Genomic DNA, 115343 nt, shown 5'->3' on the forward strand with positions numbered 1-115343 from the left:
ATTAGATTCTCCTTTCAATAGAGATAGGCAGCCTGTGAGCGACTGCCCCATCTTTCTGTACCTTATTTCTTGTTTTCGAACTTTGCCCCCTGGTCTGTCTGCTTAGCCTGTACCATTAGATTACCACTATATTTTGCTCCTTGATACTCATTCCCTGCACTTTGGTCAAGTTTCACATCGAACGCCATTGTGATGTATTCATCCTCTTCCAGTGTAAAGAACTCGTCTTTCCCAAATTTAAAGGTTTTCTCTCCACCTGAAGAAGATTTTGCAAGAGCCGACATGGCTTGCGCTTCCTCCACTGTCGCTTCCCCGGTAATGACCTCTACTCCTTTAGGCAATGTGGCAACCGCAGATTTAGCCATGCTCATTTGTGGATTGTGGTTCCCATTAAAGAAGCCTTTTTCCCATTGCATTCTCCAATCGTTCAATTCGTCCATATTAGGCTTCGCTTTATATTTGAAGGCCATGTAGTAGATTTTGTATGGATCTGCCGAAGCTTTATCCACTGAACCCGTATAGGTTAATTTTAAATTTTGTTTCAAATCACCTGTATTTTCCAAAGTAACGAAATCTCCATAAACCACTTGAGATGGTGCAAACTTTGCCCCTGTGAATAATGGTGTTGAAATGGCTTCCCCGTTATTTACAGATAGATTTCCTGTATCGATGGTCCCCACTGCTGATGTACTGGACGTGAACCAAGAATATGTACCATATCCTGCACTTACAACTAGCGCTCCTGCCAAAGATGTTGCCAATAATGCTTTTTTAACTGATTTCATAGTGAAAAATTCCTCCTCAAAGTTTGTTATATTTTTTTCTTTCATTAAAGCCGGGTACGATTATACCTTTGTAGAGACAGTATCTTCTTTTCTATTAAAATATCTGTTCGTCCGCTCAAATACTTCAATCAGAATAAAGAGAAGAAATGGCAACAGAACAAACAGAGAAAACCCAAGCTTACTGGAAATGAATTTTGCCACGAATCCTGCATTCGGCAGAATGACGGCGACTTCCCCGATTAACTTATCCGGCTGCACCTTCCAGCTGTCTTCTACATTGTTATTGTCACCCTTTGTCAGAAAACCTTCCGGGGTTACCTGAACCACACGGTGGGTCACGACCTTTTGATCCGCCGTATGAAAGGTGATGATTTCGTTCTTCTTGACTTCGACGGCATTTGTCTCCTTTACAAAAATCATGTCACCCGCACTGATCTTCGGTTCCATACTATTTGTCAGGACCGTTAATGGCTTGTACCCAAAAAAAGATGGTATCTTAGTAGGCTCTTTTTGCGCTTGATAGGAGACGAATAAGAGAAATACAATGCAGCATAGAGCAGATATCGACAGGAGATAAGTGAATATTTTCAACATTTTTCTTTTCAATTCATCACATCCTCCTATTGTAGTTATCGCCTGTATTCACAAATTTACTAGACTTGGATAAAAGTGTCAACTTTATAACGAACAAAAACGTTCGTTAAAAAACGACAAAATTTTCTAAGGTTTCTCCCAAAATGTCCTTAGGTAAAAAGCAAGCCATGATAAGGTTTGGAGCTCCCAAATGTGTTCGAGAATGGATCTGCACCATGGAAAAGCATCCCCTCAATATGTCGTAATTTGATGAGCAACTCTTCTACCATTGTGATTTTTAATAGAATAATATGGTAATGTACCAAAAAACAATTAGGGGGTTTCGCATGAACAAGTTATTCAAAACAGGTATCACTTCAGTTGTGATGGCAGGAACTTTATTTGCCGGTATTCCGGTAAGTTCATCTGTTGCGGCAAGTGTAGTGACAGAAAGCCATGTAAAAGAATCGGATTCACATTCACATTTTATCGGGACGTTGGATGCGGCTTTGATCAATGATGAGAGATTATTAGCCTCATTGATCAAGCAAGGGAAGATATCATCGAAAGCTTCTGATGCTACCAAGCAAAAAGAGTTGGAAAAGTATATTGAATTAAAAGGGAAGAAAATGGAAGATGCTAACGTAAAAGATCCCATCGCTCCTAAGGCGAAGGCAGCAGAATCTGAAAAGCATCAGAAGTTCAAAGACGCTACAAAGAAAAACAGCGGTAAATTACAAGGAAGCAAGAAGCACCCGGATCCCGTGAGTGAATCTCCTTCACCAGGTGTGGCCAAAAAAGGAAAGCTTCTCACTCTTATGGTCGAATACTCGGATTTCGAACATAACAATATCAAACCGAGTGAAACGGATAACTACTATGAGGATTACAACAAGGAGCACTTCGAAGAGATGATCTTTGGAGACGACGGCGTTACCGGCCCTAATGGTGAGAATTTCGTTTCTCAAAAGCAATACTATGAAGAACAATCAGGCGGAACTTATACAATCGAAGGGAATGCTTACGGATGGCTTAAGGTTCCTGGGACAGCGAAATATTATGGAGCAGACCAAGCTTCAGGAGGACATGACAATGTGACTCCTGGTGGCTCTAAGCAATTAGTAAAAGATACTTATGCTGCAGCGATTGCGGCAGGAATTCCCCTTGAGGATTATGACTTAGAAGATCCGCACGATTTAGATGGTGACGGGAACTATTGGGAGCCGGATGGATTAGTTGACCACTTACAGATCATTCATGCAGGTATGGGTCAGGAAGCTGGAGGCGGTTCTTTATTCGATGATGCCATCTGGTCTCACCGTTCCGCTGTCTTCGTTGACAATGATGGACTTGGAAACGGTCTTCCTGGATTCTATGATTATACGATGATGCCGGAAGATGGGGCTACTGGTGTATTCGCTCATGAATATGGTCATGACTTAGGATTACCGGATGAATACGATACGATTTATTCTGGAGCGGGGGATGCCGTCGGGTATTGGTCTATCATGTCTGCAGGTTCGTGGGCAGGTAAGATTCCCGGGACAGAACCAACAGGCTTTTCTCCTTGGGCAAAGTCCTACTTACAATCCACTTTGGGTGGAAATTGGACACAACCTTTAGTCATTGACTTTGAAGATATAAAGAAAAAAGGCACGAATTACTTGCTCGATCAGGCAAATTCTCCTAACGGCCAAAATCATCAGGCGATTCAAGTAAACCTGCCTGAGAAGAAGACAGCCGTGAATACTCCTGCTTCCGGAAGCCATGAGTATTGGGGCGGACAAGCAGATGAAATGGACACGAATATGGTGACGGATGTTGACTTAACAGGCAAGTCTTCTGCTGAGCTGACGTTTGACGCCTGGTATGATATTGAAGCACAATGGGATTTCGGATTTGTGCAAGTATCCACTGATGATGGGGAAAGCTGGAAATCATTAGGCAATGAAAACACACGTGATGATGTGGTAGCTGAGGGGTATCCTACTATATTGGATTCTATGCCTGGTTTCACAGGAACATCAGATGGCTGGGAGCCCCAATCATTCGATTTATCTGAATATGCCGGACAAGAAATCCAGCTGAGATTCCGTTATGCAACAGACTGGGGTACAACACTCACAGGTTTCTTCACTGATAATATTAAGGTCGTGGCAGATGGAGAAACAGTAGTGGAAGATGGAGCTGAAAGTACAACGACTCCTTTCACGTTAAATGGATTTGAACGTTTTGACGGTAACAAATATGTTGATCATTATTACTTATTGGAATGGCGCAACCATCAAGGTGTAGATGAAGGACTCGCCAATATCGCACGTGGAAATTCTTTGATGAGCTATGATGGTGGTCTGGTCGTTTGGTATGTAGATGACACCTTTACAGATAACTGGACGGGTCTCCATCCAGGGGACGGTTTCTTAGGAGTAGTAGATGCACATGATGATACCAATCTATTATGGAGCACAGGTGTAGAAGCCTCGACTCGTTACCATGTAGCAGATGCGGCGTTCAACTTCATGCCAACTTCCGGATTGAACCTGGTCTATCCTGATCAAACCCTGACACTTGCAAGTCAACGTGGAATTCCTTTATTTAATGATAGGAAGGATTACAATAACTCCTATCTGCCAGATGCAGGACGTAATATCAGTCATTACGGGTTAAAGGTACTGGTGAATGATCAAGCTAAGGACAAATCTGTCGGTTCGATCACTTTATCAAGATAGAATAGTAGATTACTCGTATATCCCTTGACCAAGGTTTGGATTTCGATCCCTTGGTCAAGGGATTTTTTACAGAAGTGTCACTTATACTACCCGTTGGATAACCTCCCTCCTCTTCTCGATATTTACTAGATTTCAAGCGCGGCATGACTTTTCCTATTCCTGCTTGAAAAACTCAATTCTCGCACGATTATCTGAATTCCCGCACGATTTTATTCAAACCTGCATGATTATGCCTAGAAGCCTGTTAGAGTTACAAATTTCAATCCCCTGAACCGGCCCATAGACTCAATAAACCCCTCACAACTATCTAAACCAAAAAAACGGCCCTTCTAAAAGAAGGACCGCTCTCTTAACAACAAATTAACAATACACAATTCTCTCTTATCGTACTTCCACCCAACCGTTCTTGATCGCAGTTACCACTGCTTGAGTACGGTCGTTCACATTCATTTTCTGTAAAATATTACTTACATGGTTTTTAACGGTTTTTTCGCTGATGTATAGGCCTTCACCGATTCCGCGGTTGCTCTTACCGTCTGCAAGCATCTGCAGTACTTCACACTCGCGGCGCGTTAATAGGTGAAGCGGGCGGCGAACTTCGGATTGTTGGAATCCACCTGAGTTTTGGGCGTTTGCCAGGCGCTTGTATTCTGCTACCAGGTTATGAGTTACCTTCGGATGAACGTAAGAGCCGCCGTCTGCGACGATTTTCACGGCGTCAACAAGGGCGTCTGAATCCATCTCTTTTAATAGGTAACCCAGTGCTCCTGTTTTCAACGCATGGTTTACATAGTTTTCATCATCGTGGATGGATAGGATGATGACTTTTGTATCCGGGTATCTGTCCATCAGCTCACGCGTTGCTTCTACGCCGTTTGTTTCAGGCATATTGATATCCATCAGGACAACATCTGGTTCGTGTGTTTCAACTAGGTTCATGGCTTCTGAACCGTCATCGCCTTCTGCTAATACGTTGAAAGAAGGTTCGAACTCAAGGATTCGTTTTACTCCCTCTCTGAAAAGCTGATGATCATCAATGATAACAATATTTGTTGCCATGTCTTTCGCCTCCCTAAACCTTGGAAAAATTTACTTATTAAGTGGAACCTGGATCAGTATCACCGTTCCTGTCCCTACTTTTGAGTCAATCGTGATGTCTCCTTCAAGAAGGTCGACACGTTCTTTCATCCCCATGATACCAAAGGATCCTGTTTTTTGTTTGTCTTTGTCGAATCCATTGCCGTTGTCTTTTACAACAACTGTTATTTGGTCTTTCTTTACTTCTACTTTAACTTGAATATGTGTCGCTTCAGCGTGCTTAAGTGCGTTCTGAACACTTTCTTGTACTAATCGGAACAGAGCGACTTCGAATTTGGAAGGAAGTCTGATATCGAGTCCCATATTCACAAACTGAATGGAGGTCTCCTGGTTATACTCTTCGATTGTACTCAAGTATTTTTTGAGGGTCGGAATTAACCCCAGGTCATCAAGTGCCATTGGTCTGAGGTCGTAAATGATGCGCCTGACCTCATATAGGGCTGAGCGGACCATCCGTTTGAGGTCGCGTATTTCATGGATGGCATCATCTGTGCTTTTTTCACGAAAAACCCGCTCGATTAAATCGGAACGAATTAAGACGTTGGCCATCATTTGCGCAGGACCATCATGAATCTCACGGGATAAGCGTTTTCGCTCGTCCTCTTGTGCCTCGATGATTTGAAGACCGAAATCCTGACGCTGTTTCGCGTCCTCCAGTGCCTCATTCACTTGCCTTAAGTCACTATTTAAATAATTGAGAACGACGGATATTTGCGAGCAAAGATTTTCTGCCCGTTCAATCGTGTCCCCGAGTGCGTGTAACCGTCTTTCCAGTTCATCCCGACGGTCTCTCAATTGCTTTTCTTGCTGTCTATTCATGGATAGCTTCATTTGCAGGTCATGAGCCTTCTCATACGCTTCTCTTACCTGATCTTCTGAATAGGTTTGAAAATGCTTGCTTACTTCAGAAAGTCTGAGTCGGGCAAACTTCGATTTCTGTTGGAGGTGATCTCCTTCATCAATCACTTTCAAAACCATTTCTTTCACTTCCAGCAGTTCTTTCATCAAATCTTCATAATCAGTTCGACATTGCTCGCCAATCTGAAAGATTTCATCCTTACTCTCGTCAACCGTATCGACCATCTTTTTCAGGATGCTATCTAACATCTTGGTGTCTATTTTTTTAAGTGACACGGTACACCCCTCTTTTGTTCCACAATAGTAGTCAACCTAGAATAAAGCTTCATGTAAAACTATACTTACATAGCAATAATCGGCATTTTTCAGCTGATGCTTCAGTCTTTTCAATGTAACCTAAGACCTAGGCTCCCACCTATAAATCCGTACCTATTATCAATTCCATGTAAAATCACAAAACTCCTTTATTCATCTAGGCATATTCCTATGTAATACCTCTACCAAGGGATCATTCGCTCCGGGAACATAAGAGAATGAATGGGAATTATCTAGACCATTCGGCTTCCCTTTCAGAGCTTTGGGAACAACTGAAGTATTACTATCAGCGTCCATTATACCATGTCACATATTGTCGGAGATTAAAGTTTTATTACATTGTATTACCATTATTTCATGCAGAACCAGTTTTTACCTGACACAATACCCTATGTGCCTCTCATTTTGTGCATTATGCATCATTTTTATATATAGTAGTATTAGGAGAAAAGAGCGTATTTTGTCGGGAGCTGCGACAAGAGGGAAAGGAGAAATGAGTTTGCTACATCACTATAATACTGTCAAGGGTTACGGAGAGCATGAAATCAATATTGAACGTTCCAGATTCATCACCTATGTCAATCGTGCCGAATCCGAAGAAGAGGCACAGGAATTCATCACCTCTATCAAGAAGAAGCATCATGATGCCAATCATAACTGCTCTGCCTATATGATTGGTGAAAACAACCTGATTCAAAAGGCAAATGACGACGGGGAGCCGAGTGGCACCGCCGGGGTTCCGATGCTTGAAGTATTAAAAAAGCGCGACCTCAAAGACACAGTCGTCGTTGTGACGCGTTATTTCGGGGGAATCAAACTTGGTGCCGGCGGACTTATCCGGGCGTATGGGCGAGCAACGTCTGAAGGCCTCAACGCTACCGGGATTGTTGAAAGACGTCTTATGAGGGTGATGAAAACGAAGATCGACTATACCTGGCTAGGTAAAGTTGAAAATGAAGTAAGATCGTCTACCTTTCAATTGAAAGAAATCCATTACCTAGATGCTGTCGAGATTGATGTGTATGTGGAAGAAGCCTCTAAGGAGCAGTTTGTGGATTGGATGACGGAGCTTACGAATGGGCAGGGTGAAATTTCCGAGGGTAATGTAGAATACTTGGAGTCATCGATATAGTACTTCTGAAGGGACGGACCTCGAATTTCGAGTTCCGTCCCTCTTGTAATATAAATTTCATTTTACGATTTTATAGGTAAAGTAGTACAATAGAAATTGATATAATACGTCGAATATTGTTTATTGGTGTGACTACTCGAAAAAGGAGTTTTTCTATATATGTCGATTGAACGGAATTATCGTAATAGTATGAAAAAGAAGAAACGCAGGAGAAGGATTGTGTTCTTTCTCATCATCCCCCTGCTCATCGTCACGTTTTCTGTTGCTGGATACGGCGCACTGTTGTATAAAAAAGCTGAAACCGTCTTTAACGATTCCTACAATAATATAGACGGCCGCGAGAAATCCGAACTTCGGGAGGAAAAGGTAGATCCCAACATCGATAATGTATCCATCTTATTTATCGGGGTCGATGAAAGTGATACTCGTAACTTTGGTTCATCAACCCGTTCCGACGCCTTGATGCTCGCCACCCTTAATGAAAAGGAAAAGTCCGTTAAACTCGTAAGTATCCCCCGTGACTCCTATGTTTATTTACCAGAAGTAGGATACAAAACGAAGATTAACCACGCACACGCGTATGGTGGACCTAAAGCTTCCATTGAAGCGGTTGAAACCATGTTTGATATACCTGTCGATTATTATGTGAAAATGAACTTCCATGCGTTCATCGACGTGGTAGACGCACTAAATGGCATAAATGTAGAAGTGCCATATGAACTCTATGAGCAAAATTCAAAAGATAAAGCAAACGCCATTCATTTACTCCCCGGAATGCAAACTCTGGACGGGGAAGAAGCTTTAGCACTGGCCAGAACCCGGAAAAAGGATAATGATATCGAGCGTGGTAAACGTCAACAGGAAATCCTTAAAGGCGTGATGAAGAAAGCAGTATCTGCCAATGCCTTGACCAAATACGATGATATCATCCAAGCCATCGGGGACAATATGGAAACCAATATGACCTTTAACGAGATGAAAGCTCTTTCCAGTTACGGGTTAAAGAAACAGTTGGACTTGAACACTCTTTCCCTTGAAGGGGAGGATACTTATATTGAAAATGTGTATTATTGGTTATTGGACGATACCAGCCTGGCCAATACGAGTATTGAATTACAAGATCATCTTGAGGTCAATCGAGCAACAGCTGGAGATATTGATTACTCTGAACAGAGTGAAGAAGAGACTCCTTCTGCTACTTATGAATAATGGATAATGATTAAAACCTGCAGACACCCATCTGCAGGTTTTATTTTTCATCTAAAAATAAGGCTCTTTTCGCAAGGGTTGTTGTGTTTAACATAAGAGCTGCCTATATTCTGTCCATACGTGTGTCCAGAATGGTGAGACCCCGGAGGCAAAGCCGAGAAGGCTCACCGCCAGCCCCGCGGAAAGCAAGCATCCTGTAGCGAAAATCAACTACTACTTTCTTCTTGTTGCGAAAAGAGCCAAAAAAAGAGTAGAGAACAAATGAGTCTCTACTCTTTTTCATGATTATTTTCTTGTCGCTCTCGCTTTAACGAACTTTATCAACGGTTGATAATTTGAATTGACAAGTCCGATACTCTCGATGAACCACTCAATTGCTATGAGTAGTACCGCTATCACAATCATTGCGCCCCACAGCGTCGACATGGAGAATATGATGGCCGCTAAGCTGAACATCGCTGCAATCGCATAAATGATGATGACGGTTTGTTTGTGTGTAAATCCAATCCGCAATAAACAATGATGCAAATGCGATTTATCAGGAGCAGATAATGGACTTTTGTTGACAATTCTTCTAATGATCGCAAAGAACGTATCTGAAATAGGTACACCTAAGATAATAAGCGGAACGATAAGGGAAATCATAGTAACATTTTTAAACCCAAGCATGGAGAGTACAGCAATCATGTATCCAAGGAACAGTGCTCCTGTATCACCCATAAAGATTTTCGCTGGGTGGAAGTTGAAATACAGAAATCCGAGTGTACTGACAATCAGGATCAATGCGAGGGACATAACAAAGACGTCACCTTTAAGCATCGCCATGAAACCGATTGTCGCAAGCCCAATTGTCGATACTCCTGCAGCCAGTCCGTCTAATCCATCAATGAGATTGATTGCATTAGTAATCCCCACAATCCAGAGGATGGTAATCGGAATGCTGAACATACCGAACTCCAGCACACCACCAAAAGGCAGGTTAATGAATTCGATTTGAACTCCACCAAGTACCACTGTAAACGCCGCTGTCAGCTGCCCCAATAATTTAAGGCGGGGAGATAAATCAAAGATGTCATCCGCCATCCCGGTTAAGAGGATGACAGCACTTCCCAGGATGATCGCTCCTGCATAAGGGTCTTCAGGACGTAAAATCAGAAATCCTGCGATAAACCCTATATAGATAGCGAGACCTCCAAGACGAGGCATTATTTTCTGGTGGACTTTACGGACATTGGGTTGGTCCGTGGCGCCCACTTTATAGGCAAATTTCTTCACAAACGGGGTTATCCCCAAAGTTAACAAAAAACATATGATTAAGGTTAGAATTAACATCATTGTCACACCTCTTGTAGTTAATCTACCCGGTACCTTTACTTGCGAAACAGGTAATTAATACATACTCAATTTACTTTCCTAGCTTCAAGTATACATTATAAACGTTATTGGCGAATTGCTCTACCGAAAAATGTCTTTTGCTGTATTTTTTTATTTTTTCTCCCATAAGGATGAGGGTTCCCTCTTCCTTTTTTCTCATGGCCGATTCAAGACTTTCCGTAAGTTGATCTGAATCTTCAACGGGGATGATCCAGCCGTAGCTATCATCCGGAATGAGCTGATCCACCCCTCCGACGTCCGTTGTCAAGACCGGAACACCTGCCCTGGCCGCTTCAAGTAGAACCAAGGGGAAACTTTCACTGTATGAGGTCAGAATCGCTACATCCGCAATGGGGTAGATTCTCTCTACATCGTTCCGGTGTCCCAGGAATTCGACTTGGCCGGAAATCCCATGTTCTTCTGAATACTTTATCAAAGCTTCCCTTTCAGAGCCATCACCAATCAGGAGGATTTTTATGTTAGTGTGATGATTTTCAATCAGATTCCGCACGGCTTTCAAAGCTATCTTATGACCTTTGACTGCTTCAAGCCTTGCAACCATAATGATTGTAAAATCACCATCTTTCACCCCTAATTCCTCTCTTGTAAGTGGCGCTTCCAATTCTTTATCGAAATCGATACCATTTAAAATAGTGGTGATTTTCTCATCGGGAATGCTCCTATCCAGTAATATTTGCCTAAATCGGTCTGAAATGGCCAGGAGATGGTCTGCCTGCTTTAGAGCTTTCAGATTTAGAAAAGTATAAAGCTTCCCTGATAAACCTCTTCCCATAAAGTCATCTCTCGGATCACTATGTACGGTCACCATCCACTTTACATCGACAAAAGATCGTATCATTGCCCCGTAGCAATTTGCCCTTGCTCCATGGGTATGAATGATGTCGATACTGTTTAACCGAATGAAATGTATGATCTCTTTTAATATTGAAAAATCAAACCTGGAGCTCTGATTGAATAATACAGTCTGAATATCCAGACTCCGGGCACGATCGTACATTTCACCTTTTTCAAAAACACCTAAATAGAACTCTTCCCGGTTTAACTCATTTAGTAAAGAAAGGATGTGATACATGCCTCCACCACTTTCGTTTCCGGCATTGAGATGTAATATCTTCATGAATCAAATCCTCCTCTCCACTATAAGTTATCCTCTTGACTTTAATACATGAAAGATGAATTGTGGCAGGACCACCATTCTTCTCCATCTTGATGGTTGCTGCAGCAGGCGGTAGAACCATTCCAGATGAACCTTTTGCCAGATTACAGGAGCTCTCTTCACATGTCCGGCGAGTACATCGATACTGCCCCCGACTCCGATGAAGACCCCTTTTTGGACGCGGCTCATATTTTCTTTAATCCATTTCTCTTGTCGCGGAAAGCCAAGTGCAACCAATACTAAATCGGGTTCAGATTCCTGGATCTCATGAATGATCTCTTCATTCTCATCCTCAAAGTAACCATGATGGTATCCAACCAAATGAAGGTTAGGATATTTTTTCTTCACATTGACCACTGCTTTTTCCAGTACTTCTGGTTTCGCCCCGACGATGTATACTTTAATTGGATGTTCATTGGATAAAGCCAGGAGCTCTTCCATTAGTTCAAACCCCGGCACTCTCTCGATCAGAGGCTGTTTCTTCAGTCTGGAGGCAATGACCACACCTATGCCATCGGGAATGATGTAATCCGCCTTACTTAATGTGTAGAGGTAATCTGTATCTGTACGTGCATGCATGACGATTTCCGGATTTGCCGTTACGATAAAGGCTTTTTTCTCCTCTTTCAGATATTGATTATAAAGGTCATTTACTATATCATCCTTTGTTTTATTCACGAAAGGAATATCTAATATTTGCACTGATTCATTCTTCATGGCCGACTACCTTTCCTATTTCTCTCATGTTCATTCTATCTTAGGTGCGTTCATTCTGAAATAGTTATTCTGTTAAGAATGATTACAGTAAAATGACAATTCGTAATCCAACATCATAAATAAAGGAATTTCCGTTCCGCATCTATAATAAAATAGAAACGGTCCCTTTTTAGAATTGTAATCAAATTATTATCGTTTCTTTATGAATCTTTACAAAAAATTAAATAAAACTATAAATTCGTTTATTAAGCTAATACTAGAAGTAACCTTTAGATAAGTGTTACGTAGATTGAAGGGTGGAATTTAATTGTTTACAGAGAATAAACATCTCGGGCTTCTCTTCGGCATTAGTATACTGTTGCCATTGATATTCACACATATGGCCGTGTCACTCGTGTCGATCGTTTTGACACTATTTCTCGTGTGGAAGGAAAAGAAGAGTGGATTACTGCTATTATTTGTATACTTCCCTATTAGGCCATTTCTAATAGAAATTAATAATGGTTTTAAACTTTTAGGAGACGTCGTCATTGTATTTCTGTTTGTGCTGACAATCATTGAATACATAAAGCATAAGAAGACCTTCACGGGACTCACAAAATATCTTGTGACGAGCGGAATCATATTATTCTGTTTAACTGGGACAATCGCTGCATTTACTACAGGGGTTGAACTTAAGGCGATTGTTTTTCAAAATAGAGCCTTTCTGATTACGTTTTTACTGGTTTTCGTCCTGGGAGAACTCACGTTTACCCGTAAGGATATTAAGCGTTTTGTCGGTATAACAGTCATCATGGGTACGATTCTCTCGATCCATGGATTGATCGAATTCATCTCATCAAGAACCCTTTTCGTCCCGGTGGCTTGGGAAAATTGGAATTTGTCTTCTGTCAATGAGATGAGAGTATATGGCCTTACAGCGAATCCGAATGTGTTAGGCACCTATTTATCCATCTGTCTATTTGCCTCCTTGTATGCTTACCAAACGTTTCATAAATATAAATGGCCACTCATCAGTGCTGCTATACTCATGCTCGGAGTTCTCTGTCTTACTTACTCAAGAGGTTCCATATTGGCGTTTGGGATTGCGTTCATCCTTTACATTCTATTAAGGAAAGACTGGAAAATGCTTAAATCCTTTGTCGTAATAGTGGTTATTGGTTTATGTATCATTTATTATCCCGCCAATGCCGCCAAGACATATGTAGCGCAAGAAAGTCCTGACCGAACGAATCCCTCCTCTCAAGTCGATGAACATGACATAGAAGATGAGATGGAACATAATGATACCAAACAAAGCCCATCATCCACTTTTTCAAATCGGTTCAAGGAAATCTTTTCGGATGACATTATTCAAAAAAGTACAGAATGGGGCAGGTTATATGTCGTATTCAAGGGAATAGACATTTATATGGAGCATCCTGTCATCGGTACCGGATTCGGGACCTTTGGTGATTCGGCCACATTAAGCTATGGTTCTCCCATATCAGATCAATACGGATTACCCGATCGCATGTATTCCGACAATCAATACATACAATTCCTTGTTCAAACTGGAACGATCGGTACGTTATTTGTTCTATTCTTTATAGTCGGGATCATGATTCAGCTTTGGAAGAGAAGGAGTGAAACCATCACCCCCGTCCTCTTTTCCCTTACTATTGCCGCCTTACTCATGGCCCTATTCTATAACGTATTGGAAGAGAAGATCCTTACTCTCTACTTTTACACTTTATTAGGTTATTTTCTGTATAAGGAGAGAGACCTCTTGGAGGATGAATCATCAAGATGATAGCAAATGAGGAATTCAATGAAAATACCCACTTTAGTTAAATCAATAGGATTAGTCACCATCATTTCAGGTTTAGGAAAGATTCTGGGCTTCGCACGGGAGAGTATCATCGCTGCTTATTTCGGTACTTCTGAGGTAGCGGATGTTTTCTTTGTCTCGAGCCTCGTGCCTACCCTGTTATTTACTGCCATAGGGACAGCGATCCAGGCCGGGACGATTCCCCTTTTCATGGAGGAGCGTAGCAAGAACGAACGGGATGCCCGTAAGCTCATGAGCTTATTGGGAACATTCTTCCTGGTTCTTTCCCTTCTCTTTATCGGGGTGACCATGTTTTTCACTCAACCACTGATAAAAGTCATGGCCCCGGGGTTTATTCCCGATCAGGTGGACCTGGCCGTAAAGATTACAAGAATCATGATTCCAAGCATGGTCTTCCTTACGTTAACGTCAATTTCCACAGGGGTTCTCAATGCGAATAAAAAATTTGTGTTGCCGGCTTTTTCAGCCACCATTCAAAACGTGGTCATCATCCTGGCTACGATTTTACTGGCGAATACATATGGGGTATATGGATTGTCCATCGGGGTATTGATCGGGGCTGCCGGTCAGTTCTTTATTCAATATCCTTCTTTCAAAAAGTCAGAGATCGGGTTTAACTTCCACTTCCGGGAACACAAACAGAAAATCTTCAACATTATGATCCTTTTCTATCCGATCATCATCGCTGCCATCAGTGTTCAATTAAACAGCCTGGTCGATCGAATGGTGTCAACGGGTCTCGAGACCGGGAGTGTTTCTGCCCTGAACTATGGAAATCGACTTTTATGGCTACCACTCAGTGTGATCCTGACGCCATTGATTACAGTGCTGTATCCTTCCTTGGTGGAAGGAGTATTGGAAAGCTATAAGAAATTCTTCGGCATCATCCAAAAGGGAACGTCTCTTATACTATTCGCGAGTATTCCCTTTACGCTTCTCATGGTTTTGATAGGCGACAATTTAATCGAAATTGCCTTTCAGCGGGGAAGTTTTGACAAAGAAGCCACTAGCATCACCAATCAGGCACTGTTCTACTATGCTCTTGGCTTAGTGTTCTTTGCCTTACGTGACTTTCTCATGAACGGATTTTATGCCCTGAAAAGAACCAAGGTTGCCATGTATTCCTGTCTAGGAGCCGTTCTGGTCAACATCGTGCTTAGTATTACATTATCCAAGTTTATGGCGGTTGGCGGTATAGCGCTGGCATCCAGCATCTCAATGCTGATGCAGTGCCTCGTCCTCTTCCTGTATCTATTAAAGAATTATGAAGATAAGAACAACTATACGAAGGAATTTAGTAAAGAAGCAGGCAAGCTGACCCTTGTTACGATTGGCGTCCTGATCCTTGTGATCCCTGTGATGAACCTGATCCCGGGTGATATGAACGTCATTCTTGAAACGATTGCTGTTTCATTCCTGATTTTCGCAGGCTACCTTGCCCTTTCCATTGTGTTCAAGGTCAATGCCATTCAACCATTAGCAAGAAAGATTATAGTGAAAAGGAGCTATTAACGATGAAAATCTTACTTTCAACCATCTTTGATTATCCGCATGAGGGCGGACTTTCCACACATGTTTCTACTTTGAAAAGTGGATTAGAAGCAAGAGGCCATCATGTAGATGTCCTTTCCTTTACCGAGCTGAATCCAATTATCCGTAAAGCCTATGCTCAGGCTCCGGGGTTCATCGCCAGTAAATTCAAGCCCGGTGCCGGCCAGGTCATGAACGATCAAAACCGGATGACCCTGATCCAAAAGCATCTCAACCGACTAAAGCAGGAGTATGATGTTGTAAACACTCAAGATGTCTATGCAACCCTCGCTGCGGAGACTTCCGGTATCCCTGTTGTGGAAACCGTTCACGGGTACTATTCCTTCGAAGCGATCAGCAGGGGTGCCATCAAGGAAGGAAGCAAAGAGGATGAACTGATCAGAGAGAGGGAGAAGAAAGCCTATTCCCTGGCAGCTGAAGTCGTGACCGTGGATCTGCGCATCAAAGATTACGTCTATAAAATGGCGGGTATAGAGGCGACTTCGATTAAAAACTTCATTGATGTAGAAGATTTCGATCCGAAGAAGCTTGATTTGTCCACCATTAAGGATGAATTCAATATACCCAAAGACAAGAAAATGCTGTTTGTTCCAAGAAGGATGACGGAGAAAAACGGAGTGATCTATCCTACACTTGCCTTGAATAAAGTATTGGCGAAACATCCCGATACTGTATTGGTTTACGCAGGAACCGGTGAACAAATGCCCGCCATAAAAATTGAAGTGGAGAAGCAGGGCCTTGATGAGAACGTCCTTCTCCTCGGCACCGTTCCCCATGAAAAAATGAAATATTTATACGGGGTGTCTGATATTGTACTCGTGCCCAGCATACACTCATACGGCGTAGAGGAAGCAACATCCATCTCTGCATTAGAAGCAATGGGCTCCTCCTCTCCTGTCATTGCCGGTGCCGTCGGTGGACTGAAAGAAATCATACACGATCATCAGGACGGACTTCTAGTGGAGGAAAGAGACACAGAAGCATTATCCGATGCTATCATTGAAATACTGGACGACCCCGAATTTGGTGAAAAACTGGCCCAAAATGCCAGAAGAAAAATCGTACAGGAATACTCTCATCTTTTTGCCGCAGAGAGATATGAGCAGATTTACGAGAAAGCGATCAATGGAAAGACGGCAGGGAGATAAAGAGTAGGAAAACCGTGAGCCCATATAAGGACTCACGGTTTTATTTCACTCTTGGATCAATTTATTTTCAAGCAATACGACGAGATCTTCCATTTCATGGGTTTTGTTACGTTGCATCAACAGATCCACAGCTTCCTTCGCCTGGACTCCATTAAAGAGAATATCATATAAAGCATCGGCGATCGGCATGCTCACCTCTAATTTCTCAGCCAGCTGCTTAGCCGCTTTCGTCGTTCTTACACCTTCTACAACCATCCCCATATTATCGAGGACTTCTTCTAATGCCATACCCTTTCCAAGCATATTCCCGGCTCTCCAGTTACGGGAATGGACACTTGTACATGTCACAATCAGATCACCGATTCCCGATAACCCTGAAAACGTAAGGGGATTCGCCCCCATCTTCGAACCAAGTCTCGAAATCTCACTGAGCCCCCTCGTCACTAAAGCCGCTTTCGCGTTATCTCCATAACCCAATCCATCTGCCACTCCCGCCGCTAAAGCGATGATATTCTTAAGGGCTCCTCCTATTTCGACTCCGACGATATCCGTATTCGTATACACCCTGAAATAATGGTTCGTGAACATGTTTTGCACCATGATGGACGAATCCGGATTCTTTGAAGCCGCTACTACCGTTGTCGGTTGGCGCAAACTCACTTCTTCTGCATGACTCGGTCCTGACAATACGACAATATCCTTCAAATTATCAGGTTTCATTGAATCCTCGATGATCTCTGATATCCTTAACAATGATTCAGGCTCAATCCCCTTACTTACATGTACAATAGTCAGGGCCCCTTCTTGTACCGCCTGGATCTGTGCGAGCACTTCCCGCATAGCCTTGGTAGGAACCGCGAGTATAATGGTTTCAGCTCCTTCCAATGCTTCTTTCAGATCAAGATGTCCCACAATATTCTCTGGGAGCTCTACATTCTTTATGTATCTTTCGTTTCTGTGATATTGATTGATTTCATCAATGGTTTCTTTTCTTCTTCCCCATATCTTCACGTCTAAGCCATTGTCAGCCAGTACCATTGCAAGGGCTGTCCCCCAGCTTCCTGTACCTATGACTGCGATTGGTTGTTGGTTCATGATTGTACACCGCCTATTCATTTGTATGTGGACGCTTTCATTTTAAAATTTCCACATAGTATACCATAATAATTTTCTTCTATTATATAGACTTTGCTAATAGTGAATACGACTCATTAGGAATAATTCATATGTAATATCATACACTAAAATTTAAATACTATATTCAAGTAAGTAGGTGGCAATGAAGGTATGCAAACTTCTGATAACAACTCTTTTACACTTTTCCAAGGAATTAATGAAATCATTTATCTATTGATCCTGTTTAAAATCGTCCTTTTTCATACTTTTTCAACCACAACACTTTCAAGTGGAGTCTTCTCTACTTCTTTAGGTTTCTTATTAATTTTTTATGCTTTTTCATATTTTTTCCGCAACAAGCTGAGGCTACTTTACTCAATTGTCATCAATCTTATAATTACGGTGATTCTACTTTCAAATAATCTCTACTTAGATTACTTTAGCTCACCCATCACAATTTCCACCTTTTATCAAACCAATAATCTTTCGGGTCTGGGTGATAGTATCCTGTTTTTGGTGCAGTTAAAATATGTTTTATTCTTTATTGATCTTATACTCTTCCCTGTCCTTATCTTTAGAAAACGTTTTATTTACCGTAAACCAAGACGGATAATTGCGGGATTCATTCCATTTTTTATATTAGGTTTGATGGGCCTTCTCCTTAAACCTGTAAAACTGTTGTACATTGATAAAGTAGATAACCCTCTGCAAGCATACGATACTATAGATGTTGTGGTTCAGTACGGATTACTGGGACATCATGTGATTGATGCTTTTTATCATATCCAGGATATAAATTTCTCTTTATCTGCTTCTGCTAAATCTACTATTAAAGATCAGCTCAACCAGAAACAAGTACCATCAAGGGAAAATGAGTTTAAACACTTAGGAAAACAAAAAAACCTGATAATGATTCAAATAGAATCACTTCAGAATTTCGTTTTAAATCAAAAAGTCAGTGGGCAAGAAATCACCCCGACACTAAATAAACTGATCAAGAACAGTATCTATTTTCCAAACTTCTATGCTCAAACGATCGGTGGAAACAGTTCTGATGCAGAGTTCCTAACCCAAACTTCCTTATTCCCTTTAAAATCGGGTTCCGTCTTCTTTCGCTACCCTACTAATAAATACCACTCCATAGCTACTACCCTACAGGAAAAAGGATATTCGACTCTTGCTGTTCATGCAGACGAGAGTACATTCTGGAATCGAAACAATATGTATCCCTCTTTAGGGTTTGATGAATATGTATCAATTGAACAGTTTCCACAAAAAGAATTAATTGGTATGGGTGTCGGAGATAAAGAAATGTTTTCTGAGACTGCAAAACTGTTAAAACAACAGCCCACCCCCTTTTATTCATTTATTATTACCTTAACGAATCATATTCCCTATGAGCTTCCAGAAGATAAACATACCCTTTCTTTACCTGACGAATTGAAGGATACTCTGCTGGGGAATTACTTTCAAACAGTACGTTATACGGACGAATCCCTTTCTGTGTTTCTAGACAAATTAACAGAGGAAGAACTTCTTAAGGATTCTATCATTGTTCTTTATGGAGACCATAATGGGATTTTCGAGAGTGATAAGGGAATGCTGGAAGATTTCTTAATCAAGAAAAAAATTTCCTCGGAAGAATGGTACAGAAAATATGCAACTGTTCCATTACTTATTTATAATCCTTCAATAAAAGGAGAGGTTATTCAAACCATAGGAGGTCAAATAGATGTATACCCTACCATTTCATCCATTATGGGCGTATCACCTTCAAATGGTTTAGGCTTGAATTTACTTACCCAGTCTTCAGGAGATGTCATCATCCCAAGTGGCGGATATGTCGATACCCCTCTTTATATTACAAAGGATAAAATAAATAAAGGATTATCACCCTCCCAAGAACATTTGATTCATGTCTCCAATTTGATCATTAAAGGGGATTATTACCAAATAAAGGAATAAACTATTTCATTTTCACCAACAATGCACGCTGCCAATCCGGCAGCGTATTTTTTTTGAAATGTAAAAAGTATATTTTTACATACTTGATATTTTTTTGTTTTTTCTACAAATTTCAACAACTTTATTAAAAAGATGTTTCATGTTTAACAAATTTGTAATAAAATTGGTTATGAAAAATTATTATTAAAGGGAGTGTTAGTGATAATACGGTTTTCTAAGTATTATTTGTTGTCATTGTTATGGGTAATCGGCCTTTTTAGTGTTTTTTATCCTATGTCAAATGTAGAAGCAGCCACCACAAATGGTGAGTGGAAGGCTCAGTATTATGGGGATGATAAGTTCGGAGGCGAACCAATCGTTAAATCACACGCAGCTTTAGATTTTAATTGGGGAAGTAATTCTCCAGACAACAGTATTCCGAAAAATTTCTTTTCTGCTCGATTTACGAATGTAATGGAATTCGAAAACGGAGTCTATCGATTAATTGGTGAAGTCGATGATAAAGTAAGAGTGTACATAGACAATCAATTAATCTATGAAATTGATAAAGCAGGACATCATATGATTGATGAATGGGTGGAAGTCCCAGTTGGTAATCATGAGGTTCATGTCGAATACGTTGAACTTTCGGGTAATGCCAAATTGTCATTGGAATTCGAGAAACCAGAAGGGTGGACAGCAAAATATTATGATAACGTGAACTTTAAAGGTTCTCCCCTCATAAAAAACCACCAGTCCGAAGAGCTGAGTCACAATTGGGGATCAGAATCTCCTGGACCAGGCATTCCTACTAACTACTTTTCTGCTGAGTTTGAGAAGGACATCACTTTCAAAGGCGGTGTCTATCATTTAACAGGCAAAGTAGATGACTTGGCAAAAGTGTATATTGATAATAAATTAGTTTACGAAATTAATAAAGCAGGTAGTCACACAGTTAGTAAGCTAATCGAAGTGCCTCAAGGCAATCACCAAATTCGCGTTCAATACACAGAGTATACCGGGGGAGCCAAAATAGCCCTGGACTTTACTGAACCAGAAGGATGGGTTGCCAAGTATTATGACAATGTTGATTTACAAGGTATGCCTATTATTAAAGAGCATGATGAGCTTGACTTTAGTTGGGGATACAACTCTCCTGCATCAACTATTCCTACAAACTACTTTTCTGCTACATTCGAAAAGGAAATAAGCTTTAAAGGTGGGGAATACTACATTGCAGGAAATGTTGATGACGCAGTAAATGTCTACATAGACGGACAATTAGTGTACGGTATCAACAATGCGGGTAATCATAAGTTGAATAAACTCATTGACATTACCCCCGGAACACACAAGATATATGTTGAATACAAAGAATTCACCGGTGCTGCCGGTTTATCATTAGACTTCATTCAGTCCAATGGTTGGCTGGCAAAATACTATCCGAATGAAAAGTTCAAAGGTACTCCGATCTATGATTCAATAAGCAAATTAAATCAAAATTGGAGTGGCGGATCACCTCATTCGAGTATTCCATCAGATTACTTCTCTGCTGAATTCGTAAAGAATATGAATTTCGAAGGCGGGGTATACAACCTTACCGGTAAAGCAGATGACCTGATTAAAGTCTATATCGATGACAAATTGGTGTACGATATAAATTCTGCAGGTAATCATACATTCAACAAATTAGTCGAAATTTCAAAAGGAAACCACGAGGTTCGGGTGCAATATGTAGAGTATACTGGAGGAGCCAAGGTATCCCTTGACTTTACAAGACCTGACGGCTGGGTAGCCAAATATTATAATAATACGAAATTACAGGGATCCCCTGTCATTAAAGAACATACGGATGTAAATTTAAATTGGAAGTCAGGTTCTCCAGCTCCTTCAATTCCAGCGGATAATTTCTCTGCAATCCTTGAAAAGAACATAAACTTTGAAGGAGGAATGTATAAATTAGTCGGACAGGTTGACGATAAGCTAAAAGTTTATGTGGATAACAAACTAGTATATGAAATCAATCAACCTGGTCATCACCTGATAGACACATTAATCGAGATTCCTAATGGAAATCACCAGATTAGGTTTCAGTATGTGGAATTATCCGGAAATGCTAAATTATCACTAGATTTTGATTCTCCTCAGGGTTGGGTAGGTAAGTATTATGATAATAAAGATTTACAAGGTACTCCCGTTCTGAAAGAACATGATGCACTAAGTTTTGATTGGAGCTATGGTTCACCCGCTTCGACTATCCCGTCAGACTACTTCTCTGCCACTTATGAAAGAACTCTTACCTTTGAAGGTGGAATTTATCAGTTAGCCGGCAGAAGTGATGATTTAGTTAAAGTTTATATTGATAATCAATTAGTATATGATATCACTCAACCAGGAAGTCATAAGTTGGAAGAATTCATTGAAATTCCTAAAGGAAAACATAATGTTCGTGTCGAATATGTTGAGCTGACAGGCGGGGCAAAATTATCCCTGGATTTCGTAAAATCTGATGGGTGGGTCGCGAAATACTATGATAATACCAGTATGCAGGGAACACCGATCCTAAAGGTACATGAACAATTGAATTTTAGTTGGGAGTCAGGTTCACCTCATCACACAATACCTGCAAATCACTTCTCAGCAACTTTCGAAAATGAATTAACATTTGAAGGTGGTTTATATCGTCTTATCGGAAATGTTGATGATTCACTAAAGGTTTACGTCGATGATAAGTTCGTTTATGAAATGACCGATATCGGTAGCCATAAAATCAGTGACTACGTAAACATTTCAGAAGGCACTCACAAGATTCGCGTCGAATATACAGAATATACAGGTGCCGCAAATCTATCATTGGATTTTGTTAAACAAAAAGGAATTGTTAAAGAGTATCAATCGACCTCGTATTCTACCAATCTTCAAAGCATGGTAAATACTCAGGTGAATGCTAAAGCTCAAATCGATCCTTTCACATATGATACTTACATCCGCAGTGATGGATTCATCAGTATTTCAGATGGTGTGGGGACTATAGATTATAATTATAATTGGGCTCTACGCGATGGACCAGGAACAAACTTCTGGGAAGTCACACGTATTTCTTCATCAAAATCTAATCCTTATTCTTTAAGGATCTTGGATGAAGTTAAGGGTAATGACGGTTATATATGGTATGAAGTCAATTATTATGGGTGGCAGAACGCTAAGCCAAGTGCAATTGAGCAACTGGTTAACCCTCTTAACTATAGTAATAAAGATTCAAGAGAATACCTTCAGTTCCTTAAACTATCAGGATCAACCGGATTGGATATCAGCGAAGTGAACAGTACGGTGCTTGCTAATAAAGGAATCCTTACAAACCAGGCAGCGACATTTATCCAGGCTGGTATAGAGTACAATGTTAATGAAGCTTACCTAATTGCTCATGCTTTACTGGAAACAGGGAATGGAACATCACGACTGGCTACCGGAGTGGGAATAGTAGTGGAAAACGGTACTCCCCGCTTAGCTAACAGCGGTGAAAAACCAGATAAATATGTTTATAATATGTATGGAATTAATGCTAAAGATAGTTGTCCATTAGAATGCGGGGCTCTATATGCATATGAAAGAGGATGGTTTACACCTGAGAAAGCGATCGTGGGCGGTGCCTTCTTTATAGCTGAGGATTATATATCTGTAGGACAAGATACTTTATATAAGATGCGGTGGAACCCAGAGAATCCGGGTAGTCACCAATATGCTACAGACATCGGTTGGGCTATAAAACAAACATTTATGATCCATCAAGTGTACAGTCAATTATACAATTACACATTGATTTATGATGTGCCTGTGTTCAATTAATCCATCTACAAAAAGCTGCTGAATTACATTCAGCAGCTTTTTTGTGAGAAAACAAAAATTTCGTGATGAAGTCCACTACTAATTATGATAAATCGACAACTTTTAACAAAAACTAACATGAAGTTGTATAAAGCGATAAAAAATTCTATAATGGGTTTTATGAGGTTTTTTACAATAAACTGAATTATTAATGAAATAGAGGTGTGTTATGAGCAACGTATACAATAATATGATTGAAGTAATCCAGTTAAACAACTCTCTTATTCATTTGTATATAAAAGATATTAATGATTTTATTAAAGTGGATACTTCAGCTCTTGAAACTAATCGATCAATGTTTTTAATGGATTATGAAATAAAAAATCAACTACTTGTAAAGCATACTATCGCTACTGATGAGAACGAATTTCTATTATACCTATATGTATTAGACAACAAGATCTATTTACTTAAAGAAACGACTAAACCATCAACAGTCTCTTCAGAAAATCGTTATTCATTCCATGTTGATAACTATACAAAACAGGCAACTTTACAACAACTGGGTCTGGCCCGACTTCGGCTTTTAAATGAAAGAATGGAGCCCATCTATGTTATTGAAGATTTCTTCACCACTGAAGAGTTAGATGATTCATTTGAATATCCTTTGGACTTGGATTTTGAATTAGGTACTTCTAGATTTATATTGATATCGAAAGCCAGCTATGAAATGTATCATTTAGTTGTGACTTACGATACTCTCAATAGATGCATACACATTTCTAAAGTACTTATGAATACTTTACAAGAACATCCTGAGTTAGATGTTGCATTATTTGACCGGAATAAACTTATTGTGCACAATCATTATTCCGAGACCCCAAAGACGATAAACTTTAGAAGAATTAAAAAGAAGAAGCCCAAAAAACTATTTGATCTTTCTATTGCCAGTAATTTCAAAGGCGAACATATACTCTCTATATTAGTAATCAATAAAGCCCGCTATTATATTTATCTAAAACGTAAAGGAATCTATATTGGTAAAAGCAACATTTATAATGTAACGGGTCATAAGCCAAGATTGAAAGTGTTTTCAGGAATGAATAACTTCTACATCTTTGGTCGCTTCACTCATTATGCTCACAATTCCGATCAAAAATACGATTACTTATATTTAAGAAATTCAGAACAACCAATCGGAAAATTCATAAGACCTTTCAAAAACGTTAAAATTCTTAAACGTTATGGCTTTTTTAAAGTTCCAATATCTTCTCTTTATATTAATGAAAAAATTCATAATAATTTTTTTGTAGGAAGTAAGGATCGCTTACTTCACAACTTAAAATTGAAATACCATGATCGAAAAGTAAAAACATTAACCTTCCGTAAATATAAGGATCAGTTAAATGTTATCAGGACCAATTTAAATGGAAATCTCACTTCCACGATTATTCCTTATTCTAAGGAATACACTCTAGGAAGTCGAATAAAAATCAGCATCGCTAAAATAGTCTCAGCATTCAATAGTGAACAAGATAAGAATACTAATCTTTACTTTGAAAAAAAGAGTGACAAAGCCGATGAGTCCGGGTTCAGAGTCTTTGAAAAGGTAATGGAGGCAGCTACACCAAATTCAAAGAATTTCTTTATATTAAACAAAGATTCAAGTCACTACCCTTACATGAAAAAGAAATACGGAAAAAATGTTATTGAAAAATATAGCTTTAGACATTATCTGTCTATATTTAATGCTGATTATTTTATTTCAAGTGAACTTTCTAATCACTTATTAAATGATCGCCTTTATATTGATAGCTTGAGAAACAAGATCATGGAAGTTCCACTTGTGTTCTTACAGCACGGAATCATGTTTGCAAAACCAGTGGATAATCCTATGGCATTTGGGTTCCATAAGGACAAGAATTTATATAATATGTACAAATCAGTTATCAGCTCAGAACTCGAAGCCGGAGAATTCTATAAAATGAAGTATGATCGAGAAGATTTAATCTTAACAGGATTAGCTACCTTTGATTATGCCAAGTTAGAACCGGATGCTGACAAGATTGCATTCATGCCAACTTACAGATACTGGGAAGAGGGACTGATTTACAACAACAAAATCGAGGAAACTTCTTATTATAAGACCATAATGAAAGTTATTAAGTCTTTTGAAAAAGAAGGATTGCTAAACCGGTTATTGATTGTCCCACATAATAAATTTTCTCAGTTTATTTATAATAATATGCCTGAATATAAGCATATTATATCTGACAATCCATCTGAAGCTTTGAAAGTTTCAAATGTATTTATAACAGATTATTCATCAGCGATTTACGATGCACAATTCAGAGGGGCATATCCTATCTTTTACTGGGAAGAAAAAGATTATCTGATTCGACAATATAAAGCGATCCCTCCTGTAAATGATGAAAATGCACCTGGACCTGTCGCTTATTCAATTGAGGATCTTATGGAAACAGTTAAGCAAGCGATTGAAGACAACTATGTACTTGAGGATCAATATGTTAATAATTATAAAAAGATTAATCATTATGATGATAGACAAAACACATTAAGAATTGTGCAGTTCTTAAAAAAGGACCAAATCATTTAGAGGTTTCCTATACACTTCTTTATAATAAAAGACCCGCCTTTTTGGCGGGTCTTTTATTGGTTCCTTAAATGATCACTTAGCATGTCTACAATATTTTTACTGGCGAATCCTTTAGAGTACTCATTCCATTTCTCAGAAAATCTTAAAATTCTTTCGTAATCAACGTTTTCTGCTCGAATGATATCTCCTATGTCTTTAGTCGTATACGCAATAGGACCTGGAAGAAATTCAAGATAATCTTCCCACATTCCCCTTTCCTTCAAGTATTCCTCTAAATCATACAAATAGAAAATGATCGGCCTATTTAATAATGAGTATTCAAAGGGGATTGAAGAATAATCTGTAATGAGAAGATCTGATACAAATAACAATTCATTCATACTATGATAATCAGAAAAGTCATACACCAAATGATCAAACTCGCTTGGAATATCTATTTCACTTTTAATAGCCGGATGTAATTTTATAATAAGTACATACTCCTGCTTTAACTGGCTCAGTAATTCCTTAAGATTCAATTGCAATTGAAATTCCTGCAGATCCTTCTCTCGATAGGTCGGCGCATATAATATGACCTTTTTGTTTTTTAAAGAAGGGTATTGCTTATACATATTCTGCACGATTTTCGTTTGCTTCGCATGATTGAAGAAAATATCTGTTCTTGGAATTCCTGTTCTTACAATCCTTTGATCTTCCACACCAAATGCTTGTTTAAAAATATCAGCCATAGCTTCAGAACCTACAACTACTTTGTCGAAGCTATTGTAGACTCTTTTAAATCGTTGAATGGCTCTATTCGATCTTGTCTCATTTGAAGGATCTTTTAACCCGAACTTTTTTATCGCACCATTTGCATGCCATAACTGGATACATTGAACAGAATCCCTAAACCGAATTTGAGCAAGGAAGCCGTAGTAATTATCAACCATTACTACTTTAGAAGTAGCTAAGTGGTATATCCCCTTCATAAACTGTACCGGGGTCTTCCATTCAAAAAATAAGGTTGATGCCCCATCCAATTTTGAAAAAGTCGGATACATTTGTTCTGTAGCTAAAAAAATGATACGACATGTTGAATCTTGTCGTATCATTTCTTTGTATATACTTTGATTATTTTCACTAAAAGACACGACAAAGACCACTTTATTCTGTAGAGAAAATCGTTTAAAGAAAGAAAAGATCAAACTAAAAATAAATAAATAAATGGTAATGGCGACTTCTCTAACCATTATTAACTTTTAGAAGATCTTTCTTAATTTTTGTAGTCGAGATTCCGATTGTTCTTGGCAGGTAAACAACTTCACAATAATCCTTTAAAAAGTCGAATTCACCTTTCCAATCATCACCCATTACAAATATATCAATATCATTATCTACTACATCTGAGATCTTTTGTTCCCAGTCATTTTCAGAAATAACTTCATCAACATAACGTATAGATTCCAAAATCATTTTTCTATTTTCAAAGCTATGGTAAGATTTTTTATTTTTTAATGCATTAAATTCATCGGATGATATAGCAACAGTCAGGTGATCCCCTAATTGTTTAGCTCTCTTCAGTAAATTAATGTGGCCCCAGTGAAGTAAGTCAAATGTTCCGTACGTGATTACTTTCTTCATTTATGTTTCTCCTCCTAGTAGAAAGATTATAAGAATATTGAAAGTTAGTCTAAAATGTAATCTATGAATATATAAATGCAAATCAGCAAGTTTGTTATTATCAAAACATCAACTGTGCATAACTTTAACATATTGTCTTTACAATACTGTAATAGTAAAATTACAAATCAATAATAAATGAAACTATTTTCTGACATTAAGATATACTACTAATTCTACTTTACCATTCACTAGTTAGCAATGGGTTCTTATGGGAACAATTTGTGAATCTTTATCCTTATACCCAACATCTTAAAATAATTAACATAAACTTTACAATGTTAATATTTTGCATATCTTCTTCTCTTATTTATACTGTTTTAAGATGGCTTCTATTTTATTATTCCCCGTTTAATTTTGGCACTAAAATCTCTGATAACATTGATCAGTTCATTGAGTGAATTATTTAATTGAAGAAGTTATACTTAACTTAAGTGTATTATTTCTTCCTATGGTCGGGTAATCTAACTAGTGTTAAAATGTCAATTTCATTGACATTTGAAATTATATAGCCTTCACATTATAATACGCTTTAGACTTCTCAGTTTTTTTCTAATCACTTTAAAACCATCAAAGAATACCAGAACGCCAAACACCATCTCTACTAGAATAGTAAAGTCGTGTATTGTAATGATGCAGTTCATAAAGGAGCTTATTAAAAATGACCAGGAATAGTAATACTTCTACTTTAGCTAAAGTCAGGAACTTTCTCATAAAAGTGAAACGAGGGGAGAAAATTAAAAAACTATATAAAATAGCCTTTACAGTGATTGGCAAGTTGCCTGCCAAAAAGAACATGGTGGTCTTTGAAAGCTTTTTAGGTAAACAGTATAGCTGTAATCCTCGTGCCATCTACGAATACATGAAGGAAAACTACCCAAACTATGGTATGTATTGGAGTATTGACCCTAGATATGCTTCAACATTTGAAGGTAAAGGACTTAAAACCGTAAGAAGATTTTCCATTGAATGGTTATTTAAAATGGCACGGGCGAAATACTGGGTGTCTAATAGCCGCCTTCCCATGTGGATACCTAAGCCTAATCACACTATATATTTACAAACATGGCATGGAACACCTTTAAAACGGTTAGCTGCAGATATGGATGAAGTTCATATGCCTGGGACTGACACAGAGAAATATAAGAAGAACTTTCTCACCGAAGCAAGCAGATGGGATTATTTGATTTCTCCCAATCGGTATTCATCAGATATTTTCAAACGTGCATTTGGTTTTGAAAAGGATATGATTGAGTCTGGATACCCACGAAATGATTACTTATATAACCATAACAATACCACTACTATTACAGAAATTAAAAAACGATTAAAGCTTCCATTAGATAAGAAGGTCGTTTTATATGCTCCCACATGGAGAGATAATGAGTATTATGATAAGGGAAAATATAAATTCAATTTAAAATTAGACTTAGAACAGATGCAGCAAAAATTAGGTAGCGACTATATTGTTCTTCTTCGCATGCATTATTTAATCGCGGAAAATCTTGATATTACTTCTTTCTCTGATTTTGCCTTTGATGTTTCACATCATACGGACATTACTGAGTTGTATATTATCTCTGATTTATTAATTACAGATTATTCTTCTGTTTTCTTTGATTACGCGAATTTAAAAAGACCGATGATTTTCTTTGTCTATGATATTGAGAGCTATAGGGATACGTTAAGAGGATTCTATTTTGATTTTGAGAATCTAGCACCCGGTCCACTTGTTAAAACGACAGAAGAGGTCATTACACATATTCAGCAGCAAGAACAATTGGACACTGCTAATTTCGAAGATTTCCAGCAGAAGTTTTGTTACTTAGAGAGTGGTCAATCTAGTAAGAGAGTAGTGGATAAAGTTTTTGAATAGGATAACAAGTAGAAAGTTACTACTTTTCTTCTTCAACAAACTTATTATTCCATTGCCGAATTTCAAGATCTAGAACATACCAATAGCGCCTCAAATAAATAGGTTTTACTTACGAACAAATAGTGTATAATCTAAACATGTTAAGTTATACTACTATTTTCAATATAGAAAGGAAACTATATGAAATCAGCATTAACTGTATTTAAAGAACAAATTAACAGCTTCTATCTAATTAGAAGGCTTTCTCTATATGAACTCAAAAGCAGCAACAAAAACAACTACCTAGGTATGCTCTGGGAAGTATTGAACCCCGGTATCCAACTTGCCATTTACTGGTTCGTTTTCGGGTATGGCTTAAGAACTGCCGGTCAGGGAAGGTCGGATGTGGAGAATGTACCTTTCTTTGCATGGCTGCTGGCTGGGATGGTCGTATGGTTCTTCATTAACCCGGCTATCACACAGGCTTCTAAGTCTGTTTACACCAGGATCAAAATGCTCTCAAAAATGAGTTTCCCTATGAGTGCCATTCCATCATACGTAATTATGTCCAAGTTCTATCCCCATCTTTATTTAACCGCGATATCTATCGTAATACTTAATTTTATGGGGCAGACTATTAATATTTACTACTTACAATTGCCATACTTCATGTTCTCAGTCATAGCGGTGGTCATCGCTATTTCATTGATTACGTCTACTTTATCAACGATCGTTCGTGACGTTCAGATGGTCGTTCAGTCCATTATGAGGATGTTATTATATATGACCCCCATACTCTGGAACATGGAAGACTTATTGAACGATCGTCTCATTACTATAATGAAAATAAACCCCTTCTACTACATCGTAGAAGGTTACAGAAGTGCCCTTTTAGGACAAGGCTGGTACTTTATTGAACATTTCCAATACACTCTTTATTTCTGGGCTCTTGTTCTCGTCATGTTTGCGTTTGGTTCCTTCATTCATGTCAAGTTCAGAAGACACTTTGTTGATTTTCTATAATGGAAAGTAGAGGATAAAATGTCCAAATCAGTTATTGTTAAAAATGTGTCAAAAAAATATAAGTTATATAATAAACCTTCCGAAAGAATTCTTGATATGATTTCACCTAAAAGCTATGGTGAAGATTTCTATGGCTTACGAAATGTCAGCTTTGAGGCTGATGCAGGGGATATCATAGGGTTTGTAGGTGTAAATGGTTCCGGTAAATCGACACTGGCCAATATTTTGGCTGGTATCATCCCTGAGACATCAGGTGAGGTAGAAGTGCGTGGGAAAACGGCGTTGATTGCCGTTTCAGCCGGATTGAACAATCAATTGACAGGCCGGGAAAACATTGAGCTTAAATGCCTGATGCTTGGCTTCAGCAAGAAAGCAATCAAAGAAGTTGAACCCGACATCATTGAATTTTCAGAGCTGGGGAAATTTATTGACCAGCCTGTTAAATCTTATTCAAGCGGGATGAAATCGCGACTAGGGTTCTCTATTTCCGTCCATATAGATCCAGACATATTAATCATCGATGAGGCTCTCTCCGTCGGGGATAAAGCTTTCGCTGAAAAAAGTCTGGAAAAAATGAATGAATTTAAAGCCCGGGGAAAGACCATGTTCTTTGTCAGTCACTCAATTGGGCAAATGAAGAAATTCTGTGAGAAAATTCTCTGGCTTGAATACGGGGAAGTAAAAGAGTTTGGATCCGTTAAGGAAGTCATTCCTAAGTACGAGCAGTTCTTTAAAGAATATAAGGCCATGTCCAAGGCTGAAAAGAAACAATTCAGAGAAAACGCCATGCGTAAGCAAAGTGGTCTGGAACCGATATCTACATCCTAATCCTTATAAAATAAACCTGTCCCTTTTAGGGGCAGGTTTATTTTTACCTTCTTGTACAATCTAATGACTTCATTATATTAATATATTTTACCAAAATTCTCTTTTTTTCGCTTTTTCTTGCTTATTATGTGATAAAATGTCAATATCTTATACCGTTCTAACTATCATTTGACAAAAAAGGAGAAAAACAAGTGAAAAAAACACTATTTACTGTCGCAACTACCGCTGTCCTCTCAACAACATTTGTCGCATCCGCCGCTGCCAATTCCCATAAAGTCGAGTCCGGTGACTCCCTTTGGTCCATTGCACGTAAATATGATACATCCGTTGCAATCCTTAAAGATATGAATAAGTTGAAATCCGACATGATTTTCCCAAATCAATTACTCAAGGTAGATACTGACCAAAATGATCAGCCTGCCACTCCACCTTCCAATCCTGCACCACCTGTTCAAACGGGATCTGCCAAAAAGTACATAGTCAAGTCTGGTGATACGCTTAGTGCTATTGCTTACAGGCATTCTATTACTCTGGCAGAATTACAAAAGTGGAATAACATTAAAAGTCATTTGATTTATCCTGGGCAGACCCTTGTCGTTACTAAAGGGACCTCTTCTGGTGAACAAGGAAGCGGGAATGTGAGCAAACCTTCTCCTTCTACACCACCTAAACAGGGAAGCTCAAGTACATATACGGTCAGATCCGGAGATACACTCTCCCATATTAGCGTTAAACACGATGTTTCTGTTCAAGATATTAAGCGACTAAATAATCTCTCCAATGACATGATTTATGTTGGCCAGGTTTTGAAAATCGGAAAATCTCAAGGATCACACCCTGCACCACCAACAGAAACAACGCCACCCAACGAAGAAAGCAATTCATCTTTTAATACAAATAAACTCATTTCTCAAGCAAAAGCACAGCTTGGTGTTCCTTACGTTTGGGGAGGTTCAACCACCTCTGGATTCGACTGCAGCGGTTTCATCTATTATGCCTTTAACAAGAGTGGCGTGAACGTTTCTCGAACTTCAAGTGAAGGATACTACAATCGTTCTTATTATGTTAATAAACCCGCCGTTGGAGATCTCGTCTTTTTCGAAAATACATACAAAAAAGGAATTTCTCATTTAGGGATTTATGTAGGCGACAACAAGTTTATTCATGCTGGTGATAACGGAGTCGAAATTACTAGTTTAGATAATTCATATTGGAAATCGAAATTTGATGGATTTAAGCGTTTTTATGAATTGTAAAATTGAATTAGCCACTACCTGGTACTATGTTCCCAGTGAAATGGAAATGTACTACTTGGCAGTGTAAACCGGGGCGCCTCTGTGCACCCGGTTTTTTATGTCAAATCTAATCTCTTCACTTAAACTTTTGTTAGAGGTCCGTCCCCCGGTTGTTTCTTCTATATGACTTAGGGTTAATTATACTTTTACAGACCATCTTCTCAATTTCCCGGCAGAATTACACTTTTGAGAATAGCTATAGAGGAGTACCTTAAGCAACTTCTTTGGGGTGATAAGAGCTATGAACGCCGCCTGAATAGTAAGAAATTAATTTCTCAGAGGAATGGCTTCCACCGATTCATCGACGACACGGCCAACATGAATCGATTATGTAGGGTTTGAAGATAGAGGCTAACATTCGTTCTGGAGGTATTAGCGGACTATAATGTTCATTAGTAGCCTTCCCGATTAATTTATAAAAGTCGTCCTTTCTTAATTATGCAGTAATATAAATGAGATAAAAAAAAAGTGGCGTCAAAAAGTCAGTAACTACTGACTTTTTGGACAGCCCCTTTTTAAATCAGCGCACTTAATTCCTCAATTCTGCTTTCAATAAATTGTATGTGCTTGGTATCCTGTTGGAGATCAAAAACGACGATAGCTTTCTTCATATAACTGACGGCGTCCTTAGGTTTATTCATCAACTCCATGTTATAACCAATTTGATAATGTAATTCGCCTAAAATGAATACACTATCTTTATAAAGGCACCATTTTATAGCATCTTCACAGTATTTATTTGATTCTTCCAGTCTGTTAAGACGTGTTAACACGCGCGCTATATGATAATATAGTCGGGTTTTTATTGTATAGTCATTCAAGTGGGGAAGTAGCTCAAGATGATCCTTGACTTCCTCAAACACCTCAAGCGCCTTGTCAAGGTCTTCCTTAAAATAAATAGCCCCCAGCGCCAAGAAGATTTCTAATTCTCTCTCCAACAAAATTTTCCCCTTGTTATGGGTCAGGTTGATCGCTTCTTTGAGAGTATCAACTGATTTACTAAGGTCTTTCTTAACCTCATATAAATAGATTCCTTTATGCCATAGTAGCAACTGTAAGTTCTTATTATTCTGCAAAAATAATGGATTATCCAATTCAGCTCTTACGATATCCATCATTTCTTCATATTTTACACTTCTTCGGAGTATCTGGAGCTGTTGGAATACTTCCTGAACATAATCCAGCCGTGGTGTTGTCCCGATATCAAAAAAGTAGTTAACATCTACACCAAGCTTCTGAGAAATTTGGTACAATGTAGAAGCATAGGGAAAAACATCTCCTTTTTCAATTTTACTGATTTGCGCTTGTGTACATATTCCTTGTGCAAGTTCTTCCTGAGAAAGACCACTGGTTTTTCTCAACTCTTTTATTTTTTTTCCAACTGCGTTAAAATCCATAAAACCCACTCCTAAATATGCCTAGAGTTATATTTTTTGAGGAAATTGAATGAAATCACTATTAATAGTCTTGTAAATTAGGTAATTTGGCACCATAAGCCGAATGTACAAATTTTCATTTTGTGTTTTAATTATTATAACAAGTATATTTATATTTTATCGAACATTCACTTGAACAAGAAAGGGAGGAAAGTCCTATGAAAAGACGTTTTCTTACAATTATAACCGCTTCAGTTCTTCTTTTTGGTGTTGCAGGACTTGCTAATAACCATACGGAAACTGCAAGTGTACAAATCCAAAACACTGAACTTCCAACAACCGTATATTAATCATCAAGTTAAAAGCTTCCTGCAGTCGGGAAGCTTTTTTTCATAAAGTGGATTTTTCTTATATAAATATGCTTAAAATTATGAAACATAAGAAAAGAAAACGTATTCCCCACTAATTTTACATCTTTTAGCTTTAAAGCAACCATAAGCCAAAATACACTGTATTTTAAAACGTGATAGGATAAAAGTACAATAACAGAAAGGGGGCTTCATGATGAATAACATAAGCATGAAAGTAAATCCTCTATACTCAGATATGGATATGTCGATCCAGTTTCATTTCGAATTTTCAAAAGGTGATTGTAAGGTCGGGGAAGCCATGGTATCAACTTATGCCATGAATAACCAGGTATTGTATCGTAAGTCCCAGGGTGGTATTTCCACCTCAATTGAAAAGTGTGCGGTCATCGATCGGTTTGATGTGGTGACTGAGCTTGGTGAGGGAAGTATGAAAAAGCTGAGACATTTTCTTAAAGTGATCGGGATGAAGGAAGTTCATTGTGGGTATGAGATGAATAGAGAGAGTGTTGGTAATTAAATATAAATAGGAAGACCATCCCGAATGTGTTGGGATGGTCTTCCTATTTATATTTCAGGTTATTTATTCAGACTAACTAGAAGGAGCAGCCTTAGCGAAGTAGATTCCTTGCTAAAGCTTCTTTATTATTTCACGAGAGTTTCCATAATTAGATAAGCTGCTATTCGACTTGTCATGTCTCTGAAATCCAGAGTTGGGTCAATTTCTACAATGTCCATGGTACTGACCTTCGGATGCTTCAGGGCGGTTTCAATGGCTTGTGTCAGCCCATCCGGATGCATACCTCCAGGACCGATTGCCGGGCAGCCAGGTGCGTATGCCTGGTCGAGGACGTCCATGTCTACAGAGAGGTAGATGGTGTCGACTTGGGATTCTAGTTGGGTTAGGGAATCTTGGATGAGTTCCACGATTGGTTGTTGTCTGACGTCCTTCATCGTGTAAACCGTGACACCTTGCTCGATAGCGTATTCATGATAGGCTTTCGCATTGGCATAGTTTCGGATACCTATCTGAATCAGATGCTCTCCTTTGATGTGGCCCTCTTCTAGTAACCTTCTAAACGGAGTGCCGTTGGTAGGGCCTCCATCCTCCGTGTTCCGCAGGTCATGATGGGCATCAAACTGGATGATGCCGACCGTTCCCTTCGCTTCCTTGATAGCCTTGACCGTGGACGTGGTAATGGAATGGTCGCCTCCAAGGATTATGGTGAAGGGTGCTGCATTGGTGTTGGTTGCTGCTTTGACAGATTCATAGATTCGTTGATGCGATTCTTCGATTGATGTCGGGTGCATGGTAATGTCGCCGAAGTCTATGATGGTTTTCTTTTCTTCGGCGAGGTCCGTCCCGCTTTCGATGTTGTATGTTGAAAATGAGTTAAGACATCGTCTGATCGCATCTGGTGCGAAGCTTGCCCCTGAATGGGAGATGGAAGGTTTGGAGAGGGGAGCGCCGATGATGGCGATGTCCCCTTTCTTCCCCTCTTCCCAAGGCGTCAGGAGTTCCGCTGCTTTAGTTGTGTAGCGGTCTTTGAATTGAGCTTTTCCCGCCTGCTTAATGTGTTGAAATGTGCTCATGAAGCTTCTCCTTGCGGTAGATGATCCGGCCGTTTTTCATGACGGTGTGGGTGTGGTTCACCCCGTAGTGATATGGTACGTAATGATAGTTTGGTACATCCCATAGGACGATATCGGCTTTTCGACCTGGTGCCAGCTTTCCTGCTGAGTCTCCTCTGTTGATGGCGTAGGCTGCGTTGACAGTGACGGCGTTCCAGATTTCTTCCGGCGTCATTTTCAATTGAAGAGATGCCAGATTCATAATGAACTGCAAATTCTCTGTTGGTGAGCTACCCGGGTTGAAGTCTGTTGACAACGCGACTGCGGCTCCCGCTTCCATCATGCCTCTTGCGTTGGCGAACTTGCCTTTGTTCAGATAGAAGGATGTGCCTGGCAGGAGGACAGCGATTGTGTCTGTTTCTCCCAGTGCCTGGATGCCTTTATCTGATGCTCCTACTAAATGGTCTCCGCTTGCTGCGCCGATTTCTGTCGCCATTTCTGTTCCGCCAAGTGGATCGATTTCGTCGGCGTGAATTTTTACGGAGAAGCCTTTTTCTTTTGCTTTTTTTAGGAACTCGCGGGACTGTTCTACTGTAAATACCCCAGTTTCACAGAAGATATCGACGAATTCAGCCAGCTGTCCTTTTTCAATATCGTTCAATAGTTCTATCATTTCTTCTAAAAATTCGTCGGAGCGGCCTTTGAATTCCGGTGGGATCGCGTGTGCCCCAAGGAATGTGGAAACGATGTCTGCCGGGTGCGATTCGTTCAGTTGTCTGGCTACTCTCAGCTGTTTTAGTTCGGTCGGGCGGTCAAGGCCGTAGCCGCTTTTCGCTTCGACAGTTGTGACTCCGTATGAAATCATTCTGTTTAAGTGGAAGCGCGCTTTAGTGAGCAGCTCTTCTTCTGATGCTTCACGGGTGGCACCCACTGTAGATAGGATGCCTCCCCCGCGTTTCAGGATCTCTAAGTATGGTACTCCCTGTTGTTTGAGGGCCATTTCGTGTTCACGTGAGCCTCCGAAGACCAGGTGAGTGTGCGGGTCTACAAGACCTGGCGTCACGAGCTTTCCTTCTGCGTCGATTCGTTCCGTTGCTTTGAGGGATTGTGCTTCTTCATGTGTGCCGATCCAAGCGACAAGTCCGTCCCTGATGGCTAGCGCAGCATGCTCTGTAACCACGAGTTTACTCATTTCCTCCCCTTTAAGAGGTCCGTCCCCATGATCCATTGTCAGTAGCTGTCCGATGTTGTCGATGATGGTATCGAAATGTTTTTCTGCAGTCATATTATTCTCCTCCTTTGTTCATCGGGATGTGGATATTGTGTTTTTCGGCTGTTTTTTCTGCGATGTCGTAGCCTGCGTCGACGTGGCGGATGACACCCATTCCTGGGTCTGTTGTGAGAACTCGTTCTAGTCTTTCCTGAGCAAGGTCCGTCCCGTCTGCCACGACAACCATACCAGCATGTAGTGAATACCCCATGCCTACTCCGCCGCCGTGGTGGAAGGAAATCCAGGAGCCGCCTGCTGCTGTGTTGATGAGGGCATTCAGGATCGCCCAGTCTCCTACTGCGTCACTGCCGTCTTTCATACTTTCTGTCTCGCGGTTCGGTGAAGCAACGGATCCGCAGTCCAGATGGTCACGGCCGATGACGATCGGTGCTTTCAGTTCTCCGTTTCGGACAAGCTCATTGATGGCAAGACCCATCTTCACTCGCTCACCGTATCCCAGCCAACAGATGCGTGAAGGCAGTCCTTGGAATGCCACTTGCTCTTGTGCCATATCGATCCAGCGATTGAGGGCTTCATTTTCTGGGAAAAGCTCTTTGATCAGGCGATCTGTTCTGTAGATGTCCTCTGGGTCTCCTGACAGTGCAGCCCATCGGAATGGTCCTTTTCCTTCACAGAATAATGGACGGATATACGCTGGAACAAAGCCAGGAAAGTCAAAGGCATTGTCGACTCCTTCATCCTTCGCTACCTGACGGATGTTGTTACCGTAGTCGAATACGATGGAACCTCTATTCTGGAACTCAAGCATTGCTTCCACGTGTTTGGCCATGCTTTTTTGTGAAAGGGTTGTGTAAGCCTTCGGATCCTGTTTGCGAAGTTCTGATGCTTCTGTGAGCGAGTATCCCTCTGGTACATAGCCGTTTAACGGGTCGTGGGCTGATGTTTGGTCGGTCACGATATCGATTTGGACGTTCCTCTTTAAAAGTTCATGATGAACCTCTGCCGCGTTTCCAAGTAAGGCGATGGAAAGAGGCTTGCCTTGGTCTCGTGCTTCATAGGCCATCATTAACGCTTCTTCGATGGAATCTGTCTTCACGTCACAGTATTTTGTGTCGAGACGCTTTTGGATACGTTCTGCGTCAACGTCGACTGCAATCACGACTCCACCGTTCATGGTGACGGCGAGTGGCTGTGCTCCACCCATTCCGCCTAGTCCCGCAGTTAGAGTTATTGTACCTTTGAGTGAGTTATTGAAATGTTTCTTCGCCAGTGCCGCAAACGTTTCATACGTCCCTTGCAGGATTCCTTGTGTCCCGATATAAATCCAGCTTCCCGCTGTCATTTGGCCGTACATCATGAGGCCCTTTTGATCAAGCTCGTGGAAATGCTCCCAGTTAGCCCATTTTGGTACAAGGACCGAGTTTGAAAGAAGGACTCTTGGAGCCGCTTTATGGGTTTTGAATACACCAACCGGCTTACCGGACTGAACTAGCATGGTTTCATCGTTTTCCAGGTTTCTGAGAGTGTGAACTATTGCGTCGAAGGACTCCCAGTTACGAGCCGCTTTCCCGATACCACCATACACGACCAAATCTTCCGGAATTTCTGCTACCTCAGGATCCAAGTTATTGTAGAGCATGCGAAGGACCGCTTCCTGCTCCCATCCTTTACATTCAAGGTCCGTCCCTGTTTTGATTTGTACGATGCGTTTGTTTGCCTTAACCATTTGTTGTTTCCTCCTTTGTTTTGGTTGGTTTAATGAGTGTGTTTAACGAGATCTGTTGCAGCCACTGGTTGGCTTTTTCTATATCTTTCGAGAAGATCCTGTCCTTTGTAATGGAAGGAATGACCTTTCTCGCTGCTTCGTAAAATTGTCGTGTCCGGCTTGCCATGAGGTCCGTCCCTCGATGTTCCGCTGCCTGCAGATTGCAGATAAGTTCGACGGCGAGTACTCTTCTTGAGTTCTGCAGGATTTGGTAGGCATGTCGTGATCCTATGGTTCCCATGCTGACATGGTCTTCCTGATTGGCGGATGACGGGATGGAATCAACGCTCGCTGGATGGGCGAGGGTTTTGTTTTCAGATACGAGTGATGCCGCACAGTATTGCATGATCATGGCACCGGATTGGAGACCTGGTTGCGGACTCAGGAACGGCGGCAGGTCATTGAGCTGCGGGTTCACCAGTCGCTCGATTCGTCTTTCTGAAATATTGGCTAACTCTGCTATGGCAATTTTCATGAAATCCATGGCAAAGGCGATTGGCTGTCCGTGGAAGTTACCTCCTGAAATGACCTTCTCTCCGTCATCGAAAATGAGTGGATTATCCGTTGCGGCGTTCATTTCGATTTCCAGCTTTTCTTTTACATAGTCAAGAGCCTGCCAGGATGCTCCGTGAACCTGCGGGATGCATCGTAACGAGTATGCGTCCTGGACTCTGAGTTCTCCTTGCTTCGTTGTCAGTTTACTGTCTTCCAGGTAATCCCGGATTCGTTTTGCCGTTGCAACCTGTTGAGGATAGCCCCTTACTAAATGAATATCTTCGTCGAAAGCATCCATGATTCCTCTAAGCCCTTCCATGGTCAGACTGGCGATCATTTCACTTTGGAAGGCAAGTTCCTCCGCTTCCAGGTACCCGATGACTCCCATAGCCGTCATTGCCTGTGTTCCGTTGATGAGTGCCAATCCTTCTTTCGCCTGAAGCTGGATTGGGAAGATATTTTCTTTTGAAAGGACAGGAAGGGTTTGATGTACCTCTCCTTGATAGTGGACTTCTCCTTCACCCATCAATGCCAGGGCCAGATGGGAAAGTGGCGCTAAGTCTCCGCTTGCTCCCAGTGATCCTTGTTGAGGAATGACCGGATGGATCCCTTTATTGAGGAATTCAGTGAGACGTTCCACAATGACCGGTCTAACACCTGAATACCCTTTTAATAGAGCATTGGCTCTCAATAGAAGCATTGCTCGAGAAACCGTCTCAGGGAATGCTTCTCCAACCCCACAAGCATGAGAATGGATCAGATTGAGCTGAAGCTCCTCCACATCTTCCGCATCAATCAACACATCACTGAACTTCCCAAACCCCGTATTGATTCCATACACCACACGCTTCTCCTTCACAATACGCTCAACCGCCTCACGACTCTTGCGCACCCGTTCCATACTAACCGGCGAAAGTTCCACTTGCTCCTTCCCATAAATAACCCTCTTTGCTTGCTCCAAACTCAAACTACAACCCGTCAACTCCACCATTACTATCACCTCTTCATATTATTAGGGACGGACCTCCTAAAGTTGCCTATGCACAACCCTAGTCTGACTAAATCCCTCTAAATCGCTAGTTTTGTTATTTCGTTCTTTTACGCTTTAAACCACTCTGGGACGGACCTCCAAATCTTCACTGTCCACTCCCTAAAGCACCATGTTGCCCCCAAAAATTCCACACAAAAAGAGACCCGACCAAAGACAGACTTCTGCCGTTGGTCGAGCCTCCTTTCAACTAATATCTCTAGGCTCTCTAATTTAAATATGATTAATTCCAAGTCCAATTGTCTCGTGCTCCAGCCCCTTAATTGGCGCACCAATCGTTCCGTATAGAGCAACTGCGATCCATTCGCCTTCTTCTTCACTTGCATATGGCGTGCCTCTTACAACCGAAAAGCGCAATCCCACAGTACGCAGGATCTCACCTAATTGTGTATGGCCGCGGGTCACACCCGTTAAAGCCTCCATGATGGCGTGATACAAGGCGTGCATTTCCCGGTACAAATCTTCACGAACAAGATCACTTCGTTTTGCTGCTGTTTCAATCGCAGCCACGATTTTTTGACTGTCCATTGATCCGATTTTCCCGGTGCAGTAACTCCAATTCAATTCATTAAAATGACGATTCCATTCTTCTTCCTCTTTGTCTACGAGGAGAAGAAGCATGGCATTCTTTCCGATACGAGTATGATCTGTCTTATCCAAGTGGCATTCGCACCTTACGTGAAAATTCTAAAAATACTAATAACTACTTATATTGTATGGTCTGATTCATAAGAGGTCAACGAAAAAAGTGGTGATTTTAGAAACTTAGAGAGGTAGTTTGGTAGCGTGGTAAAGGGTTTTGAGGTACATCTTACGCAAGGGCAAAGGAGGTGTTCCCTAGTTAAACGGTTGGAGGTCCGTCCCTCAAATCAAACGAAACTACACGAAAAAGAGCTAAAAAAGACGTACCTATTCAATTTAGGTTCGCCTCATTCCTCCTTTACTCTTCTTGTTTTTTACCTTTGCCCTTGAATACTTGGGGGTTGTTCATGAGATAGGTGACTGTTCCGCCACCAGACTTTAGGCTTAGGTAGGATAGAATATCCTGTTTGTCTTCATTAGAAAGACGGTCAACAATAGGGTATAAAGATCTTATATTCAATTGCTCCACTCCATCCCGCTTTTCCAGTACAACCTTACAATCCTTTGGTTCCTTATCACCTATACGGACAAACTTAAATGGGATGGAATGATTACGATCGATTGGAACGGCAAACAAAGAGGTAAACCCGACTGTTTCAAGTATTTTATCGGAGTACATGATGCTTTCTAGTGCATGGGAAAATCCCGGTGGCTGATTCACAACGACTAACTTATTGTAATAATGCTGACCTTGAAATACGACTAAATGTTTTTTCGATTTCTTGATACTCCTTTTTGAAACGTGAAAATCCTCAAACACCAATATAAAGTCTTTATTCATTCTTTCTCCTCCTCGGTATAGGAATTTGGTCCTACAAAAATGAATTTCGACATAAACATCTTATTTCCTTTAAATTTCTACAAAAATATATTATTTTTTTACAATTTTAATTGTATTTATATCGAATTCCTTGTTTGGTCCCTTCTCTTCTTCTTTGTCTACATATTCTTTATAAAGCTTCACTTCTGAATCTGGGAAATAGGCCAGGGTCCTCTCCTTTGAGAGAAGTGGATTGTCGATGGTATGAACATATGAGGGGTAACTGCTCCAAGGATAATACTCGGGGACGACAGTGAGTTTGGCTTTGACAGGATTTTGATGAATATATCTACTGACCTTAATAAAATAGTCAGGGGTATCAATCTTAGTAGATCGATATCTTCCTTGAAAAACATGTCCGACATAATCATATTTCTTATTCAAATAAACAGCATAACGGGTATGAAGAATTCTGAAGATCTTCTCAAGTGGCACTTCGTGGGTTTCGATCAGAAGATGTATGTGGTTGGACATTAAACAGTAAGCGTGAATAGTAAAAGGGTATTGGTCTTTCGTGTCCTGCAGGTAGGATAAATACTTTTTTCGGTCTTCAATGTCATGAAACAAGTCTTGCTTTCTGTTTCCTCTCGCCGTCACATGATAAGTGGCTCCCGGACACCAATCCCGGGGCGTTCGTGCCATAACATCACTCCTCCTCTTGATTTGAACTAAATTTCATACATATACCATTTCGACATAACTCCTCAAAATCCTCTTTTTTTGAGGGACGGACCTCTGGAAATTTACAAAAGACGTTAAATCAGGCTGCTTGTCTTTAATTTCACCGTTAAAGGTCCGTCCCCCTCATCTTTAGTCCCTCACCCTTATTTTTCTATTCTATCTATTAGTAGGTAATCTTTTCTGTTTGTTCCCTCGCTGGTAAAGCTGTTTTGAGAATAGTAGATCACACGCTGTTTACCGTTATGTTTAGTACTGAATACCAGATTTGACTCTGACCTCAAAGGTATCCATTTGACCTTACCCATTAAACTGGAATTCGTTTCTCCTTTATGTATAACGTTATTTTTTCTCCCTTTGTTCTGATCTCCCATTCCATCTTCCACCTTTACCCCCAATTCGACAAATTACAATTCTAATTACATTTTAATACGTTTTAATGTAATTTTGTATACTTTTTCCAAACTATCTTTATTTTTAACAAATTAAGATATTTCAAATCGCGTAATGGGCTTACTCAGAGAGAAGCCACACCGTTTAAATATCAATCATAGACCTTATCAAACTATAAAAACGGAACTAATGTCACCCCTTACAAAATGCCTCTCACTTTAAAAAAGTGTATAAAACCCCCATCCATTAGATGAACCGATTTATGTACGGCGAAGAAAGTGGCGGTTCTGGTAATAGTCACAATCCCATGTTTCTAAGAGAAAACTTCGAAGACGAGGTAAATAGAGAAATCTTAAAGATCCTTCGAGATTACCCAAAATCCGAACGGACATTATCATTCCTAACCTTCTTCACAGAAAAAGCAAAAAAAATTCATCACCCAGGTCAATCCCCTTTACCAGACGATGAAGGATTGGTAAAAGGGTTTCAAGAGGGACGGACCTCGAGAACACTCAATAGAGGTCCGTCCCTCAATAAAAAACCAAAAAGCGCTGAGTTTCCCATTTAGGATTCTACAGCGCTTTTCGATTTTGATTTAAAGCATATCCAGTTTGTAATTCTTGTTTTAGCCAATCGATCATTTTATCTGTATCCATATCGCCCTGTTGACCCTTGTCATAAGCCTTCTGGATAACAGAAAGAACGTATTGTTCCTTACTAACGTTTCCTTTCAAAAAAAGACAACCTCCTACATTATAAAACAGTTTCTTTCACTTTATTACACAATTATACAAAATTTCAAACATCAATTACTACATATAATACCAAAAAAATACACTTTCCAATAGATTTTTGTAAAACACTTTCCAATAAATAAGGCTTATTTACCTATTACAATCTGGCGTAATATGTCGATACAATGAAAGTATGGTTCTGAACAATGGCAAAATCATCGAAAGGTGATGACGCAAAGCTATAGGGGCTAACCATGCCAGCCAGCTTCCAAACCAGGAGGGATTGTATTTGTCGTTTTTGACCCCAGAAGAAATGTATATTAGAAAGAAAACAAAGAAAAAGTGGATGTATGCAGGGATATTTTTATTTACGGTCATCCTAATAGCAGGTACGACACTTCTCACGTACCAAATTTAAAAGCGTCCATTCGACGCTTTTTTTTTAGTTCAAATGTCATTCTACAATTTATGGAAAAGTTCGATAAATTCCGATAGAATAGGAGATGGAATCTATTCTAGTTGGGGGACTATACTTTATGCATAAAGAAGTCAGACTTTTCAGAGGTTTAATCAAGCCATCATTCTTCTTTTATCAACTCAAAGACATGGAGGCTGTAAAAGGATATAGAAAAAAGGTTTTTCAACTCCTATGGCTGTCTATTATTGTCTTTGGTCTCATTTCATCTTTCGGGATCGGTATGGATCCTCTTTCTAAAGAAATCAGTTCGCTCTCATCAATCACTTATGAATTAGAAAAGTTCTTATTTTTCTTAGGTAGGCTTCTAAGTGGACTGCTTTATGCAGCAATCGTCCTCTTTTTCTGTTCACTCATATTTTGGACCATTTCTGATGAAGGCGAATATCGAAAATTTGTTATGACACAAGGCATAGTTTTGATGGTTTTACTACTTGAACAGCTTACCTATATACCACTATCGCTCTTTTTCTCACTTGAATGGTACTCTTCCCCACTATCGTTGGGGGTTATAACCCAATATGTTACATCCAAAGCATATGTTATTTATTTAATGGGGAGCTTCTCTCTTTTCAAAGCGTGGGTGTTTTTCATTCAATATAAGGGAATCAAGCGATTAACCGGTCAGAAAAATTGGATCATCTGGTTGGTGATCCTCCTTACAAACCTTTTCATCTGGTCTCTAAATGCCTTATTGGCCTATATAAGTATTTCAACTCTACTCTAACTATCAAAAGGCTGTGAACATTCATGAAGAAACGTACAATTTTCTATAGCACCCTCACTGTGTCGCTCCTTTTTATAGGTGCCAACACATATCTCATTGAAAAAGCGAACAGTAAAGTCGACCGGGAAGTCCGTGTAGCAGAATGGGAACCTGTTAATAAAGGGGATCTTACAAAAAAACTCTCTAAAGACGGGGTTGTCGCTTCCGAAGAGGAAAACTACCTCTATTTCAACGACGAATTCGGTTCGTTTAAAAAGTTCCTCGTAAAAGAAGGGGACCAGGTTAAATCCGGGACACCACTCTACGAATACGAAGTAACTGATCAAACTCAGCAAAAAAGCGAATTAGAATCAGAGGTTAGTAAATTAGAAGACGAGATTGAGAATATTGAAGAAAACATTTCAGATTTGAAGAGTATAGAATCGTCTCTTCCTTCCAGCTCAACCGACGAAAAAGAAATTCCGATCAATGCTAGCGCCCTTCAATCGGAATATGATCTAAAAAAAGAAATCGCCGCTAAAGAGCTGGAAATCGACCGCTTAGAAAGTCAAATCGATAATCTCGAGCGTCAAATTACAGATATCGAATCGTATGAAACAACATTAACTGTTCAAAGCAGTGTGGAAGGTACAATCAAAGACCTTTCCCACGCGATCGATAATCCATTAATCACGATCGCCTCACAGTCTACCATTGTAACGACTGATCTTACGGAAAAAGAAATCGTGACTGTAGAAGAAAATATGAACGCAACGGTCCAATCCGATGTTGAAAAAAAGACTCAAAAAGCGATCGTAACCAAGGTGGCCACCCTGCCTAAAAATGACCCACACATCCAGACCGACAGCCTGTACCCTGTAGAGGTGAAACTCCAGGACACGAAAAATGAGCTTCTACCAGGACACCATGTTTTCTTATCAATTATTACAGAAGAGGTTAAAGGTGCATGGGTTGTGCCAGTAACAGCCATTGAAAAAGATGGCGATTCAAAATATATCTGGATTTTAACTAAGAAAGGCACAGTCGAGAAGCGTAAAGTCGAAACTGGCCTGCAGGTAAACGGTCAGCAGCAGATCAAATCTGGTGTAAGGGCCGGCGAATACTATATCGTATACCCTGGTGAAATCCCTGCTCTACAAAAAGGAGCTACTTTCATCACTGCCCTTGATTGGGATAAAGTGAAACTGAGAGACCTGAAAAAATTCGATCGTCCGACGATTTTGGAGAATTTGTTACTTGGGATTTTGGAGCGTAAGTAACTGAGGACCGGCTCTTTTTAGGAGCTGGCCTTTTTTATGGTCGTTTTGTTTAAACAGATTTGCTTTCAACAAGCCCTACCTCCTTCAGTGCTTTTTCTAATGAAACATACATACTCCTTCTCAACCAACAAATACTATGGTTAATCACTCACGTAAAGGAGCGCTCACCATGAATACACTAAAACGCCTCATCATCCTAACCATTCTCCTCTCCCTCCTCGCCTTCTCCTTCCCACCCACCTGCCTGTTCGCAGCCCCAACCCCACCCAAGAAAAACGTCATCTTCCTCATCATGGACGGCACCAACTCCGACATCGTCACTTTGTCACGTTGGTACCGAGGGACGGACCTTCAACTTGATAAGATTCTGGTCGGCGGCGCCCGGACATATTCAGCTCAGTCAGCGATTACCGATTCCGCCGCAGCTGGGTCGGCCATGGCCACCGGTATGAAGACGAAAGCTGATTACATAGGAATGAACCCGGATGGACGTCCCGTTTTGACCGTCCTTGAAGGTGCCAAGTTGGCCGGCTACAAGACCGGTATCGTAGCAACATCACCTGTCCAGCATGCCACTCCGGCTGCATTCACTTCCCATGTCTTGAACCGTGATGAATTTGGAGATATCGGCGAACAACAGGTGTATCAGGATCTCGACGTCATCTTAGGTGGAGGGGCCGCCTGGTTGAAACCGAAATCCAAAGACCACGTGAAAAACGATGATGGCATGCTTAAAACAAAGGAAGTCAGTCGTGAGGATGGAGAAAATCTCGTGAAGGTCATCGGTTCTGAGGGCTATGATTTGGTTTTGAAGAGGGACGGACTTCTAAAAAGAAAAGGCTCTTCTAAATTATGGGGTGCGTTTGCTGAAGAGGACATTGCCTATGAAATGGACAGAAAGACGTTAAAGCCTGATGAACCTTCACTTGCGGAGATGACTGGAGCGGCAATCGACAGACTTTCACAAAGCGAGAAGGGATTCTTCTTGATGGTCGAGGGCAGTAAAGTGGATTGGGCTGCTCATAAAAACGATCCTGTTGGGATGATCAGTGAAGTGCTTAGCTTTGACGATGCTGTCGGGGAAGCGTTGAAATTCGCTCGCGAGGACGGAAATACGATGGTGATAGCCGTGACCGATCACGGAAATAGCGGGCTGACACTTGGGAATCAGGGTACAAACGGGGATTATAAAAATCAGCCTGTTGAGAAATTTGTGAAGCCTTTAAAAAAAGCTGAGCTAACTGTAAAGGGTGCCGTTTCTCAGCTTAAGGAGGATCGTTCAAATTTAAAAGAGGTTCTTTCAAACTATGGGTTAGGGAATTTGAGTAAAAAAGAATTCTGTGCGATGGAGGATGCTTCTAAAAAAGTAGAGGATTTAGAGGACGAAATGGTGAAATTGATAGCGAAGCGGGCCAATCTTGGTTTTACGACACATGGACACACAGGTGAGGATGTCTTTTTATATGCGTACGGCCCTGGTAAGCCTGTGGGTCTTATTGAAAATACAGATATACCCAGAGTGATTTCTAAGTATCTCGGACTTTCATTAACTTCAGGTGAATTTGCTTCCTGGTATGTGGATGGTGCGGAATTTTACAGTGAAAAAGGTTATAAGGTGAAGATCGAGGGACGGACCTCGAAAAATCCTGTGATGGTTGCGAAACATGGAGATGAAGAGCTGCGTTTTCCTGAAAATAAGAATTTTTATTGGAGAAATGGTGAAAAAGTGAGGCTGAAGAGTGTGAATGTTTATGATGGGGAGACTTTTTATGTGCATGTGGAGGGATAATGCGGGTATTGGTGAGGTTTTGAGTTAATTCTGTCGTTTTATTTTCAAATTCGGAGGTTTTATTTTCAAATCCACCTCCATCGACCGGTACTAAGCAACGTTTTGTATGTTTTTTACTCATCTTCAAATTTTATTATGGCTTTGAGGATTTGATTATCGAGTTGGGATCATATATTATCGACTTTCTAAATATATTATCGCCTTCGCTCTCCCAAGCCTTCCAATCCCACACTGCCTTCAAACAATCCATACCACTCCCCCGTCTCACTACACAATTCGACAAACTCCTCCACCCACACCTCACCCGCTTCCACCACTTCCCCCGCCCCATGTTCCTTTTCCCCCTCCTTTTGCGTTATAATAAAAGAATGCGATTTTATAGATTGGAGAGGTTGGTTGATGTCGATTCGTATTCAGGAGTTGAAGGATAAGTTACTTCCCATGAGTCAGTCGATACAGGGTGAGCTGGATCCGAATCAGGATGAGAGCAAGAATGTCGTGTCGAAGGGCCTTCTTTTGTTCCGTCAGAATCTGGTTTCGAACGTTAAGGTCCGTGATGAAGAAGTGACGGCCGAGGTGCAGGATGTGACGCCTGTGACCCTTGAGCTGAATTTTTCGTTCCCTCTTTTAAGTAAGTGCTCGTGTCCTCAGGATAAATGGTGCCGGCATCAAATGGCGACCTTTTTTATGTTATATAACAAGGTTGGACGGGTCAGTGAGTGGATCCAGAATTGGCGGAGTCAGTCGGCTCCCCCTAGTCAGGAATCCCAGACACTGGATGATTTATTAAAGAAGCACAGCAGTACCGGTGCCCTAAAGAAAGCAAGCGATCTATTAAATGAACGGAAAACGCGGGGGAACACGCCTGAGGAATGGTGGCAATTCTTTAACTCTCTTCTGAAGCAGGAAGACTTGGAGTTACTTGAAAGACAGCCCTATTTGATGGATGTCCTCGTTCAAAATATAACGAAACGCTTCATGAAGGAAGCTCCATTCGAACGGGAATGGAAGCCTCTTTATCAACTCTTTGCTACCTTTTATTTGTCGATTCACATTGATCTTTATTTACAAAAGAGGAATGTAGAGCTGAGCCGTGAGCAGTACAGCATGTATGATTTTCTGTTAGGGGAAATGGAAGACGCGGTTGAGAAATTGTCGATTCATGCCATGCCATTCAGCTTCGATCCATACATTGCTTTTTTGAAGAAGCAGACGATTAAAATGAGTGATTCCACAGAAAATAGTACGATGGTGAAAGCCGAAGTGTACCGCTTCCTATGGTATTACTTGTTTAAACAGAAGTCGTGGCGCCGTGAAGAGGTTGCGCGTTTAGAAGAAAGCAACGCGCAGGACTCCATTTTTTACAACGTCGCCATCCTCCATCAATATTTACTCCTTGAAGACCTGAACAAGGCAAGTGAAGTGGTGGATGAACTGGGAACCGAGCTGGTCGCGTTCAGTGAATTCTGGCTGCGTAAATTTTTCGTAGGGAAACGTTACGAAGTGGGATTCTTTCTTGTGCGCAATATTTTATCCAGGATGCCGGATCACCTGGAAACACTCGATTATTATGAAGCGACCCGATTCGTTCGCTGGTTTGTAAGGATCCTGCCGATGGATTGGCTGATGGAAAAGGACAGTTCCCTTGTCAATGAACTCCTCCTGTCCATGCTTCCATACAGTTTCTTCTCGTACAATGAGTATCTCATTAGCGCGAAGGCTTATCGGGAGTGGGTGGAGCTGCAGAAATATATGAGCTATAGCATTCAGGAGATGGAAGGCATGGGCCTCCGCGATGTGACGAAGGAAGCGCCTGAGCTTGCCCTTCCGATCTATTACGCCGGGGTAATGGATGCGATCGATCAGAAAAACCGGGACAGCTATAAGCTTGCGGTCCGCTATATGAAAAAAATCCGGACGATTTATAAAAAGACGAAGAAAACCGATAAATGGGATGTGTATCTCCCCTACATTTTAGATAAATACAAGCGATTACGTGCGTTCCAAGAAGAGTGCAGAAAGGGTAAGTTAATCGATGCTTAAACTGTCTTCCGTAAAAATCAACGTCAACACAACTGAATATGAAGACCGTTTCTTCATCACTGCGGAAAACGACGAAGGAAAACTTCTGCCTCCAAAAGAATGGAAGGGTCAGCTGTTTCTTTGGCATGAAGAAAGTTACTACGGGACACTTCTTGAGGATTCCGCAAACGGAATTGCGGTGACTCAGTGGCAGCTTCTCACATTGCTTGCCGGTGAGCATTTCAGCAGCATGATCCAATGGGACTGGGACGAAACCGGGCAGGCGTGTATAGCAATTGCTCCTGTGATCTACGAAGCTGTGGAAGCCGGTCGCTGGCTGCCCCGTTTCGAGGAATGGCAGGAAAAAGGGTTGCAGTTTCATATCCCCGATGAAGTCTGGTCGAATTTTAATGATGAGTTCTGGGAGGAAGAGCTTCCTGATGGAGGTCCGTCCCTCAAATCATTAACGGAGAATTGGTTTCAGGGTGCGTTGAATGAGGCTATGGCTTCGGGTGGATCGAGTGCGATGAAGAGGATTCAGAAGCTGAAGGAAAGTACTCTTACGTCTGAAGAGCTGGATGCGTATTTCGATGAGAAGCGCTGGAGTGAATGGATTGCCGGCGAGGATGAGGAACTTCCGTTTTCGATTGGCCTGAGGATCTCTGAGCCTCTTGATGAGGATGAGTCCTGGGAGCTTGAGACGATCCTCAGAGACCGCAAGAAAACGAATCGCGTCATTTCACTGGCTGAAGACACAGTTCCTCCTTCCTGGAAAAAGCATCTCCCTGATGTATCCGAAGAACAGGAACGCTGGATGAAGATGATGCCGATCCTCAGTGATGTGGATGGTTCCCTTCGCACGGCTCTTGGTGAGCACGATGCCTGGGATTTCCTATCCGTATTAAGTGAGAAGCTTATCGACTTGGACATTGAAATCCTCCTGCCATCCTGGTGGGAAGCAATGAAGGATGCTCAGGTGTTGGTCAAAGCCAAACTAAAAAACACGGATACAAGCTATCGTCCTTCATTCGTAGGATTGAATGCCATGCTTGATTTCGACTGGCGATTATCCATGAACGGAGTCAATCTGTCAGAGGATGACTTTAATCAACTCGTCGATAATCAGCGACGCTTAGTGAAGATCCGCGGTCAGTGGATGAAGCTTGACCCTGCCATGATTCGCAGGATTCAGCAAATGATGACGAAAGCGAAGCAGGAAGGGATATCGATCCAGGATATGCTGGAGCAGGAGCTGGTTCCCCGCGATTCGGATGAATCGGATCTGGAGCCCGATGACGACGAGCATGATCCCTATAAATATGCCAAGATCCAGCTGGAACTCAATCGGTCTATGAAAAAGATGATTCACCAGCTGACAAATGTGTCATCAATTCCTTTAACGGAAACACCTGACGCGTTTATAGGCGAGCTTCGTCCATATCAGAAGCTGGGTATGAGCTGGATGCTCTTTTTGCGTAAATTCGGCTTTGGCGCTTGTCTAGCTGATGATATGGGACTCGGAAAAACGGTACAGCTGATTACGTACTTGCAGCATGTAAAAGAAACCGAGAAACCGGAAACACCTTCCTTAATCGTTGCCCCTACCTCCGTTCTTGGAAACTGGCAGCGTGAGTTGGAGAAATTTGCTCCGGACTTGAAGGTCCACCTTCATTATGGACCGACCCGGTCGAAAGGTGATCAGTTTGCCGCCGAGATAAAAGGCGTAGATGTGGTTCTTACCTCTTATGGCTTATCCCACATCGATTTTGAAGAGTTATCGGAAGTCGTCTGGACATCGATTTCCCTTGATGAAGCACAAAACATCAAGAATGCCAATACGAAACAATCCCGGGCGATCCGTAAACTTAGTGGGAAGCATCATATTGCATTAACCGGTACCCCGATGGAGAATCGGTTGTCCGAACTGTGGTCGATCTTTGATTTCCTTAACCACGGGTACCTCGGTGGTTTCACTCAGTATCAGAAAAACTATATCGCTCCGATTGAGAAGGATGAATCCGAAGAAAAAGTCAAAGAACTTCAGGCAAAAATCAAGCCGTTCCTATTGCGTCGTACAAAGAAAGATCCCGAAGTGGAATTGAATCTGCCTGAAAAACTGGAGCAGAAAGAATATTGTCACCTGACCGCTGAGCAAGCGGCACTCTATGAGCAGCTGGTGAAAGACACTCTTGCTAAAATTGAAACATTGAGTGGATTTGAGCGCAAAGGATTAATTCTGCAGATGCTCAACCAGTTGAAGCAGCTATGTAACCACCCTGCTCTCTATTTAAAAGAACCTGATCCAAAATCGATTCTCTCCCGCTCTGAAAAAATGCAGAAGCTGAAGGATATCGTGGAAACCGCTCTAGAGTCTGGAGAAGCTTGCCTGATCTTCACTCAATATATTTCAATGGGCGAAATGATCCAGGAAGTGATGAAAGAAGAATTCAACGTCGATGTCCCATTCCTGAACGGCAGCATGGCCAAAGGAAAACGCGATGAACTCGTGGAGAAATTCCAGAATGGCGATTTCCCCGTATTCCTATTGTCACTGAAAGCAGGTGGAACCGGATTGAACCTGACCGCAGCCAACCACGTCGTCCACTACGATCGCTGGTGGAACCCGGCAGTAGAAAATCAGGCAACCGACCGTGCTTATCGGATCGGACAACAGCGATTCGTTCATGTTCATAAACTGGTCTCTTCAGGTACACTGGAGGAAAAAATTGATGCCATGCTGACGAAAAAGCAGGCATTGAACGATGAGATTATCAGAAGTGATCAATGGGTTACGGAATTGTCGGATCAGGATTTGGAGTCGTTGTTGGTGTTGGAGTAGTTGTATGTAACCTCTTTCCTTTTTTGGGAAAGAGGTTTTTTGTAGGTGTGGGGTGAAATTGGCTGCGCTGTCGGATTATTTCAAATGGGGTTTGATAAATTAAGGTTAGAATCGAATCTTTTACAAATATAATTGAAATAATAAATACGTTTTATCTGCCGATTCCTTTTGTTGCGCCACTTTCGAACGAACTTGTGCCACTTCTGGACTTTGTTGTTCCACTTTCAACGTTTGTTGAGCCACTTTCCACGAAACTCGTGCCAAAATGTGAACAACAGGAATCATTATCGTTCACCACGTGCGAAGATCTAATTCAATCGATCTTTTCCAAATCAAAAAAAAACGCCGGCTTCCAAAAAGGAAACCGACTCTATACGAAGACAATAAGGGGAACGACTACTTACTTGACTCACTGCTACACTTGTTTATTTCTAATGAGGCATGTTTGGGGCATGTTGCGATGACCATTGGACTTTGAGACAGCTGCTTATAAGTTTGGTTGGATTGTTCGTATGGAAAGAATTCTGGGTGAGGTTGTTTTACTTATGACGAGGTTTTCAAAACAGGATTGGGGTATTCGTACCCTTGCTCAAGGGCTGTCACCCGTTGAGATAAATAGAAATTTTCAACGTTCGCTCTTGCTACCTTTTTAATGAGGTCTTCTATTAACTTTTCCATTCGGTCAATCCTTTGTTCAAGATCTTGCAGTGTGGCCACAACTCCATCTCCCTTTAAAAAATATTAAAACGGTAATTCGATTGGCTCTTTCTTGCTTGGCTCGGGGGCATCCGCGGTTTCCCGTCTGTTGTCCATAAATCGGACATTTTCAGCGACGACTTCGGTTACATACGTACGTTTTCCTTGATCGTTATCAAAATAGCGGGTTTGGATTCGACCGGTGACACCAATGACAGATCCTTTCCGGCAGTATTTCTCCGTGTTGTCTGCAGCCCGGTTCCATATGGTGCAGAGCACGAAGTCTGTATCAATTTGACCTTTTTGATTCTTGTAGTTACGATTCAAAGCTATCGTAGCGTTAAGTATCGATTTTCCTTCCAATGTTTTTCTTGTTTCAGGATCTTTGGTCAGTCTTCCAACGAGGGTCACTTGGTTGATCAATTGAAATTTTTCCTCCTTTCTCTTAAGCTGTTTTCATCTTACAATCTTCTGTCTCATCTTGTAAAATCGTGAATTTCCGAAATTCGAGGCGAAAATGTCTTGAATTTCGGAAATTCACCTAGGGAGATTTCCCGGTTTTTGATCAAAATCAGGGTCAAAATCACAAAATTGCATCTTTCGTCCTTTTTTTCCTCGGGGAATTTGTTAGGGAAACAATTCCTACTATGATATAATTTTATAAAACCTTTAAATGGGAGATGTTCGTTCATGAAAACCTTTAAAGTTATTTCACTGCAAGTAGTGGAGAACGATAAACTGCATGACTTTGAGATAGTGGACGGTCTGATTATTAATAAAGAGGATGGACAGAGTACATGGCTTGTCGAAACGTACTTGTCTAATGAATATATTGAGTTCTTTCAAGAGGCTCAACAACGTAAGGAAGATTTGGAAATCCAGGTCGTGATTTCCCATAAAGCCAATGACCCGGCTGCTTTCATGACTACAATCCGTTGTATTAAAGAGATGGATGAGCATATCAGTATTATGTTTGAGGGGAAATTGAAAAAACAGAGGAATGAATATGCAGAATTACTCCTTGATGACCTAGTACGAAAAGGATATTCGGGGGAAGAATTAATCCGTGAGTTCCGTGAGAAAATGGTATCGAAGCCAAGGATTCCGGCCACTGCAAAGCCGAGTACTTAGTTGTATGAAATTAAGTTATTCATACTATCTGTTTATGATATAATTGTATTAATATTGTGACTTCTTATATGAAGTTCTTAGGTAGGTGTTCCCTATGATTGGAGAAAGAGTCAAGAAATACAGACAAGAAAAACGCATGTCCATGACAGAGCTTGCTGATAAAGCCGGCGTTGCAAAGTCATACTTGAGTTCAATAGAGCGTAACCTTCAACAAAACCCTTCTATCCAATTCCTTGAGAAAGTTTCAGGTGCCCTAGGAATTCCGATGGACGCTCTTTTACATGATCAACCAGAAGATCAAAATATCGATCATGAGTGGATTAAGATTGCAGAAGAAGCCATGGATTCTGGAATTACCAAGGAGCAGTTCAGGGAATTCATTGAATTTAACAAGTGGAAATTAGGCAATAAATAAAGTCTTGCGAAGGATTCACAAGACTTTATTTATATTAAATCACTTTGTACTCGGTTTTCACTTCCTGGGGCTGGTTTTGAAGAAATTCCCTGATTTCTGATTTAGAAATTCCGGCGTCTAAAGCTTGTTTAATTAGTTCCATCCATTCAAGATCAAGTTCACGATTTGTCAATATAATACCCTCCTAAAATACATGTATGTATTTCAGGCAATCCAGCCATCGTAGTCTTCAAATAATCACACCTTCTTATTGATTAAATTTCAATCTATTATATTACCTATAGTCACGAAGATATGCCTATTTTCTAACCTTAGATCTGTGACTTTGCGTCCTTATTTTTCAATAAGTTTGCCTTTGTCTGACTATTCCCTTCGAACTAATTAGATTATACTAATAAATATCCTGTTAGTATGTTGTTTCTTGTCAATTCCGTCAATTTAATTTACACTTTTTTCCTACAAAATAACCTAAATTATGACATACTGAAACTAATAACGGTAATTTTATTTGAATTCACAGGTGATTTGGATGGAATATGTCGAATGACTAAGAATACATGCTACGTTTATAGCTTTCTATCTTTTTTCTAAGTGGCAGGACTTTTTCATTAATATTTTGGTAATCGCTAGGATAATAGAATGCATGATTGGATATATCAAACCCACAGCTCGGGCAAATCCAGGAACCAGTTTCCGTACTACTAAAGGATGGTCGAGTACAGCGTGTGCATGTTTTTTTATACATTACATCACCTCATTTCATCAAAATGTTTCTCTCTCTTTTCTAATGAATATGTTTAGATAAATAGGTAGTAATCCTATAGCTATTGTTAAAATTGGGACCATAGTGGTTTAGAAGGGTTCGTAGTATTACAAATGATTGAATTGTGATAAAAAAACATTGTTCTCTTTAAAGAACTATATAATTCATTATAAGAATATTCCCTTTAATTGAAAATCATTAAAAACATCCAATTTGCTTGTCTAAGAAACACTTATCGTTCATTTCCTTCTAATTACTTTAATTTATTAACTATTTTGTATTTTATAAATAACAAAATGTTCTATATAATGAATAAAATGATTATAAAGGGAGTAATACTCATGGTAGGTCAGCGAATAAAGTATCTGCGTGAGCAGAAGGGGTTAACAATAAACGAACTATCATTTCTATCTAATGTTTCTAAGTCTTATATCAGCTCCATAGAAAGGGGAATTCAAAAAAATCCCTCTATTAAAGTTTTAATGAAAATTTCACTTACTTTGGATACCCCTTTAGAAAATATTATTTCTTCGCCTCAAAAAGGGGGTATGCTTGGCGAAGAGTGGATTGAACTTCTTGAAGAAGCTATTAAGCAGGGTTTAACCAAGGAGGAATTTCACGAATTCCTTTCTTTTGTACATTATAAAAAGAAAAGGTATATCAATGAATAAATTACTATTGATGCTTGGATCTATACTTCTTCTCTCAGGATTAGGCTGTTCCATTTTTGCTGTTTCGGAAATAATAAAGCACGAAGAGGCTCAGTTAGAATCCATAAAAGAGGCAAAAAGTATGATTCTGAATGATCTTGGAGAAAACTCAGATAATCTTGATTCAATAAAAATGAAAAATGAGTTTAAAGTTGGCGATGTTATAGGTATTTTAGCTATTCCTAAATTAAAGCGTGAAGTTCCCATTTTATCTGGGACCAATGAAGATGAATTAGAAAAAGGAGTTGGTCACTATTCTACAACCGCTCTACCAGGTCAGAAAAATCGGATCTTTCTAGCTGGCCACCGTGATACCGTATTTAAAAAAATGGGGGAACTTCAAAAAGGAGATCGGTTAACTGTACAAATGGAAACCGGGGTCCACGAATATGAGATTTATGAAACTTTGGTTGTGGATGAGACTGAGCTTTCAGTACTTGAGCCAACTTCCCCGGAAGAAATCCTTACCCTTTCCACTTGTTATCCCTTTGAATATCTTTCAAGCACAAAGGAACGTTATATCATTAATGCTAAAAAAATAAATTAAAGCGCAGAAGCTAAATTGCCTCTGCGCCATTTATTACTCGTCCTTCTTATCCTGATCCTGCATATCCAAATCATCTTCTACAGCATCTTCTTCAGGTGTGTTTTCATCCTTCGCTGCATCTTTGTCCCCTGGTACGTTCTTATCCTGAGACTCATCCATTTCGTTATTGCCCATATCGTCATTCTCGTTCATGCCATCATCTTCCGGCACTTCTTCCTCTGTTGGTGTCTCATCTTCCGGAGGAGGCTCCTGATCTACGTTACATCCTACAAGAAGCATGGCAGCAAGTGCTGAACCACCAAGAATTGATAATAATTTTTTGCTCATGATGTATTTCTCCTTTCTAACGTGTACGTTAGTTAATGTAAGACCGTTACGTTGGTCTTTCGTTAGCATTCCCTGAAATTGAAATTACTTGCATTTTGAGTGAAATTTTTTGGGTGAATTTTATTTTGAACATGTGAAGAAGTTTAACCAAAAAACTGGGCCTGAAGTGAACGAATCACAACAAGCCCAGTTTGCACATTTTTTATTGTTTATCTCCTAAAGCAAACATCATTTCTAATTCACAAGCGACCTCACCATCAACCGTCGCCACGCCTTTTCCTTTACCGATCGGCCCTTTAAAACGGATCATTTCGACTTCAAGTCTCAGCTGGTCTCCCGGCTTTACTTGACGCTTGAATCGACATTTATCAATGCCAGTGAAGAAAGCTAAACGTCCACGGTTATCTTCCACTTTCAGCATGGCAACAGCGCCGACCTGAGCGAGAGCCTCTACGATCAACACGCCAGGCATAACAGGATAATCAGGGAAATGCCCATTGAAAAATTCCTCATTCGCCGTCACATTCTTAATCCCGATCGCTTTCTTACCTTCTTCCACTTCTAAAATTCGATCCACCAGCAAAAACGGATAACGATGGGGAATGATTTCCTTAATTTGATTAATATCAAGCATATAAAATTCCTCCTACCAATATGTATGTACACCTTATTGTACAGAAATTGTGCTTAGAATAGCAACAGGAGAGGGACGTCTAGAGAGGGACGGACCTCGAAAACAGACTTTCTTTAAAATCTCAATCCTGATATATCAAGGTTCTTTGTTCAATATGAGCGTAAAATCGAGGTCCGTCCCTCTACTTTGTCTGCGATCGAAAAGAGGGACGGACCTCGAATATAAAGCTCCATCCCCAACGAAACCCCAATATATCAGGATTCATTGCCCCAAAAGCTAAATATTCCGAGGTCCGTCCCTCAAAAAGTTCTCAATAAGTTATTTCTTCATAACGATATCAATAATGTGCTGCCAGGTTTCTGCTTTGAAGACGTCGGCTGCTTTGCCGTCTCCGATGCCTGCGAAGCCAATGATGGCACCTAGTACGAGACTTCCTGCAAGAAGAAGGATGAACAGAAGGATTCTCAGCCAGATTGGCAGCATGCGGACGCGTACCCAGCGCGCAGGCTTGGATTCGTCATTTTGCTTGGCTTTCTTTTCTGCTTTTACAAATTCTCTTGTTGTTTTTTCTTCTCGTAGTAGCTCTTTTTCACTCATAGCATTTAACTCCTTTTAGCGTATCCCATTTACAAGGCCCATCATTTGATCTGCAAGGGAGATCGAGCGGGCCTGAAATTGATATGATCGTTGGACATTCAGCATGTCCGTCATTTCTTTGCTGTTATCAACGTTCGAGGCCTCCAATGAATTCTGAACCATTGAAATATCTGAGCGTGCTCCTCCAACGATATTCGTTACGACTTCATCTTCCGTAACTCCGAGTTCGTCCAGGTTCTCTGGAAAACCTAACAGATTACCGCCAAACTGCTGTAGAAATTGAGACTTTTCAACCGTGACAATCCCCAGGTTGAATTGCTCTTCTATGCCGCCTGCACCCGTAACCGTCAGGATTCCATTATCCCCCATTTGGAAAGAAGACGCATCTTCTGAAAATGTAATATAGTTATCGTTCTCATCCAAAACCGGTAATCCACTTCCGTTCACGAGCATCGCTTCCCCATTCCCGGTTGGACTGACAAAGAATGCTCCGTCTCTCGTATAGCGCACGGCACCTGAATTGTCATCTTGAGCAAGGACTTTAAAGAACTGCCTCCCACTGGTTAAAGCAAAATCCAGCGAGCGACCCGTTGATTTCAAAGAACCCTGGTTCAGGATCAGTTGAGATTGTGAAAGTTTTGCGCCACTGCCTTCCCTTACTCCAAGAGGGGTAAGTCTGCCTGTTTCAAACTCTTCCACACGCTGATTGTTCACCTGTTGTACAAGTAACTCAGAGAATGTCGCTTCTCGGCGCTTGTATCCATTTGTATCTGCGTTCGACAGATTATGACCAATCATGTCCATTTGTTTCTGCAATTGACCTAATGTGTTGGTTGCTGTAATCATCGTTCGATTCATGACGTGTTCCCCCCTATTATAAGGTATTCAGTAACGAAATTCATTTACAATCTTTAACTATCAGTTGACACGACCGATTTCGTTGGCTGCTTTTTCCATACTTCGATCATATGCTTGCAGGACTTTCTGATTCGCTTCAAAGGCTCTATACGCAGATAACATATCCGTCATTGTACGAGATGCATCGACATTGGACCTTTCGAGGAATCCCTGCTTGGTGGTGAAAGAAACATTGGCTTCTTCATAAGCATCGGGAAGAGGTACATTTCCTTCTGTTGCGAATAGTCCATCTCCCTGCTTTACAAGTCGGTTGGGATTTTCTGAATAGCCTACACCTAGAGTAGCCACAACATTTTCATCGACAAGAATCTGACCCTTCTCCCCAACAGAGAACTGATCACTGTCTAAATGAATACGCTCGCCATTTTCATCCAAAATATAAAAACCACTGTTCGTAGTGAGAAATCCGTTTCCATTCACAGTCAGATTTCCGTTTCGTGTATAGCGTGGAATTCCATCCGCACCTTCAACCGCCAGAAACACCGATCCCATTGATCCCGTTTCTTCATTGGTAGGCATCGATACGTCTAGTAACGCAATGTCCAAGCTTCTTCCTGTCTCCTGAAGATCACCCTGTAGAAATGAAGGGATCGTTTCCTGCATATACACGCCAGTATTGAGTGCCCCCACTTTCTGGTTAAAAGGAAGGGAGAGTGGTTTCTCTGTCGGAATCGACGTGGAATCCATCCGCTCCATGAGCATCTCAGGAAATGCACGCATCGATGCCCGATCGGCTTTATAACCCGGTGTATTCGCATTTGACATATTATTCGTTAACATTTCTGTCTTGCGTTGCTGCGAAAGCATTCCTGATGCTACTGTATAAAATCCGCGAAACATATTTTCACCTCATAACTGTGTTAGCTGTTTTTATATCGGATGACTGTTGCAATATTTTAATTAAAGAAAATTATATAATGCTTCTTCTGGAAATTTTATCGATATTCTCAAGCATTAACCCTGTCCCAATTGCTACGCAATCCATCGGGTTTTCAGCAATGAGAACCGGTACTTTCAGTTCTTCTGCAAGGAGGGTATCCATGCCGTGGAGAAGTGCTCCCCCTCCAGTTAAGATAACTCCGCGGTCAATGATATCCGCTGATAATTCCGGTGGAGTCTTTTCAAGGACATTCTTAGCAGCCTGTACGATCACTGCCACTGATTCACGAAGAGCCCCTTCGATTTCCGTTGATGTCACGGTAATCGTGCGTGGCAGACCGGACACCATGTCACGGCCGCGGATGCTCATTTCTTTTCGATCTTCATCGAGGGTTTCTGAAAATACCGATCCGATGTTCACCTTGATATCTTCCGCTGTCCGCTCCCCGATCAGAAGCTTGTACTCTTTTTTTATATAATTCAGGATTTCATGATCGAACTTATCTCCGGCCATCTTGATGGACTGACTCGTCACGATGTCACCCATGGAAAGAACCGCAACATCCGTCGTTCCTCCACCGATGTCCACGACCATGTTTCCGGTTGGATTGAAAATGTCCATTCCCGCACCAATTGCAGCGACTTTAGGCTCTTCTTCTAAATAAATCTTCTTCCCACCGCTCTTTTCAGCCGCTTCTCTGATTGCCTTTTGCTCGACACTCGTGATGTTCGTTGGACAGCAAATCAAGATTCTTGGTTTAGAAAGAAATCCTTTTACATTCAATTTATTAATAAAATGCTTCAGCATTGCTTCTGTTACATCAAAGTCAGCGATGACCCCATCTTTTAACGGACGGGTCGCCACAATGTTTCCAGGAGTACGCCCAACCATGCGACGCGCTTCCTCTCCAACCGCTAATACCTTACCTGTATTCTTGTCCAAAGCCACAACCGATGGCTCATTCAAGACAATCCCTTTTCCTTTAACATGAATTAAAACATTAGCCGTACCAAGGTCAATCCCAATATCTTTCGCGAACATCTTGTGTTTCTCCCTTCTTCTTTTACATTCATCATCATATTTCATCTATGGTTTCATCTTAATGTCATTACGTAAAAACGTTAAGTCAAAACTTTCACCTAATTAATTATTTTACCATAAATATGTCGAAGGTAGATATTTTTTGTCAAAAAAATGTATTGAGTTTGTTATTTATTTGGAAAAGTATAGGAATATTGGCGGAGGATGTTACAAGAGTGTTAAGGTTTGGTGAAGTTGGGTGGGATGGGGTGGTTTTTGCACCTGGTAAAAGCGGGTGTTTTTGTTCACCTGTTAAATTACCGTACTTATTAGACTGTTGAACTTTGGAAGATTTTTAACAGGTAAACTCCAATGAATATTTAACCGTTAAAAAAAGACGAAAATTCAACAGGCAAAATCGCTTCGCTTCATTCTCCCAAAAAACAAAAACACACCAAGCATGACCCATCTTTATGGGGCTTGGCGTATTTTGGTTAGCTGTGGAGCTCTTCTTTTTTGTATTTTTGCTTCGTCGCTTCTCCACCTCGTAGATGCCGGATAGATTTATGATAATCAAGTATTGTTTTGACTTCATTTGCGAGTTCTGGATTAATTTCTGGCAGTCGTTCTGTTAGATCTTTATGGACAGTACTTTTGGACACGCCAAACTCCTTCGCAATTACACGAACAGTTTTTTTCGTCTCCACGATATACTTACCAATCTTGATTGTTCTCTCTTTGATGTAATCGTGCACACCACTCGACCTCCCTAAATTGGATGTGAGAAGTGTGAAATGAGACTCGCTTTCGCATCAATGAAATAGTATAGACCCCTTGCGCATATTAACCCATGTGCAAGCGGCAGAAAGCCTTATTTAAACCACGGCAGCTTTCTGATGTTACAACATATAAACAAATATTCAGCTAATGATCAATGATATAACGACGATCCCTCACCTCAAACACTCTCTATTTTGATAGGTTTGTATCATTTTATTAGCTTGTGCCCACATATATGCACAAAAAACACAATAAGGACAAGGTTTGAGGTAAATTTTCTGAAAAATCACTCTTAGGGACGGACCTTCTCATGGTTTTCGAAGGGAAATCGTCCACGTGAATGTACCCCATATGTGACAACCTTCACCCATTACCCCGGCTGACCCGAACCAGTTCCCCCCAGGTTTCCACTTTTCGATCTCTTAACAGCTCCAATAATTCCACAAACAAATAAGCCGTCATAAGGGCATCATTTACCGCCCGATGTCTCGGGTACACTCGAGTCCCAAACAACTGGGCATACCGCTCAAGATCTCTCATATCGTAAGAGGGCGAAAGATATCCAATTAGATTAAGCGTGTCCAGACTCGGTGCCATCTGTATATGAAGTCCGGCTCTCTTCAGTTCACTCTTCAGCACGAGTTCATCAAAGCTAACATAATGCCCAACCAGACAATTTACGGTATTTCCTTCTAAAAAAGAGAAGAAATCATGGATGGAATCCCTTGCTTCCGGAGCTTGTTCGACATCTTTTGACTGAATTCCCGTCAGCTGGATTATTTCCTGAGAAATGAGTCGATGAGGATTGGAAAATGTCTGAAATGTGATATTTTCCTTTACTTCATACCCTTCTACTTTAACTGCTCCGATTTCCAGAAGCCGGTCCTCCGCTCCGACGCGGAATCCTGTCGTTTCCGTATCAAAGACAACAAACTTCAGGTCTTCGATTTTACAGTTTAAGGGGACTGAATCATAGTGCAGCGGACATTCGATCTTTTTCTTTGAAAAAATGAAGATCTTCACATCCCTTCTATGTTAAAGAGTAATGAGACAGCATCATTTGTTGAAATTCACGAATCGTTTTCACACTCTTGTATAGATTTTCTTTTTTGCGGGTGGAGAGTGAGGAGAAGTGTACCGTATCTCCTTGACCTTTCCGCTTTAACTCTATATAGAGCTTCATGAATTCCTCGAATGCTTCGGATAATTCTTCTGCATAATCCGACGAAATTGAACGTTTTTCTTTCAAAAAGCCCAGCTTCTCTCTTGTCGATCCTGAGGTATTCCCATGAGCAGCGTTCAAGATCTGCAAAGCATGATGAAAAGGAAAAAGAATGTCTTTCTTAATGGACACTGTTTTTCGATCCATACCTAATATCGAACGGATGGAGGAGTGAAGAACAGGAACCTGCTTGGATTTTTCGACTTGAGCAAGCCGTACCAATAATATTCTCGCACTGCGGAGCTGCTCTTTAATCGCGTCTTCAAATGTTGAATGAAGTGCTACATCCCCAAATAAAAAACGGTAAGATAAGAAGTTTTGTACCTTCAATAAGGTTTCCTCTGACGAATGGACAGACCATTCTCTCAATCTTTCCTGCCAGGAACCCATACTCCCTGTCCATGCTCTCTGATTCGCCATCATTCCTCCGTCACAAAGACTTAGTCCTGCCTTTTCCAATGCAACGACGACTCTTTCAGCAAAAAGATGGAAATATTCCACCGCATCATTACTATGTGTTTCATAAACCAGGAAATGATCTTGATCGGTCAGCATAAATTGCTCTTTCCTTCCTGCTGAACCCATGACATAAAAAGCATACGAACAAGGGCATTCCCGTCCTTCCAGATACAATTCTTCCTGAACCTGCCTTAAGATTCGCTGATAAATACGATCGAATAGTCCCGACATGAAATCGAGTATGTGAAACACGGGAGCTTGTGCCTTCCAAAGGCTCGTAAGCATCGACTCTGCCACGGGTTTAACCTTTTCCAGGGGAAAATCCTTGTTCTCCAGCTTTCTTGCACTCGTCAGCGTTCCTATATGGTTCGCTTTCATTACATCATGGAGGGTGATGATGCCGACGATAGGTCCGTCCCTCTCCTTGCCCCCGACAACGGGCAGGTGTTTGATGGAGTGGTCGATCATGGTGGCGAGGGCTTCGTACAGATAGGCGTCACGGTTGATGACGGTTGGGTTGGGGGTCATGGCCATGTTTACCGGTTTGGTGAGAGGGACGGACCTTGCAAGGCATCTGGAGACGAGGTCTCTTTCTGTCAGGATTCCTGCGATGCGATTGTTTTCCAGAATGATGACAGAACTGACCCGGTTTTCTCCCATAGCTCTAGCCGCATCCTTCAGGGAATTATCACTCCTGACAGTTACAACTGAATTCGTCATTACATCACCCACACGCTTCAGAATCGTCGTCCGCTCTTCAAGCCCGTGCGCCACTCCCACTTGCTGCGACAAGGAATAATAAACATCCTGAAGTCGTTTCGATGTTTCCTCCAATAAAAAATTCTTCAAATAAGGTTCATTCCAATAGTTTTGCAAACTAGTATATGGAACTAGGCAGAGCAGGCAGTCCTCCTTCGCCTTGACCTCAACCGAGGAATACACACTATCCTCAACTGATGTATGCAGAGCAGAGTACAGACTCGACAAGCCGATGATCCCGTCCTTAGAAATCATTTCAAGAATCTCATCTTTTTCTTTTGAGACAACCACTTCCACCTCTCCATTAATCACAAGATAGAGTCCTGATCGGTGTTCAAAGCTTTTCAGAATAGTAGAATGCTTTCCCACCTCAAGCCGCATACACTCACTAAAAAGGGAAAGAGCCGTACTCCGCTCCATCCCCTTAAAGAAGGGATGAAGGAGTACAGCTTCTTGAAATGATCCGTCAGGCTTTGAAGTCGACATCGTCGTTCACCCAAACTTCTCCGTCTTTGAAGGTCATTTGTTCCGGGTAACGGAGATCCATTACCTCTTCTTGAATCTTTTGAGAAGGTGCTTTCGTCATAAGTGACACGACGATATTGGCAATAGTGGCTGCCGCTGCCCCAAATACACCAGCTCCCGTATCAATGATACCGAATAGGGTAATACCCGATCTTGCCAGGAAGATATACGTAAGGGTCACCCCCAACCCTACAAGCATCCCTGCAATAACCCCTTGGGCATTGGAGCGTTTCCACCATACTCCGAGTAAGAGTGCCGGGAAGAACGTTCCGGACGCCAGTGCGAAGGCCCAGGCAACGATTTGAGTAATAACGCCTGGAGGATTGAGTGCCACGATCCCGGCGAGCACCGTCGCGATGACGATCGACCAACGGGCAACTGCCAGACGATTTCTCTCTGTTGCGTTCGGTTTGAATACACGGTAGTAAATATCATGAGCAAAGGAAGACGATATTGCGATCATCAGTCCGCCTGCTGTCGATAACGCAGCTGCCATGGCACCGGCCGCAACGAGACCGATAACGAACACGCCTAAATTCGCAATTTCCGGTGTTGCCATGACCACGATATCATTGGAGATGATAATTTCCTTCCACTGGAGGATTCCATCTCCATTTGTGTCTGCAACTTGTAATTTCCCTGTATCCACCCAGGATTTCGTCCAGGAAGGCAAGTCACTGATTGGGCTTCCTGCTACTTTTGTCATTAATATAAAACGGGAAAATGCTGCATATGCAGGTGCAGATAAATAGAGAAGTCCGATGAAAAGAAGGGCCCAAGCTCCTGACCAGCGAGCCGCTTTCATCGTAGAAACCGTATAGAATCGAACGATTACGTGTGGAAGTCCCGCGGTCCCTGCCATCAACGTAAACATGAGAGCCATGAACTGCCACTTCGTACCGTTTGTAAAAGGAGCAAAGTACTCCGAGACCCCAAGCTCACGATCGAGCTCCCCGATTTTCCCTACCAGTTCCCCATAGGAAAGCCAAGGTGCGGGGTTTCCTGTGATTTGCAGGGACATAAAAATAACAGGAATTAAATAAGCAATAATAAGAACAACATACTGAGCAACCTGCGTCCACGTGATCCCCTTCATCCCCCCGAAGGCTGCGTAGAATGCGATGAGGACAACCCCGATCATCGTACCGACTTTGGCATCGATTTCGAATAAACGCCCGATTACGACTCCTGAACCCGATAGCTGACCGATAGAATACGTGAAACTGATAATGATCGTACAGATGGCGGCAATAACGCGGGCCGTGTGGCTGTTATACCGGTCCCCGATGAATTCCGGTACCGTATAGCGTCCATATTTCCTGAGCTGGGGAGCAAGTAAGAAGGTTAACAGCAAATATCCTCCCGTCCACCCCATTATGTAGGCAAGTCCATCATACCCGAGGATCATGACGGTACCAGCCAGTCCAATAAACGAAGCCGCGCTCATCCAGTCGGCCCCGATAGCCATCCCATTAAAGATCGGCGGCACGCCCCGTCCTGCTACATAGAAGTCCGATGTCGCTTTCGCTTTGTTATAAACAGCAATTCCGATATATAACGCAAACGTCAACAGAATAATCGACGTTGATACTAAAAACTGAGTATCCATTTATCGTTCCCCCCTGCTCTCTCCTATATTTGGTTGAAGCCGTTTAATGATCGAGTGTTTTCCCGTAACTGATCTGTTCATTTTTACTTTCATCGATTCCATACTTTTTATCGATTCCATCGCTCACCTTCGCATTTACGTAAAGTAAGATGATAAAAATGACAATCGACCCCTGGGCACCCATAAAGTAGTGAAACGGAAAGCCATTGAGGGTGATCGTTGACAGGCTTTCAGCAAACAGTACGACCCCAAAGGAAGAGACGAGCCAAATCACTAAATACATTGTCATATAACGGTTTTTCTCTTTAAAATACTGATCCGCTTTTGCTCTATCAATCTTCTTCATTTATGTAACCCCTTTTCAAGCTCATTATTTTAAACTGAAAATAAATTTCACGGTCTCAAAAAACGGAATCGGGACCATGGCGATTTGAAAAATAAAGTAAATGAATAAAGACAAGAATGGAATGGTTAAGAAGAAAGCCCGTTTCTTTCTCAGTGCAAGAAAAATGCTTCCCCCTGTTATGAGTAAAATCGCGAAGAAGTAAAGCAACGTTTCACCTCCTGATTTTGTAAGCGTCTCCTTAATCACACGACCTCCTCTTAATAAAGATTAAATTTTCTGAAATTTTATTCATGCCCTCATTATCTTTTTTGAAAAAAGCCTGGTCAATAAAGAAAAAACGACAAATCTGCATTAGATCTTTCTCTTTATAAATAAATCATTTTATTAAAATAAGGATATTAAAATATGTGATTGTACTAATAGAATGGAATAGCATGGAAATGCTTTTCCAGTAAAATAATTCCTTTGTCGAATTTCCGAGGAAATTTTTTATAAAGATGGAATAGATCTGAAAACAAAAAAACTGACCGGAAATCACCAGTCAGTCTTTCTTCATCTATATGATTATTCTTCGTCTTTTACGTCAGAGCCACTATCGGCTGCGTCGTCTTTTTGATCAGCACTTTCTTGTTTCGGCTTTTGCTCAGCTTCCGGTTTTTCTTCAGCTGCATCGTCAGCACCGTTTTCTTCAGTTGATTTATCTTCTGTTGCTTTGTCTTCAGTGGCTTTATCTTCGCTAGCTTGATCTTCAGCTGCGTTTTCCTGAGCAGCTTCAGCATCCGGCTGTTCACCTGAAACCTTCTTGTCTTCTAATTGCGCTTCTTGAAGTGTTGCAAGGGACTTATTAAAGTACTCCAGTGGATTCACTGCTACATTTGCTTTACGAATTTCAAAATGTACGTGAACGCCAGCTTCTTCATTGAATAAGCTCTTACCTGCTTTAGCGATAGCTTGTCCTTGATCTACTACATCTCCAACCGCGACTTCAAAATCTTTCACTGATTGATAACGAGTAACGATTCCTTTGCTGTGCTCGATTTCAATCGTGTTTCCGAGTAGGGAATCTTCTTGAACCTTTGTGACTGTACCGCTCATGGCAGCCAGTACATCGAATTCTTGTCCATCTTTAGAAATGTCGACTCCTTGGTTCGGATAATACATGTTACCATAAACGACTAGTGCAGCTTCCTGTTCTTCTGCTGAAGCTTCAGTATCGTAGAATTGTTTTTCGATAACTGTGTCCTCAGGACTCGCAACAGGCATTACAAAGTTTTCCAATGAACGATTGACTTCTTCTGCAGGCTGGTTGAACTCATTATCAGTAGGAACTCCATCATAGCTGTAATCCTTGGCTTTCTCGTTTACATCATTTCCTGCCTGGTACCACAGAATCCCCGTGATAATGATTGCTGCACTTGCTAAATAGATTGCTGGGTATGCCCAACGTCTTTTCAAAAAGTTTTGAGAAGGTTGTTTCTTTTCTTCCTCTCTCATTTTCATCACCTCAGCAATCATTCTGAACAGAATTCAGAAAATATATACACATTCGGAAAAAAATTTTTTAATTCTTATCTTTCGACAAAGGGATGGAAAATATGTATGATTTTAAAAATAAGATGAAATTTTTCTTTTTATTATGCATTTTTCGTATTTTAACAGAGACAGTAGTGGTTGATTTCCGCTACAGGCGCTCGCTTTCCGCGGGGCGTGAGTTGAGCCTCCTCGGGCTTTGCCCTGTGGGGTCTCAACTTTCCCGCTATTCCCGCAGGAGTCGAGCGCCTGCAGCGAGAATCAACTATCTTAGAATCGGTTTTTTCACAAGACCTATTAAAAATGACAATCAAAAGATCTGATATAGCAAGTCTGTAATTCTTGATATATGTTAACGAAATCACTGTCCTGCATGATACAATATAAAAAACAGAAAGGACGAGCTGCATATGAAGAAGTTGCTTAGGTATGTGCTGACAGCTGCGCCTTTTCTCTATATGATACTTATCTGGATGATGTCGAGTAATCCGGATGATGCCGTCATTCGTTTTCCTGATAATCAGTTGGATCGTTTTATTAAAGAATCTCTTCATTTAATCGAATTCGGTATTTTATATGGATTATTTGTTGTCGCTCTGTTGGCACATGGGAAGCTTCGATTCACTTTGAATTTTACTGTTGCGTTAATTGCGATCTTTTATGGATTCGTGGATGAAATTCATCAATCCTTTGTCCCGTATCGTTCTGCAACACTGATTGACGCCGCGAAGGATTTGATAGGAGTCACTGTCCTTTTTTGGATTGTGAACCGGACTTATTTTAAGAACGCTGATCATCCATTGACGAAAAAGATGAAAAAGTTCGAAGCTTATTTTAAAAAGGATTGAGTCTCTACTGGTCTACTTGACCCGAAGACTCAATCCTTTTTTACTATCTTTGTGCTGTTACTTTCTGCAGCAGTTTATCTGATTCTGTTATTTTGACATCTTTATAGTAATGAGTGACGATGTCTTGATAATCCTTGCCTTCCTTCGCCATTCCGTTTGCTCCGTATTGGCTCATACCGACTCCGTGACCGAATCCTTTGGTGGCGATGACGATATGATCATCCTTGAGATACCAGGTAAAGTCTGAGGATCTCAGTTCTAACTTTTCTCTTATATCACGGCCGGAAAATCCTTTGCCGTTTATTTCAACACTAGCTACCCTTTTACCTTCTGTTCTTGATGTGATCGTTCCTACCGAGCCATCCTTTGGCAGAGTTACGCCTAGTTTCTGCTCAAACTCTTTGATCGGAATAACCTTTTGATCTTCGAAACTAGGTGACGCCGAGTCCCAAGGGCTTTCGACACTTCTTAAATATGGATATTCATTCGGCCAATAAGCCTCTGAGTTTTCTGTGTAACCATTGCTCGTTGAGAAAAAAGCTGCCGTAATAGGCTTACCATCATAGGTCAGCACCTGCCCCATCGTTTCAAGCACAGCATCGGATATTTTCTTGATCTTCCAATCATAGTCGGCACCCCAGAGGCCAGCAAGCTCCTTCTGGTTCTTATATACCTGGTGAGAGACCGTATCTGTCACATCGGCACCCTTCGGAACAGTGGAGTCCTCAAGTAAAAGCTGATTCACAATATACGTCCTCGCTGCAAGGGCTTGAGCTTTTAACGCTTCCTTTTCAAAATCTGCAGGCATTTCACCAGCTACTACCCCTACTACATACTGCTCCAAAGGCAGTTTCTCGATTAGTTCTTGATTGGATCGATAGACAGCTACCTCAACCGAGTTCGCCAGTTCTTCAACGGATGGCGGATTTTTCAGTTTTTCGTCTAAGTTTGCCGTTTCCTTTTCTGATGAAAATGGGAGCACGAGAAGAGTAGGTACAATAAATATGATGCTGATAAAGATTGAGAAAATGATCAGTACTGGTTTCAAATGCTTCATGTTCGCGGCCTCCAATGAAAGATTAAATAGGAGAATGTCCTAGCACACTTCTCCACTCTCTTTCATATGTATGGTAGTGGACAAGCAATTATGAATATTTTAAGAGTGATTTTGACGGGGGATGATGTTTGGGATTGGTGAATTTGGAATAAGTAATGAAGTGTGTTGCGGAGCGAATGCATTTTTGAAAATAAAATCTGAAATTTGAAAATAAATGTGTCAGAATTGAAAATAAAAGTGAAATTTTGAAAACAAATACTGCATAATTGAAAATAAATGACTTTCCATCTCATTTTCAACATTAGCATACCAGTCTCAAGCTATTTTTCTATCTATTTTGACGATATTTCAAGATTGCCCCTCGCAGATCCAGCCGTTTTTGATTAAAATCCGGACATTTTCACGAATAATCCAGCCTCTTTACTTATTTCACCAAAATAATTAACAAGTCAATCCAAACAAAAAAGGCAAGCTCTTCTATAAAGAAAAGCTCACCTTTCTATCTAATGCTTACGCATCTTTAATCATGTCTTGCTCGGAAATAGGTGTTTCTTCCACTTCTTTCACACGCTCGATATCGGCACCCAGGCCTGCAAGCTTCTGATGGAAGTTCACATATCCACGATCTAAATGCTTCAGTTCTGTCACTCGAGTGTAACCATCTGCTACCAGACCTGCGATTGAAAGAGCTGCTGCTGCACGTAAGTCCGTTGCAGCCACTTCTGCTCCTTGAAGAGGCGTTGGTCCATTCATGATTACAGAGCGGCCTTCAATCTTAATGTCCGCTCCCATACGACGGAATTCTTCAGCATGCATGAAACGATTTTCGAATACCGTTTCAGTGATGACGCTAGTGCCGTCAGCTGCTAAAAGTAATGCCATCATTTGAGATTGCATATCTGTTGGGAAACCAGGATGAGGCATTGTTTTGATATCGACAGATTTTAATTTCTCCGGTCCGATGACACGAAGACCTTCTTCTTCATCGATAATCGTAACACCCATTTCTTCCATCTTGGCAACTAATGAAGATAAATGTTCTGGAATCGCACCTTTTACAAGGACATCACCTTGAGTGATGGCAGCAGCCACCATGAAAGTTCCGGCTTCGATACGGTCTGGAATGATGCTGTGCTCGACACCGTATAGACGGTCCACACCTTCGATACGGATCGTTCCAGTACCTGCACCTACTACGCTTCCTCCCATTTTGTTCAGGAAGTTGGCTAAGTCGACGATTTCAGGCTCTTTTGCGACGTTTTCAAGGATTGTTGTTCCTTCTGCAAGAACTGCAGCCATCATAATGTTTTCTGTCGCCCCAACGCTTGGGAAGTCCAGATAAACCTTGGCACCTTTCAGTCTTCCGTCTACTTCAGCTTCGATGAAACCATTTCCTACCTTCACTTTTGCTCCCATTGCTTCGAAGCCTTTTAAGTGTTGGTCAATCGGTCTTGAACCAATGGCACATCCACCAGGAAGTGCAACACGTGCTTTACCTGTACGTCCAAGTAATGATCCCATAACAAGGACGGATGCACGCATTTTTCGAACATATTCGAACGGTGCTTCTACAAACAACTCTCTTGATGCATTCACGATGACTTCACCATGGTTAAACTCTACATCTGTATTTAAATGACGTAATACTTCATTAATCGTATATACATCGGAGAGTGGTGGTACATTTTTAATGACACTTTTTCCTTCACTTGCTAATAATGTAGCAGCGATGACTGGTAAAACGGCATTCTTTGCTCCTTCAACTTGCACTGTACCGCTTAAACGCTGACCGCCGCGGACGATAATTTTTTCCAAGAGTATTCCCCTCCGCGTCCAATTTCTCTATATTAATATTCAATAATTAGGATGGGTGTGCCAATCACAAAGGTTGTCTTAGCGCCCATTCCGCTTTTCCGTAGACCTAGTTGTATATTCATATCATCATTTTTTGTTGGTATAGTCCGTGACATTTGTTCCGAGTAAGCTGAAATGGAATAAAAGTCTTCTTCTTTAAGTGATTCCAGTTCTTTAGCGTCTAATTTCGACATTAGTTCGACAGCCTGATTCGACAAAACTTTCTCAAGCTTATCATTGAATTCGCCTTTTATACAAGAGAAAATCATAGGTTTATTAGTAAAAATGATTTCCATATTTGGGATGATTTCAGTTTTGATATAATGCTTCGTCTTTTCTCCCAACGCTTTCTGACTCCCTCGCATCTCATACATAATATACGAAACGGACTGCTTGTTTGTGAGGGTGTGCTGGAACTTAATGGTTTCTTCCCCGTGAGACGTCTGACGTTGTCCCACAACCATTACCTCTTCAGCTGACTTCTTCGTCACCCACTCAAAATCAGAAAAAGTTTCTTGCATAGTAGTACTATATTTGGCAAACCCTTTATTCGTGAAGCTTTTTTTGTTTTCTCTTGCATATAGAGACCATTCAGTTATCTGACCTTGAGAATGAACAATGGCTTGGTCAAGCTTTTCAATGTCTAATAAATGATTGGCTTCGATAGTGTTGTTCCCATTAATAACAGGAAGAAAACCTAATCCAACAAAAAAGATTAAAATAATGTAAAGATACCGACTCATTTTCCATTCCTCCCCTTACCTAAAAGTCTGTCCGAATAGGAGAAGAACATACTTGAAAATTGTCGTCATCTTTTTACAATTATTGAGTTGTCGGCAGGCTGTTACATGAAAGCGTTTCATATTGAAACTTTTTCACAAAGGAACAAGCACAAAATTAATCTTACTTAAAACAGACCTTGTTGAAAACATGCAGGAAGACCTATTTTTTGTCAGAAAATCTACTTATTCAAAGAAAACAGGCAATGCCTGAGACCACAGGTAGTAATCCAGTAAAAATCGGCTGACGGCTGATCCGATCGCGATCGTTAGTAGGATATACAATAGTCTCCCTTGAGCGACACGATTTTTCTTGAGGAGCTTGTCTAATTGGATGGATTGCAAAGACCAAAATGTGATCCCGAATACGAATAGATGCACGATCATGCTGATAAGGGCCTGCTGGCCAAAGCTTTCTACCACTCTTCTCACTCCTAATAAACATTTCGACGCACAAAGTCCATTTTACCACATAATTCAGTAACTATATATGGAATTTACATAATTTTTAGTTGAGTTGAGCCGTGGAAATTCAACCAGGTCTTTATGGGGCTACAAAAGGGAAAAGCAGCTTAATTTTCGTGTGTAATATGCTCCTTTTTCGTTCATGGTACAGACCCGGGATTTATATCTTCCAACAGAGGTCCGTCCCTCTATTCAAAAAAACCACCCTTTCACAAGGAAAGGGTGGTTTTGGTGTTTATATTAGAAGTTACGTTCGGAAACGTTAATTCTGTTCAAGGCACGCTTCAGAGCGAGTTCGGCACGACGGAAGTCTACGTCGTCGCGTTGTGCCTGCATGCGGTCTTCTGCGCGGCCTTTTGCTTCTTTAGCGCGTTGTACATCGATAGCTTCTGCTGTTTCAGCAGACTGTGCTAGAATTGTCACTTGTTCAGGACGTACTTCTAAGAATCCGCCACTGACAGCTACAAGCTCAGTGTTGCCACCTTTTTTCAGGCGAACCGCACCGATTTGTAGTGGAGCAACCATCGGAATGTGTCCAGGTAAGATTCCAAGCTCACCGCTTTGAGCTTTCGTGCTCACCATTTCCACTTCTGAATCGTACACTGGGCCATCGGGAGTGACAATATTGACTTTTAATGTCTTCATTTTCTTCCCTCCTGGTCCTTAATTATACCTCTACGCCCATTTCTTTAGCTGCTGCTAATACATCCTCAATCGGACCTACTAGACGGAACGCATCTTCAGGAATGTGATCGTATTTACCGTCAAGGATATCTTTGAATCCTTTAACAGTGTCTTTCACTTCAACGTAAGAACCTTTTTGTCCAGTGAACTGTTCTGCAACGTGGAAGTTTTGAGATAAGAAGAATTGTACACGACGAGCGCGGTGTACCGTCAGCTTATCATCATCAGAAAGCTCATCCATACCAAGGATCGCAATGATATCTTGAAGTTCTTTATAACGCTGTAGTGTTTGTTGAACATTACGAGCGATGCTGTAGTGTTCTTCTCCTACGATTTCTGGAGAAAGAGCACGTGAAGTCGATGCTAATGGATCTACCGCAGGATAGATACCCATCTCAGAAAGCTTACGCTCAAGGTTCGTTGTTGCATCCAAGTGAGCGAAAGTTGTAGCAGGAGCCGGATCAGTGTAGTCATCGGCAGGTACATAGATCGCTTGGATCGATGTTACAGAACCAACGTTAGTTGACGTGATACGCTCTTGCAATTGACCCATTTCAGTAGCAAGTGTCGGCTGGTAACCAACGGCAGATGGCATACGGCCTAGTAGGGCAGAAACCTCTGAACCTGCTTGCGTGAAACGGAAGATGTTATCGATGAACAGAAGTACGTCTTGACCTTGCTCATCACGGAAGTATTCAGCCATTGTAAGACCCGTCAAGGCAACACGCATACGCGCACCTGGCGGCTCGTTCATTTGTCCGAATACCATCGCTGTTTTCTTGATAACTCCAGAGTCGCTCATCTCGTGGTAAAGGTCATTTCCTTCACGAGTACGCTCTCCAACACCGGCGAATACAGAGATACCGCCGTGCTCTTGAGCGATGTTGTTGATAAGCTCCTGGATTAATACGGTTTTACCAACACCGGCACCACCGAATAAACCGATCTTACCACCCTTGATGTAAGGAGCAAGTAAGTCTACTACTTTAATACCTGTTTCCAGAATCTCAACTTCTGTAGAAAGCTGATCAAATGTAGGTGCTTGTCTATGAATTGGATCACGACGGATACCTGCTGCAAGAGGCTCGTCTAAATCGATTGATTCACCCAGAACGTTGAATACACGACCTAATGTGATATCCCCTACTGGTACAGAGATTGGTGCTCCTGTATCTAGCACGTCAGCTCCACGTTGTAAACCATCTGTGGAAGCCATCGCGATTGTACGTACAGAATCATCACCTAGGTGAAGGGCAACCTCTAATGTAAGTTCAGCTCTATCTGCAATTTGGACCTTTAATGAGTTGTAGATATCAGGAAGTTGGCCATTAGCGAACTTGACATCGACAACTGGACCCATTACTTGAAGAACGTGTCCTTTGTTCATCTCTTTCCCTCCTAACTAGCTTTTGACGACAAAACTATGTTGTAATCCGGCACTGAACCGGAATGTCATTTCTATTCGAGTGCTGCTGCCCCGCCGACGATTTCCGTGATTTCTTGGGTAATCGCTGCTTGACGCGCACGGTTATAAGAAAGTGTAAGGCTGTTAATGATTTCTTTCGCATTGTCTGTTGCGCTTCTCATTGCTGTCATACGAGCCGCGTGCTCACTGGCTTTACCATCAAGTAACGCTCCGTAAATCAAGCTTTCAGCATATTGAGGAAGCAATACTTCCAAAATTTCTTCAGCATTAGGCTCAAACTCATAAGAAGTTAAGTTCGATGAAGAAGAATCAAGCTCCGTTAAAGGAAGAACCTTCTTCTCGGTAACATCTTGTTGAATGGCACTGACATAGTGGTTGTAGTACATGTAAAGCTCATCATAAGAACCATCAGAGAACATGCTGACTGCCTTGTTGGCAATGTCTTTAATGTCTGCAAAGTTTGGTTGATCTGGTAGCCCTACAATACCTTCCACTACATTATCGCCTCGTTTTTGGAAGAAATCTCTTCCAATACGACCTAACGCAATAATGGCGTATTCATCTTGTGAGCTGTGACGCTCTTTAATCGCATTACTTACAGCACGAATGACGCTCGAGTTATAAGCCCCCGCCAAACCGCGGTCAGATGTAATGACCAAGTAGCCGGTTTTTTTTACGGGGCGGGAGACTAGCATCGGATGCGTTACATCTGTGCTACCAAGGGAAATGGAAGCAACGACTTCCTGAATTTTCTCCATGTATGGAACGAAGGCTTTCGCATTCGTTTCAGCACGGTTCAATTTAGAGGCAGAGACCATTTCCATTGCTTTCGTAATTTGACTGGTTTTCTTCGTAGATGTAATACGAGTTTTTATGTCGCGTAACGATGCCACTGGTTCTCACCACCCTTTTAAAATGTTAGTCATATTCACTAGAACCAACTAAATAATAGAATAATCAGCCGGTGCCATCAAAATGAACACCGACATCATATGAAATTACTCAGACTTTACAAATGTCTTCTTGAATTCGTTGATCGCTGCAACCATTGCATCGTCTTCAGGAAGACCTTTTGTGGTACGGATATGGTCTAACAGTTCTGTATGGTTGTGATCTAACCAGCTTAGGAATTCACCTTCGAAACGACGAATATCTGTTACTGGAATATCATCTAAATGACCTTTTGTTAATGAATAGAAGATCATAACTTGTTTTTCAACATTAAGTGGTTTGTTAAGATCCTGCTTCAGTACTTCAACAGTACGGGCTCCACGGTTTAGTTTCGCTTGTGTCGCTTTATCAAGATCTGATCCGAACTGAGCAAATGCTTCAAGTTCACGGTATGCCGCTAAGTCAAGACGCAGTGTACCGGATACCTTCTTCATCGCTTTGATTTGTGCGGATCCACCAACACGTGATACGGAAAGACCTGCATTGATCGCCGGACGAACACCGGAGAAGAATAGGTCAGATTGTAAGAAAATCTGTCCGTCAGTGATGGAGATAACGTTTGTTGGAATGTAAGCGGAGATATCTCCTGCTTGTGTTTCAACGAATGGTAATGCCGTGATGGAACCTCCACCTTTTGCATCACTTAATTTCGCTGCACGCTCAAGTAAACGAGAGTGTAAGTAGAATACGTCACCAGGGAATGCTTCACGGCCTGGAGGACGACGTAATAATAATGAAAGCTCACGGTAAGCAGATGCTTGCTTAGAAAGATCATCATATACAACAAGAACGTGCTTGCCGCTATGCATGAATTCTTCACCCATTGTGATACCAGCGTATGGCGCTAAGAATAGCATTGGAGCTGGTGAAGCAGCTGAGGCCGTTACAACGATTGTGTAATCAAGGGCACCATGCTTACGAAGCGTTTCAACTGCATTACGTACAGTTGATTCTTTTTGTCCGATCGCAACATAGATACAGATCATGTCTTGATCTTTTTGATTTAGGATCGAGTCGATTGCAACAGATGTTTTACCTGTTTGACGGTCTCCAATGATTAACTCACGTTGACCACGACCGATTGGAACAAGCGCGTCAATCGCTTTGATACCTGTTTGAAGTGGCTCGTGTACGGATTTACGATCCATAACACCAGGTGCTCCACCTTCAATTGGACGTGTTTTCGTTGTCGCAATTGGACCTAATCCATCAACTGGTTGTCCAAGTGAGTTTACAACACGACCTACTAATTCTTGTCCTACTGGAACTTCCATGATACGTCCAGTACGACGAACCTCATCGCCTTCACGAATGTCTTTAAATGGTCCGAGAATGATGATACCTACGTTGTTCTCCTCTAAGTTCTGCGCCATACCCATGACACCGTTAGAAAATTCAACAAGCTCTCCAGCCATGACATTGTCGAGGCCATGAGCACGAGCGATACCGTCACCGATTTGGATAACTGTACCTACATCGCTTACTTTCATCTCAGACTGATAGTTTTCAATTTGCTTTTTTATCAGCGCGCTGATTTCTTCCGCCTTGATGCTCATGAATTTCACCCCTCATTTATACGAAAGTTAACGAACAAGTTCACGCTCAAGACGATCCAACTTGCCAGCAAGTGTTCCGTCATAAATACGGTTGCCGATACGGACCTTAAGCCCACCAAGTATGTTCTCGTCTATCACATTCTCAATTCTTAATGATTGTTTACCAATTTTCTTAGCAAAAGAAGCTGACATTGCTGTCTTCTCATCTTCTGTTAAAGCACGTACGGAATACACCTTTGCTTCTGCAATTCCTCTAGCTTCATTAGAAAGCTCGATGAATGCATCGACAACGCCCACTACCTGATCTTCACGATGACGATCAGTCATGAGAAGCAATGTATTCAATACTGATACTGATACAGTAGAGAATGCTTCTTTCAACATATCTTTCTTCCTATCCGTCGAAAACTTCGGATTTTCCAAAAGAATGCTTAATTCTTTATTTTGGATAAAAACGGCTTTCACTGCACGAAGCTCTTGTTCAATCGCTTCTAATTGATTGTGTTCTTTGGCAATTTCGAAAAGAGCTAACGCATAGCGTTTTGCGACTGTAGAGTAGCTCATCGCTCTTCTCCTGCCTCTTTAATATAATCGTTGATAAGCTTCTGTTGATCTTGAACAGAAAGTTCTTTTTCAATCACTTTCGATGCAATCAGAACAGATAGTGAAGCAACCTGCTCGCGTAATGCTGCCATCGCTTGTTCTTTCTGCGTCTCGATTTCACGTTTCGCAGATTCTTTCAAGCGCTCAGATTCCTGACGAGCGGCAATGATGATTTGTTCACGTTGCTCATCGCCTTGCTTCTTAGAGTTCTCGATCATCGCTTGCGCTTCTTGACGAGCCTCTTTTAATAGTTGACGCTGTTCTTCTAAGCTCTTATTTGCTTCTAGACGGCTTTGTTCAGCCGCTTCTATTTCGCTTGCAATGTGATTCTCACGCTCATGCATGATGCCCATCAAAGGACCCCAGGCAAACTTCTTCAGTAACGCAAGAAGGATAAGGAACATAGCAAGCTGGAATACGATATCTCCACCTGTAAAGCCGCCACCAGCTCCAAGGACAAATGCGTTTGTAAGCACGCGGTTTCACTCCCTTCAAGAGTCAATGCCTTCCATAAAGAAAGCTGTACAATATCGGCAAATGCCGTATCATTCATAGTCACATGTTCATAAGTACTAAACATAAAGGAATGGCGAAGGTTCTTATCGAATGATCTTCGCCATCTTGAACTTTAAACTGCTATTATTGACCCATTACGATGAATGCGATAACTACTGCGATGATAGGAATCGCCTCTACTAACGCAACCCCGATGAACATTGTAGTTTGAAGCATTCCACGAGCTTCCGGTTGACGAGCCATACCTTCTACCGTACGTGAAACAATAAGACCGTTACCAATACCTGCACCTAGTGCTGCTAAACCGATTGCAATTGCTGCTGCTAAAAGACCCATTCTGAATTTCCTCCTTTAAATGTATGAAAAAATGTTTTGAGTAGTTTTGTTCAATTTTTGAACAGGGTATATATTAATGGTCCAGGCTGACTTTGTGAGCCATATAAACCATCGTTAACATAACAAAAATAAATGATTGGATTGCGCCGACAAAAATTGAGAAAGCTTGCCATACAATCGTTGGGATAATGGCACCCAGTAATCCGGCTGCTCCCATGTGTGCGAGGCTTCCTACCAGTAAAGTAAGCAGGATTTCCCCAGCGTAGATGTTACCGTAAAGACGAAGACCAAGCGTTAGTGTGTTGGCAAATTCTTCAATGATCTTCAGCGGGAATAAGAACGACATAGGTCTGAAGAAGTCTTTACCGTATTCACCGAAGCCTTTCATCTTGATTGCATAATAGTGTGTTAACACAACGACCATAACTGCAAGGGTCATAGTGATAACTGGATCCGCTGTTGGTGACTTCCACCATAATTCGTGGTCAATGACTACCGAGAACGGAAGTCCTAACATATTTGAAACGAAAATGTACATGAGTAAAGTAAGTCCAAGGAGATGGAAACGACCACCTGTTTTCCAATCCATATTACTTTTCACAATATTTTTGACAAAGTCCATGACCCACTCCATAAAGTTTTGCACTCCGGTCGGTTTCATGGCCAGTCTACGAGTTGACAGAACGGCGATTAAGAAAACAACGGCACTTGCCACTGTGATCATCAGTACGTTCGCCAGGTTAAAAGTTAACCCTAAAAACTCGGCTGTAGGATTTTCATGATGCAATGAAATTCACCTCTCTTCCCCGCTATTTATGAGCTAAAAGCTGCTGAATAAAATAATCTATCATAATGACAAGGTAAATTGTCATTAATCCCATAATGACGCTCAGGAGATGAAAGTGCTCAGGGTATTCCGTTGCAATAATGACTGCAAAGGCCGCACCTGCCATCCTTGAGAAGGTTCCTAAAGATCGAACCTTTTGACCAGATTCTACTGCATCACCGAATCGCACGGTTCTCCTCATAATCAGCCAGTGACTAAACAGACTGATGCCTGTCCCCAAAATAAGCCCAAGGAAAATAGACTGATAGGAAGTAAAACCCCAACCGAGGACGTAAAGGGAAAGGAGGAAAAATATGTACTTACGATGCCTGTTAAACAATTGCTGAAGTTCTGGCATACATTAATCTCCCGAATTGAAATGTTGGACTGTACGGAGCATGGTGTAGATTCCTGTTGCGAGCCCAAGGAGTAGTCCAATAATTAAGAAAAGTGGTGTGGTGCTCCATATTCCATCTAACCATCTCCCGCCGAAGATCCCTATTAAGATAGAACCAACAAGCTGGGAAAGAATAGCAGAATACAAGACCATTGATTGATACGGGCGCCGATCATTTTGACGCATTTTTTTCATCTCCACACATGTGATTTAGTGGGAAATCGTTGACACTGTACAAATGATGAAAAACCGTTTCCATACGGGTTCAACCCTTGTGAAAACCTTATCATTTTATACCCTTTGTAAGCATACAATAGGGTATTATCTATGTCAATGAGTTCAAGTTAAAAAGTTCACAACCTATCCACGCGTTTCCAAATTGTTCACATTTTTAACACATTTACAGAAAAGCGGAGGGGGCTCGCCCTGGGGCGACAAGCATAAGATGAACTGACCGGAAAGGCGACTTTTGCCTTTTTGGTCAATTTAGCTTATGACCTCGAGCCTCTACCCGCCGGAGCTGGACATGCCGAAAAGCGGAGGGAGAATGTGGTCTCGCTCATACATAGATTCTATCTTCACACGCCCCTCCATTATATAGAAAATTCTTTTTATGAGTAACCCTTGAATTTAATGTAAATACTTCCAGTCAACTGAGAAACTTCCATATTTTTTACATAGAAGACAAAGGTCCGTCCCTCATCAGTTTGAATCTGGTGAGGGACGGACCTTTAGGTTATTTGTTTATTCGTTCGGATCGAAGGATTTAGGACGTTCATCCAGGTGACCGAAATGGTATCGAATAGCTTGGGTGATTCGGTAAGAAGCTTGTCCATCTCCATATGGATTTGTTGCTTTTGACATTTTGTTGTGTGCATCTGAATTAGTCAGTAGCTCTTTAGCAAGCTTGTAAATGTTTTCTTCTTCGTTTCCAGCAAGCTTCAGTGTTCCTGCTTCAATTCCTTCAGGACGCTCAGTGGTATCACGAAGGACAAGGACAGGGACCCCTAATGAAGGAGCCTCTTCTTGAACACCACCTGAATCCGTTAAGATCAAGTGTGCTCTGGATGCGAAGTTATGGAAATCGATCACATCCAGCGGCTCAATCAGGTGAATTCGCTTGTCATCTCCCAATACTTCATCCGCTACTTCACGAACAGCCGGATTTAAGTGTACCGGGTATACCACCTGAATATCATCATGCTCTTCTACTAATCGCTTAATTGCACGGAACATGTTTCTCATTGGTTGTCCAAGATTTTCACGACGGTGAGCAGTCAATAAGACTAATCGGTCGTCCCCAACCTTCTCCAATACATCATGATGGTACTCATCTTTTACAGTTGTTTTCAACGCATCAATTGCTGTATTACCTGTAATGAAAATCCCTTCTTCTTTTTTACTTTCATTGAGAAGATTTTGGGATGATTTTTCAGTAGGTGCAAAATGAAGATCTGCCATTACACCAGTTAGCTGACGATTCATTTCCTCAGGAAACGGTGAATATTTATTCCATGTTCTTAACCCAGCTTCCACATGCCCAACTGAAATCTGGTTATAGAACGCTGCCAGGCTGGCAACAAATGTTGTCGTTGTATCACCATGAACAAGGACGATATCAGGCTTCGCTTCCTTCATCACCTTGTCCAGTCCTTCTAACCCACGAGTTGTTACATCAATTAATGTCTGGCGATCTTTCATAATGTTCAAGTCGTAATCAGGAGTAATATCAAATATATTTAAAACCTGATCCAACATTTCACGGTGCTGAGCTGTAACGGTTACAATCGTGTCAAAATTTTCCGGGTATTTCTTTAATTCCAGAACGAGAGGTGCCATCTTGATGGCTTCCGGTCTTGTTCCAAAAATCGTCATTACCTTGATTGGTTTCGTCATTTTATGCCCCTGCCTTTCTTATTTCGTACCGTATAAACGATCTCCAGCATCCCCTAAACCAGGAACGATGTAACCTTTTTCATTCAACTTCTCATCAAGAGCCGCGATGAAGATATCAACGTCAGGGTGCGCTTCCTTGATTGCGTCTACCCCTTCAGGACAAGCAACGAGGCACATGAACTTGATGCTTACAGCACCACGCTTCTTTAATGAGTTGATGGCTTCCACAGCAGATCCTCCTGTTGCAAGCATTGGATCAACCAGGATGAAGTCACGCTCTTCCACATCACTTGGAAGCTTTACGTAATATTCAATCGGTTTAAGAGTCTCCGGGTCACGGTATAAACCAACATGTCCTACTTTTGCAGCCGGGATCAGTTTAAGAATTCCGTCGACCATTCCCAATCCTGCTCGCAGAATAGGAACGATCCCTAATTTTTTCCCTGCAAGTGTCTTGGCCTTGGCGTTGCTTACTGGTGTTTCCACATCAATATCCTCTAACGGTAAATCACGAGTGATTTCAAACGCCATCAATGTCGCTACTTCATCAACAAGCTCACGAAATTCCTTCGTACCTGTTTCTTTATCACGAATAAACGTTAATTTGTGTTGGATTAACGGATGATCAAATACATATACTTTGCCCATTCGACTCTCTCCTTTAATTTCGATTTTATGTAAAAATAGTTTGTCTACTTCCTTTACACCTCAGACTATTGTACATAAAAGACAATTTAAGAGCAACATGAGATGGGAAGTGTAATGGAATCGTTAGAATTGAGATGAGTAGTGTGGGAAAGGATGTGTAAGCTGCAGTGAATGTGTTGGGTTTTGGTTAATTATGTTAATCGGCCGGATGAATGCCTGAATCGGCTGGAATCTACTCAAAATCGCTTTATAATCGACAACTAAATGTTTAAAAATCTACTTCTCTACTAATTCCACATCAAAAAAACCTCTCCACCAGGGAGGTCCGTCCCTGGTGAAGAGGTCATCTATTATCTTTCAGGATATAATTCAAATTTGCTTGTAAGGTCGATGACACGTTTGCGTGCTTCTTCCAATTTAGCTTCGTCTTCATGATTCTTAAGAGTCAACGCCATGATGGAAGCAATTTCGTCCATGTCTTCGAGCCCGAACCCTCTGGATGTAACAGCTGCCGTTCCGATACGGACACCGCTTGTTACGAATGGACTTTCAGGATCGAATGGAATCGTGTTTTTATTAACGGTAATCCCGATTTCATCAAGCACTTTCTCTGCAATTTTACCAGTCAGTCCTAGTGAACGCAGGTCGATTAGTAATAGATGGTTATCAGATCCCCCTGATACAAGATTGATTCCTTCTTTTACAAGACCTTCACCTAAACGGTTCGCATTGTCGATGATGCTCTGTGCATAGTCTTTGAAAGAATCCTGCAGCGCTTCACCGAAAGCAACAGCTTTAGCTGAGATCACGTGCATAAGCGGGCCACCTTGAATTCCAGGGAAAATAGACTTGTCTATTTTCTTTGCAAATTCTTCTCTGCATAGGATCATACCACCACGAGGTCCACGCAATGTTTTGTGAGTCGTTGTTGTCACGAAGTCTGCATAAGGAACCGGGTTCTGGTGAAGACCGGCTGCTACAAGACCAGCGATGTGAGCCATATCCACCATTAGGTAGGCTCCCACTTCGTCTGCGATTTCGCGGAATTTAGCGAAGTCGATCGCTCTTGGGTATGCACTCGCTCCAGCTACGATCAGCTTCGGCTTGTGCTCTAACGCTTTTTGTCTAACATCTTCGTAATTGATCAGGTGCTTCTCTTCGTCCACACCATACTCTACGAAGTTATATTGAATTCCACTGAAGTTGACGGCACTTCCGTGAGTCAGATGTCCACCATGAGATAAGTTCATTCCAAGAACCGTATCACCTTGTTCGAGGATCGTGAAGTAGACTGCCATATTGGCTTGTGCTCCTGAATGAGGCTGAACGTTTACATGTTCTGCTCCAAATAGTTCCTTCGCACGATCGCGAGCCAAATTCTCAGCTACGTCCACATGCTCACAGCCACCATAATAGCGACGACCTGGGTACCCTTCTGCATACTTGTTTGTCAGAACGGAGCCTTGTGCTTCCATAACCGCTTCACTGACAAAGTTCTCAGATGCAATTAACTCGATTTTTGTTCGTTGACGCTCTAATTCATCTTGAATCGCTGCATAAATTTCCGGATCTTGCTTGGCAATCTTACTCATACATATCCCCCTTTAATTCATAGGCCCAACTGCTCTAGGTGCCTCATTGATTCATTCACTCTCATTCTAACACGATTCAGCAAAACGCGAAATAAAAACCTCTAGTCAAAACGTAATGTTCGTGTTTAGAGTGTATTTAGAGGGACGGACCTCGTGTGATATTATTCACAAACATCTTCACCGCTCTCTTTCACGCTCCCCAAAGTAGCATTATGTCTATCCTTGTCGAATGAAGGTAAACATGTGTTGATAATTTATTGTCCTCTCTCCTTGTCCCTCACTCACCTTTAACATAATCATATTCTCCATCTCTCCCTTTATAGTTCGGGATTTACACCTCGATTTAAGACAATACCTAAATAAAGGTCCGTCCCTCAAACAAGAGAAACGGACCTTCTTCATATTGATGATTCTATTCGTATACGGCTCTGATTCCTCCGATGAGTTTTGGTCTGGTTTTGGCTAGTGTGACGTGGGCTTGGCCGAGGGTTTTCTGTGATACCCTGATCGGGACGACTACGTGTTTCAGGTGCATGCCGATGAAGGTATCCCCGATGTCGATGCCGGCGTCGCCTTTTATATGTTCGACCATGACGGGTTCTTTAAAGGATTGGTACGCTTGAGTCGCCATCGCTCCTCCTGCTTTTCGCACAGGAATGACCGTGACTTCATCCAGGGCTTTTCTTTTAGCAACATCTCTTTCCAAAACGATGGCACGATTTAAGTGCTCGCAACATTGAAAAGCAAGTGAAACACCAATGGAATCTGCCCAGCCTTTTAACTCATCAAAAATCATTTCTGCTACTTCAATGGTTCCTGATGTTCCGATCCGCTCCCCCATCACCTCTGATGTTGAACAGCCTACAACAAACACTTGTCCTTTTTTCATTGGAACCTGTTTGGTGAAATCTTGCAGGATCTTTTGCAGTTCTTCCTTCAATTGTGCGATTTCCATGAAATCCACTTCCTATTGTTTGTCTTCGTATGCCGTGATTTTCCCTACACGGTTGGCATGGCGGCCACCTTCGAATTCTGTCACTAGCCATTGTTTCGCGATTTCACGGGCAAGTCCAGGTCCAATCACACGCTCACCCATAGCTAACATATTGCTGTCATTATGCTCACGTGTTGCTTTCGCACTGAATACATCATGTACAAGGGCGCAGCGGATTCCCTTGACCTTATTAGCTGAAATGCTCATACCGATTCCCGTACCACAAATCAGGATGCCACGATCGAATTCACCGCTGGCTACCTTTTCCGCAACAGGCACTGCATAGTCCGGATAGTCAACGGATGTTCCACACTCACAACCGAAATCCTCATATTCGAGGCCTAGATCTTCCAGTAGTGATTTTATTTCTTCCCGGATATTTACCCCTCCGTGATCGGATGCAATTGCAATTTTCATAATTAATCCCACTCCCTATAGCCTTTGATACGTTTTATTTTGCCACACACTCTTGATTATATAAAGTTTTTCGGATTCTTTTTTGTGGGGAAGTGCCGAAAGCCAGTCAACAAAAAAATCGGACATGAGGTCCGTCCCTCATGTCCGTCTATTTTACAGATGAAAACGCGTAATCGTACCTTTCAATGATTCTGCCTGCTCTTTCAGATTCAATGCCAACTTTTCTACATCACCCATCACAGCCGCTTGTTCTTTAGTGGAGGCTGACACTTCCACTGCACCTGCCGATGTCTCTTCTGAAATGGCAGCGACTTCTTGTGATTGCTGGGAAGTCAATTGAATACTGTCCATTTGCTGATCTACAAGCACGGATATATTTTGAACCGCATCCGCTACTTCATGAATCGTTTTCGTCATCGTTTCGATCATCTCATTTGTCTGTGTTCCTTTTTTCACTTCAGAATTTGCAGAGTCAACTTGAGTTGTGATCTGTCCAACCACATTTCCAACCTCAGTTTGAATGTTCTTGATGAGGTCCGAAATCCCTTGAACTGCTTTGCCGCTTTCATCTGCCAGTTTGCGGACTTCCTCGGCAACAACTGCAAATCCCTTACCGTGCTCTCCTGCACGTGCTGCTTCAATGGAAGCATTTAAAGCGAGAAGATTGGTCTGATTCGCGATATCCCCGACCAATTGAATGATCTGTTCCACTTTTTTCGCGTTGTCTTCCAATCGGCGAACGGCGTCTAAGGAATCTTCATTTCCTCTTGCAAGTCGGGTGATGCCTTCTACCAGGGAATGAATGACTTCCTTGCTTCCTTGAAGCTCCGTCACCATATGCTTGGACATTTGTTCTGATGATTTGGAGTGATTCTGTACTTCCTGTGCGATCCGGATCACGTCCTCAACAGATTCAGCCGTCGTTTGAATCGCCATCGCCGAACTTTCGGCACCTGCTGAAATTTCGCTGATCGTTTTGGAAATGGAATCAGCTTGTATGGAAGCTGATTCCGATGCTTTCGAAAGCTCGATCACATTCGAATTTGTTTTGGTGAAATTTTCGTCGATACAGGACACCATGTCTCGCAAGTTATGCAGCATGCGATTGAAGGCCAATGCGAGTGACCGGATTTCATCATCTGACTTCGGCACATCCACTTCCACAGCTATGTCCCCTTCAGCCGCTTTTAACGCAGCCTGTTCCAAACGCTGAAGAGGTTTGACGATGAATCCCGCTGCAAAAAAGGCAAGCACACCCGACCAGAACACTCCCATCCCCAGAGTCATGCTCGTAAACAAAAGTTCGTTCATTTCAGGTGCAAAAGTAGGTTTGATAAAATAAATAAAAAGTGCACTTGTGGAATACGTCACCACGGCAAGAAGCGTGATAAAGAAGACCAATTTCTTTCTAAGACCCGATTTGTAGCTTCTCTCTTTCCCCATTCTTTCTCTCTCCCTGTCTCAACCCAGCTTTTTAATTAACTCCTCAATCAATGAATCCAACTCTCTGTATGTATGTCTATAGATGTCCACACTGCCTCCGTACGGATCCGAAACATCCAAATCTGCAGGATCTTCATGGACAAACTCTTTCAATGTGAAAATTTTGTCCGCCACATGTGGATACTGATCCACAATTGCCCGCTTATGATTCGAAGTCATCGTGAAAATATAGGAAGCCCAATCCAAGTTCTCCTTTGAGAGCGAACTTGATTGGTGTCTATGTATTATATCGTTCTCTTTCAGCACTTCTTTAGTCTGAAATGAAGCATCACTTCCGTCCATGGCAAAAACGCCTGCAGATTTCACTTCAAACCTCTCTGCACCCTTATGCTTCAAAACCGCCTCTGCCATAGGACTTCGGCACGTATTTCCCGTACAAACAAATAAAATATTCATCACGTCAACCTCCTTATAACCTATTATAAAATATTTTCCAATCCCGCAATAGTCCATTCAAAAAGAAACATAAAGGGCTTTTCGACAAGCATAAGACGAACCAACCGGAAAGGCGCTCTTTGCCTTATTGGTCGGCTTGACTTATAACCTCGAGCCTCTAAGCCGCCGGAGCTGGACAATTAAAAAAGCCCACCCAAGAGGGACGGACCTTCCTCAACTAAATCGCAACCTCCAGGCCACCCTCCTTTTCACAACGGCAGCAGCAGCTTAATCCCAAATGCAAACAAAATACTTCCCCCAAGTGCCTCACTATATGTCCCGAGCACCCCCTGAAATTTTCGGCCAATGAATAAACCCGCCCATGTCAACACCGTCGCCGCTATTCCAAAACAGAAAAGGGCAACCGCTGTCCTGGCGCCGAATATCCCTAAGGTCAATCCAACGGAAAAGCTATCCAGGCTTACACTCAAAGCAAAGAGCACTAAACCAAATCCTACTGGAGAAATGAGCGTCGTCTCCTCTTCTTTAAAGCTGGACATGAACATTTGTATTCCTAATACAATCAAAAGGAGCCCACCGGCATACCCTGCAAAGGCACCGAACGTTTCTGATAAAAATTTCCCCGTCATCATCCCGAGCATGGGCATCCAGACATGAAAGATCCCGACGACCAAGCCTATATAAAAAATTTGCTTTAATCTCAGCTGAAACATACCCATCCCGATCCCGATTGAAAAGGCATCCATCCCAAGAGCAAATGCCATTAACATCAAGGTAATCAGTTCTCCAATAATCGTTGTCATTTTTGTTTTTTCCCCCTCCGGACATGCCTACAGAACAAATTTATGCACGTCCAAAGGGAAATAGAATGATAATTGGGTTTGAAGATTGGGCATTATTGACTCAAACAAAAAACCCCTACAGTTCTTTCAAACCATAGGGGTAACCATTATCCTTTTATCACCCGGTACCCGGCAGCTTTCTGAAGCCGGTTCATAATCGCCAGTCCGACCCCTTCCTCAGGAAACCTTTCGGCAAAAATAATATCAACATCATTTTTATTAAAAGCACGCAGCGTATCGTAAAGATTTCGAGCGACTGTTGAAAGGTCCTCTCTCCTACCAACCGAGAGAATGACGTCTGCCTGGAAATCATCCATGAATTCTTCCGTTGTTAACACACCCACTTTGAGACCCTCTGCTTTTTTGTTATCTACTAATTTCTGAAGATCTGCCCTTGTACCATCAACTAAATACACAGGAGCATCAGGTGCGTAGTGCGTATATTTCATGCCAGGGGATTTCGGAGCCCCCTTTCCTTCTTTTAAAGAAGAATCCACATCCACTCTACCGACAACTTCTTCCAGCTGTTCTATCGTGACTCCTCCGGGACGTAAAACAAACGGGCTTGGTCCAGTACAATCCACTACTGTCGATTCCACACCTATACCCGTTTCGCCTCCATCGACCACCCCTGCAATCAGGCCTCCCAAATCGTCGATGACATGCTGAGCCGTTGTTGGACTTGGTTTTCCTGAACGGTTCGCACTAGGGGCCGCAATCGGGAGTCCAGAAGCTTCAATGATTGCCAAGGCAACTGGGTGATCTGGCATCCGGATCCCCACACTCGGTAATCCCGCTGTTACCTTTTCAGATAATACGTTTTCCTTATTTTTAAATATAATCGTTAAAGGACCCGGCCAAAAAGCATCTACAAGTTTCGCTGCATCCTCAGGAATATCCTCCACCAATTCTTCCAACTGATCTAAACTTGATATGTGGACAATCAGTGGATTATCCGATGGTCTTCCCTTCGCTTCGAAGATTTTCTCCACGGCTGTATCCGATTTTGCATTGGCACCCAGACCATAAACCGTCTCTGTCGGGAATGCCACCACTTCATTCTGTTGAAGAATCTTCGCGACATCCACAATTTGTGGATAACTTTCATAATTATCCACATCACTTTCCACAATCCAATGTTTCATCATTTCCGTCATCCACCTTCTATTATCAACACTCATTTCTGTGTATAGATACAGAATTAACAAGCGTTCAACTACTTTACTCTTTTGAAAGTATAAAAGAAACCCCACAAATTCTCAAGTATTGTCCACAAAACGTGAATAGTAATCTACAAACTGTGGATAAACCTGTGGATTGTGTGAATAATTCTGAAAAAAGAGATATTTACGTTAGTGACTGGCACCTAACGTATTTGTTCGAATTTTACACATAAAAAAACTGAATCATTTCTCAATAAAAATGATTCAGCCTACTAACAGACTACTATCGGAAAATAATTTCTTCTAGTTGGAATTTGTCGAAACCCCTCATATCAACCTAAAGGTCAAGCCTCATCGTAATACAGTTATCCACAGTGGATAACTTTTGAGCGTGAACAAACTTCTGCAACTCATCCACAAAAGGCTCATTTTCCTGTTGAAAACCTAGCAGGTCAAAGAAGTTCAGCGATGCTTTTCGATTGGAGATCAAGTAAAGACGCGTAAGTTCTTTTTCTTTCGCCAATTTTAATATTTCTTGGAAAAGAGCAAACAATTCTTCACTTTCAAAAGATGAAGTCACAACGAGGGAGCGAAGAAGCCCGATCTTCTCTTGGATCTCAATACCGAGAGTCCCAATTAACTGGTTGTCTGAGTCTTCCACTACTAAAAAACAATCAATACTATTTTTAATGCCTTCTGTGCTTAATCCTGCTTTCATTAAGAAGGCGACAACTTCATGGATATCTTCCTGTGTTGCTTGGCGAATCACTTTTAACATCAAAATTCATCCTCCCTTTTCTATCATCCCTTAATGTTAATGTATGAGGGGAAAAAGAGAATAGAACAAGTTGTTGTGAAAAATACTAGAACGATAGATTTCCTTCGAACATAAAAAAGCTCCATCTCAGGTGGATGAAGCTCTACGTTTTACTTATTGAATAATCCTTTGAAAAAATCGACTACGAAGAATCGAACTTCTACTTCTTCCTCCTCTCCTTCTTCAACAAAGACTGGCTGTTCTTGTACTGACGCCGTTTCAACCTCAGGAAGTGCTTCTTTCTTAGGCTCTTCAACAACTACTGTTTCTTCCGTCGCTGCCGCTTCCACTGTTTCCATCTCGACGTCTTTATAGGCAATAACATCTTCCTTGACGACTTCAGGAGATTGCGTTTCTACTGCTTCAGTACTTAAATCCATTTCTGGAGTTTCATCAACTTCATCTTCTGGATCCACTTCAGTAACCTCATTCCCACTCGCTTCCACTTTCGTTTCAAATCCAGGGCTTCTTACTGCATTTCCAGTCGAGAAATCAAGGAAGCATAGAGGAGGATAAAGAACACACCACCAGTTTGCTCCTTCTCCTGCACCCAGTGTGATCAACACCGCTTCATACTCTCCTGCAGGGTACAAATACTGACCATATAATTTAGTAGGGAACTCAACTTTTCCGAAATCAATTTTTACTGATTGTTCCAAGCCTTGCTCAGCGACAACCTGTTCTGCAATCTCCTGTAGCTGTGGCAAGCCTGCTTGAATCACTTTTTTCGCTTCATCCTGCGATGTAAGAGTCGCCACCCAATTCGTAATCTCTTTATTCACTTCATCACGAACGAGTCTTTTCACATTTTGGTCCTGCTCCAAATCACTATTTGCCAGAATCCGCAGTCGAATCGCTTCTTCCGGAATCACCATCGTCTCCTGAGCCGCCAGTTCCTGCTTCGGTATATATAAACTTAGAATCGTTCCTAATGATAGAATCAAGATATACAATAAAACCGTATGTTTTGTTTTCATTTCCTCTCCCCCTCAGTAAAACAGTCTAGTCAAAAAGGGGAAATCTTAAACTAGTAAAATAACATTTTTGTTAGGAAAATATGCTGAACTCTGTTTTGAAAATAAAACTCTATTTTTGAAAATAAAAGGGCGAAAGTTGAAAATAAATGTGACGGCGAGGAAAATCGATCAATAATGATCCTCCAAATTTACTCCATTCGCACTCCAGCCAACCTAAAAACTCACGAATTCATTCCAAACATTTCATTTTCCACAAAAAAACACCCCCGATCACACGAATCGAGGGCCAACATCTTTATTTTCTCTCGCAAAACACCATTCGATCTTTCCCGTTGATATCATGGACAACTTCCACTTCTGCATCAGGAAATGTATCCCGAAGTAAGTCAGCCACCGTCTCGCCCTGTCCGATTCCCACTTCGAAACCGATCATACATTTTTCCTTCATGACCAACGGCAGTTCATCCATAAATCTCTTGTACAAATCATAGCCATCTTCCCCGCCAAACAAAGCGAGTTCAGGCTCATGATCAACGACTACATCTGATAGCGTTTCACGATCTGTCAGGGGAATATATGGTGGATTCGATAAAAGGATATCGAGTTTCACGCCTTCTTCAATTAAAGACTGCAGTAAGTTCCCTTCAAAAAAGCGAACCTCCGCACCGAGTCTCTCACTATTTTCACAGGCAACAGCCAGCGCTTCACGAGAAATATCCACAGCCATCATATCTAGAGGCAAACGATCCGCCTCAAGCTTCAACGTAATAGCAATCGCTCCACTACCCGTTCCAACATCAGCAGCTTGCAAAGGAGTGTCCCCAACACTAAACAGACCCCTCATTTTCTTCAATCCATAATAGATCAGTTCTTCTGTTTCAGGTCTCGGAATCAGCACATGCTCATTCACCACAAACTCCCGACCATAAAACTCCTCCATTCCAATAATATGCTGAATCGGCACTCCACCAACATGCCGGCTAATCCCATCCTGGAATTCTTCCCACTTTTCTTGAGGGACGGACCTCCGCTGTTCAGCCAACAGTTGGGAACGGGACATCCCTACTAAATGCCGCAAATAGATTTCTCCCACATTTTCATCACGGCCATTTTCGACTAAAAAAGAAGAAGCCCATTTTAGGGCTTCAAATATGGTAACAGTCGTCACTATTCTTCCAGTCTCTCAAGAAGTTTGGATTGATCCTCGATGATTAACGCATCGATGACTTCATCCATCTTCCCTTCAAGAATTTGGTCAAGCTTTTGAATCGTCAATCCGATACGATGATCCGTGACGCGGTTTTGTGGGAAATTGTACGTACGGATACGTTCGGAACGGTCACCTGTACCAACGGCTGATTTACGGTTTGCATCGTATTCGGCTTGAACTTCACGTTGGAATTTATCGTAAACGCGGGCACGCAATACTTTCATTGCTTTCTCTTTGTTCTTGATCTGCGACTTTTCATCCTGACATGAAACGACTACACCTGTCGGCATGTGAGTCAGACGCACAGCAGACATGGTTGTATTAACACTTTGTCCTCCCGGGCCACTGGATGCGAAGGTATCGACACGGATATCTTTGTCGTGAATATCCACTTCGACTTCTTCTGCTTCCGGCAGACAGGCAACCGTTGCGGTCGACGTATGAATACGTCCGCCGGATTCGGTTTCAGGTACACGTTGCACACGGTGTGCCCCGTTTTCGTATTTCATTTTGGAGAATGCGCCATTTCCGTTGATCATAAAGATGATTTCTTTATATCCACCAACGCCAGTCGAGTTCGCTTCCATCACTTCGGTCTTCCAACCTTGTGATTCTGCATAGCGGCTGTACATACGGTATAAATCACCTGCAAACAGTGCTGCTTCATCTCCACCCGCAGCACCACGGACCTCCATGATTACGTTCTTATCATCGTTCGGGTCTTTCGGGATCAATAATATTTTCAGACGAGCTTCGAGAGCTTCAATCTGCTCTTCAAGCTCTGAAACTTCTTCTTTCACCATTTCACGCATATCAGCATCAAGCTTATCATCCAGCATCGCCTTAGCGTCTTTATACTGCCCAGTAAGTTCTTTATATTCTCGATATGCTTCTACCGTTGCTTGGATGTCTGATTGCTCTTTCGAATAATCTCTTAGCTTCTTTGGGTCATTCACAATTTCTGGATCACTCAATAGCTCATTTAACTTATCATAGCGATCTTCCACTGCTTGTAAACGATCGAACACAGCTATTCACCTCAATTTTAGTCCATAACAGTCTAATTATATTATATGGTGTATGTAAACACAAGGAGGATCGGGAATAAGCAGAAGGCAGAAACGAGTGGATTTTATGTAGAAGGCAAGCAGATCAGCATCCAGACCTGCTTGCACTTTTTTATCTTTCGGTGATTTTCACATTTACATTGTACCTTGGAATGGCTTTTTCTAATCTCTCTTTTAACATCGCTTCTTCTTTATCCGTCTCAGCCATACTCATTTCATTTTGAGTATGGGCCGTCACCCACATTTGTTCGCCATTGATCCACACTTCATCTGGTTCGAAGTTGGAATACTCCCTCACAACCTCACGTGCTTTATCTTCATACACACCAATTGTCGTCGATGTTGTGCCTGGTGAGTTCGTCAGGTTAGGGAAGTTCGGGTTTTCATTTGTCGTGTTTCTGACGCTTCTATCTTGACGATCATTCCTATCATCATTTCGATTATCAATGAATCGGGTCCCATTTTGATCCTCGTGCATACCGAATTCGGATTCCTGATTCACTCCACACGCGGTGATTAAAATGAAGAATACTGTAAAGGATAAAACTAATACTAATTTTTTCATACTTTCACACCTCCTGCTTTTTAGGATTTCCCACAGGAAAGCGCTTATTCATACAAAAGTCAGGGTGGTTGTTCATTACTTATAAGGCTCGGCAAATGGCCATAACCAGAAAGAAAAAAAGCCCCAAACTGGGACTTTTCATTTACATATTTATACTTCCTTCACCATATCAGGTGTAACGCTCATTCCAGTGGGAACTTCATGGTGATGACGGCATCTTGGCTCATAGGCTTCAGATGCACCCACCAGGATGACGGGATCATCGTAGCAAGCTGGTTCGCCATTGATTAATCGTTGTGTTCGACTTGCGGGAGAGCCGCATACTGCACAAACGGCTTGAAGTTTTGTCACTTGTTCGGCAATGGACATTAAGTCCGGCATTGGACCGAATGGTTCTCCGCGGAAATCCTGATCAAGTCCTGCTATGATGACACGATATCCACTGTTTGCTAATTTTTGAACGACCTCTACAATGCCTTCGTCAAAAAATTGAACCTCATCAATAGCAACGACATCCACCTCTGGATTCAGGTCATCAAGGATCACATGTGAACCCTCGACTGCTTTGGCGATGACAGAGGTACCATTATGAGATACAACCGACTCATCACTATAGCGATTATCTAGTTTTGGCTTATACACAGCAATTTCCTGTTTAGCAAATTGAGTGCGTCTTACCCGGCGGATCAGTTCCTCGGATTTTCCTGAGAACATGCTGCCGCAAATGACTTCTACCCAACCCGTTTGTTTCATGACATACACGAAAGCGCCTCTCCTTCCTTATGCAATATTCTATAATAAAACAGTCTGACTGTTAGTGAAAACGGACCACTCTTTAGTATAAAGCATTCCTTTATGTACGGGAAAAATGCTCAGAATTCAGTAATTTGGCAGAAAAAAAGAGGCACAGCTCAATTGGAACTGCCTCTATTTCTTCAACCATTTGCTTTAAAGAGAATAAAAAACAGGCAAGCATGAAGATCCTTGCCTGTTTTTCTAATAGAAGAGAAGTGCCAATCTCATTCGTTTATGCCTTACGCACAAAGAAATTCGAAATGGTCTTCCAGCTCTTCATTATTGTTGTTGATTTTTAAGACCGTATTTTTTGTTGAAACGGTCAACACGTCCACCAGCGTCAGCGAATTTCTGACGTCCTGTGTAGAATGGATGGCATTCAGAACATACCTCAACGCGCATTTCTTCCGCTACAGAACCAGTTTCAAATTCGTTACCGCAAGCACAGCTAACTTTGATCGTGTTGTACTTAGGATGAATTCCTGATTTCATTTCTTTCATCTCCTTCCGCCCTGAATCATCTGAAACAGAGTAATTTATTACGAAGATATATGTGATATGAGCATAAGCATGAGAGTTATAGCCAGCCCCTTACCACATCCATTTTTTAAAACACATTGACACTATTATAACAAGGACAAGTGATATTTGCAACCTGTAAAATTGGAAGTTACAGACATAACTCTCCTCAAAAAATCATTCGATTATTAGATTAACGCTTCTTCGACTCTTCTGTCAATACGTTGAAAAACTCTTCATTCGTCTTCGATTGCTTCAGCTTGCGCATAAGCTTTTCAGCGAAATCAGGCTGATCGGACATCGCTTTACGGATCGCCCATAGCTTTTCAAGATGATCCGGTTTGATAAGAAGTTCTTCTCGACGTGTTCCGGAACGACGGATGTCGATGGCCGGGAAGATACGTCTTTCAGCAAGAGAACGATCAAGATGAAGTTCTAAGTTCCCTGTTCCTTTGAACTCTTCATATATCACATCGTCCATACGGGATCCTGTATCCACTAACGCTGTTGCGAGAACCGTTAAGCTTCCGCCTTCTTCAATGTTACGTGCAGCACCAAAGAATCGCTTTGGACGGTGGAATGCAGCAGGGTCAATACCTCCGGAAAGAGTTCGTCCACTTGGCGGGATGACCAGGTTATAAGCACGTGCCAAACGAGTGATACTATCCATCAGGATAATGACATCACGCTTGTGCTCCACTAAACGCATAGCGCGCTCAAGAACAAGTTCTGCCACTTTGATGTGGTTTTCCGGCACCTCATCGAAGGTAGAGCTTACGACTTCTGCTTCTACCGAACGTTCGATATCCGTTACTTCCTCTGGACGCTCATCGATCAGAAGAATGATTAATTCCGCTTCAGGATGATTCGTTGTGATCGAGTTCGCGATTTCTTTGATCAGCATCGTCTTACCTGCTTTAGGTGGCGCTACGACTAATCCACGTTGTCCAAAACCGACAGGCGCTATAAGATCCATGATACGCGTTGAGATTTTGTTTGGAGTTGTCTCAAGTTTCATTTGACGGTCAGGATATAAAGGCGTCAAACCAGGGAAATGGACACGTTCTTTCGCAGATTCCGGCTCTTCTCCATTGACCATTTCAACATGAAGCAGTCCGAAATAGCGCTCGTTTTCCTTCGGAGGGCGCACTTTTCCCGATACCTTATCCCCGTTACGAAGATCGAAACGGCGGATCTGTGAAGCAGAAATATAAATATCCTCAGAGCTTGGAGAATAGTTGATCGGTCGTAAGAAACCGAAGCCCTCTGATTGGATGATTTCAAGAACACCTTCCATAAAGAAGAAGCCTTCTTGTTCTGCACGAACTTTAAGGATAGCGAAAATCAATTCTTTTTTTGTTAATTTACTATAATAAGAAACTTTGTATTGTTTGGCTAGCTCGTAAAGCTCTTTAAGCTTCATATTTTCTAAGCTAGAGATTGTTAACTCTTCCATCATGACACCACGCTTTATTAATTTGTCCTACCTTAAAATAAAACTTTGTTGTTATTTTTCACGAGAGAGTAGAGGTTGATTTCCGCTACAGGATGCTCGCTTTCCGCGGGGCGTGAGTTGAGCACCTTCCGCTACAATCAACTTACTTTTAATCTCTTTCACAAATAAATATCTATCTTTTAGAAAAGAGCCAAATATGGGTAGATTTTTCTAAAAATGAAGAAATATGTTGAAGCATAAACTAATAGAAAAAATGCTGAAGATAAAACCTTATCTATTGTAACCATACTTTTAATCAAGAATCAATGACTGGGTAAAAAAAGGAAGGTAATTTTGTAGATAGGCAGCATTTTTTCACCTATGAAGAAAAAAAGTGAGTGATAAGAGTGGTCATGGGCAGAAATGGTAAGACACTCTGCCCATCCCTCATCTCTTATTAAGAAGAGTTGGTTTCTCTCTCTGTGTTACTTATATCTATTTATTATCTCATGACCAGGTTTGGCTTTTTCTGAAGACTGTGGCGGCCGTCTATGAAGCGAACGGTCCCAGACTTCGCACGCATAACGACAGAATGAGTCAATCCGTATGTCCCTTTAAGCTGAACACCTCTTAACAGTTCACCATCCGTTACACCTGTTGCCGCAAAGATCGCATCGTCACCGCATACGAGGTCTTCCATTCGAAGGATCTTGTCCACATCCAGCCCCATGCTGATACAGCGTTGCAGTTCGGCATCGTTCTGTGGTAAAAGCTTTCCTTGAATTTCTCCACCTAAGCATTTCAGCGCAACGGCAGCAAGTACTCCCTCTGGAGCCCCACCGGATCCGAATAATATATCGACACCTGTATGATCGAATGCTGTGTTCATAGCTCCTGCTACGTCACCATCATTGATCAGTTTGATACGGGCTCCAGCTTCTCTCAGCTGCTGGATGATATGCTCGTGTCGAGGACGATTTAAGACGGTTGCAACTACGTCTTCGATGTCCTTGTTCTTTGCTTTTGCAACGGCTTTCAGATTATCGATAACAGAAGCATTGATATCAATTTCCCCAACCGCTTCTGGTCCTACTGCGATTTTATCCATATACATATCCGGTGCGTTCAGTAGGTTTCCGTGGTCTGCCACCGCTAACACCGCCAGTGCATTCCAGCCTCCGGAAGCAACGATATTCGTTCCTTCCAACGGATCGACGGCCACATCTACACGTGGGCCATAGCCTGTCCCTAGTTTCTCACCGATGTAAAGCATTGGAGCTTCATCCATTTCACCTTCACCGATAACAACTGTTCCCTTCATCGGTACTGTATCGAATACATCGCGCATGGCAGAGGTTGCAGCATCATCTGCTTCATCCTTCTTACCGCGACCCATCCAGCGTGCTGATGCAAGGGCAGCCCCTTCTGTTACTCGAACAAGCTCCATTGATAAACTTCTTTCCATGTATATAGCCTCCCGTATTCCCTTTTGTTTTACAATATTCTTTAATTGTATAACATATTTACAGATTTATTGTAACACATTGAAGCGTTTAGAGAGACTTTTTTTCGAAAAAAGTAGGACACAATGGTTCATTCAGTCGAAAAAGAACTGGTCATATTGGAAATATTTAAGGAAATTAACAAAAAGCGAGTAATGGTTGATTTCCACTCCAGGGTGCTCGCTTTCCGCGGGGCGGGCGGTGAGCCTCCTCGGCTTCGCCTGCGGGGTCTCACCTGTCCCGCTTCTCCCGCAGGAGTCGAGCACCCTTCCGTTCCAATCAACTTAGTTTTAAATGTTTTACCATTACTCCTAATGGAAAAAAATCATCTTTACAATAGTACAACTTTAAGAAACTACGACTTCATTTGCTCCAATTCTTCCGCAGACATCTTTTCACGCCAGATTGTCGCTCCAAGGCCTTCGAGTTTGGCAACGAGGTCGCTGTATCCGCGATCGATATGCTCTAGGCCGGTTACTTCTGTCACACCTTCTGCCATTAAGCCGGCGATGACAAGAGCCGCTCCTGCTCGCAGGTCACTTGCTTTCACTTTGGCACCTTGTAATTGTACAGGTCCATTGACGATGGCCGAGCGACCTTCCACCTTGATCGTCGCATTCATTCTTCTCAGTTCATCGATATGCTTGAAGCGGGCTGAATAGATGGTATCCGTTACGACAGCAGAACCTTCTGCCCGGTTCAATAACGTGGTGAACGGCTGCTGCAGATCTGTTGGGAATCCTGGATACACCAATGTTTTCACATCAACGGATTTGAGCTTGTCCGCTCTTCCGATGTAGATCTGGTCGTCGTTTGTTTCAACGGGTACGTCCATTTCACGAAGCTTGGCGATGACTGATTCCATATGTAATGGGATAACGTTGTCAACGAGTACGCCTTTACCGACTGCTGCTGCAAGGATCATGAACGTTCCCGCTTCAATACGGTCAGGAATGATTGTGTGACGGCAGCCGTGAAGCTCGTCCACACCATCAATGCGGATCACATCGGTTCCTGCCCCTTTGATCTTCGCACCCATATTACTTAGTAATGTAGCTACGTCAATGATCTCAGGTTCTTTTGCCGCATTTTCAATGATCGTTCTGCCTTTTGCACGTACAGCGGCAAGCATGATGTTGATCGTTGCTCCTACACTGACGACGTCCAGGTAAATACGGGCACCCCTTAATTCTTCGGCACGCAAATAAATCGCACCCTGTTCATTCGTCACTTCTGCTCCGAGAGCTTCGAAGCCTTTAATATGCTGGTCAATCGGACGTGGACCAAGGTGACATCCACCCGGTAATCCGATGACTGCTTTTTTGAATCGTCCAAGCATCGCTCCCATTAAATAATAAGAGGCACGAAGCTTTTTCACCTTCCCGCTCGGTAAAGGCATGGACACCATTTGACTTGGATCTACACTCATATCCCCATCTTCCAAGTTGACGGATCCACCGATCTCTTCTAATAGATCTTTCAGTGTCCGCACATCAGAGATGTCTGGTAACCCTTCGATTGTGACTGGTGAATCAGCAAGAATGGTTGCCGGGATCAAGGCTACCGCACTATTTTTGGCCCCACTGACTTTAATGGTTCCTTCAAGGGGATAACCTCCTGCAATTTTTAGCTTTTCCATATTAAACTCCCTTCCACTGTTCATTGATGAGGAAGCCCCATTGGCTGTCAGACTCCGCACACCAAAAACAAAAAGGATTATTTTTCCAAAAGAAGACGTTCTAAGAAGTATTGTCTACTAGTTTATACATATTTCGTCAAAACATGTATAGAACTTACGAATTTTTTTCTCGTTGGACCAATTGACTTAAGTTTAGCGGTTGTTCCAATCATTCAGGAATGCATCGATTCCTTTATCCGTAAGGGGATGCTGGAACAATTGCTTCAATACTTTCAAAGGCACTGTCGCAATATGTGCCCCTCTTAAGGCAGCTTCTGTAATATGTTGTGGATGACGGGTCGATGCCGCAATGATTTCTGTTTCCAGGCCGTGAATCGCAAAGATTTCGGCGATTTTTGAAACAAGCTCAAGACCATCGTGGCCGATATCATCTAATCTTCCTAAAAAAGGCGAAACATACGTCGCACCAGCACGAGCCGCTAAAAGCGCCTGGTTCGCACTGAAAATCAGCGTCACATTTGTCTTAATTCCTTCTTTAGCAAAAGTAGATGTCGCTCTCAAGCCATCCGGCGTCATCGGAAGCTTAACCGTAATGTTAGGCGCGATCTTTGCAAGCTCCCTTCCCTCTTTGATCATTCCTTCAGCGTCTGTCGCGATAACTTCAGCGCTTACAGAACCTGGGACTAAATCTGTGATTTCTTTTAAACGATCTTCAAATGTTACATTTTTTTCTTTCGCTACAAGCGACGGATTCGTTGTGACTCCTGAAAGAATACCCCATTCAAATGCTTCTTGAATTTCACTCATGTTTGCTGTATCTATGAAAAACTTCATTTTCTCTACCCCATTTTCGACAAAATTTTCAATCATCTTCTAATGAACGGAAGGGACTGACCCAAAAAGGTATCAACCCTTTCCTGGTGCCAGTCCCATCCTACAGCTTCATTCTATTTCTACCACATTCGGAAAGCCTGTAATCTAACACAAAGGACTTTCCAAACATTACCTATTTATTTAGCTTGGTTAGAAGAACCAAATTCGCGCATTTTGCCAGCAACTGTCGCTTTGATCGCTTCACGGGCAGGACCCATGTATTTACGTGGATCATATACTTCTGTGTCAGCTGCAAGTACTTCACGTACCGCTTTAGCAGAAGCAATTTGGTTTTCAGTGTTTACGTTGATTTTAGCTGTTCCGTAAGAGATCGCTTTTTGGATGTCTTTTGTCGGAATTCCAGTACCACCGTGAAGTACTAGAGGTACTCCAGTCGCTGCACCGATTTCTTCCATTTCTTTGAATCCAAGATTCGGTTCACCTTTGTAAGGACCGTGAACAGAACCAAGTGCAGGAGCTAGTGTATCGATACCAGTACGCTCTACCAATTCTTGACACTCTTTAGGATCTGCATAAATAACGCCATCTGCTACTACGTCATCCTCTTGCCCACCAACAGTTCCAAGCTCAGCTTCAACAGAAACACCTTTAGAGTGGGCATATTCAACCACTTTAGAAGTGATTTCAATGTTTTCCTCGAAAGGACCGTGAGAAGCGTCGATCATGACAGAAGTGAAACCTGCATCGATTGCTTCTTTACATTTGTCATAGCTTGAACCATGGTCTAAGTGAATAGCCACAGGTACTGTGACGTTTAAGTCTTCCATAAGACCTTCAACCATTTTCACAACTGTTTTGAAGCCGCTCATGTAACGTGCTGCCCCTTCAGAAACACCAAGAATGACAGGTGATTTTTCTTCTTCAGCAGCTTGTAGGATCGCTTGAGTGAACTCAAGGTTATTCAGGTTGAATTGACCTACCGCATAGCTGTTTTCTTTTGCTTGAATTAGCATGTCTTTCATTGAAACTAAAGGCATAGTAATTTCCTCCTTTTATTCAGTCAGTGAACCATTCTAGTAGAAATGGCGGTGTTATTTATAGCACCATGTGACATTGTTTACAATTTCACTTGTATCATACCAAAACAGAATTGATTTTACCAACTGCAGAGGCGAATTGATAAAAATACTACTATTTTCACTATTCAAATAATACTATCAAGCTGGAATATATTGTTTCACAGCCTGCCTGATGTCGTCGATATCAAACGGTTTCGCAAAGTGAGTAAGCGCTCCCAGATCCTTTGCTTCCTGAATCATGTCCAGTTCCCCGTACGCAGTCATAATAATGACGCGGATATCTGCATCCTTCTGCTTCATTCTCTTCAAAATTTCGATCCCATCCATACCCGGAATTTTCATATCCAGCAAAACCAAATCAGGGGAATGCTGATCTACAATTTCAAGCGCCTGGATTCCGTTCGCTGCCTGAAATGTTTGGTAGCCTTCCTTTTGTAACACTTCATTTAATAGAATCCTAATACCAAATTGATCGTCTACAATAAGAATTTTCTCGTTCATCCGTCTCAATCCCCTTCGTATTAAAGTAAATTATGTATTACTGAGCTAAATAACCGACTAATAATTGTATATTTATTACTAATTCTCTTTTTACTGTAAAAAATCCTGCTTCTAATCAAGATTTTACTTAAGACCTTTTTCCCCTTTATAATAAGCGTTACGATGACAAATGTCGAAGCAAATATATAAGGAGAGTTTATTCCATGATAAAAATGTTCACGACACAGTTAACTGGACTGTTCAAACGCATTTATGATAAGCAGGAATTCGAAATCGAAGACGGTGCCCGCCTGCTGGCTCAAGCCGCCATCGGACAAGGAAATATCTATATTAAGGGCTACGGGGAAATGGAAGCTGTCACAGCCGAGGCCTTGTTTGGAGCTGAACCTCTTCCTTCCGCTAAAAGATACAATGGTTCCATCCCGCTGACGGAAGCTGATCGAGTATTAGTCGTCAGCCGTTTTTCAACTGATGAGGATGCCGTGGAGTTAGGGAAAAAACTGGCTGATGAAGGTGTCCCATTCGCGGCAGTCTCTGGGTTGGTAGAGGGTGAAGAGAATGAAGAGAATCTGGTGGACTTAGCCGATGTTCATTTAGATACGAAAGTGATCAAGGGCATGCTTCCAGGCGATGAGATCGGTGAGCGGGTGAGCTTTCCTTCCAGCATGGCGGCCCTTTATCTTTATTTTGCCCTTGGGTTTGTGATCCGTGAGATGTTGGAGGAGTTTGAGGAGTAGAAGATAGGCCCGTTCCTGGTTGGGGGACGGGTTTTTTAATGATATGTTCTGATAGACGCACTCCGCGAAAGTTGTCGTTCATTGTAGAACGATCGATATCTTGAAAATAAGGTTGATATAATGAAAGAACGGTTGATAAAACGATATGAAGGTTGATAAATTCCGATAACGGTCGATAACCTTTCCCATACACATTTCTACTGGATTCCATGTGGCACCAAAGGTTGATTTTCACAAAAAAAAGAGAGGCACCATTAAAAGGCCCTCTCCCCACAACAAATTCAAGCCCCACGCACCTTCCTGGCATGCACATACGTCACTGCCAATGCCAATACCAGTACGCTTCCTTTAATTATTTCAAATGCATAGTATGGTAGATTCATCATCGTCAATCCATTCAGGAGGACTCCTATCAAGGCTGCCCCAAAGAAGGTTCCGAGGATATTCGGTTTTCCTGCACCCAAGACGGAAAAGCCGACAAACACAGCGGCGACTGCTTCCATCAGGAGCGGGGCACCGGCATCCATCTGTCCTGATCCGACCCGGGCCGTGAACAGGATTCCTCCAATCGATGCGAATATACCTGAGAGAACGTAGGCAATCAATTTCACCCGCGTCACTCTGACACCTGATAAGCGAGACGCTTCCGCGTTACCTCCTGTCATGTACAAAACGCGTCCCCATCTCGTGAAATGCATGATTACATAGACGATACCGACCAACACGAGCATGATCCATACCGGTACCGGCAATCCAAGCCACTTTCCCTGGCCGATCCAGAGGAAGGCTTCGGAAAATTCCCCAGGTGCTGTCCCACCAGTTGTCATCGGCATATTATTGTAGATCGAGTATCCTTCTGTATACGTCCGATGGACACCTGAAATGATATACATGGCCCCTAGTGTAGCAAGCAAATCCGGAATTCCAAACTTCACGATCAATAGCGAATTGAATAACCCGACTCCCGCTCCCACCAACAATGGAACAAGGAGCACGATCCACAACGGAGCTTCATACCAGACCATCAAAGAAGCCGTCACAACGGTAGACAGGGAAACCGTTGAACCCACTGACAAGTCAAAGCCATCCACGACAAGGGTAAAGGTAACCCCGATGGCGACCAATGTGACGATGGAAATTGAGCGGAGAATGTCTGATAGATTTCCATATGTGAAGAAAAATGGGTTATATAAGCTGAAAAATATAAGAATTGCGGCCATCAACACGATGGCACCGTATTTAAATAGTAAGTCGAGTATCTTGCCTTTCATGCGCTTGGATCCCTCCTGAAGCATAAAACAATATGAGTTCTTGAGTTGCTTCTTCTTTTGTCAGTGCTTTGACGATCCGGCCATCATACATGACGAGAATCCGGTCCGAGATCGCCAGGATTTCTTGTATTTCACAGGAAAAGTAGAGAATGCCCTTCTCTTTTTCTGCAAGGGATTGAATCAGAGAGAAGATCTCCTTCTTCGCTCCCACGTCCACACCCTTCGTCGGTTCATCAAATAAAAACACCGAAGCTTCATCTGAAAGCCACTTTCCGATTGAAACCTTCTGTTGATTTCCCCCACTTAAAAAGTTCGCCTGGATTCCTTCATGAGCGGTTTTTATTCCCAGGGATCGGATTTTTTCACGGGCCAGCTCACGTTCTTTGCGTCCGTTGATCCATAACCAGTTGGAAACTTTTCTTAAAGAAGGGAAGCTAAGGTTGTGCTGCACGGATTCATGAATGAACAACCCTTCTTTTCGTCTTTCTTCAGGTATAAGTGCCAGACCATTTTGAACGGCATCCCGGGGAGAGTGAATTCTGAGCTTCTTCCCTTTCAGAAAATGGTCACCCGATTCTACCTGAGATGCTCCAAATAAGGCTTTGGCAAGCTCGGTTTTTCCCGCTCCCACAAGTCCTACCACTCCGACTACTTCACTTGCTTTTACGGATAAATGGATATCCTTTACCTTTTGTCCATCTCCCAGCCCTTTCACTTCGTAAAGTGTTTCACCAATTGGCAGCCTTCTTTTCTGAAACTCTTCTCTATATGTTCCTCCAAGCATGGCTTCAATGATTTTCTGGGAGGTGGTATAGTGGGTTTCGTACGTTCCAATGGTCTCTCCGTCTCTCATGACTGTAATGCGATCCGAAAGCTCAAATACTTCAGGGAGTCTGTGAGAGATGAAGATGATCCCTACTCTCTCTTTCTTTAAATCTTCTATGACACGGAATAATTTTTCCGTCTCAGATGAACTCAATGGTGCCGTTGGTTCATCTAAAATCAATATTTTCGCTTTTTGAAGCAGGCTCCTGGCAATGAGCACCAGCTGCTTTTCAGCGAGACTTAAATGTGACGCAGGCTGCCCGAGGGGGATTGCTTCTGCCCCGATGCGTCTGAGTGCCTCCAACGCTTCTTTCTTTAATGACTTCTTTGTAATAAAGAAGGAGCCTTTTTGTGAGAACCGATCAAGGACGATATTTTCCGCTACAGATAGTTCAGGGACAATGGCCGTGTCCACTTCCTGGTATACGCAATGAATGCCATGCTCCTTCGCTTCTTTCGGAGATTGATAGTCTCTTTTCTCAGAGTGAAGGATGATGTCTCCGCTGTCCTGCACATAGGCTCCTGATAAAATCTTCATCAGCGTGCTTTTACCTGCACCATTCGCCCCCAACAGAGCATGAACCTCTCCCTCTTTCACATCGAAGCTTGCAGTCTTTATGGCTTTCACTCCTGAGAAGGTTTTATTGATATCAATCATTTCTAACAGTGGAGACGTCATCTCTTCTAACTCCTTTCTATTCTGTGAACGATCCTTCAAGGTTTTTCAATTCATCTGTATAGCCTTGCTCACTTGCTCCCCAGCCATCTACATGCTCGTGTAATTGATCTGTCGTGATCGTTTCTTCAGGCAATGCTTCTTTCTCAATAAAGACCGGCTCAAGCTTTACTTTCTCAGGTGTATCTTGACCACCCAGCTTTTGATATAAGAAACGCACCTGCACGCGGCCGATATCTTTCGGGTCAACGGCTGCCGATGCCACCCACGGGCTTCCCTCTTTTTGAATGATTTGCAGGTCTTCATCACTCATGTCGATTCCATATACTTTGATTTCTTCTCTCCCTGCCGCTTCGATTGCCCGGACGGCGCCTTTCGCAAATTCATCCCAGGCAGCCCAGACAGCATCGATGTCACCTTTATTCGGGTACTGTTTCAGAATCGCCTCCATTTGTGCCTGTGTATCGAGTGCTGTATTTTGAGTAGCTGCTCCAAATGCTGCCACCTCTTTAATGTCGGGATTTCCCCCTAAAAACTCCTGATAGGCCACTTGGCGTCTTTCCATCGGTGCAAATCCCGCAACCCAAATCTTCACGATCTCACCCTTACCGCCAAGCTCATCTGAAAGCTTCGTCAAGGTTTGTTCAGCCATTTGCTGATCCCCCTGTTCGAGGACCGTCACCTCTTCTGCTGCAACATCCGCATCAAACACGACAACCGGTATGCTTTGTCCCTTCGCCTTTTCCACCCCTGATTGCAGTGCTTCTTTCGTCCCATGATCGATAAGGATCCCATCAAACTTTTGATTGATGGCCGCATCCAGGTTAGAAGACATTTTTGCCAAATCTCCTTCAGACGTAAATACTTGAACCTTTCCACCAAACTTCTCTACCTGCTCTTTGACACCTTCTATGTATTGAGCGGAAAATGTCCCTAAATTGATTTGCATAATTAGGGCAATCTTTTTATTGGCTAACGGATGATCAGACGTTGCTTCCTTCTTATCTCCACTGTCTGCGTCCGCCTCCTGGGATACCTTTGGCTGACAAGCCACTAAACTGAAAATAAGTGCGAGTAATACGAGTAATGATGTCGTTTTTTTCATCTTTCTTTTCTCCTCCCGAGGTGATATACCTCAATTTTTCAAATAAAAAAACCCCTTTTCCCAAGAGAAAAGAGGTTTATATATAAATAAACGTACTCTTATCACTCAGGAAATTCTTCCTGCAGGTTTTAGCACCTTTCCGTGTGTACGGTAGGTTGCCGGGCGTCATCGGGCCAGTCCCTCTGCCAACTCTTTATAAGAGATTATGAAATTTGGTATAGTTCGCTTTCGCTATAATCGATATATTAACGATATGTGGGAATATTGTCAATATTCTTTTTAGGAATTTTCTATAGAGGATTAAAGAAGAGTTGACAAAATTTTTCTTAATTTTTCTTAAATTACCCAATATAACAAAAAAACCGCCCTCCCAAACCAGGGAGAGCAGTTCCGAAAGAAATCTTATTTCTCACCATACGCAAGTGATGCTTCCACGAAGTCTCTGAATAGAGGCTGCGGACGTGTCGGGCGTGATGTGAATTCAGGGTGGAACTGAGATGCGACGAACCATGGGTGGTCGCTTAGCTCGATGATTTCCACAAGACGGCCATCAGGGCTTGTGCCTGAGAAGATGAAGCCGGCTTTTTCCATTTGCTCACGGTAGTGATTGTTGAATTCGAAGCGGTGGCGGTGACGCTCGTAAACCACTTCTCCATCATAGGCCGTATAGGCTTTTGAACCTTTCGTCAGCTTACATGGGTATAGTCCAAGGCGCAGTGTTCCACCAAGATCTTCGATGTCCTTTTGTTCCGGTAACAGGTCGATGACCGGGTATGGCGTTTCAGGATCCAACTCAGCAGAGTGAGCTCCTTCAAGACCGAGGACATTACGTGCATATTCTACAGATGCCAGCTGCATTCCAAGGCAGATTCCAAGGAAAGGAATCTTGTTTTCACGGGCATATTGAGTCGCAGCGATTTTCCCCTCTACTCCACGGTCACCGAAACCGCCTGGTACAAGGATTCCATCTACATCCGCCAGTTTTTCTGCTACGTTTGCGCTGTCGATCAGCTCAGAGTTCAACCATCTTACTTCAATGTCGCTATCGAAATGATAACCGGCATGACGAAGGGCTTCCACAACTGAGATATATGCATCCTGCAACTCTACATATTTCCCTACCAGGGCGATTCTTGTTTTACGAGACAGGTTTTTCACGCGATCAACGAGTTCATTCCACTCGGTCATGTCTGCTTCGTGGCAGTTAAGTTTCAAGTGCTGACATGTGATTTCATCAAGCTTTTGATCCTGAAGCGCAAGTGGTACAGAGTAAAGCGTGTCTGCATCCATTGCTTCGATGACAGCATTTTTATCAATATCACAGAATAACGCGATTTTGTCTTTCATGTCTTGAGTCATTGGCATTTCTGTACGCACGACGATGACATTTGGCTGGATACCTAGACTGCGAAGCTCTTTTACGCTATGCTGAGTCGGTTTTGTTTTCATTTCACCCGCTGCTTTGATGTAAGGTACAAGAGTACAGTGGATGTACATCACGTTGTCACGGCCTACATCGCTCTTGATCTGGCGAATCGCTTCAAGGAATGGTAGAGATTCGATATCCCCGACCGTTCCACCGATTTCCGTGATCACGACATCTGAATTCGTCTCGCGTCCAGCGCGGTATACGCGTTCTTTGATTTCGTTGGTGATGTGTGGGATAACTTGTACAGTACCACCAAGATAATCACCGCGACGCTCTTTTTTCAGTACAGTTGAATAGATTTTACCCGTTGTCACAGAGCTATATTTCGTCAGATTAATGTCAACGAAACGCTCATAGTGACCTAAGTCAAGATCCGTTTCCGCACCATCATCTGTTACGAATACTTCACCATGCTGATAGGGACTCATCGTTCCCGGATCCACGTTGATGTATGGATCGAACTTCTGGATCGTGACACTCACTCCACGGTTTTTCAATAGTCTTCCAAGGGACGCTGCTGTGATCCCTTTCCCTAGTGACGACACTACGCCGCCTGTTACGAAAATATACTTAGTCATGTATATGTCCCCCTTCAAAGTAAGTTTGGTTCAAAAAAAGTAGAGGGTGTCTATTGTAGGTATGTCATGAATTTATCTTGTTCAAAGAAGGACAAGTCCATTCTCTTAATATAAATTCATCTGCATAATCCAGTTAAAAGACAGCCTCTTATTATCAATATACATAAAAATGTAAGGGGTCTTAAAGAATCGATCCGCCACACATAAAGGAATAGACAATACCCTGTTACGGCAAAGCTTTCTTCTTATAAAATAAAAAAAGCCCCACTTACAAAACATGTAAGGGGAGCATTGTATACATAATTCGTCCTTTTTTAAGGAGCCCAAATAAAATACTACCTTCCTCAAAGAAAGAAGTCAAGTATAGAATGATGAGGGAATTTTCAATCAATAGCATCACTCGGTGCACAAGGTTCAAGACCATAAAAAAACCTATCAAAAAGGCAAAAAGCGCTTTTTGATAGGTGCGTCTGATGTTTAACTGAGGTGAAGATTACTTATCGTCCTTTTCCTCATCAAGATCTTCTTCTTCTTCTTCTTCTTCTTCGTCTTCATCGAATTCATCGATTTCAAGTTCTTCCTCGTCTTCATCGATGTCCAGATCTTCATCTGCATCGTCGTCAACGGCATCTACATCGTCATCATCTGTCAGATCATCGTCATCGTCCGTGTCATCAAGATCATCATAATCAAGATCTTCATCGTCCAGGTCATCGAAATCTTCAAGATCTAAATCTTCATCGTCTTTTTTCTTCGCTTTTTTCTTTTTGCTGGATTTCATCGTTGGAACGGTTTCTTCCTCGATTTGATCCACCGGATACCATTCTCTTAATCCCCAACTGTTATCGCCCATCGCAATAAAACGTCCCTCGACATTAAGGTCCGTGTAGAATTGAAGTAAGCGGCTGCGAACCTCTTTTTCAGAGATTTCAAGCAAACCTTTAATTTCTTTGACTACGTCTTCGAAAGGCATCGCTTTCTTTTTCTCTGTTAAAATCTCATGTGCCAACTCAATGAATGATGTTTGACGTAATTCTTCTTTGGATAACTGCTTAAGACTCAATTAACGCACTTCCTTTCTCTATTTCAGACTCTACTAAGTAGAGTAAAAAAGGGCAAAATTTCTCCATTATCAATTTTAACCATATTCATCATTATAAACAATAGAAAAGACTTTATGCTATACCTATCTGGTTTTTCTTGCATTTTTTTCACAACTGGCGTCAGGAGGGTCTGCTGCTTTCCCATTTCTCTTCTTTTTCTCCGTTTCGAATCACACGGAAGGCTTCATAGAAAAGATAGAAAGAGAGTAGAAAAAAAGGAATCGCTCCTAATTGCAATTGATATAGAAGTACTGCAGCAAATATGATGATGGCTAATAGTATATAACGAAAAATGGTCTTCACAGTCTCACATCCAAACGTATGTATCGTTCTTATCCTCTCACTAATCTGACAATTTTCATTATATAGGAAATGATACCTGACTACTATTAAGATCGTGTTAAAATTGGTTGATTTTGTTTAAAGGATAGACGATATTTGGATTTTTTAAACTTGTTGAGTTATTTTTATTCTCGACTATTCTCATAAACTTTATCGATCTTAAAAAAAGCGAGTAGTGGTTGATTTCCGCGTGGCGTGAGTTGAGCCTCCTCGGGCTTTGCCCTGTGGGGGTCTCAACTTTCCCGCTATCCCCGCAGGAGTCGAGCACCTGCAGCGAGAATCAACTTAGCTAACATTACTTTCTAATCACAAGGCAGACCTATTTATTATAGAAAACAGTCTTAATAAAACACAACTCCCCCATCGCTATGAATATGTCCATTGATCATCATATAGATTGCCCGCCTAGAGAAAGAGACCACTGCACCCCTACAGTAGTCTCCACTTCTTCATGATTTCTTTACATATTACGGCGATACTGTCCGCCTACTTCGTAGAGGGCGCGTGTTATTTGGCCGAGACTGGCTACTTTTACTGTTTCCATGAGTTCTTCAAAGATGTTTCCTCCGTTCACTGCAGCTTGTTTTAAGCGGGTCAGTGCTTCTTCGGATTGATCTTTATGTTGTGATTGGAAGTCTTGCAGGTTATGGATTTGTGTTTCTTTTTCTTCCTTCGTTGCACGTGCAAGTTCCATGCTGTCCATTTGTTCTTCTGAAGGTGGAGTTGGATTCAGGTACGTGTTCACTCCCACAATTGGAAGTTCTCCGGAATGCTTTTTCATTTCGTAGTACATGGATTCCTCTTGGATTTTCCCTCGTTGATACTGAGTTTCCATCGATCCAAGTACGCCTCCTCGATCATTCAGGCGATCAAATTCGGTCAGAACCATTTCCTCCACCAGATCGGTCAGCTCTTCTGCGATGAACGATCCTTGAAGCGGATTTTCATTTTTGGATAATCCGTGTTCTTTCGTGATGATCATCTGGATCGCCATGGCACGGCGGACGGATTCCTCTGTAGGTGTCGTGATAGCTTCATCATAGGCATTGGTATGCAGGGAGTTACAGTTATCCTGCAGGGCCATCAAGGCTTGAAGCGTAGTACGGATATCGTTAAAGTCAATCTCCTGGGCATGAAGAGAACGACCGGATGTTTGAATATGATACTTCAGCTTTTGACTTCTCTCATTGGCGCCGTATTTATCACGCATCACCGTTGACCAAATGCGGCGGGCCACACGGCCGATCACCGTATACTCGGGATCCAGACCGTTCGAGAAGAAGAACGATAAGTTTGGTGCAAACGCATTGATGTCCATTCCGCGACTTAAATAGTATTCTACGTAAGTAAACCCGTTCGCCAGTGTGAAGGCAAGCTGTGAAATCGGATTGGCTCCCGCTTCTGCAATATGGTAGCCGGAAATCGAAACAGAGTAATAGTTTCGTACTTTATGATCGATGAAGTACTGCTGAATGTCACCCATCATGCGAAGGGCGAATTCCGTTGAGAAGATACAAGTATTTTGTCCTTGATCTTCTTTTAAAATATCTGCCTGCACGGTACCACGGACGACTTGAAGGGTTTGTTCCTTCACTTCCACGTATTCTTCCACTGTCAGGACTCGGCCAAGCTCCTCTTCCTTCATGCGGATCTGCTGATCGATCGCCGTGTTCATATACATGGCAAGGATGATCGGTGCCGGACCATTGATCGTCATGGATACCGACGTAGAAGGCGCACATAGATCAAAGCCGGCATACAGCTTCTTCATGTCTTCAAGTGTACAGATGCTCACTCCGCTCTCTCCGACCTTACCGTAAATGTCCGGGCGGTGATCCGGATCTTCACCATACAAGGTTACAGAGTCAAAGGCTGTACTCAGGCGTTTCGCATCATCATCCTTAGATAGATAATGGAAACGGCGATTCGTCCGTTCAGGTGTGCCTTCCCCTGCAAACTGACGCTTCGGATCCTCCCCTTTTCGTTTAAAAGGAAACACTCCTGCTGTGTATGGGAACGACCCTGGAACATTTTCTTTATATACCCAATCCAGAATCTGACCGTAGTCTTTATATTTCGGAAGGGCCACTTTCGGGATATTAAGCCCCGATAAGCTCTTTGTCTTTAACTCGGTGACGATTTCTTTATCACGGATTTTTGTGATGAATTGATCTTTGCTGTAGGTCTCTTTTAAAGAGTCCCATTTCTCTAAAATCTGTTTCGATTCTGTTGTTAATTTATTTTCGACTTCATCTTTCAACGTCTGAAGAGATGTAACGACCCCATCATTCGTTTCCTTTTCGTTAACGGCTTCGATTGTCCCTTCTAATTGGAACAATCTTCGGGCGAGATTCACCTGCTCTTCGGCTTTTTTATGATAGTTCCGGACCGTTTCCGCAATCTCCCGCAGATAGTAACGGCGATTGTTTGGAATGATGACGTTTTGCTTTTCCACATCCACGTCTTTGGAGAAACTCGTTTTCCAATCAAGTTCCATTTTATTATTCACGGTTTCAACGATCGCTGCAAACAAGGCATTCGTACCTGGATCATTGAACTGACTGGCAATCGTTCCGTATACCGGCATCTCATCTAAGTCTTTATCAAAAAGCAAATGACTGCGCTGATACTGCTTTTGCACTTGACGTCTTGCATCCTCTGAGCCTTTGCGCTCAAATTTATTGATTACTATAAGGTCGGCAAAATCAATCATATCGATTTTCTCAAGCTGGGACGGAGCACCGAACTCACTTGTCATCACATACATGGACATATCACAGATTTCAGCGATTTCCGCATCTCCCTGACCGATCCCGCTCGTTTCAACGACGATCAGGTCATAGCCTGCCGCTTTGACCACATTGATGGCATCCTTGATGGCCAGTGAAAGCTCTGTTTTCGACCCACGGGTAGCAAGACTTCGCATATAAACACGAGGGTTGAAGATGGCGTTCATACGAATGCGGTCCCCAAGAAGGGCTCCTCCTGTTTTCTGTTTCGTAGGATCAATGGATAGGATCGCGATCTTCTTTTCAGGAAGCTCGTTGATGAATCGACGGATCAGCTCATCCGTCAAGGAACTCTTCCCTGCTCCACCCGTTCCTGTGATCCCTAGTACAGGAACTTTTTTCGCTAAGTTCTTTATCTCAGAAAAAACGGTTTGGGCCGTCGCCGCCACTTCTTCATTCGCCCCGACTTGATACTCGGCAAGTGAAATCAACTTCGAAACCGTGTTCACACTCCCAGTCGAAAGCTTTTCAACCTCTTGATTCACACTTCCCTTGATCGTCGGGAAATCACACTCCTCGATCATGTTGTTGATCATCCCTTGAAGACCATGCTTTCGACCGTCTTCCGGTGAGAAGATACGGGCAATCCCGTATTCGTGCAGCTCCTTGATTTCACGTGGGATGATGACGCCCCCACCCCCGCCATAAATGCGGATATGAGACGCTCCTCTTTCTTTCAAAAGATCATACATGTATTTGAAATATTCAACGTGACCTCCCTGATAGGACGAAATCGCGATTCCCTGCACATCCTCTTGAATCGCAGCATTGACGACTTCTTCCACGGAGCGGTTATGACCTAAATGGATAACCTCTGCTCCACTTGCCTGGATAATCCGACGCATTATGTTGATCGACGCATCATGTCCGTCAAACAGACTCGAAGCCGTGACAAAACGAACATGGTGCTTTGGTTTATAAATTTCAACCGTGCTCATATTACTCCCCCTGTTCTCCCTTGTTTTTCAAACCCTTTGACGCCTGCAAAAGTGAGTTCGATTTGAAGATTGATGTATTCATCGAGTGTAAAACGCTTCTG

The 115343-nt window shown here is 41.9% G+C and carries 107 protein-coding genes, 1 pseudogene and 3 riboswitches (2 of these 111 running past the window's edge); of the genes and pseudogenes, 27 read left to right on the forward strand and 81 right to left on the reverse strand.

Annotated elements, in window-relative coordinates:
* The 3 genes in view from ACYH0O_RS23470 to ACYH0O_RS23480 are tightly spaced (at most 60 nt apart) and all read right to left on the reverse strand, a layout consistent with a single transcriptional unit that may run on beyond the window.
* Window positions 1-2, reverse strand: partial view of a hypothetical protein gene (locus ACYH0O_RS23470; RefSeq protein ID WP_482630551.1) — a 2-nt sliver only. It extends 838 nt beyond the left edge of the window; a 2-nt sliver of its 840-nt coding sequence is all that appears in the window; its start codon straddles the left edge of the window (only 2 of its three bases are visible, at window positions 1-2); its stop codon lies off the left edge, out of view.
* A gap of 60 nt (window positions 3-62) precedes the next feature.
* Window positions 63-785: a hypothetical protein gene (locus ACYH0O_RS23475; RefSeq protein ID WP_482630552.1), complete on the reverse strand. Its 723-nt coding sequence runs from the start codon at window positions 783-785 to the stop codon at window positions 63-65.
* A gap of 60 nt (window positions 786-845) precedes the next feature.
* Complete coding sequence (locus ACYH0O_RS23480; RefSeq protein ID WP_482630553.1) at window positions 846-1391, reverse strand: signal peptidase I; 546 nt, start codon at window positions 1389-1391, stop codon at window positions 846-848.
* 314 nt (window positions 1392-1705) lie between these two features.
* On the opposite strand from ACYH0O_RS23480, the gene ACYH0O_RS23485 reads away from it, so the two are divergent.
* Window positions 1706-4087 carry an immune inhibitor A domain-containing protein gene (locus ACYH0O_RS23485; protein WP_482630554.1) on the forward strand — a complete coding sequence of 794 codons (2382 nt, stop codon included), beginning with the start codon at window positions 1706-1708 and terminating at the stop codon, window positions 4085-4087.
* A gap of 381 nt (window positions 4088-4468) precedes the next feature.
* Here the strand turns inward: ACYH0O_RS23485 and ACYH0O_RS23490 are convergent, their stop codons facing one another.
* Complete coding sequence (locus tag ACYH0O_RS23490; RefSeq protein WP_149154754.1) at window positions 4469-5146, reverse strand: response regulator; 678 nt, start codon at window positions 5144-5146, stop codon at window positions 4469-4471.
* 30 nt (window positions 5147-5176) lie between these two features.
* Window positions 5177-6319 (reverse strand): sensor histidine kinase, encoded by a 1143-nt coding sequence (locus ACYH0O_RS23495; protein WP_149154755.1) that lies wholly within the window; start codon window positions 6317-6319, stop codon window positions 5177-5179.
* A gap of 538 nt (window positions 6320-6857) precedes the next feature.
* On the opposite strand from ACYH0O_RS23495, the gene ACYH0O_RS23500 reads away from it, so the two are divergent.
* Window positions 6858-7490, forward strand: coding sequence for a YigZ family protein (locus ACYH0O_RS23500; RefSeq protein ID WP_482630555.1), 633 nt, complete (start codon window positions 6858-6860; stop codon window positions 7488-7490).
* 159 nt (window positions 7491-7649) lie between these two features.
* On the forward strand, window positions 7650-8699 hold the full coding sequence (locus ACYH0O_RS23505) for an LCP family protein (RefSeq protein ID WP_482630556.1): 1050 nt from the start codon (window positions 7650-7652) through the stop codon (window positions 8697-8699).
* A 285-nt stretch (window positions 8700-8984) separates the two neighbouring features.
* Here the strand turns inward: ACYH0O_RS23505 and ACYH0O_RS23510 are convergent, their stop codons facing one another.
* The 3 genes from ACYH0O_RS23510 to ACYH0O_RS23520 all read right to left on the reverse strand — a co-directional run bounded on the left by ACYH0O_RS23510 (window position 8985) and on the right by ACYH0O_RS23520 (window position 11967).
* Window positions 8985-10031, reverse strand: coding sequence for a glycosyltransferase family 4 protein (locus ACYH0O_RS23510; protein WP_482632654.1), 1047 nt, complete (start codon window positions 10029-10031; stop codon window positions 8985-8987).
* Between the two features lie 73 nt (window positions 10032-10104).
* Complete coding sequence (locus ACYH0O_RS23515; RefSeq protein ID WP_482630557.1) at window positions 10105-11211, reverse strand: glycosyltransferase family 4 protein; 1107 nt, start codon at window positions 11209-11211, stop codon at window positions 10105-10107.
* A 27-nt stretch (window positions 11212-11238) separates the two neighbouring features.
* Window positions 11239-11967, reverse strand: a complete 729-nt coding sequence (locus ACYH0O_RS23520; protein ID WP_482630558.1) for a WecB/TagA/CpsF family glycosyltransferase — start codon at window positions 11965-11967, stop codon at window positions 11239-11241.
* A 307-nt stretch (window positions 11968-12274) separates the two neighbouring features.
* On the opposite strand from ACYH0O_RS23520, the gene ACYH0O_RS23525 reads away from it, so the two are divergent.
* Genes ACYH0O_RS23525 through ACYH0O_RS23535 form a run of 3 tightly spaced genes read left to right on the forward strand, consistent with a single transcriptional unit; the run spans window position 12275 to window position 16497 of the window.
* Window positions 12275-13759: an O-antigen ligase family protein gene (locus tag ACYH0O_RS23525; protein WP_482630559.1), complete on the forward strand. Its 1485-nt coding sequence runs from the start codon at window positions 12275-12277 to the stop codon at window positions 13757-13759.
* 18 nt (window positions 13760-13777) lie between these two features.
* A complete protein-coding gene (gene murJ, locus ACYH0O_RS23530) occupies window positions 13778-15310 on the forward strand; it encodes a murein biosynthesis integral membrane protein MurJ (protein WP_482630560.1) in 1533 nt (510 codons plus the stop codon).
* A 2-nt stretch (window positions 15311-15312) separates the two neighbouring features.
* Window positions 15313-16497, forward strand: a complete 1185-nt coding sequence (locus ACYH0O_RS23535; protein WP_482630561.1) for a glycosyltransferase family 4 protein — start codon at window positions 15313-15315, stop codon at window positions 16495-16497.
* A 45-nt stretch (window positions 16498-16542) separates the two neighbouring features.
* On the opposite strand, the gene ACYH0O_RS23540 is transcribed toward ACYH0O_RS23535, so the two are convergent.
* Window positions 16543-17592 carry an NAD(P)H-dependent glycerol-3-phosphate dehydrogenase gene (locus tag ACYH0O_RS23540; protein ID WP_482630562.1) on the reverse strand — a complete coding sequence of 350 codons (1050 nt, stop codon included), beginning with the start codon at window positions 17590-17592 and terminating at the stop codon, window positions 16543-16545.
* 192 nt (window positions 17593-17784) lie between these two features.
* Between ACYH0O_RS23540 and ACYH0O_RS23545 the strand changes: the two genes are divergently transcribed.
* From ACYH0O_RS23545 to ACYH0O_RS23555, 3 genes are all read left to right on the forward strand, one after another.
* Window positions 17785-19578 carry an LTA synthase family protein gene (locus ACYH0O_RS23545; RefSeq protein WP_482630563.1) on the forward strand — a complete coding sequence of 598 codons (1794 nt, stop codon included), beginning with the start codon at window positions 17785-17787 and terminating at the stop codon, window positions 19576-19578.
* Between the two features lie 273 nt (window positions 19579-19851).
* The gene (locus tag ACYH0O_RS23550) at window positions 19852-23403 is read left to right on the forward strand and encodes a PA14 domain-containing protein (protein ID WP_482630564.1); all 3552 of its coding nucleotides are present in this window, start codon (window positions 19852-19854) and stop codon (window positions 23401-23403) included.
* A gap of 208 nt (window positions 23404-23611) precedes the next feature.
* Entirely contained in the window at window positions 23612-25999 is a 2388-nt protein-coding gene (locus ACYH0O_RS23555) for a CDP-glycerol glycerophosphotransferase family protein (RefSeq protein ID WP_482630565.1), read from the forward strand.
* A 53-nt stretch (window positions 26000-26052) separates the two neighbouring features.
* Here the strand turns inward: ACYH0O_RS23555 and ACYH0O_RS23560 are convergent, their stop codons facing one another.
* Window positions 26053-27228, reverse strand: coding sequence for a CDP-glycerol glycerophosphotransferase family protein (locus tag ACYH0O_RS23560; RefSeq protein WP_482630566.1), 1176 nt, complete (start codon window positions 27226-27228; stop codon window positions 26053-26055).
* Window positions 27221-27619: a glycerol-3-phosphate cytidylyltransferase gene (gene tagD / locus ACYH0O_RS23565; protein ID WP_149154768.1), complete on the reverse strand. Its 399-nt coding sequence runs from the start codon at window positions 27617-27619 to the stop codon at window positions 27221-27223. The genes ACYH0O_RS23560 and tagD overlap by 8 nt, the downstream gene beginning before the upstream one ends.
* Window positions 27620-28352: 733 nt before the next feature.
* On the opposite strand from tagD, the pseudogene ACYH0O_RS23570 reads away from it, so the two are divergent.
* The 4 genes and pseudogenes from ACYH0O_RS23570 to ACYH0O_RS23585 all read left to right on the forward strand — a co-directional run.
* Window positions 28353-29534: pseudogene (locus tag ACYH0O_RS23570) on the forward strand (CDP-glycerol glycerophosphotransferase family protein); the annotation flags it as partial.
* 180 nt (window positions 29535-29714) lie between these two features.
* A complete protein-coding gene (locus tag ACYH0O_RS23575) occupies window positions 29715-30536 on the forward strand; it encodes an ABC transporter permease (RefSeq protein ID WP_482630567.1) in 822 nt (273 codons plus the stop codon).
* A gap of 18 nt (window positions 30537-30554) precedes the next feature.
* Window positions 30555-31364, forward strand: coding sequence for a teichoic acids export ABC transporter ATP-binding subunit TagH (tagH, locus tag ACYH0O_RS23580; protein ID WP_482630568.1), 810 nt, complete (start codon window positions 30555-30557; stop codon window positions 31362-31364).
* Between the two features lie 191 nt (window positions 31365-31555).
* A complete protein-coding gene (locus tag ACYH0O_RS23585; protein WP_482630569.1) occupies window positions 31556-32620 on the forward strand; it encodes a C40 family peptidase in 1065 nt (354 codons plus the stop codon).
* Window positions 32621-33174: 554 nt separating this feature from the next.
* On the opposite strand, the gene ACYH0O_RS23590 is transcribed toward ACYH0O_RS23585, so the two are convergent.
* Window positions 33175-34056 carry a helix-turn-helix domain-containing protein gene (locus tag ACYH0O_RS23590; protein WP_149154773.1) on the reverse strand — a complete coding sequence of 294 codons (882 nt, stop codon included), beginning with the start codon at window positions 34054-34056 and terminating at the stop codon, window positions 33175-33177.
* Window positions 34057-34253: 197 nt separating this feature from the next.
* Between ACYH0O_RS23590 and ACYH0O_RS23595 the strand changes: the two genes are divergently transcribed.
* Both ACYH0O_RS23595 and ACYH0O_RS23600 read left to right on the forward strand, forming a co-directional pair.
* Complete coding sequence (locus ACYH0O_RS23595; RefSeq protein WP_482630570.1) at window positions 34254-34385, forward strand: hypothetical protein; 132 nt, start codon at window positions 34254-34256, stop codon at window positions 34383-34385.
* Window positions 34386-34596: 211 nt separating this feature from the next.
* Entirely contained in the window at window positions 34597-34923 is a 327-nt protein-coding gene (locus ACYH0O_RS23600; RefSeq protein WP_482630571.1) for a hypothetical protein, read from the forward strand.
* Between the two features lie 125 nt (window positions 34924-35048).
* On the opposite strand, the gene hutG is transcribed toward ACYH0O_RS23600, so the two are convergent.
* The 8 genes from hutG to ACYH0O_RS23640 all read right to left on the reverse strand — a co-directional run bounded on the left by hutG (window position 35049) and on the right by ACYH0O_RS23640 (window position 43781).
* The gene (gene hutG, locus ACYH0O_RS23605) at window positions 35049-35996 is read right to left on the reverse strand and encodes a formimidoylglutamase (RefSeq protein WP_482630572.1); all 948 of its coding nucleotides are present in this window, start codon (window positions 35994-35996) and stop codon (window positions 35049-35051) included.
* Complete coding sequence (gene hutI, locus ACYH0O_RS23610) at window positions 35974-37260, reverse strand: imidazolonepropionase (protein WP_482630573.1); 1287 nt, start codon at window positions 37258-37260, stop codon at window positions 35974-35976. Before hutI ends, hutG begins: the two co-directional genes overlap by 23 nt.
* Window position 37261: 1 nt before the next feature.
* Complete coding sequence (gene hutU / locus ACYH0O_RS23615) at window positions 37262-38932, reverse strand: urocanate hydratase (RefSeq protein ID WP_482630574.1); 1671 nt, start codon at window positions 38930-38932, stop codon at window positions 37262-37264.
* Entirely contained in the window at window positions 38925-40457 is a 1533-nt protein-coding gene (gene hutH / locus ACYH0O_RS23620; protein WP_482630575.1) for a histidine ammonia-lyase, read from the reverse strand. Before hutH ends, hutU begins: the two co-directional genes overlap by 8 nt.
* Window positions 40458-40727: 270 nt before the next feature.
* Window positions 40728-41174, reverse strand: a complete 447-nt coding sequence (hutP, locus tag ACYH0O_RS23625; protein WP_262481635.1) for a hut operon transcriptional regulator HutP — start codon at window positions 41172-41174, stop codon at window positions 40728-40730.
* Between the two features lie 280 nt (window positions 41175-41454).
* Window positions 41455-41937 carry a hypothetical protein gene (locus ACYH0O_RS23630; protein ID WP_149154779.1) on the reverse strand — a complete coding sequence of 161 codons (483 nt, stop codon included), beginning with the start codon at window positions 41935-41937 and terminating at the stop codon, window positions 41455-41457.
* A 90-nt stretch (window positions 41938-42027) separates the two neighbouring features.
* Complete coding sequence (locus tag ACYH0O_RS23635) at window positions 42028-42618, reverse strand: REP-associated tyrosine transposase (RefSeq protein ID WP_482630576.1); 591 nt, start codon at window positions 42616-42618, stop codon at window positions 42028-42030.
* A gap of 1001 nt (window positions 42619-43619) precedes the next feature.
* Window positions 43620-43781, reverse strand: a complete 162-nt coding sequence (locus tag ACYH0O_RS23640; protein WP_188048402.1) for a YwzD family small protein — start codon at window positions 43779-43781, stop codon at window positions 43620-43622.
* 198 nt (window positions 43782-43979) lie between these two features.
* Window positions 43980-44054, forward strand: a riboswitch (cyclic di-GMP riboswitch).
* Window positions 44055-44070: 16 nt separating this feature from the next.
* On the opposite strand from ACYH0O_RS23640, the gene ACYH0O_RS23645 reads away from it, so the two are divergent.
* The 6 genes from ACYH0O_RS23645 (at window position 44071) to ACYH0O_RS23670 (ending at window position 52892) form a co-directional block, all read left to right on the forward strand.
* Window positions 44071-44199: a hypothetical protein gene (locus ACYH0O_RS23645; RefSeq protein ID WP_262481637.1), complete on the forward strand. Its 129-nt coding sequence runs from the start codon at window positions 44071-44073 to the stop codon at window positions 44197-44199.
* Window positions 44200-44317: 118 nt separating this feature from the next.
* A complete protein-coding gene (locus tag ACYH0O_RS23650; protein ID WP_482630577.1) occupies window positions 44318-44983 on the forward strand; it encodes a hypothetical protein in 666 nt (221 codons plus the stop codon).
* A 23-nt stretch (window positions 44984-45006) separates the two neighbouring features.
* Window positions 45007-46242 (forward strand): efflux RND transporter periplasmic adaptor subunit, encoded by a 1236-nt coding sequence (locus ACYH0O_RS23655; RefSeq protein ID WP_482630578.1) that lies wholly within the window; start codon window positions 45007-45009, stop codon window positions 46240-46242.
* A 169-nt stretch (window positions 46243-46411) separates the two neighbouring features.
* A complete protein-coding gene (locus tag ACYH0O_RS23660) occupies window positions 46412-48031 on the forward strand; it encodes an alkaline phosphatase (protein ID WP_482630579.1) in 1620 nt (539 codons plus the stop codon).
* A gap of 399 nt (window positions 48032-48430) precedes the next feature.
* Complete coding sequence (locus tag ACYH0O_RS23665; protein WP_482630580.1) at window positions 48431-50074, forward strand: SWIM zinc finger family protein; 1644 nt, start codon at window positions 48431-48433, stop codon at window positions 50072-50074.
* Window positions 50067-52892 carry a DEAD/DEAH box helicase gene (locus tag ACYH0O_RS23670; RefSeq protein WP_482630581.1) on the forward strand — a complete coding sequence of 942 codons (2826 nt, stop codon included), beginning with the start codon at window positions 50067-50069 and terminating at the stop codon, window positions 52890-52892. Before ACYH0O_RS23665 ends, ACYH0O_RS23670 begins: the two co-directional genes overlap by 8 nt.
* Window positions 52893-53012: 120 nt before the next feature.
* On the opposite strand, the gene ACYH0O_RS23675 is transcribed toward ACYH0O_RS23670, so the two are convergent.
* The 3 genes from ACYH0O_RS23675 to ACYH0O_RS23685 all read right to left on the reverse strand — a co-directional run bounded on the left by ACYH0O_RS23675 (window position 53013) and on the right by ACYH0O_RS23685 (window position 54011).
* Window positions 53013-53177, reverse strand: coding sequence for a hypothetical protein (locus ACYH0O_RS23675; RefSeq protein WP_482630582.1), 165 nt, complete (start codon window positions 53175-53177; stop codon window positions 53013-53015).
* A 258-nt stretch (window positions 53178-53435) separates the two neighbouring features.
* Window positions 53436-53609 carry a hypothetical protein gene (locus tag ACYH0O_RS23680; protein ID WP_482630583.1) on the reverse strand — a complete coding sequence of 58 codons (174 nt, stop codon included), beginning with the start codon at window positions 53607-53609 and terminating at the stop codon, window positions 53436-53438.
* A 24-nt stretch (window positions 53610-53633) separates the two neighbouring features.
* On the reverse strand, window positions 53634-54011 hold the full coding sequence (locus ACYH0O_RS23685) for a single-stranded DNA-binding protein (RefSeq protein WP_482630584.1): 378 nt from the start codon (window positions 54009-54011) through the stop codon (window positions 53634-53636).
* A gap of 267 nt (window positions 54012-54278) precedes the next feature.
* On the opposite strand from ACYH0O_RS23685, the gene ACYH0O_RS23690 reads away from it, so the two are divergent.
* Both ACYH0O_RS23690 and ACYH0O_RS23695 read left to right on the forward strand, forming a co-directional pair.
* Complete coding sequence (locus ACYH0O_RS23690; RefSeq protein ID WP_482630585.1) at window positions 54279-54719, forward strand: YwpF-like family protein; 441 nt, start codon at window positions 54279-54281, stop codon at window positions 54717-54719.
* Window positions 54720-54813: 94 nt separating this feature from the next.
* Window positions 54814-55134, forward strand: a complete 321-nt coding sequence (locus tag ACYH0O_RS23695) for a helix-turn-helix domain-containing protein (protein WP_149154788.1) — start codon at window positions 54814-54816, stop codon at window positions 55132-55134.
* Window positions 55135-55168: 34 nt separating this feature from the next.
* Here the strand turns inward: ACYH0O_RS23695 and ACYH0O_RS23700 are convergent, their stop codons facing one another.
* On the reverse strand, window positions 55169-55306 hold the full coding sequence (locus ACYH0O_RS23700) for an anti-repressor SinI family protein (RefSeq protein WP_482630586.1): 138 nt from the start codon (window positions 55304-55306) through the stop codon (window positions 55169-55171).
* A 32-nt stretch (window positions 55307-55338) separates the two neighbouring features.
* Window positions 55339-55498: riboswitch (cyclic di-GMP riboswitch) on the reverse strand.
* A 740-nt stretch (window positions 55499-56238) separates the two neighbouring features.
* On the opposite strand from ACYH0O_RS23700, the gene ACYH0O_RS23705 reads away from it, so the two are divergent.
* The gene (locus ACYH0O_RS23705; protein ID WP_482630587.1) at window positions 56239-56568 is read left to right on the forward strand and encodes a helix-turn-helix domain-containing protein; all 330 of its coding nucleotides are present in this window, start codon (window positions 56239-56241) and stop codon (window positions 56566-56568) included.
* Window positions 56561-57154 carry a class D sortase gene (locus ACYH0O_RS23710; RefSeq protein ID WP_482630588.1) on the forward strand — a complete coding sequence of 198 codons (594 nt, stop codon included), beginning with the start codon at window positions 56561-56563 and terminating at the stop codon, window positions 57152-57154. The genes ACYH0O_RS23705 and ACYH0O_RS23710 overlap by 8 nt, the downstream gene beginning before the upstream one ends.
* A gap of 33 nt (window positions 57155-57187) precedes the next feature.
* On the opposite strand, the gene ACYH0O_RS23715 is transcribed toward ACYH0O_RS23710, so the two are convergent.
* The 13 genes from ACYH0O_RS23715 to spoIIQ all read right to left on the reverse strand — a co-directional run bounded on the left by ACYH0O_RS23715 (window position 57188) and on the right by spoIIQ (window position 68724).
* Entirely contained in the window at window positions 57188-57481 is a 294-nt protein-coding gene (locus ACYH0O_RS23715; protein WP_149154791.1) for a hypothetical protein, read from the reverse strand.
* A gap of 202 nt (window positions 57482-57683) precedes the next feature.
* A complete protein-coding gene (fabZ, locus tag ACYH0O_RS23720) occupies window positions 57684-58115 on the reverse strand; it encodes a 3-hydroxyacyl-ACP dehydratase FabZ (protein WP_149154792.1) in 432 nt (143 codons plus the stop codon).
* Between the two features lie 318 nt (window positions 58116-58433).
* Window positions 58434-58712, reverse strand: a complete 279-nt coding sequence (locus ACYH0O_RS23725) for a DNA-directed RNA polymerase subunit beta (protein ID WP_482630589.1) — start codon at window positions 58710-58712, stop codon at window positions 58434-58436.
* 15 nt (window positions 58713-58727) lie between these two features.
* Complete coding sequence (locus tag ACYH0O_RS23730) at window positions 58728-59570, reverse strand: flagellar hook-basal body protein (RefSeq protein ID WP_482630590.1); 843 nt, start codon at window positions 59568-59570, stop codon at window positions 58728-58730.
* Window positions 59571-59630: 60 nt separating this feature from the next.
* Window positions 59631-60470 carry a flagellar hook-basal body protein gene (locus ACYH0O_RS23735; protein ID WP_482630591.1) on the reverse strand — a complete coding sequence of 280 codons (840 nt, stop codon included), beginning with the start codon at window positions 60468-60470 and terminating at the stop codon, window positions 59631-59633.
* Between the two features lie 70 nt (window positions 60471-60540).
* Window positions 60541-61551 (reverse strand): rod shape-determining protein, encoded by a 1011-nt coding sequence (gene mreB / locus ACYH0O_RS23740; protein WP_149154796.1) that lies wholly within the window; start codon window positions 61549-61551, stop codon window positions 60541-60543.
* Window positions 61552-62024: 473 nt separating this feature from the next.
* The gene (gene spoIIID / locus ACYH0O_RS23745; protein ID WP_032086905.1) at window positions 62025-62285 is read right to left on the reverse strand and encodes a sporulation transcriptional regulator SpoIIID; all 261 of its coding nucleotides are present in this window, start codon (window positions 62283-62285) and stop codon (window positions 62025-62027) included.
* Window positions 62286-62673: 388 nt separating this feature from the next.
* A complete protein-coding gene (locus tag ACYH0O_RS23750; RefSeq protein WP_482630592.1) occupies window positions 62674-63333 on the reverse strand; it encodes a 3'-5' exonuclease in 660 nt (219 codons plus the stop codon).
* A 7-nt stretch (window positions 63334-63340) separates the two neighbouring features.
* On the reverse strand, window positions 63341-65236 hold the full coding sequence (locus tag ACYH0O_RS23755; protein WP_482630593.1) for a DUF294 nucleotidyltransferase-like domain-containing protein: 1896 nt from the start codon (window positions 65234-65236) through the stop codon (window positions 63341-63343).
* Window positions 65217-66884 carry a sodium:solute symporter family protein gene (locus ACYH0O_RS23760; RefSeq protein WP_482630594.1) on the reverse strand — a complete coding sequence of 556 codons (1668 nt, stop codon included), beginning with the start codon at window positions 66882-66884 and terminating at the stop codon, window positions 65217-65219. The genes ACYH0O_RS23755 and ACYH0O_RS23760 overlap by 20 nt, the downstream gene beginning before the upstream one ends.
* 43 nt (window positions 66885-66927) lie before the next feature.
* Window positions 66928-67230, reverse strand: a complete 303-nt coding sequence (locus ACYH0O_RS23765; RefSeq protein ID WP_426892319.1) for a DUF4212 domain-containing protein — start codon at window positions 67228-67230, stop codon at window positions 66928-66930.
* 24 nt (window positions 67231-67254) lie between these two features.
* Window positions 67255-67476, reverse strand: coding sequence for a hypothetical protein (locus tag ACYH0O_RS23770; RefSeq protein WP_482630595.1), 222 nt, complete (start codon window positions 67474-67476; stop codon window positions 67255-67257).
* A gap of 318 nt (window positions 67477-67794) precedes the next feature.
* Window positions 67795-68724 carry a stage II sporulation protein SpoIIQ gene (spoIIQ, locus tag ACYH0O_RS23775; RefSeq protein WP_482630596.1) on the reverse strand — a complete coding sequence of 310 codons (930 nt, stop codon included), beginning with the start codon at window positions 68722-68724 and terminating at the stop codon, window positions 67795-67797.
* 446 nt (window positions 68725-69170) lie between these two features.
* Between spoIIQ and ACYH0O_RS23780 the strand changes: the two genes are divergently transcribed.
* Window positions 69171-69608, forward strand: a complete 438-nt coding sequence (locus tag ACYH0O_RS23780) for a VanZ family protein (protein ID WP_482630597.1) — start codon at window positions 69171-69173, stop codon at window positions 69606-69608.
* Window positions 69609-69651: 43 nt separating this feature from the next.
* Here the strand turns inward: ACYH0O_RS23780 and spoIID are convergent, their stop codons facing one another.
* The 36 genes from spoIID to ACYH0O_RS23960 form a co-directional block, all read right to left on the reverse strand.
* Window positions 69652-70665 carry a stage II sporulation protein D gene (spoIID, locus tag ACYH0O_RS23785; protein WP_149154801.1) on the reverse strand — a complete coding sequence of 338 codons (1014 nt, stop codon included), beginning with the start codon at window positions 70663-70665 and terminating at the stop codon, window positions 69652-69654.
* A gap of 510 nt (window positions 70666-71175) precedes the next feature.
* Window positions 71176-72480: a UDP-N-acetylglucosamine 1-carboxyvinyltransferase gene (gene murA, locus ACYH0O_RS23790; RefSeq protein WP_482630598.1), complete on the reverse strand. Its 1305-nt coding sequence runs from the start codon at window positions 72478-72480 to the stop codon at window positions 71176-71178.
* A gap of 32 nt (window positions 72481-72512) precedes the next feature.
* The gene (locus ACYH0O_RS23795) at window positions 72513-73262 is read right to left on the reverse strand and encodes a YwmB family TATA-box binding protein (protein WP_482630599.1); all 750 of its coding nucleotides are present in this window, start codon (window positions 73260-73262) and stop codon (window positions 72513-72515) included.
* Between the two features lie 222 nt (window positions 73263-73484).
* Window positions 73485-73721 (reverse strand): DUF1146 family protein, encoded by a 237-nt coding sequence (locus tag ACYH0O_RS23800; protein WP_149154803.1) that lies wholly within the window; start codon window positions 73719-73721, stop codon window positions 73485-73487.
* Window positions 73722-74003: 282 nt separating this feature from the next.
* Window positions 74004-74408 carry a F0F1 ATP synthase subunit epsilon gene (locus ACYH0O_RS23805; RefSeq protein ID WP_426892323.1) on the reverse strand — a complete coding sequence of 135 codons (405 nt, stop codon included), beginning with the start codon at window positions 74406-74408 and terminating at the stop codon, window positions 74004-74006.
* A 22-nt stretch (window positions 74409-74430) separates the two neighbouring features.
* Window positions 74431-75834, reverse strand: a complete 1404-nt coding sequence (gene atpD, locus ACYH0O_RS23810) for a F0F1 ATP synthase subunit beta (protein WP_113969230.1) — start codon at window positions 75832-75834, stop codon at window positions 74431-74433.
* A gap of 71 nt (window positions 75835-75905) precedes the next feature.
* Window positions 75906-76766: a F0F1 ATP synthase subunit gamma gene (locus ACYH0O_RS23815; RefSeq protein WP_482630600.1), complete on the reverse strand. Its 861-nt coding sequence runs from the start codon at window positions 76764-76766 to the stop codon at window positions 75906-75908.
* A 105-nt stretch (window positions 76767-76871) separates the two neighbouring features.
* A complete protein-coding gene (atpA, locus tag ACYH0O_RS23820) occupies window positions 76872-78380 on the reverse strand; it encodes a F0F1 ATP synthase subunit alpha (RefSeq protein ID WP_148971186.1) in 1509 nt (502 codons plus the stop codon).
* Window positions 78381-78407: 27 nt separating this feature from the next.
* Complete coding sequence (locus ACYH0O_RS23825) at window positions 78408-78944, reverse strand: F0F1 ATP synthase subunit delta (RefSeq protein ID WP_482630601.1); 537 nt, start codon at window positions 78942-78944, stop codon at window positions 78408-78410.
* Window positions 78941-79459 (reverse strand): F0F1 ATP synthase subunit B, encoded by a 519-nt coding sequence (locus tag ACYH0O_RS23830; RefSeq protein ID WP_482630602.1) that lies wholly within the window; start codon window positions 79457-79459, stop codon window positions 78941-78943. The genes ACYH0O_RS23825 and ACYH0O_RS23830 overlap by 4 nt, the downstream gene beginning before the upstream one ends.
* A gap of 163 nt (window positions 79460-79622) precedes the next feature.
* Window positions 79623-79835, reverse strand: a complete 213-nt coding sequence (gene atpE, locus ACYH0O_RS23835) for a F0F1 ATP synthase subunit C (protein WP_044339990.1) — start codon at window positions 79833-79835, stop codon at window positions 79623-79625.
* 73 nt (window positions 79836-79908) lie between these two features.
* The gene (atpB, locus tag ACYH0O_RS23840; RefSeq protein WP_148996341.1) at window positions 79909-80622 is read right to left on the reverse strand and encodes a F0F1 ATP synthase subunit A; all 714 of its coding nucleotides are present in this window, start codon (window positions 80620-80622) and stop codon (window positions 79909-79911) included.
* A 22-nt stretch (window positions 80623-80644) separates the two neighbouring features.
* Window positions 80645-81019, reverse strand: coding sequence for an ATP synthase subunit I (locus tag ACYH0O_RS23845; RefSeq protein WP_113969236.1), 375 nt, complete (start codon window positions 81017-81019; stop codon window positions 80645-80647).
* A gap of 3 nt (window positions 81020-81022) precedes the next feature.
* Window positions 81023-81244 carry an AtpZ/AtpI family protein gene (locus ACYH0O_RS23850; protein WP_113969237.1) on the reverse strand — a complete coding sequence of 74 codons (222 nt, stop codon included), beginning with the start codon at window positions 81242-81244 and terminating at the stop codon, window positions 81023-81025.
* 558 nt (window positions 81245-81802) lie between these two features.
* Window positions 81803-82954: a non-hydrolyzing UDP-N-acetylglucosamine 2-epimerase gene (wecB, locus tag ACYH0O_RS23855; RefSeq protein WP_482630603.1), complete on the reverse strand. Its 1152-nt coding sequence runs from the start codon at window positions 82952-82954 to the stop codon at window positions 81803-81805.
* Window positions 82955-82972: 18 nt separating this feature from the next.
* Window positions 82973-83602, reverse strand: coding sequence for a uracil phosphoribosyltransferase (upp, locus tag ACYH0O_RS23860; protein WP_034765147.1), 630 nt, complete (start codon window positions 83600-83602; stop codon window positions 82973-82975).
* 350 nt (window positions 83603-83952) lie between these two features.
* Window positions 83953-85194: a serine hydroxymethyltransferase gene (locus ACYH0O_RS23865; RefSeq protein WP_482630604.1), complete on the reverse strand. Its 1242-nt coding sequence runs from the start codon at window positions 85192-85194 to the stop codon at window positions 83953-83955.
* Between the two features lie 412 nt (window positions 85195-85606).
* The gene (locus tag ACYH0O_RS23870; protein ID WP_482630605.1) at window positions 85607-86149 is read right to left on the reverse strand and encodes a TIGR01440 family protein; all 543 of its coding nucleotides are present in this window, start codon (window positions 86147-86149) and stop codon (window positions 85607-85609) included.
* A 12-nt stretch (window positions 86150-86161) separates the two neighbouring features.
* Window positions 86162-86605, reverse strand: a complete 444-nt coding sequence (gene rpiB / locus ACYH0O_RS23875) for a ribose 5-phosphate isomerase B (protein ID WP_324745902.1) — start codon at window positions 86603-86605, stop codon at window positions 86162-86164.
* Window positions 86606-86758: 153 nt separating this feature from the next.
* On the reverse strand, window positions 86759-88048 hold the full coding sequence (locus ACYH0O_RS23880; protein ID WP_482630606.1) for a methyl-accepting chemotaxis protein: 1290 nt from the start codon (window positions 88046-88048) through the stop codon (window positions 86759-86761).
* 18 nt (window positions 88049-88066) lie between these two features.
* Entirely contained in the window at window positions 88067-88504 is a 438-nt protein-coding gene (locus ACYH0O_RS23885; protein ID WP_316252582.1) for a low molecular weight protein arginine phosphatase, read from the reverse strand.
* A 248-nt stretch (window positions 88505-88752) separates the two neighbouring features.
* Window positions 88753-89307 carry a manganese efflux pump MntP gene (locus tag ACYH0O_RS23890; RefSeq protein WP_149154813.1) on the reverse strand — a complete coding sequence of 185 codons (555 nt, stop codon included), beginning with the start codon at window positions 89305-89307 and terminating at the stop codon, window positions 88753-88755.
* 146 nt (window positions 89308-89453) lie between these two features.
* On the reverse strand, window positions 89454-90494 hold the full coding sequence (locus tag ACYH0O_RS23895; protein WP_482630607.1) for an L-threonylcarbamoyladenylate synthase: 1041 nt from the start codon (window positions 90492-90494) through the stop codon (window positions 89454-89456).
* 352 nt (window positions 90495-90846) lie between these two features.
* The gene (locus tag ACYH0O_RS23900; protein ID WP_482630608.1) at window positions 90847-91290 is read right to left on the reverse strand and encodes a GNAT family N-acetyltransferase; all 444 of its coding nucleotides are present in this window, start codon (window positions 91288-91290) and stop codon (window positions 90847-90849) included.
* Window positions 91291-91436: 146 nt separating this feature from the next.
* On the reverse strand, window positions 91437-92303 hold the full coding sequence (spoIIR, locus tag ACYH0O_RS23905) for a stage II sporulation protein R (protein ID WP_482630609.1): 867 nt from the start codon (window positions 92301-92303) through the stop codon (window positions 91437-91439).
* 295 nt (window positions 92304-92598) lie between these two features.
* On the reverse strand, window positions 92599-93471 hold the full coding sequence (gene prmC / locus ACYH0O_RS23910) for a peptide chain release factor N(5)-glutamine methyltransferase (RefSeq protein ID WP_482630610.1): 873 nt from the start codon (window positions 93469-93471) through the stop codon (window positions 92599-92601).
* The gene (gene prfA, locus ACYH0O_RS23915) at window positions 93471-94541 is read right to left on the reverse strand and encodes a peptide chain release factor 1 (protein ID WP_148996332.1); all 1071 of its coding nucleotides are present in this window, start codon (window positions 94539-94541) and stop codon (window positions 93471-93473) included. Before prfA ends, prmC begins: the two co-directional genes overlap by 1 nt.
* A gap of 151 nt (window positions 94542-94692) precedes the next feature.
* Window positions 94693-95145: a hypothetical protein gene (locus tag ACYH0O_RS23920; protein WP_149154817.1), complete on the reverse strand. Its 453-nt coding sequence runs from the start codon at window positions 95143-95145 to the stop codon at window positions 94693-94695.
* 150 nt (window positions 95146-95295) lie between these two features.
* Window positions 95296-95907: a thymidine kinase gene (locus ACYH0O_RS23925; protein ID WP_149154818.1), complete on the reverse strand. Its 612-nt coding sequence runs from the start codon at window positions 95905-95907 to the stop codon at window positions 95296-95298.
* Between the two features lie 312 nt (window positions 95908-96219).
* On the reverse strand, window positions 96220-96432 hold the full coding sequence (gene rpmE / locus ACYH0O_RS23930; RefSeq protein ID WP_034765123.1) for a 50S ribosomal protein L31: 213 nt from the start codon (window positions 96430-96432) through the stop codon (window positions 96220-96222).
* A 220-nt stretch (window positions 96433-96652) separates the two neighbouring features.
* Window positions 96653-97915 (reverse strand): transcription termination factor Rho, encoded by a 1263-nt coding sequence (rho, locus tag ACYH0O_RS23935; RefSeq protein WP_044340561.1) that lies wholly within the window; start codon window positions 97913-97915, stop codon window positions 96653-96655.
* Between the two features lie 481 nt (window positions 97916-98396).
* A complete protein-coding gene (gene glpX / locus ACYH0O_RS23940; RefSeq protein ID WP_034765120.1) occupies window positions 98397-99359 on the reverse strand; it encodes a class II fructose-bisphosphatase in 963 nt (320 codons plus the stop codon).
* Between the two features lie 392 nt (window positions 99360-99751).
* Entirely contained in the window at window positions 99752-101035 is a 1284-nt protein-coding gene (locus tag ACYH0O_RS23945) for a UDP-N-acetylglucosamine 1-carboxyvinyltransferase (RefSeq protein ID WP_482630611.1), read from the reverse strand.
* Window positions 101036-101227: 192 nt separating this feature from the next.
* On the reverse strand, window positions 101228-101869 hold the full coding sequence (fsa, locus tag ACYH0O_RS23950) for a fructose-6-phosphate aldolase (protein ID WP_149154981.1): 642 nt from the start codon (window positions 101867-101869) through the stop codon (window positions 101228-101230).
* 176 nt (window positions 101870-102045) lie between these two features.
* Window positions 102046-102906, reverse strand: a complete 861-nt coding sequence (gene fdaB, locus ACYH0O_RS23955) for a class IIb fructose-bisphosphate aldolase FdaB (protein WP_482630612.1) — start codon at window positions 102904-102906, stop codon at window positions 102046-102048.
* A 180-nt stretch (window positions 102907-103086) separates the two neighbouring features.
* The gene (locus tag ACYH0O_RS23960) at window positions 103087-103449 is read right to left on the reverse strand and encodes a response regulator (RefSeq protein ID WP_148971206.1); all 363 of its coding nucleotides are present in this window, start codon (window positions 103447-103449) and stop codon (window positions 103087-103089) included.
* 203 nt (window positions 103450-103652) lie between these two features.
* Between ACYH0O_RS23960 and ACYH0O_RS23965 the strand changes: the two genes are divergently transcribed.
* Window positions 103653-104186, forward strand: coding sequence for a DUF2529 domain-containing protein (locus ACYH0O_RS23965; RefSeq protein WP_482630613.1), 534 nt, complete (start codon window positions 103653-103655; stop codon window positions 104184-104186).
* Window positions 104187-104467: 281 nt separating this feature from the next.
* Here ACYH0O_RS23965 and ACYH0O_RS23970 read toward each other — a convergent pair whose 3' ends face one another.
* The 8 genes from ACYH0O_RS23970 to ACYH0O_RS24005 all read right to left on the reverse strand — a co-directional run.
* On the reverse strand, window positions 104468-105457 hold the full coding sequence (locus tag ACYH0O_RS23970) for an ABC transporter permease (protein ID WP_482630614.1): 990 nt from the start codon (window positions 105455-105457) through the stop codon (window positions 104468-104470).
* On the reverse strand, window positions 105426-106961 hold the full coding sequence (locus ACYH0O_RS23975; RefSeq protein WP_482630615.1) for a sugar ABC transporter ATP-binding protein: 1536 nt from the start codon (window positions 106959-106961) through the stop codon (window positions 105426-105428). The genes ACYH0O_RS23970 and ACYH0O_RS23975 overlap by 32 nt, the downstream gene beginning before the upstream one ends.
* A gap of 16 nt (window positions 106962-106977) precedes the next feature.
* Entirely contained in the window at window positions 106978-108063 is a 1086-nt protein-coding gene (locus ACYH0O_RS23980; RefSeq protein ID WP_482630616.1) for a sugar ABC transporter substrate-binding protein, read from the reverse strand.
* A gap of 95 nt (window positions 108064-108158) precedes the next feature.
* Window positions 108159-108265, reverse strand: a riboswitch (SAM riboswitch).
* 200 nt (window positions 108266-108465) lie between these two features.
* Complete coding sequence (locus ACYH0O_RS23985) at window positions 108466-110070, reverse strand: CTP synthase (protein WP_149154826.1); 1605 nt, start codon at window positions 110068-110070, stop codon at window positions 108466-108468.
* Between the two features lie 493 nt (window positions 110071-110563).
* Window positions 110564-111133: a DNA-directed RNA polymerase subunit delta gene (gene rpoE, locus ACYH0O_RS23990; RefSeq protein WP_482630617.1), complete on the reverse strand. Its 570-nt coding sequence runs from the start codon at window positions 111131-111133 to the stop codon at window positions 110564-110566.
* 160 nt (window positions 111134-111293) lie between these two features.
* Window positions 111294-111476, reverse strand: coding sequence for a hypothetical protein (locus ACYH0O_RS23995; RefSeq protein WP_482630618.1), 183 nt, complete (start codon window positions 111474-111476; stop codon window positions 111294-111296).
* A gap of 499 nt (window positions 111477-111975) precedes the next feature.
* Entirely contained in the window at window positions 111976-115242 is a 3267-nt protein-coding gene (gene icmF, locus ACYH0O_RS24000) for a fused isobutyryl-CoA mutase/GTPase IcmF (RefSeq protein ID WP_482630619.1), read from the reverse strand.
* A protein-coding gene (locus tag ACYH0O_RS24005; protein ID WP_262481640.1) for a TetR/AcrR family transcriptional regulator crosses the window boundary here: on the reverse strand, window positions 115239-115343 show its 3' portion. It continues 549 nt past the right edge of the window; only the last 105 of its 654 coding nucleotides appear in the window; its start codon lies beyond the right edge, outside the window; the stop codon is at window positions 115239-115241. The genes icmF and ACYH0O_RS24005 overlap by 4 nt, the downstream gene beginning before the upstream one ends.

The sequence above is a fragment of the Rossellomorea sp. H136 genome (assembly GCF_056838065.1).

What these genes read in the sequence shown, in the direction of transcription:
- spoIID (WP_149154801.1), bottom strand. Translation starts at nt 70,665, where the DNA reads ATGAAGCATTTGAAACCAGTACTGATCATTTTCTCAATCTTTATCAGC.
- ACYH0O_RS23780 (WP_482630597.1), top strand. Translation starts at nt 69,171, where the DNA reads ATGAAGAAGTTGCTTAGGTATGTGCTGACAGCTGCGCCTTTTCTCTAT.
- hutH (WP_482630575.1), bottom strand. Translation starts at nt 40,457, where the DNA reads ATGGTGGAGTTGACGGGTTGTAGTTTGAGTTTGGAGCAAGCAAAGAGG.
- ACYH0O_RS23650 (WP_482630577.1), top strand. Translation starts at nt 44,318, where the DNA reads ATGCATAAAGAAGTCAGACTTTTCAGAGGTTTAATCAAGCCATCATTC.
- ACYH0O_RS23705 (WP_482630587.1), top strand. Translation starts at nt 56,239, where the DNA reads ATGGTAGGTCAGCGAATAAAGTATCTGCGTGAGCAGAAGGGGTTAACA.
- murJ (WP_482630560.1), top strand. Translation starts at nt 13,778, where the DNA reads ATGAAAATACCCACTTTAGTTAAATCAATAGGATTAGTCACCATCATT.
- ACYH0O_RS23600 (WP_482630571.1), top strand. Translation starts at nt 34,597, where the DNA reads ATGATGAATAACATAAGCATGAAAGTAAATCCTCTATACTCAGATATG.
- ACYH0O_RS23765 (WP_426892319.1), bottom strand. Translation starts at nt 67,230, where the DNA reads ATGAAGAAGATTGATAGAGCAAAAGCGGATCAGTATTTTAAAGAGAAA.
- upp (WP_034765147.1), bottom strand. Translation starts at nt 83,602, where the DNA reads ATGGGCAAAGTATATGTATTTGATCATCCGTTAATCCAACACAAATTA.
- ACYH0O_RS23670 (WP_482630581.1), top strand. Translation starts at nt 50,067, where the DNA reads ATGCTTAAACTGTCTTCCGTAAAAATCAACGTCAACACAACTGAATAT.
- ACYH0O_RS23735 (WP_482630591.1), bottom strand. Translation starts at nt 60,470, where the DNA reads ATGTTTCGCGGATTTTATACAGTAGCATCAGGAATGCTTTCGCAGCAA.
- hutU (WP_482630574.1), bottom strand. Translation starts at nt 38,932, where the DNA reads ATGGTTAAGGCAAACAAACGCATCGTACAAATCAAAACAGGGACGGAC.
- ACYH0O_RS23805 (WP_426892323.1), bottom strand. Translation starts at nt 74,408, where the DNA reads ATGAAGACATTAAAAGTCAATATTGTCACTCCCGATGGCCCAGTGTAC.
- ACYH0O_RS23635 (WP_482630576.1), bottom strand. Translation starts at nt 42,618, where the DNA reads ATGGCACGAACGCCCCGGGATTGGTGTCCGGGAGCCACTTATCATGTG.
- ACYH0O_RS23980 (WP_482630616.1), bottom strand. Translation starts at nt 108,063, where the DNA reads ATGAAAAAAACGACATCATTACTCGTATTACTCGCACTTATTTTCAGT.
- ACYH0O_RS23760 (WP_482630594.1), bottom strand. Translation starts at nt 66,884, where the DNA reads ATGGATACTCAGTTTTTAGTATCAACGTCGATTATTCTGTTGACGTTT.
- ACYH0O_RS23595 (WP_482630570.1), top strand. Translation starts at nt 34,254, where the DNA reads ATGAAAAGACGTTTTCTTACAATTATAACCGCTTCAGTTCTTCTTTTT.
- rpiB (WP_324745902.1), bottom strand. Translation starts at nt 86,605, where the DNA reads ATGAAAATTGCAATTGCATCCGATCACGGAGGGGTAAATATCCGGGAA.
- ACYH0O_RS23630 (WP_149154779.1), bottom strand. Translation starts at nt 41,937, where the DNA reads ATGAATAAAGACTTTATATTGGTGTTTGAGGATTTTCACGTTTCAAAA.
- ACYH0O_RS23975 (WP_482630615.1), bottom strand. Translation starts at nt 106,961, where the DNA reads ATGACGTCTCCACTGTTAGAAATGATTGATATCAATAAAACCTTCTCA.
- ACYH0O_RS23960 (WP_148971206.1), bottom strand. Translation starts at nt 103,449, where the DNA reads ATGAACGAGAAAATTCTTATTGTAGACGATCAATTTGGTATTAGGATT.
- ACYH0O_RS23710 (WP_482630588.1), top strand. Translation starts at nt 56,561, where the DNA reads ATGAATAAATTACTATTGATGCTTGGATCTATACTTCTTCTCTCAGGA.
- ACYH0O_RS23895 (WP_482630607.1), bottom strand. Translation starts at nt 90,494, where the DNA reads ATGATGAAACATTGGATTGTGGAAAGTGATGTGGATAATTATGAAAGT.
- fdaB (WP_482630612.1), bottom strand. Translation starts at nt 102,906, where the DNA reads ATGCCTTTAGTTTCAATGAAAGACATGCTAATTCAAGCAAAAGAAAAC.
- spoIIQ (WP_482630596.1), bottom strand. Translation starts at nt 68,724, where the DNA reads ATGAGAGAGGAAGAAAAGAAACAACCTTCTCAAAACTTTTTGAAAAGA.
- ACYH0O_RS23965 (WP_482630613.1), top strand. Translation starts at nt 103,653, where the DNA reads ATGATAAAAATGTTCACGACACAGTTAACTGGACTGTTCAAACGCATT.
- ACYH0O_RS23560 (WP_482630566.1), bottom strand. Translation starts at nt 27,228, where the DNA reads ATGGTTAGAGAAGTCGCCATTACCATTTATTTATTTATTTTTAGTTTG.
- ACYH0O_RS23715 (WP_149154791.1), bottom strand. Translation starts at nt 57,481, where the DNA reads ATGAGCAAAAAATTATTATCAATTCTTGGTGGTTCAGCACTTGCTGCC.
- ACYH0O_RS23850 (WP_113969237.1), bottom strand. Translation starts at nt 81,244, where the DNA reads ATGCGTCAAAATGATCGGCGCCCGTATCAATCAATGGTCTTGTATTCT.
- fabZ (WP_149154792.1), bottom strand. Translation starts at nt 58,115, where the DNA reads ATGCTTGATATTAATCAAATTAAGGAAATCATTCCCCATCGTTATCCG.
- ACYH0O_RS23825 (WP_482630601.1), bottom strand. Translation starts at nt 78,944, where the DNA reads ATGAGCTACTCTACAGTCGCAAAACGCTATGCGTTAGCTCTTTTCGAA.
- ACYH0O_RS23665 (WP_482630580.1), top strand. Translation starts at nt 48,431, where the DNA reads ATGTCGATTCGTATTCAGGAGTTGAAGGATAAGTTACTTCCCATGAGT.
- rho (WP_044340561.1), bottom strand. Translation starts at nt 97,915, where the DNA reads ATGGAAGAGTTAACAATCTCTAGCTTAGAAAATATGAAGCTTAAAGAG.
- ACYH0O_RS23475 (WP_482630552.1), bottom strand. Translation starts at nt 785, where the DNA reads ATGAAATCAGTTAAAAAAGCATTATTGGCAACATCTTTGGCAGGAGCG.
- ACYH0O_RS23890 (WP_149154813.1), bottom strand. Translation starts at nt 89,307, where the DNA reads ATGACAACGATTATTGGAGAACTGATTACCTTGATGTTAATGGCATTT.
- ACYH0O_RS23555 (WP_482630565.1), top strand. Translation starts at nt 23,612, where the DNA reads ATGAGCAACGTATACAATAATATGATTGAAGTAATCCAGTTAAACAAC.
- ACYH0O_RS23865 (WP_482630604.1), bottom strand. Translation starts at nt 85,194, where the DNA reads ATGAGTAAGATTGCCAAGCAAGATCCGGAAATTTATGCAGCGATTCAA.
- ACYH0O_RS23845 (WP_113969236.1), bottom strand. Translation starts at nt 81,019, where the DNA reads ATGCCAGAACTTCAGCAATTGTTTAACAGGCATCGTAAGTACATATTT.
- hutG (WP_482630572.1), bottom strand. Translation starts at nt 35,996, where the DNA reads ATGAGCACATTTCAACACATTAAGCAGGCGGGAAAAGCTCAATTCAAA.
- ACYH0O_RS23505 (WP_482630556.1), top strand. Translation starts at nt 7,650, where the DNA reads ATGTCGATTGAACGGAATTATCGTAATAGTATGAAAAAGAAGAAACGC.
- ACYH0O_RS23515 (WP_482630557.1), bottom strand. Translation starts at nt 11,211, where the DNA reads ATGAAGATATTACATCTCAATGCCGGAAACGAAAGTGGTGGAGGCATG.
- ACYH0O_RS23970 (WP_482630614.1), bottom strand. Translation starts at nt 105,457, where the DNA reads ATGAAAGGCAAGATACTCGACTTACTATTTAAATACGGTGCCATCGTG.
- ACYH0O_RS23490 (WP_149154754.1), bottom strand. Translation starts at nt 5,146, where the DNA reads ATGGCAACAAATATTGTTATCATTGATGATCATCAGCTTTTCAGAGAG.
- ACYH0O_RS23795 (WP_482630599.1), bottom strand. Translation starts at nt 73,262, where the DNA reads ATGAGTCGGTATCTTTACATTATTTTAATCTTTTTTGTTGGATTAGGT.
- ACYH0O_RS23575 (WP_482630567.1), top strand. Translation starts at nt 29,715, where the DNA reads ATGAAATCAGCATTAACTGTATTTAAAGAACAAATTAACAGCTTCTAT.
- ACYH0O_RS23945 (WP_482630611.1), bottom strand. Translation starts at nt 101,035, where the DNA reads ATGGAAAAGCTAAAAATTGCAGGAGGTTATCCCCTTGAAGGAACCATT.
- ACYH0O_RS23730 (WP_482630590.1), bottom strand. Translation starts at nt 59,570, where the DNA reads ATGAATCGAACGATGATTACAGCAACCAACACATTAGGTCAATTGCAG.
- ACYH0O_RS23870 (WP_482630605.1), bottom strand. Translation starts at nt 86,149, where the DNA reads ATGGAAATCGCACAATTGAAGGAAGAACTGCAAAAGATCCTGCAAGAT.
- ACYH0O_RS23550 (WP_482630564.1), top strand. Translation starts at nt 19,852, where the DNA reads ATGTCAAATGTAGAAGCAGCCACCACAAATGGTGAGTGGAAGGCTCAG.
- ACYH0O_RS23545 (WP_482630563.1), top strand. Translation starts at nt 17,785, where the DNA reads ATGCAAACTTCTGATAACAACTCTTTTACACTTTTCCAAGGAATTAAT.
- ACYH0O_RS23540 (WP_482630562.1), bottom strand. Translation starts at nt 17,592, where the DNA reads ATGAACCAACAACCAATCGCAGTCATAGGTACAGGAAGCTGGGGGACA.
- ACYH0O_RS23725 (WP_482630589.1), bottom strand. Translation starts at nt 58,712, where the DNA reads ATGAGTGAAAAAGAGCTACTACGAGAAGAAAAAACAACAAGAGAATTT.
- atpD (WP_113969230.1), bottom strand. Translation starts at nt 75,834, where the DNA reads ATGAACAAAGGACACGTTCTTCAAGTAATGGGTCCAGTTGTCGATGTC.
- glpX (WP_034765120.1), bottom strand. Translation starts at nt 99,359, where the DNA reads ATGGAAAGAAGTTTATCAATGGAGCTTGTTCGAGTAACAGAAGGGGCT.
- ACYH0O_RS23535 (WP_482630561.1), top strand. Translation starts at nt 15,313, where the DNA reads ATGAAAATCTTACTTTCAACCATCTTTGATTATCCGCATGAGGGCGGA.
- atpA (WP_148971186.1), bottom strand. Translation starts at nt 78,380, where the DNA reads ATGAGCATCAAGGCGGAAGAAATCAGCGCGCTGATAAAAAAGCAAATT.
- tagH (WP_482630568.1), top strand. Translation starts at nt 30,555, where the DNA reads ATGTCCAAATCAGTTATTGTTAAAAATGTGTCAAAAAAATATAAGTTA.
- ACYH0O_RS23675 (WP_482630582.1), bottom strand. Translation starts at nt 53,177, where the DNA reads ATGATTCCTGTTGTTCACATTTTGGCACGAGTTTCGTGGAAAGTGGCT.
- tagD (WP_149154768.1), bottom strand. Translation starts at nt 27,619, where the DNA reads ATGAAGAAAGTAATCACGTACGGAACATTTGACTTACTTCACTGGGGC.
- atpE (WP_044339990.1), bottom strand. Translation starts at nt 79,835, where the DNA reads ATGGGTCTTTTAGCAGCAGCAATTGCAATCGGTTTAGCAGCACTAGGT.
- ACYH0O_RS23655 (WP_482630578.1), top strand. Translation starts at nt 45,007, where the DNA reads ATGAAGAAACGTACAATTTTCTATAGCACCCTCACTGTGTCGCTCCTT.
- rpmE (WP_034765123.1), bottom strand. Translation starts at nt 96,432, where the DNA reads ATGAAATCAGGAATTCATCCTAAGTACAACACGATCAAAGTTAGCTGT.
- ACYH0O_RS23660 (WP_482630579.1), top strand. Translation starts at nt 46,412, where the DNA reads ATGAATACACTAAAACGCCTCATCATCCTAACCATTCTCCTCTCCCTC.
- ACYH0O_RS23485 (WP_482630554.1), top strand. Translation starts at nt 1,706, where the DNA reads ATGAACAAGTTATTCAAAACAGGTATCACTTCAGTTGTGATGGCAGGA.
- ACYH0O_RS23985 (WP_149154826.1), bottom strand. Translation starts at nt 110,070, where the DNA reads ATGACTAAGTATATTTTCGTAACAGGCGGCGTAGTGTCGTCACTAGGG.
- ACYH0O_RS23510 (WP_482632654.1), bottom strand. Translation starts at nt 10,031, where the DNA reads ATGTTAATTCTAACCTTAATCATATGTTTTTTGTTAACTTTGGGGATA.
- ACYH0O_RS23880 (WP_482630606.1), bottom strand. Translation starts at nt 88,048, where the DNA reads ATGGGGAAAGAGAGAAGCTACAAATCGGGTCTTAGAAAGAAATTGGTC.
- wecB (WP_482630603.1), bottom strand. Translation starts at nt 82,954, where the DNA reads ATGACGAAACCAATCAAGGTAATGACGATTTTTGGAACAAGACCGGAA.
- ACYH0O_RS23885 (WP_316252582.1), bottom strand. Translation starts at nt 88,504, where the DNA reads ATGAATATTTTATTTGTTTGTACGGGAAATACGTGCCGAAGTCCTATG.
- ACYH0O_RS23755 (WP_482630593.1), bottom strand. Translation starts at nt 65,236, where the DNA reads ATGTCGACTTCAAAGCCTGACGGATCATTTCAAGAAGCTGTACTCCTT.
- ACYH0O_RS23520 (WP_482630558.1), bottom strand. Translation starts at nt 11,967, where the DNA reads ATGAAGAATGAATCAGTGCAAATATTAGATATTCCTTTCGTGAATAAA.
- fsa (WP_149154981.1), bottom strand. Translation starts at nt 101,869, where the DNA reads ATGAAGTTTTTCATAGATACAGCAAACATGAGTGAAATTCAAGAAGCA.
- spoIIR (WP_482630609.1), bottom strand. Translation starts at nt 92,303, where the DNA reads ATGAAAACAAAACATACGGTTTTATTGTATATCTTGATTCTATCATTA.
- ACYH0O_RS23690 (WP_482630585.1), top strand. Translation starts at nt 54,279, where the DNA reads ATGAAAACCTTTAAAGTTATTTCACTGCAAGTAGTGGAGAACGATAAA.
- hutI (WP_482630573.1), bottom strand. Translation starts at nt 37,260, where the DNA reads ATGACTGCAGAAAAACATTTCGATACCATCATCGACAACATCGGACAG.
- icmF (WP_482630619.1), bottom strand. Translation starts at nt 115,242, where the DNA reads ATGAGCACGGTTGAAATTTATAAACCAAAGCACCATGTTCGTTTTGTC.
- ACYH0O_RS23695 (WP_149154788.1), top strand. Translation starts at nt 54,814, where the DNA reads ATGATTGGAGAAAGAGTCAAGAAATACAGACAAGAAAAACGCATGTCC.
- ACYH0O_RS23590 (WP_149154773.1), bottom strand. Translation starts at nt 34,056, where the DNA reads ATGGATTTTAACGCAGTTGGAAAAAAAATAAAAGAGTTGAGAAAAACC.
- mreB (WP_149154796.1), bottom strand. Translation starts at nt 61,551, where the DNA reads ATGTTCGCGAAAGATATTGGGATTGACCTTGGTACGGCTAATGTTTTA.
- ACYH0O_RS23920 (WP_149154817.1), bottom strand. Translation starts at nt 95,145, where the DNA reads ATGAAAAAATTAGTATTAGTTTTATCCTTTACAGTATTCTTCATTTTA.